Raw genomic sequence first — 108,321 nt, 5'->3', positions numbered from 1 at the left:
GCGGCGGTGTCGGCGCGGCCGCGCTGTGCGGAGGCGGTGGCCAGGGCGACGCGCTGATCATCCGCGTGCCGAAGGCGGCGCGGCAGGGCGGCGGGGCAGGGCGGCGCGGCGCGGCGCGGTGGGGCGGAGCGCGGCGCAGCGGGGCGGGGCGGGGCGCCGCGCAGCTCAGCCGACGGGCGCGACGTCGGTGCGGATCCGCAGCGCCTCCACCAGGTCCCGGTAGAGGCCGCTGGTCTCCAGCAGCTCGGCGTGCGTGCCCCGGGCCACGATCCGGGACGCCTCCATCACGACGATCTCGTCGGCGTCGAGCACCGTGGAGAGCCGGTGCGCCACCGTGACCACCGCGCCGCGCTCCGCCTGCGCCCGCACGACGGTCTGGATCGCCGCCTCGGTGATCCCGTCCACCTGCGCGGTCGCCTCGTCGAGCAGCAGCACCCGCGGTTCGGCGAGCAGCGCCCTGGCCAGCGCGATCCGCTGCCGTTGTCCGCCGGAGACCGAGGTGTCCGACAACGGCATGTCCAGGCCGAGCTCCAGATCCTCGATCACACCGTCGAGGTGGATGCTGCGCAGCACCTCGGCGATCCGCTCCTCGGAGACGTCCGGGGCGGCCAGGGTGAGGTTCTCCCGGATGGTCCCGGGCACGACCGGCGTCTCCTGCTCGACATAGGCGAAGTGGCTGCGCACCCGGTGCGCGTCCAGCTCGGTGTAGGGCACACCGCCGAGCAGCAGCTCCCCTCGCTCGGGATCGACGAAGCGCAGCAGCAGCGACAGCAAGGTCGTCTTCCCCGCACCGGACGGCCCGACCACCGCCACGTGCCCGCGGTCCGGCACGACCAGGTCCAGCCCGCGCACCGCGGGCTCGGCCGCACCGGGATAGCGGGCGTCGACCCCGCGCAGCTCGACCCCGCCGCCGGTGGAGGTCGGGACCGGGCCGGACCCGTCCGGGGGCGGCTCGGTCTCCAACGCCCGGACCTCCCGGATCCGGCCCGCCGCCGCGATCCCGGACTGCAGCGTGCTGAGGTTCTGGCTGAGTTCCATGATCGGCCCCATCAGCCCGAAGGCGTAGAGCAGGAACGCGACCAGGGTCGACACGCTCATCTCCCCGGACGCGACGCGCCACGCCCCGACCCCGAGGATCAGCACGATCGCGGCCTGCAGACCGGCCCAGGCGATCGTCCAGACCAACGCCTCGCGGCGGACCGCCCGGACACCGAAGCGGCGCGCGTCCGCGGCATGGGTGAGCAACCGGTCGCGCGCGGCGTCCTCGACACCGGCCGCCTTGACGGTCTTGACCGCGCGCAGCGTCCCGTCCAGCGAGCCGCCCAGATCACCGAGCGCTCCCTGCGCCTGCTGCTGCGCGGTGGCGATCGCGGGCAGCAGCACCGAGAACAGGAGGACGACGACCGCCGTCGCGCCGAACGTCACCAGCGCCAGCATCGGGTCCAGGACGGTCATCAGCACCAGCGAACCGGCCAGCATCACCGCGCCGTTGAGCAGCCCGACCAGGCTGGACGACGCCGCCTCGCGCAGCAGCACGGTGTCCGAGGTGACCCGGGTGACCATCTCGCCCGCCGGACGGGCGAGCAGTGGGAGCACCTTCGCCCGCAGGTAGCGGACGATCATGTTCTCGCGGGCGTCGTAGACGATCCGTTCGGCGAGCGTGCCGAGCACGACCCACTGCCACCAGGTGATGCCGGCGCCGAACACGAGCAGCGCGAGCAGCAGCAGCACCGGCCCGGACAGCGAGCCCCCCGCGGCGACGGTGTCGAGCACCCACTTGGTCACCAGTGGGCTCGCCAGCTCCATCGCCGAACCGGCGAGAGCCAGGACGAGACCGAACACCAGTGTCGGTAGGTGCGGGCGGGCATGGTCCCACAGGATCCCGATGCGGGAGCCCGGCTCAGTCACGACGGTCATGCCCCCAAGTGAGACAGACCTGTCCTATTCTTGCAAACTCTTTTCCTGTTATGGTCACGACATGACGGTCGAGGAGCAGAAGAGCCCCACCAAGGAGCGGACCCGGCAGGCGATCCTGCGCGCCGCCATCGGGGTGCTCTCCGCCAACCCCGGCGCCGCGCTCGGTGAGATCGCCGAGGCCGCCGGGGTCGCCCGCAGCACGCTGCACCGCTACTACCCGGACCGGGCCACACTGTCGTCCGCGGTCGGAGCGTTCGTCCAGGCGGAGTACGCGGCGGCGATCCGCCGGGCCCGGCTCGACGAGGGCACCGGGCTCGCCGCCTACACCCGGCTGTGCGGAGAGCTGATCGAGGGCCGCGACGTCTTCGCCTGGTGGGTGCGCGGCGAGATCGACGACGAGGTTCCCGACGAGAACGACGAGGACCGGATGGTCACCGCGCTCGTCCGGCGCGGCCACGCCGACGGCAGCATCGACCCGCTCCTCGACGCCGAATGGCTCGCCACCCACATCTGGTGCGGACTGTTCGCCGCCGTCCACCTGCCCGAGCCGGCCGGGCGCAGCCCGCGGGAAACCGGCGAGATGTGCCTGCGGACCCTGGTGAAGGCCGCCGCCGCCTGACACAGCGGCCCCGCCACCCACCGGAGCGGGAGACGGGGCCGGAGCTGTGCCGACGCGCCGCTGCGCGGCTGTGCCGACGCGCCGCTCAGCGGCTGTGCCGACGCGCCGCTCAGCGGCGGCGGGCCTTGACCTTCTTCGGCGGCGGCAGGTTCCCCTCGGCACGCAACTTGGCCGTGTGGCTCGCCAGCGCGTCGACCAGGGTCGGGACCCGGGCCTCCTCGGGCTGCACGTCCACCCGCAGCCCGAACTCGCGGGCCGTCTCTGCGGTGGCCGGGCCGATGCAGGCGACCAGCGTGCGGGCGTGCGGCTTGCCGGCGATGCCGACCAGGTTCCGCACCGTCGACGACGAGGTGAAGCACACCGCGTCGAACCCACCGGTCTTGATCGCCTCCCGGATCGGCGCGGGCGGCGGGGCCGCACGGACGGTCCGGTAGGCCGTCACGTCGTCGACCTCCCAGCCCCGCTCCTGCAGGCCCGCCGACAGCGTCTCGGTGGCGATGTCGGCCCGCGGCAGCAGCACCCGGTCGACCGGGTCCAGCACGTCGTCGTGCGGCGGGAAGATCTCCAGCAGCCCCTCCGACGTCGAGGACTGGGCCTCGTCGATGTCCGGGACCAGCTCCGGCTCGATGCCGAACTCGCGGACCTTCTCCGCCGTCGACCGGCCCACGCAGGCGATCTTCACGCCGGAGAACGCGCGGGCGTCCAGGCCGAACTCGGCGAACTTCTCCCACACGGCCTTCACCGCGTTCGTCGAGGTGAAGACGACCCACTGGTAGCGGCCGTCGACCAGGCCCTTGACCGAGCGCTCCATCTGCGCGGGCGACCGGGGCGGCTCGACGGCGATCGTCGGCACCTCCTCCGGGATGGCACCGTGCATCCGCAGCCGCTCGCTCATCACACCGGCCTGGTCCTTGGTCCGCGGCACCAGCACCCGCCAGCCGTACAACGCGCGCGACTCCCACCAGGACAGCTCACCGCGCCGACCGGCGGCGTCGCCGACGGTCAGCACCAGCGCGCCCTCCAGGTCGCTGCCGTCACCGGCCAGTTTGCCGACCGACGACGAGATCGTCTTCTGGGTCGAGGTGGTGCCGCCGGAGGTGATCGCGACCGGGGTCTCGGCCGGCACGCCCTGCGCGGCCAGCCCGGCGGCGACGTCGGCCAGCAACGCGCCGGTGGCGTGCAGCACGACCGGCCCCGGGCTCGCGGCGAGCGCGGCCCAGTCGACGCCCGCCCGCACGTCGGCCTCGACGTGCGCGGAACCCAACGCGACCCCGGCGTAGGCCGGCACCGCGGTGGAGGCAGGCACACCCGGCACGACGTCGAACGCCGTCCCGGACGCCGACACGGCGAGCGCCTCCGCCACGACCGCGTCGTTGGTGAGCGGGTCGCCGGAGACCAGGCGGGCCACCGAACGGCCCTGGCCCGCCTCGGCCAGCAGATCGCTCGCGATGTCGGCGGGCTGGCCGACCGCCGGGCGAACCTCCGCGCCGTCCGCGGCCAGCGCGAGGATGCCCTCCGGCACGTCCGGGTCGGTGATCACCAGCGGCGAGCCGGCGAGCACGTCCCTGGCGCGCACGGTGAGCAGCGCCGGGTCTCCCGGTCCGCTGCCCACGAAGGCGATCCGCCCCGAGGTGTTGGCAGGTCCTGTCATTCCGTACTCCCGATCCAGCGGTTGGCGGGGCCCTCGAGGCCTGCCGGGGGCAGGTCCTCGGCTCCCAGGTCGAGAAGCTCGTGCGCGACCGCGGCTCCGAGCTTCTCGGCGTCGTCCATCTCTCCGGTGGCGGAGGCGCGCACCACAGCGCCCTCCGCGATGTCCCCGATCCCCAGCACGCCGCGCAGCGACAACCGGTCGACCGCCCGCCCGTCGTCGTCCAGGTCGGAGACGACGTCGGCCAGCGCACCGACCGGCACGTGGCAGCCGGCCTCCAGGGTCGCCAGGACGGCACGCTCCGCGGCCACGGCGACGCGCACGCCCGGGTCGTCGAGCACGGCCTGCAACGTCGCGACCAGCTCGGTGTCGCCCACCCGGCACTCCACCGCGAGCGCCCCCTGGGCGGGGGCGGGCAGCATCTGCAGCGGGTCGATCAGCTCGTCCGCCTCGTCGATGCGGCCCAGCCGGCGCAACCCGGCCGCGGCCACGACCACCGCGTCCAGCTCACCGGACCGGACCTTCCCGATCCGGGTGTCGACGTTGCCCCGGATCGGCAGCACCTCCAGGCCCTGCCCCAGCGCGTACAGCTGCACGCCCCGGCGCGGAGACCCGGTGCCGACGCGGGCGCCACGGCCCAGCTCACCGAGCACCCGGCCGTTCGTGACCAACGCGTCGCGCACGTCCTCGCGCTGCGGGACGGCGGCGATCCGCAGCCCCTCCGGCTGGGCGGTGGGAAGATCCTTGAACGAGTGCACGGCGACGTCGATCTCGCCCGCGGTCAGCGCGTCCCGCAGGGCGGAGACGAACACTCCGACGCCGAGCTGGGTCACCGGCGCCATCGAGCGGTCGCCGCTGGTGGAGATCGTGACGATCTCGCACGGCTGCCCGGCGGCGGTCAACCGGTCGGCCATCGTCGTGGTCTGCGCGACCGCCAGTTCCGACGGGCGGGTCCCGATCTTCAGCACGCTCACGAGATCTGCTCCGGGGGACGGGACCCGATCGACGGGGTGCGATCGAGCGGGGCGTTCAGCGCGGCCGTGACGTCGGTGCCGTCGACGGTCGCGTCGGTACCGCGCACCGGCGCCGCGACGGCGGCGGCCGCCTGCGGGTCGAGCTCGAACAGGGTGCGCAGCGCAGCGGCGTAACTGCCGCCGTCCGGCCCTTCGGCAAGCCGTTTGACCTGCACCGTCGGGGTGTGCAGCAGCTTGTCGACGACCCGGCGGACGGTTCTCGAGAGCTCCTCGCGGACCCGTCCGTCCAGGTCGGGGAGCCGGGAGTCCAGGCGAAGGAGCTCGGCGTCGACGACCTCGGAGGCACGCCGGCGCAGCGCGGTGACGGTCGGTGTGACCTCGGCCGAGCGCTGCCCGGCCAGGTACTGCTGGGCCTCCTCCTCGACCATCCGGTGGGCCAGCGCGATCGAACCGCCCGCCGCGTCCTCGGTGACGTCGAGCAGCCGGCGCTGCAGGGTGGTGAGATCCACCATCCGCACGCCGGGGAGCTCGGCCACCGCGGGATCGACGTCGCGCGGCAGGCCCAGGTCACAGACGACCAGCGGCCGCCGCCGAGCGGCGGACAGCGCGTCGGCCACCGGTCCCGTGTGCACCACGTGGCCGATCGACCCGGTACAGGCCAGCAGCAGATCCGCGTCCCGCAGCTCGACGGCCAGCGAGTCCAGCGGACCGGTCCGCGCGGCGGTGCCCTGCTCCCGGATCTTGTCCACGAGCCGCTCACCGCGCTCGACCGAACGGTTCAGCACGACGATCTCGGCCGCCCCGGCGCGCCGCAGGTGCGCCGCGGCCAGCGCACCCATCGCACCGGCCCCGACGACGACGGCGCGCGCCCCGTCCAGGCCGGTGCCGCCGAGCTCGCGGCCGGCGTCGCGCAACGCCTCGGACACGATCGAGGCGCCCGCCTCGTCGATCCCGGTACCGGCGTGCACCCGCTTGCCGACCCGCAACGCCTGCTGCACCAGCTCGTGCAGCACCTTGCCGACCGAGCCGGACTGGTCCGCGGTGGCGTAGGCGCCGCGGAGCTGGCCGAGGATCTGCGACTCCCCCACGACCATCGAGTCCAGGCCCGCGGCCAGCTGGAACAGGTGCTGGACGGCGGAGCCGGCGTAGTGCACGAAGAGATGGTCCGACAGCTCACCGAGCGGGAACCCGGCATAGGCGCCGAGCACGTCGGTGACGTCGCCGAGGCCGCCGTGGAACGCGTCCACGACCGCACAGACCTCGATCCGGTTGCAGGTCGAGAGAAGGACCGCCTCCTCGACGTGCGTTCGGTCGAGCATCTCCTCGAGCAGTTTGGGCACGTCGTCCGGCGCGACCGCGAGGCGCTCCAGCACCTCGACCGGCGCGCTGCGGTGCGACAGGCCGACCACGAGGACGCTCATCGCGGGGACACCACCGATCCGTTCGTCTCGCCCTGTGTGCCGGCGGCCCCGTCGGGGGTGTCCGCCGGGACCGTCACGTCGCCGGCGAGGCGCCGGCGGGCAACGTGGAACGCGAGGACCTGCAGTTCGACCGACAGGTCGACCTTGCGGACCTCGACGTCGTCCGGCACCTGAAGCAGCACCGGAGCGAAGTTGAGAATGGACTGCACCCCGCCCTCGACGAGCAGGTCGCAGACGTTCTGCGCGGCAGGCCCGGGGGTCGCGATCATCCCGATGGTGACGCCGTGGGCGGCGCACACCTCGGGGATCTCACGGACGTGCCGGACCCGGATGCCGTTGATGTCGATGCCCACCAGGCCGGGCTCGACGTCGAACAGGGCACCGACCGGGAAACCGCGGCCGGCGAACCCGGCGTACCCGGCGAGCGCCTGGCCGAGGTTGCCCACCCCGACCAGCGCGACCGACTGCCGGTGGTCCATGCCGAGTTCTCCCTGCAACCTCCCCTGCAGCGACGCGACGTCGTAGCCGACGCCCCGCACCCCGTAGGAGCCCAGATAGGACAGGTCCTTACGGAGCTTCGCCGAGTTCACCCCGGACGCGCCGGCCAGCTCCTCCGAGGAGACCGTCTCGACGCCCTGCTCGCGCAGCTCGCCCAGCACCCGCAGGTAGACGGCGAGCCGCGAGACGGTGGCCTCGGGGACCGGCCGCACCGGGCGCTCACCGTCGGCCTCCGCGGAGGGGGCCCCGGTGTCGGGCGGCAGGCTCACGGGCCTTCCTCCTCCGGGGTCGGTCGCGGGCGGTCGGGGGTTGTCCACGGACGGTCGGTCATCGAAACTGATCGTGCTCCGGTCGGGGTGTGCTCGGCTGCACCCCTGCTGCACAGGAGCACGGCCGCCGCACCCGGGCGACGCCCGGCCGACGTCGCGGCCAGGGGGGTGCGCGCTCGGGCAGGCCCGACGGCGCGAGGTCACCGGGCCGGGCGACGGAAACCCACGGTAGCCGCTTGTGAAGGCCCGCACAAAGTTGCGATCTTGGTCCGGATCGTGCACCGCACAGCGGCTGACCTTGAGCTACCGGTGATCGACCGGCACGAACCGCTCACCGTTCGAGGTAGGGGGTGTCGCGGCAGCCCGCCCGGCCGGGACCGGGCGCCGGGCACCGGCGTGACACAGCTCTCGACTCCGTCAGACGACGGTGACCGGGCGCGACGGCAGCCCGGTCGCGGCCCCCGGCAGCGGCGCGCGCCGCTGCGCGGTCTGCACCACCCCGTCGCCGTCGGTCGCCCGGCACCGGATCGTGTGCCCGCCCGCCGCCAGGTCCAGCTCGGCGCGCCACATCCGCCAGGTCGCTCCGCCCGCCGGGACCGGGCCGAGCTCGGCGCTCACCCAGCCGCCGTCACCGGGCTCGCCGACACCGACCTCCACCCGCGAGATCCCGCGCGGCACGGCCCAGGCGACCCCGGTGACGACGATCCGCCCGGCCGGGACGCTCGCGTAGGGCCCCGGCGAGTCGATCCGCGAGGCCGTCTCGGTCGCGCCGGGCGGCGCCCATCCGCGCAGCCGCCAGTAGTCGGCGCGCGCGGCGAACGTGGTGAGCTCGATGTCGGTGACCCACTTGGTCGCGCTGACGTAGCCGTAGAGCCCGGGCACCACGATCCGCACCGGGAAGCCGTGCTCGACGGGGAGCGCCTCACCGTCCATCGCCACGGCGAGCAGCGCGCCCACCTCCCGGTCCAGCACCAGCGACGACGGACTGCCCGCCGTCCAACCGTCGACCGAGGTGGAGAACACCTGGTCGGCGGCCGGGTCCGGGCCTGCCCCGGCGAGCAGCGGTGCCAGCTCGACACCGGTGAAGCGGGTGGTCGACACCAGATCACCGCCGACCTCGTTGGAGACGCACGACAGCGTCGCCCAGCGTTCGACGAGCGGCCGGTCCAGCAGGTCGTCGAGGCCGAGTCGCAGCTCGCGGCCGACCATGCCGTGCACCCGCAGCGCCCACGTCGCCGGATCGACCGCGGGTACCCGCAGCGCGGTGTCGATCCGGTAGAAGTCCGCGACCGGCGTCGTGAACGCGCTCCCACCGGGGAACTGCGCCCCGGCCGGTGCCGCCGGGGCGGGCGTGATCCGGCCCGCGGCGGCGAGCGCGCGCAGGCGCGCGGTGAGCGCGTCCCGGGCGGGCCCGACCCGGCCGGACGGCAGCCGGGCCGCGACCGGTCCGGCGACCGCGACCGCGGTGACCCCGCAGGCACCGGCCAGGCCGGCAGCGCGCAGGAACCGGCGGCGGGTGAGCGACTCGCGCAGCGGACGGCCGTCGGGCAGCGCCGGGCCCGCCGGGATCCGGGAGGCGAGGCGGTGCAACCCGCGGAACGCCGTCACCGCAACGACGAGCGCCACGATCCCCGGTGAGACGTCCAGCGGGCCCGCACCGGCCGCCGTCCCGGCGGCGAGCACCCCCAGCAGGCCGAGCCCGGCGAGCACGCCGGCCCCCGGCCGTTCCGAGCGCCCGGACAGCGCCCCGGCGACGGCGACCGTCACCAGCAGCACGACCAGCACCCCGGCGAGCACGGTCGGCCGCCCGGCGAGCCCGGCCCCGACCGTCGCGAGCTCGGCGACCCCGGGCGGGACGAGCGCGACCACCCGGCCCGCGACGGCGTCCAGCGGGCCCGTCCCCGGCCCGGTCACGAGCCCGGCGAGCTGGCCGGCACCGACGCCGAGCGCCGCCGCGGCGAGCGCTGCGCCGGTCGCGCGCATCCGGCCGGGACGCGCCACGGGCCCGGTCGCGCTCATTGCTCGTTCAACCGGCGGCCAGGTCGGCCCGCAACCGCGCCTCGTCGACCCGGAAGGAGTCGTGCTCACGCCCGTCGAGCAGGACCACCGGGACCTGGTCGCCGTACTCGGCCCGCAGCTCCGGATCGGTGTCGACGTCCACCGTCTCCCACCCGGTGCCGGTCTCGGCGCACACCCGCCGCAGCACGTCCGCGGCATCCGCGCAGAGGTGGCAGCCGGCCCGGGTCAGCAGCCGTACGCGGGCGGTCACATCCGCGCCAGGGTCCGGCGGGCGATCTTGCCGGTCGGCGTCCGCGGCAGCTCGTCGGCGAAGGCGACGACCGTGGGCCGCTTGAACCGGGCCAGGCGGGCGGCGCAGTGTTCGTTGACCTGCTCCGCGGTCAGCCCGGGCCCGGGCGCCGCGACCACGACGGCCTTCACCGCCTCGCCGGTGCGCTCGTCCGGCACGCCGACGACGGCGACGTCGGCGACCTCGTCCAGCTCCGCGATCACCTGCTCGACCTCACGCGGATAGACGTTGAAGCCGTTCACGATGACCAGGTCCGAGGAGCGGTCCACCAGGAACAGGTCGCCGTCGGCGTCGAGGTAGCCGACGTCGGCGGTGGTGAACCAGCCGTCCGGGTCCGGCCCGCCTGCGCCGTCCGGCCAGTAGCCGGAGAACAGGTTGGGGCCGCGCAAGGAGATGAGGCCGGTGTCGTCACCGGGTTCGGAACCGACCTCGAGATCGAGCTCGTCGGGCTCGGGCTCCGGCTCGGGATCGCTGAGCGGACGGCCTGCTGCATCGACCAGCCGCAGCTCGATGCCGGGTAGCGGCCGCCCGACCGATCCGGGCTTCGCCGGCCGGCCGAGATCGTTGGTGGTGATCACCGGGCCGCCCTCGGAGAGCCCGTAGCCCTCGTGCAGGTCCAGGCCGGTCGCCCCGCGGAAGTCCGCCAGCCAGGACGACGGCAGCGGCGCCCCGCCGGAGGTGCACAGCCGCACCCCGCCCATCGCCGAGCGCAACCGCTCGGCACCGGACGGCGCGGCACGCAGGTCCAGCAGCGAGCGGAACAGCGACGGCACGGCGGCGATCACGCTCACCCGTTCCTCGACGACCGCCGCCAGCAGCCGCTCCGGATCGAAGCCGCCGGGCAGGACGACCGTCGCCCCCGTCCAGCACACCTGCATCAGGCCCGCCGCGAGGCCGTAGACGTGGTGGAGCGGCAACGCCAGCAGCACCCGGTCGACACCGTTCACCGGGGCCGGGCGCAGTTCGGCCGCCTGGGCCCGGTTCGCCAGCAGCGCGCGATGGGTCAGCATCACGCCGCGGGGCCGCCCGGTGGTCCCCGACGTGAAGACGATCAGTGCGATCCGTTCGGGATCGGCCGGTACGCCTCCGGTGGCCGGGACGTCCGGCGCGGGAGCCGCCGGGTCCGGCGGCGGCAGCAGCCGGGCGCCGCAGCCCTGCGCACAGCCCTGCGCGACCCGGTCCCCGACCGATGCGACGACGACCGCGGGGCCTGCCTGCTCGAAGACGATCTCCAGCTCGCGGGTCACCGAGCCGGCGCCGAACGGCACCACGATCGCGTCCGCGCGCAGCGCGCCGAACACCGCGACGCAGTAGGCCGCGCCGTCGGCCAGCCCGATCGCGACCCGGTCACCGGGGCGTACCCCGGCGGCGCGCAGCCGCGCGGCCTCGGCGCTCACCGCGGCGTCCAGTGCCGCCCAGCTCAGGGTCAGCGGGGACTCCCCGGACAGATCGCGGACGGCGTCGTGCCCGGGCCGGTCGGCGGCGTTGCGGGAGATCAGGTCCGCGAGATGGGCGGGGGCGGGACGGGAACTCGACACGGGACGTCTTCCTCCTCGGTGCGCGACATCACCCAGTCTGGCAAAACGCCGGAGCCGGACACCGCCCGGCAACAGCACCGCTCGTCGCGCATACGGACCGTGTCGGTTCGGACACGCTCGGCTAACAGTTCGCTGACCGCGCCCAACAGGCCGCTCGACGGAACGGGCCACGGTGAAAGGCGGCGAGTGCATTGCGCCACCGCCTCAACGTTTATGCTCCGCCGCTACACGAGGTTCAACGCGCGAACCGACGGTTCGTCGCGCGACTCACCCGAGGGAGTGGCATGCAGCTCGTCGCCAGCGCACCGCTGCGCCTGCCGTGCCGTGCGGCGCGGGGCACCCCGCCTCCTGCCGCCCGCCGGGCGGTCCCGCGGCCGGACCGTCGGGATCCATGACCCGGCCGATGCGACCGCAGCGGCTGTTCCGCCCCCGGGAACGCCACGAGAACTCTCCGCAGAACGTCCCCCCGAGCTCTGCAGATCACGTCCGTCAAGCCGACCCAGCCGTCCGTCCCGACCGGGCCCCCGATCCCGTTCGAGACCGACCCGACGCCGTCCGCCCCCAGCCGGACGGGGAGGTGTCCGTGACTTCAGCGACCTCTGCACCGTCCGCACCGACGGGGCCGATCGCGCCCGCTCCCCCACACGCTCCCCGACCCGGCGGGTACCCGGCCGGCCCGGGCGCCAACCACGCCGGCGCCGCCCCCACCCGGCCGGGGCGCCCGGGCGGCACCGAACAGGAGATGCCGTCACCACGACGGGCGCCGCAGGTCTCGCAGGGGCTGCCCCGGCCCGAGCAGGACCCGGCCGACGAGGCCGCCCGCGCCGTCGAGGACGCCAACAGCTCCTGGGCGCTGGTCGAGGCCTGCCAGGCAGGCGACGCCGGCGCCTTCGGCGAGCTGTACGAGCGCTATCACGACGTCGTCTTCCGCTACGTGCTGTTCCGGATGGGCGACCGGGCCTTCGCCGAGGACGTCACCCAGGAGACCTTCGTCCGGGCGCTCCGCCGGATCTCCTCGGTGAGCTACCAGGGCCGCGACATCGGCGCCTGGTTCGTCACCATCGCCCGCAACCTGATCTTCGACTACGTGAAGTCCAGCCGGTACCGGCTGGAGCAGACCACCTCGGAGATCGCCGATCACTCGCCGGCGACCGGCGGCCCCGAGCAGCAGGTCCTCGACATGGCGACCAACGACGAGCTGCTGGCCTCGATCGCCAAGCTCAACCCCGACCAGCGCGAGTGCATCCAGTACCGCTTCCTGCGTGGCCTGTCGGTCGCCGAGACCGCCGAGCTCATGGACCGCAACGAGGGCGCGGTGAAGGCCCTGCAGCACCGGGCGGTGCGCCGCCTGGCCCAGCTGCTCCCGGACGGTCTGCGGTGAGCGGCCATGCGGCTCGAACGGCCGCGACGGGAGAGCAGATGCTGATCACTGCGGTGAACGCACTACTCGATGCGGTGAACGGTCCCGAGCCCATAACCTCTGCGCCGGTCGGTCGTTGTGCAGACGAGCGCGCTGTGGGCGCGCCGACGAGCAGCGCGAGACTGCAGTGAGGACGGACGGCATGCCCAGGGCATGGGACGACAGGCACCGGAGCGGGGACGAGTTCGACCACGCCCCGGTCGGCGCACCCGCGTCGGAGGAGCTGGCGCACGAGATCGCGCTGTCCGCCGCGCTGGACCGCTCGCGTCGCGACCTCTCGCCGGACCCGCACGCCTCCGCCCGGATGCGGCAGCGCCTGTTCGACGTGCTGGCGCAGGAGGGGATCGGCCAGGCGTCCCCGTTCGGCGGGCACCCCGGTCACGCGGACCGGGCGGATCGCCCCGACCGCGGGGACCTCACCGCGCCGATCGGGCCGCCGATCGCCGACGACCTCGACCACCAGGCCGTCTCCACCCGCCGCTCGGCCGGTGAGCACCAGCCGGAGTCCGACGACCCGGGCGCCCGCCAGGCACGGCCGCGCCGTGGCCGGCACGTGCTGCCGACCCACCACCCGGACCACCCGGAGCAGATCGTGGGCGCCGCGCCCGGGCCGGCGCGGGACGCCGACGCGGGCCCCGGCCGGGACGAGACGGCCCGGCCGCCGCGGATGCTGGACCGCCGCAGGCCGAGCGTCCGCAAGCGGTTCGGCGTCGTCGTCGGCGGGTTCGCCGCGCTCGCCGTGATCGCCGGGGTGACCTCCACGGTCAGCCGGGACGCGCTGCCCGGGGACGCGATGTACGGGGTGAAGCGGGCCAGCGAGAGCGTCGGCGGCGTCTTCACCGTCGGCGAGCAGGCCGAGGCCGACCGCCAGCTCGACCTCGCCCGGTCCCGGGTGGACGAGCTGGAGAACCTGATCGCGCGCGCGACACCGCCCTCCCCGGCCGCGGTCGCCGCCGCGATGAAGGACTTCGACCGGGCCACCAGCACCGGCAGCAGGCTGATGCTGACCGGTGCCGGCGCCGAGGGGGCCGACGTGTCCCGCCTCGCCGAGCTGCGTACCTGGGCCGCCGCCCAGTCCGGCCGGATCACCGGCCTGCAGGAGCAGCTGCCCGCCGAGAGCCGTCCCGAGACCGCCGAGGCGATCCAGCTGCTCGACCGGGTGCTCGCCAGGGCCGAGGCGCTGCGCGCGAACAGCGGGTGCCTCGCCGACAGCGGTGGCACCGTCGACGACCTGGGCCCGGTCCCCGGTGAGTGCCGGCCGGGCAGCGGCGGCACCGCACCGGACGCGTCCCGCCAGTCGGCGACCGCCACACCCGAGGGCGGCACGTCCTCGGTGGACCCGGGCCCGAGCTCGCCGACCGCGACCCCGGAGACCTCGAGCCCCGGCTCGTCCACGAGCTCCGGATCCTCGCGGGCCCCGACCGGCACCGGTGAACCGAACGGCGGCCTGCCGCTGCTGGGGGGTTCCGGCCCGGCGACGAGCAGCTCACCGAGCAGCTCCTCGCCGGAGAGCTCGTCGTCGGCACCGTCGGACGACCGGCTGCTTCCGCCGATCACGATCCCGCCGCTGCTGCCCGGCCTCGGCCCGGTGACGATCGGCTGAGGTACCAGGTACACCCGGGCGGGCCCGGTCCGGCGCCGCACCGCGCCGGGCCGGGCCCGCTCCGGTGTCCCACCAGTAGGCTGGAACCCGCGCCCGGGTACCGCGGGGCGCGTGACGCCGTCGTACCAGGAAGGTCGCCGTGGTGAGTGATCCCGGGTCCGTTCCCGACGAGGTTCGGGTCGACGCCGCCGGCACCGGTGGCGAGACCGGGCTGGCCGAGGAGCCCGGTGTGCTCGAACGGGCGACCGCACTCGATCCGGCGCAACGCGCGGGCCAGGCCTCGGCCGCGGCGGCGGTCGCCGCGGAGAGCGTGGACCTGCAGCCGCCGGACGGCGACGGTCCGCCGCCGGACCTGACCGCGGCCGCGTTCTTCGACGTCGACAACACGATGATGGTCGGCGCGTCGATCTTCCACTTCGCCCGCGGGCTCGCCGCCCGCAAGTTCTTCACCACCTCCGACCTGGCCGGGTTCGCCTGGCAGCAGCTCAAGTTCCGGGTCGGGGGCCGGGAGGACAAGGGCGGCATCGCCGGGCACCGGGACACCGCGCTGTCGTTCGTCGCGGGCCGTCCGGTGGCCGAGGTCGTGGCCCTCGGCGAGGAGATCTACGACGAGCTGATGGCGGACCGGATCTGGGCGGGCACCCGGGCGCTGGCCCAGATGCACCTCGACGCCGGCCAGCGGGTCTGGCTGGTCACCGCGACCCCGGTCGAGCTGGCCCTGATCATCGCCCGCAGGCTCGGCCTCACCGGTGCACTGGGAACCGTCGCGGAGTCGGTCGACGGGCTCTACACCGGACGGCTGGTCGGGGAGATCCTGCACGGCCCCGCGAAGGCACACGCCGTGCGTGCGCTGGCCGCCTCGGAGGGCCTGGACCTGCGCCGGTGCACCGCCTACTCGGACTCGGTGAACGACGTCCCGATGCTCTCGGCCGTGGGCACCGCGGTCGCGGTGAACCCGGACTCGGAGCTGCGGGACGTCGCGAAGGCCCGGACCTGGCAGATCCGCGACTTCCGCACCGGGCGCAAGGCCGCACGGATCGGCGTGCCGTCGGTGCTGGGTGCCGGTGCGCTGGCCGGGGCGGTCGCCGCGGGGCTGGCCTACCGCAAGCGCTGAGGGGCGCCGGGGCGCCGGCCAGGCGTCTGCCGGTCAGCCACCGCGGTAACGCCGGGCGTAGCGCCGCGCGGCCTCCGCCCGCTCGTCCGCGGTCGCCTCGGCGCGGGTGGCCCGTGCGGTCCCGGCCGGGTAGCCGGCCTTCACCACCCGGTTCTCCACCGACTCCTCCATCACGAACAGCGCGTACTGCAGTGACACCAGCCAGCCGAGCAGGATCGCGGTCGCCCGCAGCCACAGCGGCCCGGGCACCAGCAGGATCAGCGGCACCGAGAGCAACGTCAGCATGGCCGCGGTCCGCGCGAAGTGGCGCAGGTGCCAGGTCCGGCAGGTGGTGTCGTGCAGGACCCACGTGCGGTACCGCGCGGGCAGCGAGCCGCCGACGGCGTACCACAGCCAGCGCAGCGGGCCCGGCCGGTGCGGTGCGGTCACCCGGTCAGCCCAGGAAGACGTTGCGCCGCTGGGACAGCAACCGGTACAGGGTGTGCTGGATGGTCTCCCGCACCTGGTCGGTCAGGTTGAAGACCAGCATCGGGTCGTCGGCGTCGGCCGGGGAATGCCGGTCGGTCGGGATCGGCTCACCGAACTCGATGTACCACTTCGACGGCAGCGGGATCAGCCCTGCCGGGCCGAGCAGCGGGAAGGTCGGGGTGATCGGGAAGTAGGGGGCGCCGAACAGCCGGGCGAGCGGGGCCAGGTCGCCGATCTTCGGGTAGATCTCCTCGGCCCCGACGATCGAGCACGGAATGATCGGGACGCCGGTCCGCAGCGCGGCCGACACGAAACCGCCCCGCCCGAACCGCTGCAGCTTGTAGCGGTCCCGGAACGGCTTGCCGATGCCTTTGAAACCCTCCGGGAACACGGCGACGACCTCCCCGGTGCTCATCAGGCGCTCGGCGTCGGGGTTGCAGGCCAGGGTCGCCCCGGACTTGCGGGCCAGCGAACCGGAGACCGGGAGCCGGAACATCAGGTCGGCGCCGAGCAGGCGCAGATGGCGGTGCGCGGGGTGGTCGTCGTGCACGGCGACGGTCATCATGACCGCGTCCAGCGGCAGCGTGCCGGAGTGATTGGCGACGAGCAGCGCGCCGCCGCTCTCCGGGATGTGGTGGGTGCCGATCGTCTCCACCCGGAACCAGCGTCGGTAGAGCGGTCGCAGTGCGGGCAGGACCATCGCGTCGGTGAGCTCGGCGTCGAACCCGAACTCGTCGACCTGGTAGTCCCCGGCGAGCCGTCGGCGCAGGAACTGGAGCGCCTGCTCGAGAGCGGCCTCCCAGCCCGGCTGGTCCTCGGCGTCGTCGGTCTCCGGTGGCGGGGGCACCGCGGCCGGCCGCACCTGCTCCCCGCCGCGCGCCGGCCGAGCGGGACCACGATCGCCCCGGATCGGGATCACCCGTGCCTCGGTCATGCCGTTGCCCCCTGTCGTGTCACGCCGTCCGGGCGCGTCGTCGGATCCGCCCACACGATCAGCGCAGCGCCCTGGCCAGGCCCAGCAGCCCGCGCTCGACCGAGGCGATGCGTTCCTGGCCGAGCACCGGGCGCAGGGCCTTGCCGCGGACGAAGTCGTCGAACGCCTGGGTGGTGGTCCAGCGTGGCTCGAAACCGAAGTCCTCGATCAACCGGCGGAGGTCCACCACCCGGCCGAAGTTCAGGAACCGCATCTGTTCCGGTGAGAAGTCCATCACCCGGGCACCGCGCAGCACCCGGCTGACCGGGCCGACGGCGCTGTTCGGCACCGGTACGGCGATCTTCCCGGCCCGCCGGATCGCCTGCGACAGCATCAGCACGCCGTGCGCGGCGACGTTGAAGACACCGGGGAGCTCGTGGGTCGCCGCACGCTCCAGCACGGCCAGGCCGTCCTCCTCGTGCAGCAGCTGCATCCGGGCGTCGTACCCGAGCACGGTCGGGACGACGGGCAGCGCGAAGTAGCGGCTCAGGACGGTGTCGATCCGCGGCCCGATGAAGTTCGCGAACCGCAGCACCGTCGTCGTGACGTCGGGCCTGCGCCTGGAGAATCCGCGCAGGTAGCCCTCGATCTCGGCGGCATCCTTCGCGTAGCCGCCCGACGGCAGGTCCTTCGGCCCGGTCGCCTCGTCGAAGACGGCCGGATCACGCGGGCTGGACCCATACACCGCGGTCGTCGACTTCAACACGACCCGCCGCACCGTCGACGCCTTCTGGCAGGCGGCGAGGAGCTGCATCGTGCCGATGACGTTCATCTCCTTCATCGTGGCGCGGCCGCCGGACGACGCCGGGCTGGCCGACAGCGAGGCGTGCACGACGGTGTCGACGCCCGCGGTGGAGATGACCTTCGCGATCAGCGGGTTGCGAATGTCCGCCCGGACGAACTCGGCGCGACCCATCCGCCTCAGCAGGTCGCGCGGCGGCGGGACGGTGTCGACGCCGAGCACCCGGTCGATCTGCGGGTTCGCCGCCAGCCGGGCGGCGAGGTGCCCGCCGAGGAACCCGCTCACACCCGTGACCAGCACGACGTTCGGAGTCGGCTGGGACATGGAGCGACCTCCCTGGACCTCGCCAGCGGACCGGCTGGCGATGGGCGTGCCGGGGCGAGCGGTGCCTGCTGCACACGACGACGGCGGCGGACGGACGACCCGGGCGAGCGGGGTGAGCCGGATGCGGACCACCGGTCGAACACCGCCTGACCACCTGGGCCGGGGCGAGCACCGTCGCTGCTCCGGCCGGACACCGGGCCGGTGGTCGATGGTATCCCGACTCGCCGTCGTCAGCACTCGCCCGCGCACGTGAAACGTGTGACGAGTGGGTGAATGGCCCGCTGGTGAATGGCCTACCGGTGAACGACGTGCCGGCCGGCGACGGGCCCGGCCGAACGACATCGGCCGCGCACCCGCCGTGGCGGGTACGCGGCCGATGCGCGAGTCACTTGCCGAGCTTGCGGCGCTGCACCCGGGTCTTGCGCAGCAGCTTGCGGTGCTTCTTCTTCGACATCCGCTTGCGGCGCTTCTTGATGACCGAGCCCATAGGTGCTCCTCCTGTATCGACGCAGATCGCCCGCGACCGCACCACCGGGTGGCCACGAAGCGGGCCGCCCACGCACACGTGCGCAGGACGGGCGACCGGTGGGAGTCGGCAGCCGGTTCGTCAGTCTACCGGGGCCGGTGCGGCCCTCCGGACGGGGGACTCAGCCCGCGTCGAAGTAGGCGTTGCGGAGGTAGTCCTCCACTGCCCGCTGCGGCACCCGGAACGAGCGGCCCACCCGGGCGGCGGGCAGCTCACCCGAGTGCACCAGCCGGTACACGGTCATCTTCGAGACCCGCATCATCGAGGCGACCTCGGCCACGGTCAGGAACTGGACCTGGGCCGGGCGCAAGGGCTCGGATCGTTCCGCCACCATCGGGCACCGCCTTCCTCCCCCGAAACGGGCCCCCGGACGCCCGGTGGTGGGGGATGCGCATGCAGTCTACCGGGACAGCTGTGACGATCGGTCCGCCAGAGGGGGGCCCGATCGTGGCACAGATCGGCGCGTCAGGGTGTCGTTTCGTCAACCGATGCGCTGATCGGGCGAATACGGAGGGCGACCGGCCCAATCGGAGTAGTCGAGGACACCGGAGCCGTCCACGGCGCCGGGACGTCAGTCGCGGCCGAGCTCGACCGACCTGTCGTGCGCGGCCGTGATCGCGTCCGCGAAGGCGGACCGGAGGCCGTGCCGCTCCAGCTCGCGCAACGCGGCGGCGGTCGTCCCGGCCGGGGAGGTGACGTTCTCCCGCAGCACGGCCGGGTGCTCACCGGTCTCCCGCAGCATCCGGGCGGCGCCGAGCGCCGTCTGCACCGTCAGCTCGGTGGCCGCGGGCCGGGGCAGGCCGAGTGCGACCCCCGCCTCGATCATCGCCTCGGCGACCAGGAAGAAGTAGGCCGGACCGGACCCGGAGACCGCCGTCGCGACGTCCTGTTTCGACTCGTCGATCCGCAGCACGGCACCGACCGTGCCGAGCAGGGCCTCGGTCTCGGCGAGATGGGCCTCGCCGGCGTGGGCGCCCGGCGAGATGGCGCACATCGCCGCCCCGAGCAGCATCGGGGTGTTCGGCATGACCCGCACGACCGGGGTGCCGGCCGGTAAGGCCCCCTCGAACAGCGAGGTCGGCAACCCGGCGCACAGGGACACGACGAGCGTGTCCGGCTCGAGCACCGGGGCGGTCTCGCCGAGCAGCCCGACGACGTCCTGCGGCTTGACGGCGACGACCACCGTCGCCGCACCGCGGACCGCCTCGGCCACCGGCGCAGCGGTGATCCCGAGCGCCCCGGACAGCTCCCGGGCGCGGTCCGGGGACTTCTCCGCGACGACCAGGTCGCCGGGGTCCCGGCCGGCCGCCAGCAACCCGCCGAGCAGTGCCTCGCCGATCCGCCCGCCACCCAGTACCGCGATCCTCGAACTCATGGGCAGCACCCTAGGCGCCCTGCTCAGCGCGGCAGCGGGGCCAGTGCCAGCTGACGGGCCTGGCAGACGGTCCGCCCGCGCGCATCGACCACCGTGACGTCCTCGTCGAACTGGGCGCCCGACACGGTCCGGGACCGCGAGACCACCCGCAGCCAGCCCGGTGCGGGGCGCCCCCGCAGCAACGCGGTGAGCTGCACCGTCGGGGCCCAGCCGGGCCGTCCGCCGAGGTTGAACACGGTCGGCGGGAGGATGTCGCCGGCGAGCAGTGCGAACAGCACGTCCGGTTCCTCGCCGCGCGGCCGCACCCAGCCCGCCATCTCCGGCGGGCCGGTCTCGCCCCGCAGGAACGGCAGGGACGTCGCCGGGTACCGCAGGTCGCAAGCGGCGGCGAGACCGGCGGCCCCGCCCGGGGCGTGCGCCGGGTCGAGCGCGTCGGCGTCCGGTTCGGCGGCGAGTTCCGGGGCGGTCTCCCAGCGCGGTTCACCGTCGGGCAGGACACCGGCGGTGACCGTGGCGTGCAGCATCAGCTTGTCGTCCTGCTCCAGCCGCACGGCGACCGAGGAGATCGTGCGCCCGATCTTGAGCGGGTTCGCGGTCAGCTCGACCGGCCCCGGATCAGGTGCCCGCAGGAAGTCCACCGAGACCGCGAGCGGATCGGGTGCCGGGGCGCCCGCCGGCAGATCGGACCGGAGCCGGGCGAGCGCGGCCTGGGCCATCAGCACCATCAGCAGGCCGCCGAAGGCCTTCGGGCCGACCGTCCAGAGGTCGCCGAGACGGGCGCGGAACCGGCCGTCGCCGAGATCGTCCAGTTCGCGGGCGTCGGCGAAGGGGCGCCCGGTGCGGACCGCGGAGCTGCTCATGCCGATCAGGCTAACCCGCCGGTTACCGGCGGGTAAGGAGTTCTCAGCGGCCGCCCACCGGCACCGGGGCCGGACGGCGGGTCGGCGCCAGGTGCAGCCGGGCGAACAGCAGCGACTCGGCGAGCATGCCGACGCGTTCCTGCCGGGTGCGGCAGCGCCGGGTCGACACCTCGAGCGCGACCGTGCCGCCGCGCGCGGCGAACCCGTCGTCGGCGAGCCGCTGGCAGACCTCGGCGCAGGGCTGCGCGCCGCGGCCGGGGACCAGGTGCTCGTCCTTCGGGGCCCCCGAACCGTCGGTCAGGTGCAGGTGGGTGAGCCGCTCACCCATCCGGTCCATCAACCCGAGCGCGTCGACCCGGGCGGCGGCGGTGTGCGAGAGATCGAGGGTGTAGGCGCCGAACCCGACCTCGGTCGGGTCGGGACCGAGCGCGTAGGGCACCGTGCTGATCGCGCCGCGGGTCACCGGGAACATGTTCTCCACGGGCAGCGTGATCCCGCGGTACTCCCGCGCCCTGGCGACCTCGGCGGCGAACACGGCCGCGTAGCGGCGCTGCCAGCGGAACGGCGGGTGCACGACGACGGTCCGGGCGCCGAGCCGTGCCGCGACCTCGACGGTGCGGCGCAGCCGGTGCACCGGGTCGGCACCCCAGACCCGCTGGGTGACGGCCAGGCACGGGGCGTGCACGGCCGTGATCGGCACGCCGTGCCGCTGGGCGAGGCGTTCGACGGCCAGCGGGTCCTGACTGACCGGATCGGTCCAGATCATCAGCTCGACGCCGTCGTAGCTGAGGTCGGCGGCGATCTCGAAGGCCGCTGCGACGCCCTCCGGATAGACGGAGGCGGTGGACAGCAGGATCGGCGGGACGGAGCGGTCGGTGTGTGCGGGCAGACTGAAAGAGGGTGCCACAATCCCCTGGGTCGCCTCGCGATCGCTCATCGTTACCTGTCCAGCAGCACCAGGAGCGCCGGGGACACCGTCAGCAACAGCCCGACCAGGACCGCGAACAGGGTGGTCTTGAGATCGTCGTTGCGCAGCAGCGCCCGCACGCCGAGCACCAGGCCCACGGTGAGCACGACGGCCGAGGCCAGCGCGACGATCGGGAACGAGAACCAGAGGAACCGGAACAGCACCCAGATCGCGGCACCGGCGACGGCGCCGCCGATCCACTGCGCGATGACGACCGCCCAGGCCTGGCCGGTGCCCGCCGCGCCGGCGTCCGCCTCGTCGTCCAGGCCGGCCGGGGGCTCGGCCCCGTCGGGCCCCTCGTCCTCGTCGGCGACCCGGCGCCGTCCGCGGCGGCCGCGCGACGCCTCGCCGGCATCCCGGTCCTCGTGGCCGGGGGCCTGCGGATCGTGCTCCTCCGGGCCGTCGTCCCACAACTCGCCGCGATCGGGGGTGAGCACGCCGGTGCGGTCACCGTCGAAGTCGGCCTCCCGCTCGTCGGCGAACGGGTCGTAGGCACCGGTCGGCGGGCCGTCGTCGACCACGGCCGGCCGGGGGCGGGTGCGCCCGGTCGGGACGTCCTCGCCGTCGTCGAGCGGGGGCGCACCGAACTGGGTGGGGGGGCCACCGTCGTCGGGATCGACGGCGGGGCGGCGGGCACCCAGCCTGCTGGTCGGTATCTCGTCCGGGTAACCGGCATAGGAGTTCGGATAGGAGTCCGCCGGGTAGGGGTCGGCCCGGCCGGCCGGCACGTCCGGATGGACGGGCTGCTGCGGGGCGGCCTGCCCCTCGTCGGGGCGACCCGCGTAGGCGCCGGCGCCCTCGTCCAGGCGGCCCGGGAACCCGTACGGGCCGGGCCCGTCGTCCGGGCGACGGGCCCGGCCGTTCGGAGGTGGGACATCATCGGGCCGGCCGGGGCGGCCGTACGGCTCCTCCGGACGACCGGCGCCGTTCGGGCCTGCGCCGTTCGGGCCTGCGCCGTTCGGGCCGTTGTACCCGGGGGGCGGGCCGCCGCGGTACGACTCGGGGGCGTGCCCGTTGGGCCGGTGGCCCGGGACCGGCGGGGCTCCCCCGCCGACGGCCTGCGGGGGGTGGCCGTTCCGGCCGGCACCGTTCACCGGGCCACGGTGGCTGCCGTTCGGAGCACCAGGGTTGGGAGCAGCGGGGTTCGGAGCAGCGGGGTTGGGGGCGTTGCCGTTCGGTACGAACGGGTCGCCGTGCCGGGCGCCCGGCCGGCCGGTGGCCTCCGCCGGGTCGGGACGGCGGGCGGGCGGGAACGACGGGTGCTCGGCGAGCGGGCCGGGTGGCCGGATCCGGTCGCCGCGCGGCGGAGCCTGCTCCGCGGGTGCCGCGGGCACGCCGCCGCCCGCCCCCGGCGCCGGGGCGCCGCCCGGCTCGTCGTCCTCCGACGCGCGGCGACGACGGCGGCGCCCGGTCTGGGAGCCGCCGTTCGCCGCCAGCAGCTCGGCGACCGTCCGCTGGCGAGGCTCTCCGAATCCCGCGCTGTCCACACTCATCACGACCACCGTGCCCTGTGTGTTGTCAAGGGTCCAAGTCCGCCCCCGGAAGTCTGCGCCGAGCGGTCGTCCCCGTTCGCTCCGTCGAGCATGTCGAACCGGCGCAGGAGCACACCCTCGCGCAACGCCCACGGGCAGATGTCGAGCTCGGCGACCCCGAGCGCGTCCATCGCGGCCTGTGCCACGACCACCCCGGCGATCAGCTGGTGCGCCCGGCCCGCGCTGACACCGTCCAGCTGGGCGAGGTCCGGGCCGGACATCCTGGTGACGAACCCGGACAGCTGGCGCAGGCCCTGGGCGGTCAGCGTGCGGTGCGCCCGGGGCCCGGCGCTCGACGGCGCCGCGCCGGCGAGGCGGGCGAGTGTCCGGAAGGTCTTCGACGTGCCGACGGCGAGATCCGGACGGCCCGCCGCGCGCAGCCGCCCGGCCACCGGGGCGAGCTCCTCGCGGACCCGCTCGGTCAGCGCGGCGAGCTCGGCCCGCGCCGGCGGGTCGGTGGTGAAGGCCTCGCGGGTCAGCCGGCCCACACCCAGCGGCACCGACACCGCGACGTCGGGCGTCTCGTCCCGGCCGACCGCCAGCTCCAGCGAGCCACCACCGATGTCGAGCACCAGCAGTCGCCCGGCGGACCAGCCGCACCAGCGGCGGACGGCGAGGAAGGTCCAGCGCGCCTCGTCCTCCCCGGGCAGCACCTCCAGCACGACGCCGGTCTCCCGCTGCACCTTCGCCAGCACCTCGGCCGAGTTGGTGGCGTCGCGCAGCGCGGAGGTCGCGAACGCCATCAGGTCGTCGCACTCCGCCTCGCGGGCGATGTCCCGGGCCCGGTGCACGCTCTCCAGCAGCGCCTTGACGCCCTCCTTGCCGAGCGCACCCCGGCTGTCGAGGTGCTCGGCGAGCCGGAGCTCGTCCTTGTCGGAGGACATCGGTCTCGGGTGGGCACCGCGGTGCGCCTCCACCACCAGCAGGTGGACGGTGTTGGATCCCACGTCGAGGACGGCGAGGCGCACGGGAACAGGTTACCGAGCCGTTATCGACCGACGGGCAACCCCATGAGTACCCACCGTTACACGTCGAACTTGTAGCCGAGCCCGCGCACCGTCAGCAGGTGCTTCGGGTTGGACGGGTCGTCCTCCACCTTGGAGCGCAGCCGTTTCACGTGGACGTCGAGGGTCTTGGTGTCGCCGACGTAGTCGGCGCCCCACACCCGGTCGATCAGCTGCGCCCTGGTGAGCACCCGGCCGACGTTGCGGAGCAGGTACTCGAGCAGGTCGAACTCCTTGAGCGGGAGGGCGACCTCGGCGCCGTTCACCGACACGACGTGCCGCTCGACGTCCATCCGGACCGGGCCGGACTCCAGCACGCCGCTGCCGCCCTCGGCCTCCCCGTTGCCCTCGCCGCCGCGCCGGAGCACGGCGCGCACCCGGGCGATCAGCTCGCGCGCCGAGTACGGCTTGGTGATGTAGTCGTCGGCGCCCAGCTCCAGCCCCACCACCTTGTCGATCTCGCTGTCCCGGGCCGTCACCATGATCACCGGGACGGCGGAGCGGGAGCGCAGCGCCTTGCAGACGTCGGTGCCGCTCATCCCGGGCAGCATGAGGTCGAGCAGCACGATGTCGGCGCCGTTGCGGTCGAACTCGGACAGCGCGTCGTTGCCGTTCACCGCGACGGCCGTGGTGAAGCCCTCCTTGCGCAGCATGAACGCGAGCGGGTCGGCGAAGGACTCCTCGTCCTCCACGATCAGCACCCTGGTCATCTCATCCTCCGGTTGTCGCGGTCTGGGGGGCGAGGTCCGCACCGGGGAGCCCGAGCCGGGCGGGGAGCCGCACGGTGAAGGTCGATCCGGTGCCGGGGCGGCTCCACAGCCGCACCTCGCCGCCGTGATTGGCACAGACGTGCTTGACGATCGCCAGGCCGAGCCCGGTCCCGCCGGTGGCCCGGGAGCGTGCCGGGTCGACCCGGAAGAACCGCTCGAACACCCGCTTCTGGTGCTCGGGGGCGATGCCGATCCCCCGGTCGGTGACGGCGATCTCGACCGAACCGTCGACCGCGCGCCTGCTCACCGACACCGGTGAGTCGGTGGGCGAGTAGGCGATGGCGTTCTCGATGAGGTTGGTCAGCGCGGTGACGAGCAGTGTCCGGTCACCGTCGACGACCAGACCGGACGGCGGGTCGGCGATGATCTCGACGCCGTGTGCCTCGGCCGAGTTGCGGCTGCGGGCGAGTGCCTCCCCGACGACGTCGTCGACGTCGACCGCCGCCAGCTCGGGCAGCCGCTCGGCCCCGGTCAGCCGGGACAGCGCGATCAGCTCGGACACCAGGTTGCCCATCCGGGTCGCCTCGCGGAGCAGCTTCTCGCCGAACCGGCGGACCTCGGCCGCGTCCTCGCCGGAGCCCGCCGCGGGCTCGAGGCCGTCCAGCGAGTCGAGCAGCGCCTCGGCCAGCAGCGCGACGGCACCGACCGGCGTCTTCAGCTCGTGGCTGACGTTCGCGACGAAGTCCCGGCGGGTGGCCTCCAGCCGGGCGACCTCGGACGTGTCGACCGCCTCGACCAGCACGAAGCCGTCGCCCAGCGGGCGGATCCTGGCCTGCACCTCGACCGGGCCGCGCGGCGTGCGGTCCAGCGGCGACAGGTCGACCTCGACCAGCCGGTCACCGGCCAGCACCCGCCGGCAGGCGGACCAGGCCCGCGGGTCGAGCCGGTCACCGGTGACGGCACCGAGCGCGGCGGCGCGGGGGTTGTGCAGCAGCACCTCGCCACCCGCACCGATGACCGCGAGCCCCGACGACGACGCCCGGAAGGTCCGGTGCAGCAGCTCACCGAGCGTCGGGCCACCCGGCTCCGCCCCCCGCGGGCGACGGTCCGGCTCGGTGTCGTGGTCGGGGCGGCCGTGCGACGACCGACGCGCGAGCGCGAACCCGGCCAGCAGGCCGAGGCCGAGCGCGGCGGCCGCGATCAGCCACGCGAGCGTGGTCACGGCTGCATGGTAGGCAAGCGGGGGTGCCCTCTGGCCAGCGCCGACCCGCGAAGGTGACGCCCGCGACCCGCCCGGGCGACAGAGTTCGGCACGCGTTCACCACCGGTTCACGGCGCGGACCCCAGGGTCTCAACGACCCTGGTTCGCCACTCCGGCGATCGCCTCCCGGGCCGCCTCCGGGTCCAGGTAGCGCCCGCCGGGCGTCAGCGGCGTCAGGTCGTCGTCGAGGTCGTAGACCAGCGGGATGCCGGTGGGGATGTTGAGGCCCGCGATGTCGGCGTCGGAGATCCCGTCGAGGTACTTCACCAGCGCGCGCAGCGAGTTGCCGTGCGCGGCGAGCAGCACGACCTTGCCGTCGCGCAGGTCGGGGACGACGGCCTCGGTCCAGTACGGCAGGAACCGCTCGACGACGTCGGCGAGGCACTCGGTGAGCGGCGCGTCGACGCCGGCGTAGCGCGGGTCGGCGTCCTGGGAGAACTCGGAGCCGCGTTCGATGGGCGGCGGCGGGGTGTCGTAGGAACGGCGCCAGAGCATGAACTGCTCCTCGCCGTACTCCTCCAGGGTCTGGCGCTTGTCCTTGCCCTGCAGCGCGCCGTAGTGGCGCTCGTTGAGCCGCCAGTCGCGGCGCACCGGGATCCAGTGCCGGTCGGCGGCGTCCAGTGCCAGGTTCGCGGTCGAGATCGCGCGGCGCAGCAACGAGGTGTGCACGACGTCCGGGGCGACGCCGGCCTCGGCGAGCAGCTCGCCGCCGCGGCGGGCCTCCGCCTCGCCCTGCGCGGAGAGCGGCACGTCCACCCATCCGGTGAAGAGGTTCTTCGCGTTCCAGTCGCTCTGGCCATGGCGCAGCAGTACGAGGGTCGGCATGCGGCACAGCCTGCCACTCGCGCGCGGCGCGGTCCTCCCGCCGCGCACCGAACGTGTCGACCCGCACGTTCCGTCGGTAGCGTGCGACCGACCGTGCTGCCGTGCTGCCGTGCCGCGGAGCCGGGTGGCCGTCCCGACCGAGCAGAAGTCCGAACCGCGCCGCCGTGGCCGCCGCGTTCGCCGACCCGGTAGGAGTACCCGTGCGCCGACGGACCACCCGAGCGCTCGCCACCGTTCTGCTCGCAGTCCTGAGCCTCGGCGCCGTGCTCCCGACCGTCGTCGCGGCCGACGTGCCCGGCAGGCCGTCGGCCGCGGTGGACGACAGTGATCTGGCCGGCCGCGTCGAGCGGCTCGCCGAGGCCCACGTCGGCCGCAGCACACCGGGCGCGGTGGTGGCCGTCGTGGACGCCGACGGTCCGCTGCTCGTCCGGGCGTGGGGAGACACCGGCGCCCCTTCACCGGTGACCCCCGCTCCGTTGACGACCGGGTCGCCGCTGCCGGTCGCGTCGGTGTCGAAGGTCGTGACCGCGCTGACGGCGTTGCGGCTGCACCACGACCGCGTCCTCGATCTGGACGCCGCCGTGCCGGTGTCCACCGGCGTCGATCCGATCGACCGGCGCGCCCCGGGGGCGCGCACCCCGGTCACCGGCAGGCACCTGCTCACCCACCACTCCGGGTTGGCCGAACCGCTCCTGATGCATCCCGACCCACCGGCCGGCCCCGGCGACGTCGCACCGCTGCTCGGGCCGTGGCTCCGCCACCATCCACCCGTGCTCGACCGCCCGGCCGGCACCGGCCTGCACTATTCACCGCTCGCGGGCCACGCGTTGCTCGGTGCGGCAATCGAACGGTCGACCGGGCTGCCGTTCGCGGAGGCGGCCCGCGCCCTGGTCCTCCGTCCGGCCGGTGCGACGACCGCGGACTTCCCGGCCGATCCCGCGTCCGGGGCCGTCGTGCCGGTCGTCGCCGACGGAGACGGCTGGGCCCCCGCGCCGTGGCCCGCCGTGCACGAACTGCCGGCGGCCGGACTGACCTGGTCCGCCGCCGACGCCGCGGCGCTCCTGCAGTCCCTGGTCGCCGACGACGGCCCGCTCCCGGCTCCGGTCGTGGCCGAGGCACTGGCCACCGCGGTCCGACCACCGCACGGCGGCCCCGGCCACACCCAGGTGTTCTTCGAGGCGCACCGCGCGGGCGTGCGCGTCGTCGAGCACGCCGGCGCGAACGGCGTCGCCTGGGTCGCGGTCCTCCCCGAGGCCGGGATCGGGGTGTTCGCCGCCGTCCCGACCGACGGTGCCGACGCCATGCCGTTCGCACCGGGTGTGGTGGACGAGGTGGCCGGCTGGGCGGTGGCCGCCGGGCGGGCCGAGGCCCGGGAACGCCCCCCGCACGGGTACGAGCCGCTGCCGGGCCCCTGGCCGGAGCAGCCGCTGGTCGTCGACCCGGTGGGGGTCTTCCACGAGCAGCTGTTCGGCGACCGGGGCCCGGAACGGGTGCTGCGGACGCTGTCGTCGCGGGTCGTGGTCGGCCGGGACGGCGACGAGCTGGTGGTCGGGGACCGGCGCTACGCCCCGGTCCGGGGTGACCGGTGGTGCGATCCGGCCGGCTGCATCGCCGGGGTCCGCGCCGCCGGCGGTGAGGTGCACCTGCTGCGCGGCGACCGCGCGATGCTGGAGCAGACGCTGGTGCCGGCCCCCTGGTGGTCCGACCGGATCGTCGTGGGCCCCGTCCTCGTGGCCGGGGTGCTGGTGGCGCTCGCGGTGATCGGGAGCGCTGCCCGGGCCGGGTGGCGGCGGCGACGTGGGCATCCGGCCGAGGGCGGGGCGCTGCGGGTGCTCGCCGTGGTGTGGGCGGCGCTCACCGTGGTGCTCGTCGTCGCCGGACCGCTCCTGCCGGTGTGGCCGCTGCTGACGGGCACGGCCGAGTGGGTGCCGTCCGCGGGTCCCCTCGTCCGGGCGTGGCAGGTCACGACGGCGGCCGGCACGATCACCGGTCTCGCGTCCGCGGCGTTGCTGGTGGTGCGGTGGACCCGGTTCGGCGGACGGCGCCGGTGGCCGGCCCTGATCGCGCTCCTGGTGGGCGCCGCCGCCCAGGCGGTGCTGGTGAGCTGGGCCTGGCCGGGCTGACCGGCCGGGCCGACCTGGCCCGGCCGCCGGGCCGCCGATCCGGTCAGGACGTCAGCCGGCCAGGTCGGCGAGCACGCCGCCCAGGGTGTCCGCCAGCAGGTCCAGCTCGGCACGGGTGACCACCAGCGGCGGGGACAGCCGGACGGTGGCACCGTGCGTTTCCTTCGCCAGCACCCCGCGGCGGGCCAGCTCCACGCACACCTCACGGCCGGTACCGACCGCGGGATCGACGTCGCAGCCGAACCAGAGCCCCACCCCGCGCACCGCGGTGAGCCCGGGCAGGGCGCGCAGCCGCTCCCCCAGGTACGCGCCGTGCGCGCGGGCGAGCGCCTGGAACGAGCCGTCGGCGAGCAGCCCGCACACCGCGGAGCCGACCGCGGCCGCCAGCGGGTTGCCGCCGAAGGTGGAACCGTGCTCACCGGGGCGCAGCACGCCCAGCACGTCGCGCCGCCCGACGACGGCGCTGACCGGCAGGATCCCGCCGCCGAGCGCCTTGCCGAGGGTGTAGAGGTCCGCCCGGACACCGGACAGGTCGGTGCACAGCGTGGCGCCGGCCCGGCCGAGCCCGGACTGGATCTCGTCGCAGATCAGCAGCACCCCGCGCTCCTCGGTGAGCCGGCGCACCTCGGCGAGGTGACCCGCGGGCGGCACGATCACCCCGGCCTCGCCCTGCACCGGTTCGAGGAGCACCGCGACCGTGTCGTCGGTGAGCGCGGCGGCCAGCGCGGCGGTGTCGCCGTAGGGGACGCGGTCGAAGCCAGGGGTGAACGGACCGAATCCGTCGCGGGCGGCCGGGTCGTCGGAGAAGCCGACGACGGTCGTCGTCCGGCCGTGGAAGTTGCCGCCGGCGACGACGATCCGGGCCCGCCCGTCGGGCACCCCGCGGACCCGGTGTCCCCAGGCCCTGGCCACCTTGACGGCCGACTCGACGGCTTCGGCGCCGGTGTTCATCGGCAGCACGGCGTCGGTGACGGTGAGCGCGGCGAGGTCGCGCTGGAACCCCGGGAGGCGGTCGTTATGGAAGGCCCGCGCGGTGAGCGTGAGGGTGTCGAGCTGGCGGTGCGCGGCGGCGACGAGGGCCGGGTGCCGGTGCCCGAAGTTCAGTGCGGAGTAACCGGCCAGCGCGTCGAGGTACCGCTTGCCGTCGACGTCGGTCACCCAGGCGCCGTGCCCCTCCGCCAGCACGACGGGCAGCGGCGCGTAGGTGGCGACGCCGTACCGCTCGGCCAGCGCGATCTGCTCGTCCGTCACGCGCGCGACGGCGGTCATCGCCGGACCTCCAGGGTGGCGCACTTGATCCCGCCGCCGCCGCGGCGCAGCTCGGAGGTGTCCACGCCGACCGTGCCGAAACCGCGCTCGGCCAGCTCGGCGGCGAACTTCTCGGCCTGCGGGGCGTGCACGACGGTGCGGCCGTCGGAGAAGCAGTTCAGCCCGAGGACCGCCGCGTCGGGTTCACCGACGATCACCGCGTCCGGGAAGCGGAAGCGGAGGATCTCCTGGGAGGCGTCGTCGAACGCCGACGGCAGGTAGGCCACCGCACCGGGGCCACCGGCCGGGTCGAGCACGGCGAAGGCGGTGTCCAGGTGGTAGTAGCGCGGGTCGATCAACCGCAGCCCGACGACCTCGCGGCCGAAGACCCGGGCGGCCTCGGCGTGCGCCCGTGGATCGGTGCGGAAACCGGTGCCCGCGTAGATCGTGCCGCCGACCGTCAGCAGATCGCCCTCGCCCTCGTTGACGTGCTCCGCCTCGCGGACGTCGAGGCCGGCCGAGCGGAACCGGGCGGCGTAGGCGGGGCCCTCGGCGGCCCGCTCGTCGTGCCGGAACCGCGCGGTGAGCGCGATCCCGTCGATCACGGTGCCGCCGTTGGCGGCGTAGACCATGTCCGGCAGGCCGGGTTCGGGGTCGATCAGCGCCACGTCGAACCCGAGATCGCGGTAGGCGGCGTGCAGGTTGCGCCACTGGGCCAGCGCCAGCGCCGTGTCGGTCGGCTGCTCCGGACGCATCCACGGGTTGATCCGGTAGCTCACGGTGAAGTGGGTGGGCGGGCACATCAGCACCGAGACGGTCATGGGCACATCGTGTCGCGCAGACACCGTGCGCTTCCCGCCATCTCGCGCACGATCAGCGCGTTCTGTACCGATCTTGCGCACAGGTCTAGCGTCTGACGCCGTGGACGAGACCGACCGGCGGCTGCTGGACCTGTTGCGGGTGGACGGCCGGGCCGGATGGGCCGAGCTCGGCCAGCGGGTCGGGCTGTCGGCGTCCGCGGTGCGCCGCCGGGTGGACCGGCTCACCGAGCGCGGGATCATCCGCGGTTTCACCGTCGAGGTGGCGCCGGACGCCGAGCACGGCCCCGGCGTCGCCGCCTATGTCGAGCTGTTCTGCCGCGGCACCGTGGCCCCCGGTGAGCTGCAGCGGATGCTGTCGGCGGTGCCCGAGGTGGTCACCGCGGGCACGATCACCGGCGAGGCGGACGCCATGGTGCTGCTGCGCTCACGCGACGTCCGGTCGCTGGAGGACGCGCTGGAACGGTTGCGGATGGCGCGCAACGTCGACCACACCCGCTCCGCGGTCGTCCTCACCTGGCTGGTGTCGCGCTGAGCGCCGTCGCGCCGGAGCGTTGTACGACGGGCGGGCCCGGCGTACCCTCTAAGTTGAGAGTTCAACTTTTGGAGTGACCATGCCCGTCCAGCGCCTCAACCACGCCGTGCTCTACGTCCGTGACGCCGCCCGCAGCGTCGCCTTCTACAGCGAGGTCCTCGGCTTCCGCACGGTCGTCGAGCTCCCCGGCGGGCGCGGCGCGTTCCTGCAGGCCGCCGGCTCGTCCAACGACCACGATCTCGCCGTGTTCGCGATCGGCGACCGGGCCGGAGCGTCCCAGGCCGGCCGGTCGACGGTCGGCCTCTACCACCTGGCCTGGGAGGTCGACACCCTCGGCGAGCTGGCCGCGATCGAGCGGCGGCTGCGTGCGGCCGGCGCGCTCGTCGGGGCCTCCGACCACGGCTCGACCAAGGCTCTCTACGCCCAGGACCCGGACGGGCTGGAGTTCGAGGTGTGCTGGCTGGTGCCCGCGGCGCTGCTCGGTGAGGACATGGGCATGCGTACCGACCGGCTCGACCTGGCCGCCGAGATCGCCCGCTACGGCGCCGACACACCGGGCGGGATCGGGGTGTCCGTCCCGGCGTGAGGGCTCAGCCGGCCGGCTCGGACAGATCCACCCGGTACCCGGCGCGGGCGGAGAACTGTGCGGTGACCGAGAACCGGTCACCACGCACCAGCGTGTGCCGCCACTCCACGGGCCGCCCTCCGGACAGTCCGAGCCGCTCGATGGCCAGCGCGGCGACACCCGGCCCGATCCCGAGCAGCTCCTGCTCACCGCGGCCGGGGACGACCGCCCGGATGTTCTCGCTGCCGCCGTCGACCCGGATCCCGCAGCGCCGCCGGTACTCGGGGTAGAGACCGGTGTGCGAGAAGTCGACGTCCAGCAGCGGCGCGGCGAGCTCCTCGGGCAACCACACCCGGTCCACCGCGAGCGGCTCGGAGTCCGCCAGGCGCAACCGCTCCAGGTGCACCAGCGGGGTGGACTCCTCCAGCCCCATCCGGGCCGCGACGACACCGTCGGCCCGCACCTCGAAGGTCCGGACCACACTGCGCTGGGTCCGCCCGGCCGCCTCGACCGCGACGTAGAGCGAGTACGGCTCGTCGAGCGGCTGCTCGATGGCGGCCGGGCCCGCCGGGCGGGCGACCCGGCCGCGGCTGGCGACGACGGCGCCGTCCTCCCGCATCCGGCGCAGCGCCTCGCGGACGGTGTAGCGGCTCACCGAGTACTCGGCGGCAAGGGCGAACTCGCCGGGCAGGGCCGCCTCGAACTCGCCGTCCTCCAGCCGCCTGCGCAGGTCGGCCAGCAACTGCTGCCACAGCGGCGTCCCGTCGCCGCGGATCAGCGCCCGCCCACCCATCTGCGCACTCCCCGCTCGGCCGATGATCCGTTCACCGTAGGCGACGGACCCGGGGTGACCCCCTCGTGCCCGCACGGTCACCCCTACCGTGGACGGCATGTCGTTCAGCGGGCAGCTGCGGGAGTCGAACGCGACGGTCTGGGACGCGGCGGTCGGGCACCGCTTCGTCGACGAGCTGTGGGCCGGGACGGTGGACCGCGCCGTCCTGCGGCGCTATCTCGAACAGGACTTCCAGTTCGTCGACTCGTTCGTCGCGCTGATGGGCGCGGCGGTGGCGAACGCCGACCGGCCGGGCCCCCGGGTCCGGCTGGCCCGCCAGCTCGGGCTCGTCGCCGGACCGGAGAACGACTACTTCGAACGCTCGCTGGGCGAGCTGAACGGGACCAGCACACCGGTGCGTGCCGCGCCAACCGTGGGATTCGTCGAGCTGATGGACTCCGCGCGCGACGAGGGGTACCCGGAGACGCTGGCGGTGCTCGTCGCCGCCGAGTGGCTGTACCTGGACTGGGCGACCCGTCCGGGCACCCCGGCACCGGACGACGCGATCTGCCGGGAGTGGATCGAGCTGCACCGCGGTGTCGAGTTCGAGGAGTGGGTGGCGTTCCTGCGCGCCGAGCTGGACCGGGCGGCCGAGACGCTCGACCCGCAGCGGCGGGACCGGGTGGCGGGGCTGTTCGTCCGCGCCGTCGACCTGGAGCTGGCGTTCTTCGACGCCGCCTACGAGGGCTGAGCCGGCGATGGCCGGCCGGGCGGTCGTCGTCGGCGCCGGGATCGCCGGGCTGAGCTGCGCGGTCCGCCTGCGCGAGCGGGGCTGGTCGGTCCGGGTGCTGTCCGACGTCGCGGTGCACGGATCCACCTCGCACCTGGCGGCCGCGGTGTGGTTCCCGACCCGGTCCGGGCCGCGGAACAAGGTGCTCGACTGGGGCGGTCGCACGTTCGGCACGCTCGCCGCGCAGGCCCGCGCCGGCGTGCCCGGTGTGGTGATGCGCGAGTCGCTGACGCTCTACCGGCACGAACCCGGGCCGCAGTGGTGGGCGGCGGCGGTCGGGCCGGTCCGACCGGCGCGACCCGACGAGCTGCCGCCCGGCTACCGGCACGGCCTGCGCTTCGCGGTGCCGCTGGTCGAGATGCCGGTCTACCTGCCGTGGCTGGCCGGTGAGGCCCGGCGGCGCGGTGTCGTGCTGGAACGACGCCGGGTGACCTCGCTGGCCGAGGCCGGCGCCGACGCCGACCTGGTCGTCCACTGTTCCGGGCTGGGGGCCCGCTCGCTGGCGGGCGACACCTCGGTGACGCCGGTGCGCGGGCAGATCGTCCGCGTCGTGAACCCCGGGCTCGCCCTGTCGGTGCGCGACGAGGCGCACCCGTCCGGCCGGGCGTACGTGCACCCCCGTGAGCACGACTGCATCCTCGGCGGCACCCTGGACGAGGGCGTCTGGGACACCACCCCGGACCCGGCGGTCGGCGCGGCGATCGTCGAGCGCTGCCACGACATCGTCCCGGCGCTGCGCGGGGCACCGGTGATCGAGCACGTCGCCGGGCTGCGGCCGGCCCGCCCGGAGGTCCGGCTGGAGGCCGAACCGGCGACCGCCGAGCGGCCGCGGGTCATCCACGACTACGGCCACGGCGGGTCCGGGATCACGCTCTCCTGGGGCTGCGCGGACGACGTCGCGGCGCTCGCCGGGCCGGGGGACCGCGGTTGATCCACAGGTGGAGGGCCGCTGCCGGCTCGCACTACGGTGCCCGGCATGAGCGAGAACCGGGCCACCGTCTGCACCGTCGTGACCACGACCGACAGCGAGGCGGCCGCGCGCGACCTGGCGGCCGGCGCGGTGGCGGCCCGGCTCGGCGCCTGCGCGCAGGTCGCCGGCCCGGTCACCAGCGTGTTCCGCTGGGACGGTGCGGTACAGACCGAGACCGAGTGGCGGGTGGAGATCAAGACCGCCGACGACCGGGTGGACGCGCTCACCCACCACCTGCGGCAACGGCACACCTACGACGTGCCCGAGATCATCGCGACGCCGGTGACCGGGGGCGACGCCGACTACCTCTCGTGGGTCCTGGCCGAGACCCGCTGACCCGCCGGTCAGGTCGGGTCGCGCGCCGGTCCGGGCGGGGGTACCTTCCCGACACCGCCCCCTCGGGCGAACGGCACGGAGGACGAGATGGCCGACGGTGTTCCCGGAACCGGCGTCGGCCGGATCAGCTTCCGCTCCAGCGAGCCCGCCGCCGTCGAGCAGTTCGCCGCCGAGCACTACTCGGCGACCTCGGTGCGGCCCGCCGAGAACGGTCGCTCGTTCGAGATGGGCCACGACACGCTCGTCGTCCCCGGCCTCGAGCTGAGCCAGCTGTGGGTCACCCTGACCATCGACGCCGCGGCCGACCCGGTGCAGGACCGGTACGTCGTGGACACCGTCTGCGGTGGCCGGCTGGAGTGGGACACCGAGGCGTACGGCACGATCCGGCTCGGGACCGGTGACGTCGCGGTCATGCCGGTGCAGGGCCGGTTCCGGGATCTCGTCGAGGACGTCGACCTGGACGTCGCCGCACTGGACGCCCGCCGGGTCGCCGAGTTCGCCGAGCAGGCGCACGGGATCGCGGCCGAGCGGTTCGCACTGACCGGGCTGCGACCGGTGTCGGAGTCGGCGGCCCGCTGGTGGGACGCCACGCTCGTGCACGTCCGGGACCGGGTGCTGGGCAACCCGCTGTTGCTCGACAACCCGATGGTCCTGGACGCGGCGTTCCACCGGCTCGCCGTGACCTTCCTCGCGACCTTCCCGAACACGGTGCTCGACCGGGCCGCCGAGCGGGCCAGGCGACCGGTGCCCCGCCTGGCCGCCGGCGTCGTCCGCGGGGTGATCGAGCACCTGCGCGCGCACGCCGATCGCCCGGCCCGCCCGGCCGATCTCGTCGCGCTGACGGGCATGCCGGCCCGCACCGCCCTCGCGAGCCTGCGCCGGGCCGGCGTCGATCCGGCGCTGCTGCTCCGGCACACCAGGATGTACGGCGCCCGGCGGGACCTGCTCACGGGGGACCGGCCCGATCCCGCGCGGGTCGCCGCGCGCTGGGGTTTCACCCACCTCGGGCGGTTCCGGGTCGCCTACGCCCGCGAGTTCGGCGAGACCCCGGAGGAGACCGCCCGCTCGTGACTCGGTTTGATGGATTAAGATTTCCATCAAACGAGGAGGTCGACGGCCCATGCCCGCACGCCTGCGCAGCACGGAACCGCTGTACCGGATCAAATCCGACCTGTTCAAGTGCCTCGCGCACCCGGCCCGGATCCAGGTACTGGAGGAGCTCGCCGCGGCCGGCGCCGACGGCGTCGGAGTCACCCGCCTGCTGGAGACCACCGGCTGCGAGGCGTCACAGCTCTCCCAGCACCTGGCCGTGCTGCGCCGGGCGGGCGTCGTCACCTCCACCAGGACCGGCAACGCGGTCGACTACCGGCTCGCCGAACCGCTCGTCGCCGAGCTGCTGGTCGTCGCGCGGGCGTTCCTGCTGTCCAGCCTGACCCGTGACCAGGCGCAGCTGGAGGCGGCCCGGGCGCTGCCCCCGTTGCCGGGCGCCACCCCGGCGACGTTGCTCGACGTGACGACCGAGCCCCGGCGGTGAACAGCCTGCGCGGGCTCCTGCCCACCCCGGCCGACTACGACCTCCGGCCCCGCACGCTGCGCGCCGACCTGGCCGCCGGCCTGACCGTCGGCGTGGTCGCCCTCCCGCTCGCGCTGGCGTTCGGCGCCAGCGCCGGGGTCGGACCGGCGGCCGGACTCATCACCGCGGTCGTCGCCGGGATCGTGGCGGCCGTGTTCGGCGGCTCGAACGTGCAGGTCTCGGGTCCGACCGGGGCGATGGCCGTGGTGCTGGCCCCGATCGTCGCCGCGCACGGCACCGGGGCGGTGGCCCTGGTCGCCGTGCTCGCCGGGGTGATCGTGCTCGTGGCCGGCCTGGCCCGGCTCGGCCGGGTGGTGACCGTCCTGCCGTGGCCGGTCGTGGAGGGCTTCACCCTCGGCATCGCCTGCATCATCGCGCTGCAGCAGGTCCCCGCGCTGCTCGCCGTGCAGATCGAGCCCGGTGGCAACACGCTGGTCACCGCCGTCGAGGCTGCCGGGCTCGCAGTGACCGCCGCCGATCCCACTCCGACCCTGTGGACGCTCGGCACGGTCGCGCTGGTCGCCCTCGCCATGGTGCTGCTGCCGCGGTGGCACGCCGCGATCCCGGCGTCCCTGGTCGCCGTCGCCCTCGCGACCGTGCTCGCCGAGCTCACCGACGCACCGGTCGCCCGGATCGGCGCCCTGCCGGACACGCTGCCGCTGCCGTCGATCCCGGCGATCGATCCCGGCATGCTGCGCGAGCTGGGCGGGGCCGCCCTGGCGGTCGCCGCACTCGCCGCGATCGAGTCGCTGCTGTCGGCGCGCGTGGCCACCTCGATGACGCGCACCGCACACCACCCGGACCGCGAGCTGGTGGGCCAGGGGCTGGCCTCCGTCGCGAGCGGGTTGTTCGGCGGGATGCCCGCGACCGGGGCGATCGCCCGCACCGCCGTGAACGTGCGGTCCGGCGCGCGGACCAGGCTGGCCGCGATCGTGCACGCGCTGGTGATCCTCGCGGTGATCTACCTCGCGACCGGTCCGGCCTCGGCGATCCCGCTCGCCGCGCTCGCCGGGGTGCTGCTGGTGACGAGCGTGCGGATGATCCCGGCGTCCACGGTCCGGGCGGTGCTCGGCGCCGGGCGCGGCGCGGCGCTGACGTTCACCGTGACGGCCGTGGTGACCGTCGCGCTGGACCTCGTTCAAGCGATCCAGGTCGGCATCGGGGTGGCCGCGTTCCTGGCGCTGCGCCACGTCGCCCGGTCGGCCGGCGTGCGCCGCGAACCGCTGCCCGGTCCCGCCGAGCCGGGTGACGAACGCATCGCGCTGTTCCGGCTGGAGGGTGCGCTGTTCTTCGGTGCCGCCGAGCGGGTCTTCACCACCATCACCGAGCGCGCGGTCGAGGACGGCGTGCTGGTGGTGATCCTGCGGCTGTCCGGCATCGGCATGCTGGACGCCACCGGCGCCCGCGCGCTCGGCGAGTTGATCGGGGACCTGGAGGCGTCCGGGCTGACCGTGCTGGTCAAGGGCGTTCAGGGCGAGCACCGCACGATGTTGCGCCGGGTCGGCGCGATCGACGCGCTGCGGCACCCGGCGCACCTGATCGACGACCTCGGCGACGCGGTCGCGCACGCCAGGTCGCACGTGCGGCGGTCGGCCGTCGCCGAGGTGGCGGAGCCGGGCCGCACCGCGCGCCCCGGGGACTGACCTCCCACTACTACTTGCCTACTGGGCAAGTAGTGTGACACCCTTCGATCCCCGGCCGAGGAGGATCCCGATCCCCGTGCAACCCACCCCCGCTCGACCCACCCCCGAGGACGCAGCGGCCGCCGTGGCCGAGGTCGAGGCGGCCCGCCGGGCCGTCGAGGCAGCCGACCGGCACGGCGTCGCGGTCATGCTCGCCGCCACCTCCGTCCTGACCTTCCTCGACTTCGCCGCGAAGGACGAGATCACGAACCCGCGCCGGCGGCTGGCCGCCTCGGTCGTGATCCAGGCGGCGGTGCTGGGCATCTCCCCGCTGGACGCGCGCGGGAAACCGGTCACGCCGTACCTCCCCGGCGACGGACCGCAACCCGCACTCGCGATGAAGCTCGCCGGCGTCACCCTGGGCTGGTACGCCGCCGAACGGCTGACGGTGCACCTGCTCCGGCGCAGCCACCTGAAGCGACCCAACACCGTCGCCGGCCTGGTTCTCGCGATCTCCCGCTCGGCCGGATACCTGGCCGTGACCACCGTGCTGCCGCGCGCGGGCCGCAGTGCCTGACCCGACCCCGGACACCCGGCTCGTCCCACTGCTGCTCGACCCGACCCGGTTACGGATCTCGGCCACCCTGGTCGCCGCCGGCGAGGTCGAGTTCGGCTTCGTCCGGGACCGGGTCGGACTCTCCGACTCGGCACTGTCCAAGCAGCTCAAGGTGCTCACCACGGCCGGGATAGTCGAGTCGCGACGGGAGCCGACCGGGGCCGCGCGCAGGTCGTGGGTCCGACTGACCACCGACGGCCGGGCCCAGGTCAGCGCGCACATCCTGGCGCTGCGGGAGATCGCGGCCGGGGGCGAGCGACCGTGACCGGTGTGGTGATCCGCCGGGCGGTCGAGGCCGACGTCGCAGCCGTGGCCGCACTGCTCGCCGACGACGACATCGGCGCGGCCCGCGAGTCCGCCGACGATCTCGCCCCGTACCTGGCCGCGTTCGCGGCCGTCGACGCCGACCCGTCGGAGCTGCTCGTCGTCGCCGAGCGGGACGGTGCGGTCGTCGGGACGCTGCAGCTGTCGCTGCTGCCCGGCCTGTCCCACCGCGGTGGCCTGCGGGCGCAGATCGAGGGGGTCCGCGTCGCACGGGCCGCCCGCGGCGCCGGGCTCGGCGGGACGCTGTTGCGCTGGGCCGTGGCCGAAGCCCGCGACCGCGGTTGTGCTCTCGTGCAGCTGACGACGGACGCGCGCCGGGTCGACGCGCACCGGTTCTACGAGCGACTGGGGTTCGAGGCGAGTCACGTGGGGTTCAAGCTGCCGCTCTGAACCGCGACCGCCCTGAACGGCGACCGAGGCGCGCGACCTCCTACCGGGCGGCGCCGTGGCGGTCCGCCACGCGTCGGTTCCGGGTTCCGGCGGCCGGTGTCCGGTGCCCGAGATCCGGTGCCCGAGGCCCGAGGTCCGAGGTCCGGGCACGTCCCGGGGGAGGCCGACCGAGGAGTGACCATCGGTGGCCGAGACCGCCAGGACACGAGGCGCAGAGCGTCGAGATCCACTTCCGACCTGCAATGAGACCTGGCGTTCGAACATCAGTTCGAGTACCGTGGACCATGGCTTCCGCCGGGCTCGCCACCGCGCACCGCCTCCTCACCGAGGCGGTGGCCGCGCTGGAGGCCGCGGCCGGCCCGGCTGCCGATGTCGAAGAGCTGCTGTCGGTGTTGACCCTGTGTGAGGAGACCACCCGCCGCCTCGACCGGGCCGTCGTCGCGACGATCGCCACGCTGGACCGGCGGGGCACGTTCGCCGAGCGCGGCTACCGGTCCCCCGAGCTCGCCCTGGCCGACCTGCTGAACTGGGATCGCGCCGAGGCGCGCCGCCGCACGGTCGCCGCCGGGCACGTCCACCCCCGCACCGCGCTGGACGGCACGGTCCTCCCGGCCGCGCTCCCCGCCACCGCGGAGCGCTTCGCCGACGGCCGGATCGGGCTCGGGCACGTGCACGTCATCGCGGCCGTGCTGGGCAGCCACGCGGCTCGACGGATCGACCCCGAGCGCCTCGCCGCGGCCGAGGCCCGGATCGCCGAGCACGCCGGTGTCCACAACCCGGCGGAGCTGCGCACCTGGGCCACCCGGTTGATCGAGGCGCTCGACGACGACGGCCCCGAGCCCGACGACGCACCGCCCCCACAACTCAACACGCTCGCGGTCGTCCCGCACCGGGGCCGTGCCGGGGGCCGGATCACCGGCCGGTACGACGACGCAGCCCTGTTCGACGCGATCGCCACCGCCGTCGACGCCCTGGCAGCCCCGCGCGACGGCCTCGACGAGCGCCGCCCCGACCAGCGCCGGGCCGAGGCGCTGGCGGAGATCTGCGCACACGCGCTCGACCGGGGCACCGTGCCCGACACCGGCGGTCGCCGACCGGTGATCAGCGTCCTGATCGGGTTCGACGACCTGCAGCACCGGGCCCGCGCCGCGGTGCTCGACTTCGGTGGGACCACCACCCCGGAGAGCCTGCGGATGCTCGCCTGCGACGCGGGCGTCGTCCCGATCGTCATGAACGGCCGGGGGCAGCCGCTCGACGTGGGCCGGACCCGGCGCACCGTGCCCGACGGGCTGCGCCGCGCCGTCACCGCCCGGGATCACGGCTGCGCGCACCCCGGCTGCGACCGGCCGCCGTCGTGGTGCGAGGTCCACCACATCGTCCCGTGGGAGACCGGCGGCGCTACCGCCCTGGACAACTGCGTGATGCTCTGCAAGGTGCACCATCGTCTGGTCCACCACTCGGAGTGGATCATCCAGGTCCGGCACGGGTTACCCGAGTTCATCCCACCCCGGTGGATCGACCCGATGCAGCGGCCACGCAGCCGCCCCCGGCCGGCCGACGCCGCATGACCACGACCGCCCGGGACGCACCAGACGGGTCACGGGTATTGACCGTGCCGCTACGGCAGGGTGTCGACTCGTCCGTGCCGGGCCGTCCGGCAGGCGGGGGGTTCGTCGGACGGCCCGGTGACCGCGATCCCGGCACTGCACATACCCGCGCACGTCCGCCGGCTGCAGCCCGATGACGACGGGGTGCCGCTGCTCGGCGACGACGTCGCCCGCGGCTCGGCGGTCGCCCGTGGCCCGCTGGTCGCCCGCGGCCCGGCGGCGGCCCGCGGCCCGACGGTGGCCGCTACCCGCGCCGGGAGTATCGAACGGGGTACGTACCGCGCGAACCGGCCCGGGATGCCCACCCCGAGCGCGGCACGCCGATAACGTCCGCGTCCACAGGCGACGGACGGGTGCGGAATGGGCGGCACGCACGACCGGGAACACCTCACGGCCGCTACCGGGAACGGGTGAGCGGCATGTGGGTCTTCTACCTCATCGCGGCCGGCTTCGGCCTCGCGTTCGTGATCGGGGTCGTCCGCGACCGGCGCAGGTTCCGCAACGCCGTGCTGCTCGGACTCACCGCGGCCTGCCTGGGGCTCGGACTGATCGGGGAGGCCACCCGGCTCGGCCCGGTCGCGTTCGACGTCTTCCAGTTCGTCCTGCTCGGCACTCCGGCGCTGGTCGTGCTGGTCCTCGCGGTCTTCCTGATCCTGAACGGGCTGGTGATGATCCGACGGGAGGGGCGCAGGCTCGGCAACCTGCTCTCGCTGCTGGCCGGCCTGGTACTCCTCCCGCTCCCGTTCCTGCTCCTCGCCGGGGCGTACTCGGAGAACATGGTGGTGGCCGCGGCGACCGTCGCCGGCCTGCTCGTCGTCACCTACCTCGGCTTCCTGTTCTGCTGCTACCTCGCCTACAGCTGGCTCTACGGCCGGTTGCGGCCCCGGCCCGGTTTCGACTTCGTGGTGGTGCTCGGATCACGGCTGATCGACGGCCGGGTCCCGCCGCTGCTCGCGAGCCGGTTGGACCGGGCCGCCGCACTGTGGCACGCCGAGACCCGGCGGGGCGGCGCCCCGCTGCTCGTCACCTCCGGCGGGCAGGGCCCGGACGAACCGGTCCCCGAGGCCCACGCGATGGCCCGCCACGTGGTGTCGGCCGGGGTCCCCGCGGAGTCCGTCGTCACCGAGGACCGCTCGATGACGACGCTGGAGAACCTCGGCAACAGCCACGCGATCATGACCGATCGCAGACCCGGGTACCGGTGTGTCGTCGTCACCAACAACTTCCACGTCTTCCGCGCGGCACTGATGACCCGCAAGGCCGGGGTCGACGGTCAGGTCATCGGGTCCCCGACCGCGGCCTACTACTGGCCCAGTGCCACCATCCGCGAGTTCACCGCCATCCTGGTCGAGCACCGGATCGTGAACCTCGTCGTCGTGCTCGGGCTGGTCGCGCTCGGTGTGGCGGTCGCGGTCCTCTGAGAACGGCGGGTTCATCAGCGGCGCGGGGACGGCGACCCTCACGGAGCGCACACCGACACGCCGGTGACATCGCGCGACGGGGACCGTACCGTCGCCGACGTGCCCGACGCCGCGACCACCGCCGCGTTCCTGCTCGGGACCCTCGTCTTCGTCGTCGTGCCGGGCCCGAGCGTCCTGTTCGTCGTCGGTCGGGCAGTGGCGCTCGGACGGCGGGCCGCGCTCGCGACGGTGGCCGGGAACCTCGTCGGTGTCCTCGCCGTCGTCGTCCTGGTGTCTCTCGGGATCGGCGCGGTCGTCGAGCGGTTCGCCGTCGTGCTGACCGTGCTGAAGTTCGCCGCGGCGGCATACCTGGTCCTGCTCGGCGTCCAGGCGTGGCGGCACCGCGGCAACGTTCCGCTCCCGTCCGGTGCCGGTCGCACCCGGCGGCGGGCGTTCCGCGAAGGGCTGGTCGTCGGGCTCACGAACCCGAAGGCGATCGTCTTCTTCGCGGCCGTGCTGCCCCAGTTCGTCGATCCCGCCGGGTCGACGGCGACCGGGCAGATGCTGGTCCTCGGCATGTTGTTCTGCGCGCTGGCGTCCACCGTGGACGTCGGATGGGCGCTCGGCGCCGGCACCGCCCGCGACTGGTTCGCCCGTAACCCCCGCCGGCTGCGGGCGACCGGTGGCGTGGGTGGCCTGATGCTCGTCGGGACGGGGATCGGCGTCGCCGCAACCGGCCGGACCGGCTGACGGTGCCGGACCCGAAACCGGGTCGACAGCAGGTAGGGCGTCGGTAACGTCTCCCCCGATGCCGAAGACGGTGACCCTGATCCGCTCCGCGACCCTGTCCGACGTCGCCGAGTACGCCTACGCCGCGACCGCCCCGAGCGACGCGCGACTGATCTTCCTGGCCGGAGCGTGCCCGTTGAACCCGGACGGCAGCACGGCCGCGATCGGCGACTACGCCGGCCAGGCCCGGGCCGCCTTCGACACGATGCGCGTCGCGTTGGCCGACGCCGGCGCCGCGGTCGACGACGTGATCAGCACCCGGGTGCTGGTCGCGTCGACCGAGCAGGCGGACCTGGTGGCGGCCTGGGAGGCCGTCCGGGACCGGTTCGGCGACCACGACCCGCCGAGCACCCTGTTCGGCGTCACCGTGCTCGGCTACGACGACCAGCTGGTCGAGATCGAGGCGGTCGCCGCGGTGCGCGACCCGTCCTGACCGGTCGGTCCTGCAGGCGATGAGTTCGAGAGCCTCGCCCGGTCCACACCGTGTGACCCCGCTTCTCAGAGTCCAGAACTTCACCGTCTCGTCGGACGGCTTCGGCGCGGGCGATGGCCAGAGCCTGGAACGGCCGTTCGGGCACGCCGACCCGGGTGAGCTGCTGGCCTGGGCGTTTCCCACAGCGAGCTGGCCCGGCCGCACGGACCACGCCGGGAGCCGTGGTCTCGACGACTACTTCACCCGCGACTTCACCCACAACATCGGCGCCGAGATCATGGGGCGCAACAAGTTCAGTCCCCATCGTGGTCCCTGGCCCGATCTCGAATGGCGCGGCTGGTGGGGCGACGAACCACCGTTCCACACCCCGGTGTTCGTGCTGACCCACCACCATCGTCCGTCGTTCACCCTCGGCGACACGACGTTCCACTTCGTCGGCGGCGAACCGGCCGCGATCCTGGAACGGGCACGGCAGGCCGCGAACGGCAAGGACATCCGCCTCGGCGGTGGAGCGTCCGTGATCCGCGAGTTCCTCGACGCGGATCTCGTCGACACCCTGCACATCGCGGTCTCCCCCGTGACCCTCGGTTCCGGCACGCGGCTCTGGGAGTCCCCCGACGAGCTGCGCGACCGCTTCCACCTCGACGTCGTGCCCAGTCCGAGCGGGGTCACGCACCACCTGTTCTGGCGGCGGTGACGGAGCCGTGACCGTCGATCGGTGAGGCCGCAGCGCCGGCTGCACTGACCACAGACGTCGGTCGAGGACCGACATCTCGACGGACGTCCGCCGAACCGGCGCTGACCAGCGCTATGGCCTCGTCCACGGGCCCCCGGCACTCGGGGGTGCCGTCGGGCATCAGCCCGGAGCAACAAGCTGGGCCTGGTCCGCGGACCGCCGTATCCTCGGAACATGACATTCCAGCGGATCACGGTGGACCCTGCCCTGATGGGCGGCGTTCCGACGCTCCGTGGCCTGCGCATTCCGGTCGCCACCGTCGTCTCCATGGTCGCCGACGGAATGAGCACCGAGGAGATCTGTCAGGACCTTCCCGACCTCACACCCGACGATGTCACCGAAGCACTGCGCTACGCCGCCGAGGCGGTGCGTGAACGCACCCTCCCGTTGGCCCCCTCAGTGTGAGGCTGCTGCTCGACAACAACCTCTCCCGGCGGCTCGCCGAGATTCTGATCGTGGAAGGTGAGGATGTCGCCCACGTCGGATCGCTCGGGCTGCGAGCTGCGGACGACGACATCGTCCTGGCCACCGCGCGACGATCACCGTGTCCTCGTCAGCGCAGACACTGATTGTGGGGCGCTCCTCGCCGCGTCACGCGAACCAGGACCCTCCGTAGTCCTTGTCCGCCGGATCGCCGGCCGGCGCGTCCACGAAATCGCGGGCCTTCTGATCGCGAACCTCCCTCATGTCGGCGAGGACCTCAGGCTGGGCAGCATCGTGGTCATCGGGGACGACTCGATCCGGATAGCCGCCTGCCGATCGGTTGACCCCCTACCGGTGGAGCCCGTCGTCGCTCACCACACCACGGCCGCCCGGACCTGCGGTGGTGTCCCTCCAACCGGAGATCGGGCCCACGGATCTCGCGGGACACCCGGTGCCGGACACGGCTACGGCCGACGGCCCTCCAGCTGTGCTGCCACCTCGCGGAAGCGGCCGACGGGAACGAGGTGCACCCCGTCGAACGCACCGGTGTCGCGAAGCGCCTGAATCTGCTCGCACGCCGCGTCGACCCCGGCCGCCGGGTCGGCCGCGACGCGGCCGGACAGTTCGTCCGGGACCTCGATGTCAGGGATGGTCGCCCGCAACCTGGTCGCCATTCCGGCACTCGCGAGGACCATGACACCGGCGTACACGGGCAGGTCGGTCGGGTTGTCGTCCCGCCATCGCAGGAACGCCTCCACGGAGAAACTGACCTGCACGAAGACGAAGTCGGCCAGCTGTTTCCAGGATGCGACCGGACGCCGGCGTCCGGCGGTGACGCCGATCCGAAAGGGATCCACCCGTCGAACGCCGCCTGATCGGTCACCGCGCGCGCCTCCTCGATCATGGCCCGTACGGTCAGCCCACCGGCCCGGTCCCCGGCCGAGGGCTTGTCGCCGTGCACGAAGAGGAACTGGTCCACCCCATAGGCGGCGGCGGTCAGCAGGTCCCGCCGGAAGCCGAGCAGGTTCCGGTCACGCGAGTTGACGCAGGCGATGCTGCGCCCGCCCATCGCCTGGACCTCGTTGGCCACCGCGATGCTCGAGACCGTGGCACGTCCGATGTGGTTGTCCGGGATCAGGAACGAGTCCGACACCGGGCTCAGCACGCCGATCTGGTGGCGGACGCGCGTGAGATCGGGCCTGGTCGGCGGCTCGATCTCACAGATGATGCGGAAATCGTCGGTCACAGGTCGGACGATAGGGCCCCGGGGGCTCGACCGTGCCGAAGCCGAGAGGCTCCGCGCGCTCTGACCGCGAGCGTCCTGGGCGGGGGCCGGCGAGGGTCGGCCGTCCGGGCCCCATCTCGTCACAGGGCCCCGGACCGGGGGGCGTACATGATCACTGCGACTCCGGCGAGGCAGACGAGTGCACCGATGACGTCGTAGCGGTCGGGGCGGAACCCGTCCGCGACCATGCCCCACACCAGTGAGCCGGCGACGAACACCCCGCCGTACGCGGCGAGGACGCGGCCGAAGGCGGCGTCGGGCTGCAGAGCGGCCACGAAACCGTAGAGGCCCAGGGCGATGACCCCGGCCCCGATCCAGAGCCACCCCCGGTGTTCGCGGACGCCCTGCCAGACCAGCCAGGCGCCGCCGATCTCGAACAGGGCTGCGACGACGAACAGGGCGACGGACGTGATGGTCAGCACGGGGCACTCCCGGTGTGGGCCGGGGCGAACAGGTCGTCGAGCAGTGCCCCGGCTTCGACCGGGGCGGTGGCGTCGAGCTGTACGCCGTCGTGTGTGACGGTCAGGGTGAACCGGAAGAACGGGCAGCAGCTCACCTCGTCAGCGACCAGGGCGGCCACCTCGGAAAGCCGGGACGTGGGCAGCTCGGTGCGGACGGTGCCGTCGTCGAGGCGGCGAGGCACCGCACCGGCCAGGACGGCCCGCCAGTCGCCCAGGCGGGCCGCGTGGTCGTCACCGGACAGTGAGCATGCGACCGGGGGCACCGGCTCGGCGGGGCGGGTGGTTCCCGGAGCATCGGGTGACCTGGAGAGGAACGCGCAGTCGGGGTCGCACGGGGTGTTCCGGGCCGGGAGCGCGCGCAGTCGTACCCGGGCCCCGGTCAGGTGCCGGCGCAGTTCGTGGAGGTCGTTCACCCGGCCGTCGAGCTCGGCGATCTGGTCGTCGACCAACGGGGCGAGGCGGCCCCGGACGTCGCGGCACATGCCGTCCTGCCACACCCCGAGAAGGTCCCGGATCCGGGTCAGCGAGAGTCCGAGGTCCTTGGCGGTGGCGATGAACCGCACTCGTTCGACGTCGTTGTCGTCGTAGGTGCGGTAGCCGCCCGCCGTGCGTTGCGCGGGCAGGAGGCCCTGGGTCTCGTAGTAGCGCAAGGTCGTGGCGGGGACGCCGACGCGCTCGGCGAGCTGGGAGATGCGGTAGCGGACCACGGCGGAGACGGTAAACCTTCGAGTCGGGTCGAAGGTCAAGCGAACGATCCGTGACAGGGCGGGGGCCGTGGTGGCGGCGCGAGGCCCCGCCCTGCCGTGGTGGCGGGCGGGGCCTGCGCCAAGGGTGCTCGTCGCTCGGTCGCGGCAGGGTCAGGCCGGTGCGCCGGTGGTCACCGGGGTCTCGTTGCGGAAGAGGTCGAGCACCGGGCAGTGGGCGTCGACGGTCTCACGCAGCCGCTGGTAGTCCTCCTCCGAGGCCGGGCCCTTCAGATCGACGACCAGTCGTACCGCTCCGAAGCCCGGGCGCACGTCGTCGTCGAGGCCGAAGAAGCCGCGGACGTCGAGGTCGCCCTCGACGTCGACCTGGATGTCGTCGACCGGGATGCCCAGCTTCGCGGCATAGAACCGGTAGGTCACGACCTGGCAGGACAGCAGACTGGCCAGGGCGAACTCGACCGGGTTGGGTGCGGCGTTCTCCCCACCGAGCGCGGGCGGCTCGTCGACGACGACCTCGTGGTTGCCGATGCGGATCTCGGAGCGGACGCCGTCACCGCCGTGGCCGGTGGCGCGGAAGAGCGCCCGGGCGTTGCCGGCGTCCTGGGCCACGGCGTCGGCCGTGGCATCGACGATCCCGGCGAGCGCGGTGTCGCGCGCGGTCTGTGTGCTGGTCATTGGTTCTCCTGACGGGTGCGGACGAGGACCTGGACGCGTCGTCGGCGACAGACGGCGTGGCCGTGAGCTCCAGGTCGATGTAGAGGCGGCGGACGCCTACGAACATGTCGAGCACCCTTCGTGCAGTTCACGACGACCGTAGGCACGTCGCCCGCCGTCGGTCGACCCACCGACCACCTGTCAGGAACCGGGGCTGCCGGTCCGGACAACCAGCAGGCGACGGTCGGGCTCACCCACCGCACCCCACTCACGACGAAACGGCGCCGTCCCAGCGTTCCCGCTGGTCACGGCGCCGTCCCGACCGGTCAGGAGTATCAGGCGTTCGCGGTCTCCCGGGCCCGCAGGTCCTTGCGCAGGATCTTCCCCGACGCCGACTTCGGGATCTGGTCGATGAACTCGACCACCCGCACCTTCTTGTGCGGCGCGACCCGCTCCGCGACGAACGCCATGACCTCGTCCTCGGTCAGGTCCGCGCCGGAGGCCTGCTTCACCACGAACGCCTTCGGCACCTCCTCGCCGTCGGCGTCCTTGACGCCGATCACCGCGGTGTCGGCGATCTTGTCGTGGGTCAGCAGCAGCGCCTCCAGCTCGGCCGGCGGCACCTGGTAGCCCTTGTACTTGATCAGCTCCTTGACCCGGTCGACGATCGAGTACACGCCCTCGGCGTCGACGACGGCGATGTCACCGGTGTGCAGGTAGCCCTCGGCGTCCTTGGTGGCGTCGGTGGCGTCGGGGTTGTTGAGGTACCCGACCATCACGTTCGGGCCCTTCACCCACAGCTCGCCGCGCTCACCGACGCCGACCTCCTTGCCGGTCTCCGGGTCGACCAGCTTGCACTCGATGTTGGGCAGCGCGAAACCGGACGAGTTGAGGTCGAGGTCGCCGCGGTCGTCGGGCATGCAGTGGCTCACCGGCGACAGCTCGGTCATCCCGTAACCCTGCAGCACCGTGCAACCCAGCCGCTTCGCGACCGCCCGGCCGAGCTCACCGTCCAGCGGCGCCGCGCCGGAGAAGACGGTCTTCACACAGGACAGGTCGTAGGAGTCGACGAGCGGGTGCTTCGCCAGCGCCACCGCGACCGGCGGGGCGATGTAGAGCCGGTCGACCGCGTACTTCTGGGTGATCGACAGGAACTGTTCGAGATCGAACTTCGGCATCGTGACGACCGTGGCGCGGGTGTGCAGGCCCTGGTTCATCATCACGGTCATGCCGTAGATGTGGAAGAACGGCAGGAACGCCATGATCTTCGTCTGGTCGGTGACGTTGCCCATGACCTGCACCTGGAGCAGGTTCGCGACCAGGTTGCGGTGGGTCAGGACGACGCCCTTGGCCAGGCCGGTCGTGCCCGACGAGTAGGGCAGCACCGCGGTGTCGGTCGCGGTCGTGGTGAGTTCGGGCGCGGGCGCCCCGGACGAGACGAGATCGGCCAGCGAGTCGTGCCCCTCGACCTTGTCGATGGTGAGCACGGCGTCGGCGGACAGGCCCGCTTCCTTCGCCCCGGCCAGTGCCCGGTCCAGGAACGGCGACACGGTGATCAGTGTCGTCGCGCCCGAGTCGGTGAGCTGGTGCGCCAGCTCGCTCCCGGTGTACATCGAGTTCGCGCTGGTCACAATGCCGTTCGCGCGCAGGATGCCGTGGAACAGCGCCGCCCACTGGGGCAGGTTCGGCGCGAACAGGGCGACGACGTCGCCCTTGCCGACGCCGCGCGCCGCCAGCCCGCCCGCGATCTTCTCGACCATGTCGTGGAGCTCGGCGAAGGTCAGCTGGTCACCGGTGGTGCCGTCGAGGAACGCGGGCGCGTCGGCCCGGTCCCCGAATCCGTCGGCGAACAGGAACTCGGTCAGCGAGACATCGGGGATCTCGACGTCCGGGTACGGGCTGCGCATCGACAAGGCGTCGCTCCTTCGCGAGGTCCATCGGGGGGAGCCGGGCGGCGCGGGACACACCCGGGTGCTGAACGACATGCTAGGCACTGCCGGACGCCCGCGCTCCCGCTCCGGCGGAAAAGTTACCCGCGGGTCACCATGTGCTCCGGCGCGGCCCGGTGACGGATCGGCGGAGTTCGGTCACCATGTCGGAGCACAACGATCCCCGAGCTCGAGGCGGCCCGCATGACGACACCGCGCCGGCCGTCCACACTGCGGACCGAGCTGCTGCGCCGCAAGCCCGTCCGCCCGCCGACGACGGGATCGGGGCCGGGTGAGCTGCGCCGCTCGATCGGCACCCTGCAGCTCGCCGCGTTCGGTATCGGCGCCACCGTCGGCACCGGGATCTTCTTCGTGCTCTCCTCCGCCGTCCCGGACGCCGGGCCCGCCGTGGTGCTGTCGTTCGTGCTCGCCGGTGTCGCGGCCGGGCTCTCCGCGCTCTGCTACGCCGAGATGGCCTCCGCGGTCCCGGTGTCGGGCAGCACCTACTCCTACGCCTACGCCACCCTCGGCGAGGTGGTGGCGATGGGTGTCGCCGCCTGCCTGTTGCTGGAGTACGGCGTCTCCGCGGCCGCGGTCGCCGTCGGCTGGAGCGGTTACCTCAACGAGGCACTGGTCAACATCACCGGCATCGAGCTGCCGCAGGCGATCCTGGCCGCACCGTGGGACAGCGTCCCCGGCGTGGTCAACCTGCCCGCCGTCGTGCTCGTGGGGCTGTGCATGGTGCTGCTGATCCGCGGGGCCAGCGAGTCCGCCCGGCTGAACGCGATCATGGTGGCGATCAAGCTCGCCGTGCTGGCGATGTTCGTCGTGATCGCCTTCACCGCGTTCGACGCGGACAACTTCGCCGACTTCGCCCCGTTCGGCACCGCGGGCGTGGCGACCGCGGCCGGGGTCATCTTCTTCTCCTTCATCGGCCTGGACGCAGTGTCCACCGCGGGTGACGAGGTGCGCGACCCGCAGCGCACGATGCCGCGGGCGCTGTTGATCGCGCTCGCCGTCGTCATCACGTTCTACGTGCTGGTCGCGGTCTCCGCGGTCGGCACCCAGCCGTGGCAGGACTTCGAGGGTCAGTCCGAGGCCGGGCTCTCCCAGATCCTGAACAACGTCACCGGCTCGGCCGTGTGGGGCACCGTGCTGGCCGTCGGTGCGGTCGTCTCGATCTTCTCGGTGACCCTGGTGGTGCTCTACGGGCAGACCCGCATCCTGTTCGCGATGGGCCGCGACGGGATGCTGCCTCCGCTGTTCTCCCGGGTCAGCCCGCGGACCCGGACGCCGGTGCAGAACACCGTCGTCGTGTGCGTGGTGGTGGCGTTGCTGGCCGCGTTCGTCCCGCTGGACCATCTCGTCGATCTGGTCTCGATCGGCACGCTGACGGCGTTCATCGTGGTGTCGGTGGGGGTGATCGTGCTGCGCCGCCGCGAGCCGGACCTGCCGCGCGGCTTCACGGTGCCCGGCTACCCGGTCGTGCCGATCCTGTCGGTGCTGGTCTGCGGCTACATCCTGCTGAGCCTGCACTGGGTCACCTGGCTGGTGTTCGCGGCCTGGGTCGCGCTGTTCCTGCTGTTCTACGCCGGCTACGGACGCCGGCACTCGGCACTGGCCCGGGAGCGGGCATGACGGTCGTCGTCGGTCACCTGCCGCGCCCCGACGGGCACGGTGCGCTCGACCTGGGTCTGCGGTTCGCCCGTGCCCGGGGCGAACCGATGCTGGTGGTGACGGTCGTGCCGCGGCAGTGGTCCACACCGTCCCCGGCGAGGGTGGACGCCGAGTTCGGTGAGTACGCCCGCCGGGTCGGTGCCGAGGCCGCCGCCTCCGCCGGGGCGTACCTCGCGGCGGCCGGGGTCGACGTGCCGGTGTCCTACCGCGCGGTGCCCGGCCGGTCGGTGGCCTCGACGCTGGTCGAGGTCGTGCAGGAGGCCGGTGGGACGGTCCTCGTCGTCGGCGGGACCGCCGACGCGCCACCCGGCCGGATCGGCGTCGGTACGACCGCGCAGAAACTGCTGCACGCCGCCCCGGTCGGCGTCGCGCTGGCGCCCCGCGATCGTTCCCCGGACAGCTCACCCGGCAGCTCCCCGGGCAGCTCCCCGCGCGGCACTCCGGACGGCCGTCCGGACAGCCGCGCGGACAGCACGGTTGACGGCACTGTTGACAGGGCTGTGGACAGCACCGTTGACGGCACTGTGGACAGGACCGCCGGGTTCGGCCGGTTGACCGTCGCCTTCTCCGACAGCGAGTCCTCGGTACGCACCGTGGCCGCCACCGCCGAGCTGGCGGCCCGGCTCGGTGTCGCGTTGCGGGTGGCGAGCTTCGGCGTCCGCAACCCGACGATGTACCCGCCCGAGGTGGGCCTGCACGCCGAGGACTCGGTGCTCGACTCGTGGGCCGACCAGGCCGTCGAGGCGCAACGCAGGCTGGTCTCCGGCGGGATCGTCGGGGCCGGTGTGCCCCGCGTGATCGGCACCGGCACCAGCTGGGACGAGGCGGTCGCCGCCGTGGACTGGCGCGGCGACGAGCTGCTCGTCGTGGGATCGTCGGACTCCGGCCCGTTGGCCCGGGTGTTCCTCGGTTCGCGGGCGTCCAAGCTGATCCGGGCCGCACCGGTGCCGGTGCTGGTCCTCCCGCACCCGAGTTCGAGGAGCTGATGGCGGTGTCCGGGTTCGGAGTGCACTCCGAGGTGGGGCGGCTGCGCCGCGTCCTGGTCTGTTCCCCCGGCCGGGCACACGAACGGCTCACCCCGTCCAACTCCGACGCGCTGCTGTTCGACGACGTCATGTGGGTGCAGAACGCCCGCCGCGACCACGCCGCGTTCGTGACCGCGATGCGCGAGCTCGGTGTCGAGGTGCTGGAGCTGCACGACGTGCTCACCGAGACCCTCGCCGTGCCCGGCGCCCGGGCCTGGCTGCTCGACCGCAAGATCGTGCCGAACCAGGTCGGTCTCGGGTTGCTCGCCGAGACCAGGGCGTTCCTGGACGAGCTGACCGACCGCGAGCTGACCGAGTACCTGATCGGCGGGCTGACCACGACGGACCTGCCGGGCGACCTGAGCTCGCCGTGGATCGCCCTCGCCGGCGGTACCGGCGGACCGCCCGAGTACCTGGTGCCGCCGCTGCCGAACACCCTCTACACCCGCGACACCACCTGCTGGATCTACGGCGGGGTGACCCTGAACCCGCTGTTCTGGCCGGCCCGGCACGGCGAGACGCTGTTGATGAAGGCCGTGTACGCGTTCCATCCGGATTTCACCGGGGCCCGCGTCTGGTGGGGCGATCCGGAGCTGGGCTGGGGCGCCGCGTCGATCGAGGGCGGCGACGTGATGCCGGTCGGGAACGGCGCCGTCCTGATCGGGATGGGCGAGCGGACGTCGCGGCAGGCGATCACCCAGCTGGCCGCCGCGCTGTTCGACGCCGGGGCCGCGACCCGGGTCGTCGTCGCCGCCATGCCGAAGCTGCGCGCCGCGATGCACCTGGACACGGTGTTCACCTTCGCCGACCGGGACGTCGCCACCGCCTACGGCGGCATCGTCGACGGCATCCGCACCTTCTCGCTGCGCCCGGGTGACCGGGGGCTGGAGGCGACGCAGGAGAAGGAGCCGTTCGTCGACGTCGTCGCCGACGCGCTCGGGCTGCCCGAGCTGCGGGTGCTGCCCACCGGTGGGGACGTCTACGCCAGCGAACGCCAGCAGTGGGACTCGGCCAACAACGTCGTGGCGATCGAGCCGGGAGTGGTGTTCGCCTACGACCGCAACACCCAGACCAACGAGATCCTGCGCCGCGCCGGGGTCACCGTGCACACCATCGTCGGGTCCGAGCTGGGCCGCGGCCGCGGCGGCGGGCACTGCATGACCTGCCCGCTGCTGCGCGACCCGGTGCCGTACTGAGCGGCGCCGTACCGACGGGGGCCTGCCCTACTCGTCGAACAGGTGCGCGAACGCCGCCAGGTTGGCCGTGGACTCGCCGTGCTCGCTGCGCCACGCGTACTCGCGCCGGATCGAGGAGGCGAACCCGAGTTCCAGGAACGTGTTGAAGTCGCCGTCGGCGGCCTGCAGCACCTGGCCGAGGACCCGGTCGATCTCGGCCGCCGTGACCGCGTGCAGCGGCAACCTGCCGACCAGGTGGATGTCGCCCACGCGGTCCAGGCAGTAGTGCACGCCGTAGAGCCGGGCGTTGCGCAACAGCATGAACCGGTAGACGCCCTCGGCGTTCTCGTCCGGACGACGGCAGACGAACGCCTGCACCCCGACCGTCTGCTCACGCACCAGCAGCCAGGTCTGGGTCTGCAGCCGGGCCTCACCGGGCAGCGTCACCAGCCACTGTCCCGGCCCGCGGGCCACGTGCTCGACGTCCATGTCGGCCAGGGCTCCGGAGATCACGGCGATCACCGGGTCGAGGTCGCTCATCGTCTGCCCTCCTCCCGCGCGTGGAACTCGGCGCGGGCCTCGTCGTAGGCGCCCAGCAGGGAATCGGTCGTGCGGTCCCAGGAGAACCGCCGGGCGTGCCCGGCCGCGATGCCGGCCATCCGCTCGCAGCGGGCCCGGTCCAGGGCCAGCTCGCCGAGCGCGTCCGCCCAGTCGGAGATGTCGTGCCCGCTCACCAGCAGACCGGACCGCCCGTCGGCGACGGCCACCGGCAGCCCGCCGACCCGGGTCGCGACCACCGGTGTCCCGCAGGCCTGCGCCTCCAGCGCGACCAGCCCGAACGACTCGTTGTGGCTGGGCACCGCCACCACGTCGGCCGCCCGGTACACGGTGACCAGCTCGTCGCCGCCGCGTGGCGGCAGGAACCGGACGACGTCGGTGACGCCCAGCTCGGCCGCCAGTTCCTGCAGCGACGTGGGCTCGGCCAGTCCCGACCCGGACGGCCCGCCCGCGACCAGCACCACCAGCCGGTCCCGCAGCGACGGGGTCCGCGCGAGCAGCTCCGCGGCGGCCCGCAGCAGCACGTCCGGCGCCTTGAGCCGCTGGATCCGACCGACGAACGCGAGCACCACGGCGTCGCGCCGCAGCTCCAGCGCGGCCCGGGCGGCGGCCCGGTCCCCGGGGCGGAACCGGTCGGTGTCGACGCCCGGCGGGATCGTGACGGTGCGCCGCGGGTCGGCGTCGTAGAGTTCGATCAGCTGCTTGGCCTCGATCTCGGTGTTCGCGACGAGCCGGTCCGCCTCGGCGACGACCTGGTCCTCGCCGATCAGCCGGACCCGCGGCTCCGGGGTGTCCCCGGCGGCCAGCGCGGCGTTCTTCACCTTCCCCAGGGTGTGCGCGGTGTGCACCAGCGGCACCCCCCACCGGTCCCGGGCCAGCCACCCGACCTGGCCGGACAGCCAGTAGTGCGAGTGCACGACGTCGTACCAGCCGGGTTCGTGGCGGGCCTCGGCCCGCAGCACGCCCGCGGTGAACGCGCACAGCTGAGCGGGCAGGTCGTCCTTGCCGAGCCCCTCGTAGGGTCCGGCGGCGACGAACCGGACGGTCGCACCCGGCGCCAGCTCCAGCGTCGGCGGCTGCTCCGACGACGTGGCCCGGGTGAAGATCTCCACCTCGACCCCGCGGCGGGCCATCCGGATCGCGGTCTGCGCGACGTAGACGTTCATACCGCCCGCGTCGCCGGTGCCGGGCTGCTCGGTCGGGGAGGTGTGTACCGAGAGCACCGCGACCCGGCGCGGAAGCTCTGATGTCACGAGTTCATCCTGACACGCCGCTGTGCGGCCAGCGCGGCCACCAGAGCCCGCAGCGGGTCCGACGCGTGCCAGCAGCCGTCCGGTCCCGGCCACGCCGGCACGGTCGCCGCACCGCCCTCGTCGAGGTCGACGACCAGCCGGTCGTGCCGCCGGAGCTCCCCGGCCGGCGGTTCGGCACCGAGGGCCCGGCAGGCCAGCACGATCTCGGGGTCCGCGGTCCAGGCGAGCGGCTCGCCGGCGCCGCGGACGGTCCCGGTGACCCGGGCCGAGGCGAGCGGCAGGTCGAGCAGCTCGGCGAGGGCATCCGGGTCGTCACCGCCGGGGACGGCCGGGACGTCGTCGAGCGCCGGGAGCACCCACGGCGTGTCGGCGACGACCGCGCGATCGGCCGGGGCCACCGCACCGTCGAGGGTCCGGACGTGCCCGGGCGGCTCGACCTCGTCGAGATCGACCACGCCGGCGCGCAGGGCCGCCGCCAGCGCCGTGTGCACTCCCCCGGCGACGTCGCCGGTGACCGGGCGGGCCGGGTCGGCGAGCCGGTCCAGCAGCTCCAGTGCCTCGTCGGCACCGTCGATCGTGATCCGGTCGCGGACACCGATCGCGACGAGGACGGCGTCGGCGGCGGGTCCGGTGAGACCGTCGAGCGGCGGGAGCGGGTCGTAGAGCCCGGCCAGGGTGCTCGCCGAGGGCAGTCGCCAGGTCGAGGGCAGTCGACCACCGATCCGCACGTTGCGCGACAGCCACCAGGCGGTGTACCCGGTGAGCATCGCGGCGCGGGTGTCCCGGTCGGCGGCGAGCAGGGCCAGCGCCGCCGGCCAGGCGTCGTCGTCGACGAGATCGAGATCCCGGACGGCGGGCCCCTCCGGGCCGTCCGGGTCCGCCGATGCCTCGTAGCGGTCGGCGTCGTGCAGCGCCTCCGCGTCGAAGTCGGCGACCGCGAACCGGTCCAGCACCCCGGCCGCGACCAGGGCGTCGCGGCCCGCGTCCAGCCAGCGGGCGTGCAGGATCCCGACCGGGGCGTCCGGGTCGAGCAGGTCGCGGACGGGCGAGTCGGGCAGCACCAGCTCGTCGGCGCGGGCCGGGGCACCGTCCTCGTCGGTGAGGGCGAGCGCACCGAACCGCGGGTCCCGCGCCGCGGACGGCGTGTCCAGCAGGGCGAGCACGGCCCGGGCGAGTGGTTCGGTGTCCGCACCGGCCTCGGCGTCGTCCACCGAGCGCTGCACGGCGTCGAGCAGCGCGGGCGAGGCGAGCAACGTCTCCCGGTCGGCGTCGGTGGCACCGAGCCTGCGCAGCAGCGGGTGCGCGGCGTCGGGATGGACGATCCGCAGCTCCGGCAGGTCCGGGCTGGATCCGTCGGCGAGCAGCACCGAGGCCGGCCCGGGCACCAGGCGGCCGTCGGCCAGCGGGACCGGCAACGCGCCCAGTTCGGCGGCGAGCCCGGGGACCGTGTCCACGGCCGGGGCGAGCGCCGCGTAGAGCCCCCGCCACCAGGACGGGGCGGCGTCCACCCCGGTCAACCGCTCGGCCAGCGCCGCCGCACCGACCCGGTCGACGTGGCGCCCCGGCGGCGGGACGACACCGGAGGCGGCCAGCCGGTCGAACGCCGGGTCCGCGCCGGCGAGCAGCTCGGGCAGACCCGTCGGGGTGTCGCCGCCGAGATCGAGGAACTCCACCCGGTCCGGGGCGAGCGCGTCGCCGCCGATCGCCGCGGGCAGCCACGGCGCGGCGGCCAGGGCGGCGTCGATCGCGGACCGCAGCAGCCCGTCCAGCGGGGACCGCGGGAAACCCGGCTCGGGCACCAGCATCGTCCGGAATCCGGGCTCGACCGCCCGGACCAGCTCGGCGTAGGCCTGCGCGGCCTGCGCCACCAGCTCACCGGTGACCGGGTCCCCGATCCGGATCCGGCGCCGGTCCGGGTCCAGCGGGAACGGCGCGATCAGCCGCGCCGGCAGCGACAGCTGCTCCGCGCTGGGGGTGGGGGCGTGCAGCACCTCACCCGCGTCGGGCGGGTACGGCACGGGGCGGCCGTCGTCGTACGGGAGGGCCCAGCGCGCCGGATCACCGCACAGCAGCAGCTCGCGGTCACCGATCCGGACCCGGCCGTCGCCGAGATCGACCCGGCCCAGCACCGTGTCCCCGGCGACGACCTCGTCCAACGCGGGCAACGCGAGCAGCAGGTCTTCCGCGGCACCGGCGAGCTCGGCGAGCAGCGCCGCCGGATCGGCCGAGTCCGGCCGGAGCCGGACCTCGGTGGCGTACCCCTCGGGCGGGGCCGGCTCGGACACCGGCCAGCACAGCCGCAGCACCGGGACCCGCGGGTCCCGGGCGAGCTCCTCGGCCGGCGCCCCGCCCAGTGCCCTCGCCTCGGCGACCGTCCGGTCCGCGGAGAACGCGATGCCGCCGTCCGCGGTGACCAGCCGCGGCTGCGAGCAGAGCGCGAGCACCGCCGCGAAGCCGACACCGAACCGGCCGGTCGCACCGGCCGCGTCCCGCTTCGCCGACGCGCGCAGCGCGGCCAGCGCGGCCACCCCGGCGGGGTCGAGCGGGGCGCCGGTGTTCGCGATCCACAGCTCGCCGTCGTGCACCCGCGCGAGCACCCGGCCGGGAACACCCGCGGCGAGTGCCGCGTCGGCCGCGTTCTGCAGCAGCTCGGCGACCCAGGTCTCGGCGTATCCGCCGCGGCGCAGGTCGTACTCGGCGTTGACGTCCTCCCGGAACCGGGTCGGCGACGACGACCAGGCCGCGAGCACACCCGCCCGCAACACCGCGGTGCCGAAGGGGTCGGCGGGCCCGCCCGCGGGATCTCCGCTCAGCGCGGACCGACCGGTTCGAGGTCCACGCCGTCGTCGTAGACCAGTGCCGAGACGTACACCGGTGACCCGGCGGGCTCGGTCACCGACGAGTGCGCGCCGCACCCGAAACCGACCGCGACGACCTGCCCGTCCGCCGGGGCGGAGCCGTTGGCGCACACCCCGAACACTCCGCGCAGCGAGCCGGCCAGCGGCAGCATGAACCCGCAGGTCCCGCAGGGTGCCGGTGCCGCCCGGGCGAGCTCGGCGGCCGGGCCGCGGTCGCCGTGCTGCCAGCGCTCGGCGGCCGCGGCGCGCCCGTCCGCGGACAGCACCCGCTCCCGGCCGAGCCCGACCTCGGTCGCCAGCTCCTCGAACGCCGGGTCGCCGCTGTCGACGTAACCGGGCACCAGCCGCGGATCGTCGGCCGGGGGCGGCAGCAGGTCGCCGGGCTTGAGGTCACCGGGCCGGATCCGCTGGTCCCAGGGCACCCAACTCGGCGCGACGATGGCGGTGTCACCGGGCAGCAGCACCGACTCCGAGACGGTCACCGGTTCACCCGGCCCGGCGCTGGCGACGGTGACGGCCCAGCGCCAACCGCGGTAACCGGGCAGCTCGGCGACGAACGCGTGCGTCACCGATCCGTCGTCCTCGGCGTCGGCCCCCAGGTACAGGCCGACGGCGGCGACGGCAGCGACGCGGCCCAGCTCGTGGGCGGCCTCCTCGACGGCGGCGTCGCGGGCGAGTTCGACGGCGTCGAACAGTTCGGGCGGCGCGGGCCGGGGCCCCGGCGCCTCGGTCGGCGCTGTCTGCGCTGTCGGCACAGTCGGCGCGGAAGTCGTGCTGTCTCCGAAAGCCGTGTCGTCACCAGCAGTCACCTCACCAGTGTGCCACCCGGCTCCGGGCATCCTGGGCCGGTGCCCGTTGCGCTGCTGCTCGTCCTCGTGCTCGTCCTCGCGGCGTGCGGCGTCGCGACGCCCGCGCCCGGGGCAGCGGCGGGATCCGTACCGGTCGTCCGGCCCGAGGTGCTCGCCGAGATCCCGCACGATCCGGCCGCGTTCACCCAGGGCCTGGAGCTGCACGACGGGGTGCTCCACGAGGGCACCGGCCTGGTCGGTGAGTCCGAGATCCGGGCCCTCGACCCGGACACCGGCGAGGTGCGGGCGGCCGCACCGCTGCCGCCCGCCTACTTCGGCGAGGGGATCACCGTGGTCGGTGACACGATCTGGCAGCTCACCTGGCGCGACGGCGTCGCGCTCGAATGGGACCGGCAGACGCTGACGTTGCGCCGCGAGGTCCCGATCGACGGTGAGGGGTGGGGCCTGTGTCTCGCCGACGACGGCCGCGTCGTCCGTTCCGACGGCACCGACCGGTTGCGCTTCCACGAGCCCGCCGATCTCGCCGAGACCGGTTCGGTCGCCGTCACCCGGGACGGTGCCCCGCAGCGGCAGCTGAACGAGCTGGAGTGCGTCGGTGACCGGGTGTGGGCGAACGTGTGGCACAGCGACGAGATCGTCCGCATCGACCCGGGGACCGGCGTCGTCGATCTCGTGGTGGACGCGTCCGGGTTGCTCGACCCGGCCCGCCGCCGCGACGCCGACGTGCTGAACGGCATCGCCCACGTGACCGGGGACGAGTACCTGCTGACCGGGAAGCTGTGGCCCGCGACGTTCCGGGTACGACTGGCTCCCCCGGGCCCGGTACGTCCGGCCGGGTGACGGCGCGCCGGGCGGGCCACGTGGACGGCGGAACCGTCGGCCCTCCGGCGCACAATAGGGGCATGGCCCCGAACCCGTTCCGGCGCCGCCGCGCCCGCACCACGGGTCCCGACCGTTCCGGCGGGCGCACCGAGCGGGTCGCGCGGACAGAACCGGTCACTCAACCGATCACCCGGCCGGGCGTCGCGGACCCGTCGCCGCGCGGGCCGTCCGGTGCCCGCGGTGGCCCGCGGAAGCTGACCGTCACCCGGGTCGCGGTGCACCGCACCCGGGAGCTGACCGGGCGCGCCGTGGGCCTGTTCCGCCGGGCCGCGACCGCCGACGGCGCGGACGGCTCCGGGCTGACCGCGCTGACCTACGCCACGATGTTCACCTACGCGCTCGACGCGGCGGTGGCCGTCGCGCTGGCGAACACGCTGTTCTTCGCGGCCGCGACCGCCGAGTCGACCGCCAACGTCGCGCTCTACCTCGCGATCACCGTCGCACCGTTCGCGCTGGTCGCACCCGTGATCGGGCCGATGCTGGACCGGTTGCAGCGGGGCAGGCGGATCGCGATGGCGGTGTCGTGCGCCGGGCGGGCGGTGCTCGCCGTGGTGCTGGTGTTCCACCTCGACACCTGGGTGTTGTACCCGGCGGCGCTCGGGATCCTGGTGCTGAGCAAGTCGTTCCTCGTGCTCAAGGCCGCGGTGACACCGCGGGTGCTGCCCTCGTCGATCACCCTGGCCACCACGAACTCGCGGCTGACGACCTTCGGGATGGCCGCCGGCGGCCTGGCCGGTGCGGTGGCCGCCGGCGCCGCCTGGGCGTTCGGCTCACCGGGCGCGCTGTGGTGGACCGCGGCGCTCGGCGTCGCCGGTGCGGTGCTGTGTCTGCGCATCCCGCGATGGGTCGAGTCGACCGCCGGTGAGGTCCCGGCGGCGGTCCCGGCCGCCCGGCCGGGCACCCGGCGCGACAAGGTACCCGCGACCCGGCCGGTGCTGGTCGCCCTGTGGGGCACCGGTGCGGTGCGGGTGCTGACCGGCTTCCTCACACTGTTCGTCGCGTTCGTGGTCAAGGCGGGCACCGAGCAGGCAGGTGGCGACCCGGCACGCCAGGTGATCGTGATCGGCGTGGTCGGCGCCGCCGCGGGCGCCGGGCTCTTCCTCGGGAACGCGGTCGGCGCGCGCAGCAGGTTCGGCCGGATCGAGCCGGTGGTGCTGGCCGCGGCCGGGGCGGCCCTGCTGGCGGCCGCGGGCGCCGCGGTGCTGCCCGGGATCCCGGCGGCGGTGGTCGTGGCCCTGGTCGCGTCGACGGCGAGCGCGCTGGCGAAGGTCTGCCTGGACGCGGTGATCCAGCGTGACCTGCCCGAGCACGCCAGGGCCTCGGCGTTCGGCCGGTCCGAGACGGTCCTGCAGCTGGCCTGGGTGCTGGGCGGCGCGATCGGTGTGCTCGCACCGCACGACACGTTCCGGACCGGGTTCGTGATCGTCGCCTGCGTCATCGCGGTCGTCGCGCTGCAGTCGGTGATGGTGCACCGCGGTGGGACGCTGGTCCCCGGCCTGGGGGCCCGTGCGGCACCGCGACCGGCCCCCGCGGTGCGCTGACCTCGGAGCCGGGGACCCCGCCGGTGGTCCGTAGGCTGGCCGCCGTGATCACCCGCCCCCGCCGGTCCGGCCGAGTGCTCGCCGGGATGCTCGCCGTCGCCGCCGTCCTGGTCGGCGGCTGCGGGGCGGCGCAGCCCACCGTCACGTTCGACGTCGACGGCAGGTCGCTCACCGCCGCGCCGACCCAGTTCTGCGACAACCGGATGGAGAACTGCTCGGACGACCCGAACTCCCGGGTCACCGCGGACGTACCGCCCGGCACCCCGATCCGGATCACCGTGCCGGAGGAGGTGTCGGACGGCCCGTGGCAGGTCGCGTACGCCTTCACCCGCGGCGACGACCCGGCGCCGATCGAGCAGCGCAGCGACGTCGCCACCCCGGGCAGCCGCGGTGAGTACACGCTGATCCTGCCCTCGGAGACCGACCGGTTGGTCACCGCCCAGGTGCAGTTGTTCGGCGCGGCGCCGGCGATCGACCCGCAGACCCAGGAGCTGGAGTTCCCGGTGCGGGCGACCTGGGTGCTGGTCGGGGAGCAGCCGGCGGGCTGAGGGGCGTGCGTGCTCTCAGGTCCCCGCGCGAACCCGGCCCCCCAGCACCAGCCGGGCCAGGGCCGCGTCGGACGCGGCCAGTGCGTCCCGGTCCCAGGTGGACGAGCTGACCAGCAGCTCGTCGGCGCCGGTCCGGTCCACCAGGTCGTCGAGCCCTTCGGCGACGGTGTCAGGGTCCCCCGCGATCGTGCGGGCCAGCGCCCCCGCCACCGTCTCGCGTTGCCGCGCGGTGGTCCGCCGGCCCGGGTCCGGTGGTTCCAGCGGCGGGAACTCGCCGGTGGTCCGGGCGGCGGCGAGCGCCCACGCCTCGGGCAGGGCGAGATCCGGGTGCCCGACCAGCACGTCGGCGGAGACGACGAGGTGCGCGGCGTCGCCGGCCCGCTCGCGGTAGTCGTCCAGCGCGGCCCGGTCGTCGAGCACCGGCCCACCGGCGACCACCGGGAGCCCCAGGTCACCGGCCAGCCGCAGCCCGGCGCCGGTGGCCAGCAGGAACAGCGGGACCGACCGTTCCGGGCGGGGCCGGACGGTGACCGGGCCGGTGCCGTCCAGGAACGAGCGCAGCTCGGCCAGATCGGCCCGGAACGCGGCGTCGTCGGAGCCCGCCGCGCGCAGTGCCCGGCGCACCGGCTCGGTGAAACCGGGCGAGCGTCCGATACCCAGGTCGATCCGGCCGGGATGCAGCGCGGCGAGCATCGCGACCTGCTCGGCGACCACCAGCGGCTGGTGGTTGGGCAGCATGATCCCGCCGGAACCGACCCGGATCCGGCTGGTCGCCGCGGCCACCGCCGCCATCAGAACCGGTGGGCTGCCCGACGCGATCCCGGGCACCGCGTGATGCTCGGCCACCCAGAACCGGTGGTAGCCGAGCTGCTCCGCTCGCCGGGCGCGCTCGACGGTGTGCCGCAGCGCGGCCGATTCGGGCTCTCCGGCCCGGGTCCGCGAACGATCCAGCAACGACAGGCGCACAACCACCGGAACGCTCCGCGGGCGCCCGGCATTTCCGGGCGCCGCACGGCGCGTCAGCCGTCCAGGTCGCGGGCGACCGCGCGGACCACCTCGGCAGCGAGCTTGCAGGTCTTGCGGTCGGGATAGCGGCCGTGCCGCAGCGCGGGCTGGATCTTGTTCTCCAGCAGCCGCATCATGTCCTCCACGAGGCCGTGCAGCTCCTCCGCGGGACGCCGGGTGTTCTCGACGGCGGAGGGCTGCTTCTCGACCAGCCGGACCGACAGCGCCTGCGGGCCACGCCTGCCCTCTGCCATGCCGAACTCGACGCGTTGGCCCGACTTGAGCGCCTCCACCCCGGCGGGCAGCGCCGCCTTGCGGACGTAGACGTCCTCGCCGTCGTCCTGGGAGAGGAAGCCGAAGCCCTTCTCCGCGTCGTACCACTTCACCCTGCCGGTGGGCACCGTGTTCCTCGATTCCCTGCGTCTGCTGCGTGCACGACAAACGCGCCCGGAGTGGCCGTGACCTGCTGTGCTGACATGTCGTGCTGACATATCGCGCTGACTTGCCGTGCTCGGGTCACCCGGACGCGCCGCCGTCCATCCTACCGCCCGGAACCGCCGGGGGTCAGGCGTTTCGGACCCCGGCGGCGGTCCCCAGATCGAGCAGGCCGACCGAGCGCTCGCGCATCTCGACCTTACGGACCTTGCCGGTGACCGTCATCGGGAACTCGTCGACGACCAGCACGTAGCGCGGGATCTTGTAGTGCGCGAGCTTGCCGGTGGCGAACTCCCGCAGCGCGTCGGCGGTCAGCTCCGCGGCGCCCTCGCGCAGGATCACCCAGGCGCACAGCTCCTCGCCGTACCGCTCGTCCGGAACGCCGATGACCTGGGCGTCGACCACGTCGGGGTGGGTGTAGAGGAACTCCTCGATCTCCCGCGGGTACACGTTCTCGCCGCCCCTGATGACCATGTCCTTGATCCGGCCGGTGATGTTGAGGTAGCCCTCGTCGTCCATCACGGCGAGGTCGCCGGTGTGCATCCAGCGGGCGGCGTCGATCGACTCGGCGGTCTTGTCCGGCTGGTTCCAGTAACCCAGCATCACCGAGTAGCCGCGGGTGCACAGCTCACCGGGCTCGCCGCGGGGGACGGTCTTGCCGGTCTCCGGATCGACCACCTTGATCTCCAGGTGCGGATGCACCCGGCCGACCGTGGAGACGCGGCGGTCCAGCGAGTCGTCGGCGCGGGTCTGGGTGGACACCGGCGAGGTCTCGGTCATCCCGTAGCAGATCGTCACCTCGCCCATCCCCATCCGCTCCACGACCTGCTTCATCACCTCGACCGGGCACGGCGAACCGGCCATGATCCCGGTGCGCAGGCTGGACAGGTCGAAGGACTCGAAGTCGGGATCGTTCAGCTCGGCGATGAACATCGTCGGGACGCCGTAGAGGGAGGTGCAGCGCTCCTGCTCGACGGCCCGCAGCGTCGCCTTCGGGTCGAAACCCTGGGCCGGGATCACCATCGTGGCGCCGCTGGTGGTGCAGGCCAGGTTGCCCATCACCATCCCGAAGCAGTGGTAGAACGGCACCGGGATGCAGACCCGGTCGGCCTCGGTGTAGCCGCAGAGCTTCCCGACGTAGTAGCCGTTGTTGAGGATGTTGTGGTGCGACAGCGTTGCGCCCTTCGGGAACCCGGTCGTGCCCGAGGTGTACTGGATGTTGATCGGGTCGTCCGCGCTGAGCGACGCCTGCACCTGCGCCAGCCGGTCCCGGTCCGGGGCGGCGCCGCCCGCGGCCAGCGCGGCCCACTCGTCCGACCCGAGGATCACGACACGCTGCAGCTCCGGGCAGTTCGACCGCACCTCGGCGATCATCTTCTCGTAGTTCGACGTCTTGAACTCGGCCGCCGAGACCAGCGTGGAGATCCCGGCCTGCTTCAGCACGAACTCCAGCTCGTGCGTCCGGTAGGCGGGGTTGATGTTGACCAGGATGACGCCGATCTTGGCGGTGGCGTACTGGGTGAGCGTCCACTCGGCCGTGTTGGGCGACCAGATCCCGAGCCGGTCCCCGGTGCGCACCCCGGCGTCGAGCAGGCCGCAGGCCAGGTCGTCGACCGCAGCCCGCAGCTCGCTGTAGGTCCAGCGCCGCCCGGTGGGGACGTCGACCAGCGCGTCGTTGTCGCCGAACGCGGCGGCGGTCCGGTCGAAGTTGTCGCCGATCGTGTCGCCGAGCAGCGGCGTGTCCGAGATCCCGGACGCGTACGACGGGACGGCGGGGGCTCCGGCCACGGTGGAGGTCACGACGATGTTCTCCTCGGCAGTGCAGGGTGCGACAGTGTGACGCCGGTGGGCGCCAGGAGGCGCCAGGAGGCGCCCGTCACATCCTGTCCCCGGACCGGGCCCGCTGCCAACACCCGGCTACCCCCGTAAGGAGTGCACCCGAGGGTCAGGAGGAGAGCCGGCGGCCCGCCCGTCTGCCCGACTCGGCGACCCGGGCGGCGCCCCGGCGGGCCCCACGGGCGGCCCGGCGCAGCGGACGCGGGCTGGGCTCGGGCCACGGACCGACCGGGACCAGGACGCGCTCGGCCGGGTCGAAACCCGCGGGGAACCCGGGCACCCGCCAGGTGCCGGCCGGTGCCTGCGGCGGCAGCCATTCCGGGCGCCAGATGCCGAGCGCCAGATCGAGGTCCTCCAGGTGCGGCCGCAGCTCCTCGGTCAGCTCGGTGCGCAGGTGCTCGGCCCACAACCGCACCCGCAGGTCACGCACCTGGTCCCCGGTCGTCACGAACGCCGTGCTCAGCTCGGTGTCGGTGCCGCGCATCGAGCGGGAGAAGAAGTTCGCCGAACCGACGGCGGCGTACACGTCGTCGACCAGCATCAGCTTCGTGTGCACCGTGAGCCCCTCGATCCGGTGCATGATCACGTTGCCGCGGTCGGCGGGGGCCAGCTGATCGATGATCCCGCGCTGGACGTCCCCGGTGACCCGGCGGCGGAACTTGTTGACCCCGGCGTCGGCCGGGTCCCGGCGGCCGGAACAGACCAGCACGATCCGCACCCCGCGCGCGGCGGCGTCGCGCAGCAGCCCGTAGAGGCGGAAGGCGCGCCGGCCGCCCGGCACCTCGAAGAAGTACTGGTCCTCCAGGTAGATGTAGTGCCGCGCACCGCGGATCGCGGCCGCGAGCGCGTGGAACACCTCCTGGACGCCGTGTCGCGGCAACACCGTCCAGTGCCTGCGGTAGAGCGTGCCGAAGTGGTCGATCTTCCACGGCCGCAGCGAGCGCAGCACCTGCACAGCGGTGCCGGGGGCGTCGTACGGCGGGGTGGCGGGCGCGGGCGGGAGCGGCGGCGCGAACGGCTCCGGGTTCATCGGTTCCCAGCGCGCGGGAGGGCGGTAGAACGACCGCGGCGGCAGCGTCGCGGCCTCCGTCCAGCGGGCGCGGTACACCTCCCACACCCGGCCCGCGGCCGGTCCGCGCAACCGGACGGCGCCGTCGTGCCAGCCCCAGCGCTCGTCACCGATCGAGAGCCGGTCGTGCGGCTGCGCGTCGTACCGGTTGGCCGACAGGTCGAGGCCGCCGACGAAGGCGGTCAGCGTGCCGCCGACGTGCGTGAGCACGATCTTCTGGTGGTGGCAGCCGATGCCCGAGCCGGACCAGTCGAGCAGCACCCGGCCCTGCAGCACCGGGCGCCGGCGCAGCTCCAGCGCGGCGAACGCGTTCGCCCGGAACGGCCCGATCGCGATGCCGGGCACCGACCCGGCGAACACCGCGGCGGTGAGCAGTACCCGCACGTCCACCCCGTCGGCCGCGAGCCGGGCCAGCCGGTCGGCGAGCGACTCGTAACCGTCGTCACCGGGCTCGGCACCGGTGAGGTCCATGTCCGGTTCCAGGTTCAACCCGGTGATCAGCACCGAGTCACCGGGGCCCGCCCGGTCGAACAGCTCGCGCAGCTGGGCGAAGTAGTCGACGCCGTCGACGATCGCCCGCCACTCGGTGTCCTCCCGGAACGTCGGGCACTGCGGCGTGCCCGGGACCAGGTAGCCGGACTCCAGTGCGGGCAGGCCGGCCGGGGCGTGGTGCGTTCCGGGCATGGCCGGAACGGTAGCCCGGCCCCGGTTCAGAGCCCGCCGGTCTGCAGCAACCGGTTCGGCGTGTTGCCGGTGGAGCCGCCCTCGATCCGGCCCTCGACGGCGTTGTCGATGATCCACTGTTTGACGGCGGGTGTCGGCCGGTCGCCCTGTGCCTGCTTGTAGAGCGCGGCGACACCCGCCGCGAACGGCGCCGCCATCGACGTCCCGCTGTAGGACGCGGTGCCGCCACCGGGCACCGGAGCCACGATCCGGGTGCCGGGCGCGTAGATCGAGACACAGCGTCCGGTCGAGGAGTTCGACGCCCGCCGGTCCTCGATCGTCGAGTTCGCGACGACCAGCACGCCGTCCACCGCCCTCGGCAGCGCGGTGCAGTCGTCGCCACCGGTGTTCCCGGCCGAGGACGCTGCGAACACGCCGGCGTCGAGCATCCGCTGCACGGCCTGGCGGAGCATCGGCGAGCTGCCGTAGCTCCACGACATCACCGCCACCGACGGGCCACGCTTGTTCTGCACCACCCAGTCGAGCCCGGCCAGCAGTGACGACAGCGTGCCGGTGCCGTTGCAGTCGAGCACCTTCACCCCGCGCACGTTCGCACCGGGAGCGACGCCGTAGCTGTTCGACGCGGCGATCCCGGAGACGACGGTGCCGTGCCCGTCGCAGTCCTCGTCCCGGTCGTCGATCGTGTTGGCCTCCAGGCGGGCCCGGCCGCCGAACTCCGGATGCCGCGCGTCCACCCCGGTGTCGAGCACGAACACGTCCACCCCGGCGCCGGTCGCGGTGCGCCGGTACCGCCCGTCCAGCGGCAGGTCGGGCTGGTCGATCCGGTCGAGCCCCCAGTTGCCGGGTGCCTGCTCGGTGACGGCGGGGCCGACCGGGTCGTCGGCGTCGTCCGTCGGGGCGGCCTGGTGGGTGGCCTGCGGATCCAGCGGGGTGATCGTGCGGTCCTCCTCCACCCCGACGACGCCCGGCCGATCGCGCAGCTCGGCCGCCTGCGCCGGGTCGAGCGGGGCAGCGAACCCGTGCAGCACCGTGTCGAAGGTGACGCTGGGCTCCGCACCGACCGCCTCCACCGCGGCACGGGTCTGCCCGGCCGTCGCGGTCTGCACCAGGTAGCCGGTCACGGCACCCGGCACGGGGCTCGTGGCGTTGCCGCCCACGGCGCCCGCTGCGCTGTGGTTCGCGGCGCCGTCGTTCGCGGTGCCGGCGGTGTCCGGTGACGCCGAAGCGGTCGGCGCCAGGAGAACACCGAGCGCGACGGTCAGCGCGCAGGCTGTGACCGAGACGGCGACTCGGGAACGGTGGAGGCTCACGGAACGCGACGATATTCGGGTGTTGCCGGTGGGGCGAGAGACACGATCGTGGCCCGGGTGAACCCTGGGGCTCGTGGGGTGAGGGATGTGTAACCGGCCGCGCACCGTGCCAGACCTGGCGCCCGCGCACCGCGACCCCTGGTCAGTCCTGGCGCCCGTGCACCGCCACCTCGGTCGCCTTCACCGCGAACCACAGCTCGTGTCCCGGCTCCGCGCCCAGATCGGCGACCGCGGCCGGGGTCACGTCGGCGGCCAGCCCGTCCACCCAGTCGGGGCCGCCCTCGACCGCGCCCGCCCGGAGCCGGACCGTGTCGCCGCGCGGCTCCAGTGCCGCCACCCGGACCCGGAAGACGTTGCGCGGGCTGCCCTCCGGACGGTGCGCGTACACCGAGACCGCGGCCGGCGGGAACACCGCCACCGCCGGCTCACCGACCGCGACCTCGACGGCCTGTCCCTGGATCTCCACCCCGTCGGCGGTGCGCAACCCGGATCTCTCCGCGATGCCGGGAACCAGGTCCAGCCCGGCGATCCGGGCCGAGAAGGCGCTGCGCGGGCGGGCCAGCACCTCGCGGGCCGGCCCCTGCTCGACGACCCGACCCGCCTCCAGCACGACGACCCGGTCGGCCAGCACCAGCGCGTCCAGCGCATCGTGGGTGACCAGCAGTGCGGTCTGGCCGCCGTCGGCGATCACCCGGCGCAGCAGCGAGCGCATCGCCGGGGTGGCGTCGACGTCGAGCGCGGCGAGCGGTTCGTCGAGCAGCAGCAGACCCGGACGCGGGGCCAGCGCCCTGGCCAGCGCGACCCGTTGTTGCTGCCCACCGGACAGCTGCGCCGGACGGCGCGCGGCGAGCTGTTCGACGCCGACCGCGCCCAGCAGTGCCCGGGCCCGCTCCTCGGCCTCGGCCCGCGGGACGCCGTGTGCCCGCGGCCCGAACGCGACGTTCGCCAGCGCGGACAGGTGCGGGAACAGCAGCGGCTCCTGGGCGAGCAGGCCCACCCCGCGCCGGAACGGCGGGACGAATGCACCGGTCCGGGTGTCGAGCAGGGTGCGGCCGCCGACCGTCAGCCGCCCGCGGTCGGGCCGCAGCAGCCCGGACAGGACACCGAGCAGGGTCGACTTCCCGGCCCCGTTCGGCCCCAGCACGGCCAGGACCTCGCCCTCGGCCACGGTGAGCTCCAGATCGAGGGCGAACCCGTCGCGTTCCAGCCGGACGGCGAGCTCGACGCCGCTCATCCGCGGCCGTCCGTCCCGCGCGGGCGACCGACGATGATCACGATCAGCGACACGACGACGAGCAGCAGCGACAGGGCGACCGCGCCCGCGACGTCGGTCTCACCCTGCAGGTAGACCAGCAGCGGCAGGGTCCGGGTGGTGCCCTCCAGGCTGCCGGCGAACGCGATCGTCGCGCCGAACTCGCCCATGCAGCGGGCGAACGCCAGCACCAGGCCGGACGCCAGACCGGGCAGCACCAGGGGCACCGTCACCCGCCGGAAGGCCAGCCCGGGGGAGGCACCCAGGGTCGCGGCGGTCGCCTCGTAGCGCTCCCCCGCCGTCCGCAGCGCACCCTCCAGCGAGACGATCAGGAACGGCATCGCCACGAACGTCTGCGCCAGGACGACCGCCACCGTGGTGAACGGGATGAAGATGCCGAACGCGGCGTCCAGCCCCTGCCCGACCAGGCCGTTCGCACCGAGCAGGAACAACAGCGAGAGACCGCCGACGACCGGCGGCAGCACCAGCGGCAGCAGCACGATCGAGCGCACCGCGCGCATCAACCGGGGCAGCCGGTTGATCCGGCCCCGGGCGAGCACCACCGCGAGCGGGCCACCGAGCAACAGGCACAACGTCGTCGAGACACCGGCGGTGAGCAGCGACAACCGCAGCGCCGAGAGCGCCGCGTCGCTGGTCAGCAGGGACGGCATCGCCGCCCAGTCGGCCTCCCACAGCAGCCCGAACACCGGCAGCGCGATCACCAGGAAGCCGATCCCGGCCGGGAACCACAACCAGACCGGCAGACCGATACCGGTGCCGTGCCGGTCGGCCGCCCGCTCCCGGCGGGCGGGAGCGGCCATGATCACAGGTGCCCGCCCGGCGTCTCCACGACGACGTTGGTGGACTTGATCACCGCCACGGCGAGCGCACCCGGTTCGAGGCCGAGGTCGCGGGCGGCCTCGCTGCTCATCAGGGAGACCACACGGTGCGGACCGCACTGCATCTCCACCTGAGCCATCACGGTGTCCGCGATGACCGAGGTGACCAGGCCGACCATCCGGTTGCGGGCGGAGCGCTGGACCACCGACGGGTCCGGCGGGGCGGAGGCGTGCTCGCGGGCGAACTCGGCCAGCGCGGCGCCGTCGATGACCTTGCGGTTGGACGCGTCGGCCTGCACCGGCAGTGTCCCCGCGTCCACCCAGCGGCGGACGGTGTCGTCACTGACGCCGAGCAGGCGGGCGGCCTCGGAGATCCTGAAGTGCGGCACGCCGTGGATACTATGGTCGCGCCTGCGGTGGTGCCACGGCGGATACCCCGCAGCTCCCGGCGGGAGCCCGCGTGTCACGGCCCGCCGGCGTGTATGTCACGGCCCGCCGGTGTGTGTTCTGATCGGCGCCGTGGACTTCACACCCAGCGCGGCAGCAGCCGACTACACGGCGCGGATGCGCGCCTTCCTCGACGAGCGGGTGCTCCCCGCGGAGGCCGAGTACGACGCTTTTCGTGCCCGTCGGCGGGGCACACCGCAGGAGTGGGACCTGCCGCCGGTGGTGGAGTCGCTCAAGGAACAGGCCCGGGAGCGCGGCCTGTGGAACCTGTTCCTGCCCTCGCTGTCGGGGCTGTCCAACCTGGAGTACGCACCGGTCGCCGAGGTGTCGGGCTGGTCGCCGGTGATCGCGCCGGAGGCGATCAACTGCCAGGCCCCGGACACCGGGAACATGGAGACCCTGCACCTGTTCGGCACCGAGGCGCAGAAGCAGGAATGGCTGGAGCCGCTGCTGGCCGGCGAGATCCGGTCCGCGTTCGCGATGACGGAGCCGGACGTGGCGTCCTCGGACGCCACCAACATCGAGACCAGGATCCGCCGCGACGGTGACGACTACGTCATCGACGGCCGGAAGTGGTGGATCTCCGGCGCCGCCGACGAGCGCTGCCGGATCTTCATCGTGATGGGCAAGACCTCCCCGGACTCCGACGACACCGTCGCCCGGCACCGCAGGCAGTCGATGATCCTCGTCCCGCGGGACACCCCGGGCCTGGAGATCGTGCGGCACCTGCCGACGTTCGGCTACCAGGACCAGCACGGCCACTCCGAGCTGGTGCTCGACGGGGTGCGGGTCCCCGCCTCGAACATCCTGGGCGAGGAGGGCGGCGGCTTCGCCATCGCCCAGGCCCGGCTCGGGCCGGGCCGGATCCACCACTGCATGCGGTTGATCGGGATGGCCGAGCGGGCGCTGTCGCTGATGGTCGAACGGGCACGGACGCGGGTCGCGTTCGGCCGGCCCCTGGCCGACCAGGGCGTCGTGCGCGAGCAGATCGCGCTGTCCCGGATGGAGATCGAACAGGCCCGGCTGCTCACCCTCAAGACGGCCTGGCTGATCGACGAGCAGGGGGCGAAGGGCGCGGCCACCGAGATCGCGGCGATCAAGGTCGTCGTACCGCGGATGGCCTGCGCCGTGATCGACCGGGCGATGCAGGTGCACGGCGGCGGAGCGATGAGCGACGACTTCCCGCTGGCGTACTTCTATGCGTGGGCGCGGGCGCTGCGGTTCGCCGACGGCCCGGACGAGGTGCACATCCGGTCGGTGGCGCGACAGGAACTCGCGGCCCGTTCCTGACGACGGGCCCGTGACCCGCGGAACCGCTCACCCCGTGAGCGGTTCCGCGCGGCCACCCCGCCTGCCGCGGACTCCGTCCACGCCGGGCCGCTCGTCCCTGGCGGCCCCGGCCGTCGTCGGCCGCCGGAACCGCTCACGGGGTGAGCGATTCGGCAGGACACGCATCCCCGGGGCCGGGTCGGCGGACCGAACCGGGCCGGCTGGTCACCCTGTACCTATCCGTTCGACTAGGTACACCGCGACTAGTTCCGCACCTGCGACGAGCCGCCCCGGACGACCCCGCTGCTGCGGATCACCGCGCTGAGCTGCGGATTTCCACCCTGTGCCGGCCGTCTCGACGAGGGTTAGCCTCGCGGTCATGACCACTCAGCTCGGCCTGCCGACGCTGCGCGGCGGCCCGCCCCGGGACCCGGCCCGCCCCGCCGACACCCGCCTCGTCGACGGGTTCGGCCGGGTCGCGACGGACCTCCGGATCTCGCTCACCGACCGCTGCAACCTGCGCTGCACATACTGCATGCCCGCCGAGGGCCTGGACTGGATGCCGCGCGAGGAGCAGCTGACCGATGACGAGCTGAACCGGCTCATCGCCGTCGCCGTGCACGAGCTCGGCATCGAGGAGCTGCGGTTCACCGGCGGCGAGCCGATGCTGCGCAAGGGCCTGGAGAACGTGCTGTCCGCCGCCTCGGCACTGCGTCCACGGCCGGACATCTCGCTGACGACCAACGGCATCGGACTCGCCCGGCGCGCCGGGGCGCTCGCCGCCGCCGGGGTGAACCGGCTCAACGTCTCGATGGACACCCTGCGCCCCGACCGGTTCGCCGAGATCACCCGGCGGGACCGGTTGCAGGACGTGCTCGACGGACTGGCCGCCGCGCACGCGGCCGGACTCCGCCCGGTCAAGATCAACACCGTGCTGCTCCGCGGGATCAACGACGACGAGGCCGCCGACCTGCTCGAGTTCGCGCTGGAACACGGTTACCAGCTGCGGTTCATCGAGCAGATGCCGCTCGACGCGCAACACGGCTGGCGTCGTTCCGAGATGATCACCGCCGAGGAGATCCTGGACCGCCTGGAGCAGCGCTTCGTGCTCCGGGAGTCCGGCGAGGACCGGGGCGGGGCGCCGGCCGAGAAGTTCGAGGTGCTGGCCCGGCGCGACGGGGCGCCGCTGCGCACACCCGGTGCCCCCGGCGCGGCGCCACCGACGGTCGGGGTGATCGCCTCGGTGACCAGGCCGTTCTGCGGCGCCTGCGACCGCACCCGGCTCACCGCCGACGGCCAGGTCCGCACGTGTCTGTTCGCGACCGGTGAGACCGACCTGCGGGCGATGCTGCGCAGCGGCGCGACCGACGCCGAGATCGCCGACACCTGGCGTGACGCCATGTGGGGTAAGAAGGCCGGGCACGGGATCGACGATCCCGGGTTCCTGCAGCCCGCCCGCCCGATGAGCTCGATCGGAGGATGACCGGCATGACCACCGGAACCGACAGCCGCACCGTCGCGCCCACGCCGACCCGGACCTTGACCGTGCGGTACTTCGCCGCCGCCAAGGCAGCCGCCGGCACCGCGGAGGAGATCGTCGAGCTCCCCGCCGGTGCCACCGTCGCCGACGCGGTCGCCCGGTTGCGGGCGGCACACGGCCCGGCGCTCGGCACGGTCCTCGACCGGTGCAGCTTCCTGCTCGACGAGTTCGCGGTGCGCGACCGCTCCACCGCGTTGCGGGACGCCTCGGTGCTCGACGTGCTGCCACCGTTCGCCGGCGGTTGAGCGGGTCGGCCCGGTGGGCCCGGTCGGCCCGGCACGCCCGGTGGGCCCGGTCGGTCCGGTGGGCCCGGTCGGCCCGGTCGGCCCGGCACGCCCGGTGGGCCCGGCACGCCCGGTCGGCTCAGTCAGGTCAGTCTGCTCAGTCATCGGGGATGGTCTCGACCTGGCCGGTCGGTGTGCCGTCGGTGCAGCTCAGGGTGACCCGGACGTCGACGTCGTCGCCGTCGAACTCGACCTGGTTCGGTGCCAGGTCGTCGTCGTCCTCGCGCTCGAAACCCTGCGCCGGGTTCACCGACACCACGACCGGCGTCCCGCCCTCGCAACGGACCAGGATCGTTCCGGCCTGCCCGGCGGGAACCACCCCGACCGGTTCCGGCACGGCCGGGACGGGTGCGCCCCCGGGGCCCCCATCGGGTGAGGCGCCGGGAACCTGGCCGGGACCCGCACCGGGGACGGGCCCGGCGCCAGGCACAGGACCGCCGTGCCGGTCCAGCTGGACCCGGACCTCCTCGGCGGCGAGCGGCTGCACGGTCGACCCACCGGCCAGGCCGGTGCCGATGGCGCCGACCGCGGTCAGGCCCAGCAGCAGCGCCCCCGCCGCCGCGACGATCCACAACCCGGCGGCGAGCCCGATCCGGGTGGTGCGCTTGCTCGGAGGGTTCACCCGCCCAGGATGCCCCGGCCGACGGTTAACGCGTCCCTAAGGCAGCCCGAAAGGCAGTCCCGCGGCGACCGCCCGGCCGCGCCCGGCAACTAGGTTCTGCTCGTGGCCCAGATCCTGATCGTCGAGGACGACCCCGCCATCCGCGGTGCGCTGATCCGCGGGCTGGGCGAGCGCGGGCACGCCGTCGACTCCGCGCCGACCGCGATGGCCGGGCTGGAGTCCGCCGTCGGGAAGCGGCCGGACCTGGTCGTGCTCGATCTCGGCCTGCCCGACATGGACGGCACCACCATGCTGCGGATGCTGCGCGGCGCGAGCACCGTCCCGGTGATCGTCGCGACGGCCCGTGACGACGAGTCCGAGATCGTCTCGGTGCTCGACGCCGGAGCCGACGACTACCTGGTGAAACCGTTCTCCGCGGCCCAGCTCGACGCCCGGATCCGGGCCGTGCTGCGCCGGCTCGGTGACGGCACGCCGGACCCGACCGTGGTGGTCGGGGAGCTGTCGGTGGATCCGCGGTCGCGGCGCGCCCGGCTCGGGGACACCGAGCTCGAGCTGACGCCGCGCGAGTTCGATCTGTTGCACTACCTGGCCGCGCGCGCCGACCAGGTGGTCAGCAAGCGCGAGCTGGTCACCGAGGTGTGGCAACAGCCCTACGGTGGCGCCGACAAGACCGTCGACGTGCACCTGTCCTGGCTGCGGCGCAAGCTCGGTGAGACCGCGCAACGGCCCCGCTACCTGCACTCGGTGCGCGGGGTCGGGGTCCGGCTGTCGGCCCCCGACACGTCGGACGGCGGCTGATGCGGCTCCGGATCCTGGGACTCGTCGGGGCGACCGTGCTGCTGGTGCTGGTGGCGTTCGCCGTCCCGCTCGCCGTGCTGGTCCGGACGGTCGCGATCGACACCGCACTGTCCACCGCGACCGCCCAGGCGCAGTCACTGACACCGCTGGTCGCGACCGCCGACCGCACCACCATGGAACCCACCGTCGCACTGGCCGACGACCGCAACGCCGGTGACGTGTCGGTGATCCTGGCCGACGGAACCGTGTTCGGGGCGCCCGCGCCGCGCAGTGACCTGGTCGAGCTGGGCCTGCGCGGGGTGAGCGCCTCGACGGAGGCGCCCGGCGGGCGGGAGATGGTGTTCTCCGTCCAGGGTGCGGCGGCGGGCAACAGCGTGATCCGGGTGTTCGTCCCGGACGCCGAGCTGACCCGTGGCGTCGCCCGGTCCTGGCTGCTGCTGGCCGGGTTGTCGCTGGTGATGCTGGCCGGTGGGCTGTTGCTCGCCGACCGGTTGGCCCGCTCCCTGGTCGACGCCACCACCGACCTGTCGGGGGTGTCCGAGCGGCTGGCCCGCGGTGACCTCGCCGCCCGTGCCGACCCGGACGCCCCGGCCGAGCTCGGTGTCGTCGCCCGCGCGCTGAACGGGTTGGCCGGGCGGATCTCGGAGCTGCTGCGGGAGGAACGGGAGAACGTCGCCGATCTCGCGCACCGGGTCCGCACCCCGCTGACCGCGCTGCGTCTGGAGGCCGAGGCGCTGCGCGACCCCGAGGAGTCCGCCCGGATCTCGGCCGGGGTGGACGGTGTCCAGCGGGCCGTCACCGGTGCCATCGAGCAGGCCCGGCGGCGCGGCGGTGAGGGCCGGGCCGCTGACGCCGCCGCCGTCGTCAGGGAGCGGGTCGCGTTCTGGCAGGTGCTCGCCGAGGACACCGACCGTGCCGTCACCCTCGACCTGGCCGAGGGTCCGTTGCCGGTCGGATGCGCGCCCGCTGACCTGGAGGCGTGCGTGGACGCGTTGCTGGGCAACGTCTTCGCCCACACGCCGGACGGGACGGCGTTCGGCGTCGAGCTGAGCGGACGCCCCACGGGCGGCGCCCGCCTCGTCGTGTACGACACGGGCTCCGGTCTGCCGCCGGGCACCGACCCGATCTCACGCGGGGTGAGCGGTGGCGGGTCCACCGGTCTGGGGCTCGACATCGCCCGCCGGACCGCCGAGTCCGCCGGGGGGCGGCTGACCCTGTCCGGCCCGCCCGGCCTGCGGGTGGTGCTGGAACTCGGCGGGCCGCAGCACTGAGACCGGGCGCCTCCCGTGCACGGACCCGGTTCCGCTGATCCCTAACTCCGCCTTAGGGATCAGGTAGCGCGGCCTTGGTGCGCGCGGCGGCATCGTCGTTCTCGACACCGAGCGAGAGCCGCTCACCCGACACCACGGAGGAAGATCCGATGCGCACCAGGACGACCGTCGCCACCATCGCCGCCACCGGCCTGCTCCTGATCGGCGGGGGCACCGCACTGGCCCTGGGCTCCGGGACCGACCCGGACCGGACCCCGGTCACACCGGCCTCGGTGACCGCGCCCGAGCTCCCCGGCGCCGGCGCCGCCGCCGCTTCCGCGTCCGACGCCGGTGCCGCCCCGGCCGCCCCGGGGGCGGCACAGCCCGCCGTCGACCGGGCCACCGCCGAGCGGATCGCGCTGGAGCTGGTCGGCGCGGGCCGGGTCACCGAGGTCGAGTTCGACCGGGAGGACGATGACGACAGGGACGACCGGGACGACCGGGACCACTGGGAGATCGAGATCCGGGACGGGCACGTCGAGCACGAGATCGACGTGGACGCCGCCACCGGGGAGATCCTCGACCACGACATCGACCGCGACGACGACTGAGCCATCCCGGCAAGATCCGTGTCTTGGGAGTGCAGGGTGCCGGTCCCGGCACGAGCGCTCCCAGGACGCGGATCATGGTCCCGAGGTCGCCGCCGGCGTGGTGGGTCCGGCGTCCGGGCGCCGGTAGACCCGGGCCGCGGTGATCCGGCCACCGCCCTCGCCCTCGGGCAGCGAGCGGGCGACCCGGTCGTCGACCGACAGGTACTTGCGGCCGGCTCGCAGGTCGGCGTCGTTGCGGAGCCGGATGAGCAGCGGGAACCCGGACAGGGCACCGGCGTCGAACAGCCCGGTGGTGTAGACCAGCTGCACCCCGAGCGCCTGCGCCACCCCGAACTGCAGCTCCAGCAGGTAGCCCGCGGACGCCCGGCCGATCGGGTTGTCCAGGAACAACACCCCGGCGTGTGCCCGCCTGCCGTGCCCGCGCTGGTGCGCCCGCAGCGCGGCCATCGTGCAGTACAGGACGATCGCCGCGGTCAGCTGCTGGCCGCCGGAGAACACGTCCTTGATCGCCGAGACCCGCAGCCGCTCGGTCCGCAGCACGGCGTCGGGCTTGAGCATCTCGACCCGGACGCCCTTCGGCGTCGCTGCGCGCACCCCGCGCAGCAGCATCGACATCCCGTCGCGCCGGTCCCGGGCCCGGCCGCCGTTCGCCAGGCCCGATGCGGTCCGGTCGACGACGACGCCAAGCTCGTGGCGCAGTGCGGTGTCCGGCAGCTCCTCGAACCGGATCCGCAGGAACTGCTGGCCCGACCAGTCGCCGAGACCGTCCGGGAGCTGGGAGAGCTTCTGCGCGAGCCGGACCGTGCGCAGTGCCTCACCGACCATCCCGGACAACCGGGTGACGATGCCGGAGCGGTGCCGCTCGATGTTGCCGAGATCGTCGTCGAGCGAGCGCAGCCGCGGCCGCAGCGCGCCGATCCACTCCCGGGCCAGCCCGGGCATCTCGCTGCGGTCCACCCCGGCGATGTGCCGGTGCACCGGGGAGGTGAGGGTGGCGAATCTCGGGTCCTGGGCGAACCGGGCGACGGCGTCGACACCCTCGCGCACCTTCTTCTCGGCCCGCGTCCGCTCCCCGGTGACCTCGCGCAGCGCCGCCTGGTTGCGCTTCAGCGCGGCGAGCGCCTCGTCGACGTCACCCTCGAACGGGATCCCGCCCGGCTCCGGGGTCTGCTCCAACCCGTCGACGACGTGGCCGAACCCGCGGGCCAGCTCGACCGCGGTCCGGTGGGCCTCCTCGGCGGTCTGCCGTATCCGGCGGGCCCGTTCCAGCTCGCGGCCGGCCGCGTCCAGGTCGGCCGACGCCGCGGCGACCAGCTCCCGGCCGTGCTCGGCGTCGCGCGGCTGCGCGTACGGGTCGATCGGGCGCGACTCGGCGGGCAGCGAGGCCAGCTCCCGCCGCAGCACCTCGACCTCGGTGTTCGCCTTCTGCCTGCGTTCCTCGGCCCGTTCGTAGGCCGCCCTGGCCTGCTCCGCGGCGGCCCGCCGGCTGGTGGCGTCGGCGCCGTCGGGGGTGTGCAGGAACGCGGTCGCCGCCTCCACCACCGAGCGGGGCAATCCGTCGACGGCGATCCGGCGCTCGGCGGCATCGGCCTCGGCGCGCTCCAGCGCGCCGCGCAGGTCGGTGTCGGCGGCCGTCGAGGCGTACGCGTCCCGGGCCCGGTGGAACTCCTCGCGCAGCTCGGCGAGCGACGCCCCGACGGCCCCGACGGCCGGCTCCGGGGCCTCCTCCAGCGGCAGGGCGGCCGCCTCGTCGCGTGCCGATCCGGCGACGCCGCGCTGCCGATCCCGGGTCTGTTGCGCGGCAGCGGCCTCGCGGCCGGCCTCGGCGGCGGCTGCCCCGGCGGCGTCGGCCCGGGCACGGCACCGCTCGGCGTCGGCGGCACCGGTGCGGCGCCGCTCCTCCAGGCCGGGCCTGCGGGCGAGCTCCTCGCGCAGCGCGGTCAGCGCCTCGGCGCGCCGACGCGCGGTGGCGACGGCCCGCTCCAGGTCGGGCCGGTCGGCGGCGAGCCGGTCGGCCCGCTCGTCGAGCGCGGCGACCTCGTCGCGGGCCTGCTGGTAGGCGTCGGCGGCCTCGTCGCGGGCGGCCTCGGCGGTCCGGGCGGCGTCGGTCAGCTCGTCCAGGGTCGGGCGGCGGTCGCGCAGCGCGATGAACCGGTCGCGCAGCCGCCGGTCGGACTCGGCCAGGGACTCCAGCGCGGCGATCCGGTCGGCCCGCTCCGCGGTCTCGGCGACCAGCCGGACCCGCACCTGTTCGGCGGCGTCCTCGTCGTGCAGCGCCGGGTTCGGCGGGACGACGAGCTCGATCCCGGGCGCGACGGCGTCGGCCGCGGTCAGCGCGGCGGTGGTGCCGACGGCGACCAGGCAGGCCGGCAACAGCCGGGCCTCGACGAGCGCGTCACGGGCCCGGGCGGCGTCACCCGGCTCGTTGAGCAGTACTCCACCGGCCAGGTGCGGCAACCGTTCGAGCACCGCGCTGCGGTCGCCGGCCGGGAGCATCGCCAGGTAGCGGCGACCCGACCAGGCGGTGACGCCCGCCTTCTCCAGCACCTGCAGCACCGACTCGATCTCCGGTGGGTCGGGCAGCAGCCCGCCGTCACCGAGCGCGGCCAGCGCGCGCTCGTCGCGCCGCTGGTCACCGAGCAGCGCGGTCCGTTCCCGCTCGGAACCGCGGATCGCAGCCGTGAGCGTGTCGACGACCAGCTCGGCGTCGGCGTCGGGCCGGATCGTGTCCAGGCCGAGCAGCTCGGCCGGCCGGGCCGCACCGGCCAGCTCGTCGCTCTCCCGGGCGGCGGCGGCGCGGGCGGTCTCCGCGGCCGCCGCCGCGGCGCGGGACGCGGCGGCCGCGTCCTGGGCGGCGGTCCGGCGGGCCTCCGCGGCGCGGCGCTCCTCCCGGATCGCGGTGGCGGCGGCGTCGGCGGCGGCGAGCGCGCCGGCGGTCGCCGCCGCGTCCCGTTCGGCGGCGGGGGCCTCGTGCTCGACGTCGTCCGGGCCGGAGCCCTCCTTCAGGTGCCCGGCGGCGACGGCGGCCGCGATCCGGCGGTCCAGGTCGGCCAGTGCCTCGACGGCGCTCGACACCGAGCTCTCGGCGCGCGCGGCGTCGGCGGCGCGCTCCACCTGCTCGGCGCGGGCTGCGGCGGCCCGCTCCTCGGCCGCGGCGCGGGCGATCTCGGCGGCCTCGGCCTCGGCCTCCGCCTCGGCCACGGTGCGCAGCAGCGACGCGGCCAGTGCCCGGGCGGCGTCCTGGCGGGCCTGCAGGGTCGGCCGCGCCTTCTGCTCCTCCTCGTCGACCCGGGCCCGCAACCGGGCGGCCTCGGCGGCGGCGACCCGGTGCGCGAGGACCGGTTCGACGGCGTCCCGGGCGGTCGAGACGGCTGCCGCCGCGTCCCGTTCCCGGGTGGCCGCCTCGGCGTCCGCGGCGGCGGCCTCGACCGCCAGCACCGCGGCCAGCCTGCGCAGCTCGCCGACGGTGTCCTGCAAGCGCTCGGCGGCCCGGGCCGCCTCCTGTTCGGCGGCGACCGCATCGGTGGCCGCGGTCGCGGTGGTCGCGGCGCGCGTGGTCTCGGCGACCCGCCGGGCGGCGATCGACTCGGCGGTGACCCGCAGCGCGTCCCGGGCGGCGCTCTCCGCGGCCCGTGCGGTCGCGGCCGCGTCCTCCGCGGCGACCATCGGTTCGAGCCGGGCCAGGGTGCCGTCGACGAACTCGCGCTCGGACTCCAGCTCCTCGCGCTGGGCCAGCCGGTCGGCGTACCCGGCGACGAGCTCGGCGACGTTCTGCGGTTCCTCGGGATCGAGCACCGCGCGCAGCAGGAAGTCGACGAACGCCTCGTCGCTGGAGAACGAGAACGCCTCGGCGGCCTCGCCCTCGCCGGCGTTCATCGCCCGCTGGTAACGGAACAGCTCGGGATCCAGGCCGACGTCGACGAGATGGCGGGTCCAGTCCCGGTGCCCGGTCTCCCAGGCCAGCTCGGTCTGCGGGTGGTCGCGGTGCGCGGCGTGCAACCGTTCCCGGAACGACGCGAGGGTGATCCGCTTCCGATCGTGGGTGAAGGGCAGGTCGTCCATGGCGAAACCGGGCACCGGGCGGAACGCGTACCAGGCGTCGGCCAGCTTCTCCGGGTCGGAGGAGGCGACGTGCCCCCGCCACTCCGAGACCTTGCCGGTGACCAGCAGCGCCCCCGTCCCGACGTGCATCCACTCGCAGACGACGTGCGCGACGTCCTCGGCGAGCACGAAGTTCTCCAGCACGGTGGTGCTGGTCGTCCCGACCACCTGACGCCGCCCGGGCAGCAGCACCGAGAAGATCAGCTTGAGCAGTACGGACTTCCCGCCGCCGTTCTCCAGGAACAGCACCGACGCCGGTGAGGGCCGCCGCGGGGTGCTGCGGTCGAGCGCGTCCGGGGCGAACAGGTCCTCCTGCACGGCCACCTTCACCGGCCGCCCGACGCCACGCAGGTCGAGCGAGACGTCCTGGTACCGGGCCGCGGTCGGGCCGACCGAGAACAGCCGGGCCCGGGTCAGCTCATACATCGGGCCCGTCCGATCCGGTCGCCGGGGCCGGGGCCGGGGCCGGGGCCGGGGCCTCCGGAGCGTCCTGCTGCGCGTTGTCGCTCACCTGGTGAGCGACAACGGACGGAGAGGTACCCGGATCGCCGGGCGCCGGTTCGCCGGACACCGCCCCCTCCTCCTGCTCGAATTCGCTCACCGGGTGAGCGGTTGTGCCCGGACCCCCCTCCGGTGTGGGACCGGTGTCGAATGCCCCGGCGGGTTCCGCGACCAGCGACCCCGCGGCCGCCCCGACCGGCAGCACGTTCAGCGACAGCAGCTCGTCGAAGGCCCGCTGGGCGGCGAGCTCGCGCACCTGGACCTGGTAGCGCGGCGTCGTGCGGTAGGCCCCCTCGGCCCCGACCGGCACCAGGAACCCCTGGTCGGCGAGGAACCGCAGCGCCTTCCCGACGATGCCGCGGGTGGTGGACTCGCCGGTTCGGCCGTCCTTGGTGGCGGTCGCCTCCGGACGGCGCAGCCACACCCGCCAGACCTCCTCGAGCTGCGGTGCGTCCGACTCCGGGTCGGCCGGTCCTGCGGCGCGCTCGTTCAGCACCCGGCAGGCCTCACGGACGGCGCCGTCGACCAGCTCCACCGAGACGCGGCCGACGTAGGAGTCGTCACCGAGATCGTCGGGACGCGGGAACGCGAGCGCGGCGACGGCGAGGTGCGCGATGCCGTGCAGCACCTTGTCGGCGGCCCGGTTGGTCAGCGCGGTCCGCCGGGCGTAGGTGTCCATCCGGATCTCGAACACCGAGCCCTCGGTCGCCGCGAGCACGATGCCCGGCGCGGGATCGACGGCCAGCACCACCAGGCCCAGCCCGGACGCGATCCGCTGCACGGTGTCGCGGAACTCGTCGTCCTCGCGGTAGCGGCGGACGAGCTCGGCGTAGTCGGGGTCGCGGCCGGGCAGCGCCTTGGGCCGCATCCCGAACGCGACGAGCCGGGCGGCGGTCTCGGTGTCAGCCATCGCCGGGCACCCGCCGCTCCCCCTCGACACCGGCCACGGCCAGCAGCAGGTCCGCGCCGCCGAACTCCGGGTCGTCGAGCACGGCGCCGTCGTCGACGGCGATCAGCACCGACGGGTCGCCCTGGGTGCGGGCGGTGCCGATCGCGGTCCCCACGGCGTGCAACGCGCGCAACGCGACGAGCTGCGGCAGGTCGGCACCGGCCTCCCGGGACCGGGCGAGCGCCTCGGACAACCGCACCGGCCCCTGCCCGGGCACGGGGAGGACGGCGTCGACGAGCTGCCACGCCTGCTCCCCGAAGCGCTCCCGGGGTTGCGGCGCCAGCTCGGGCTCGGGTACCTCGGCACCGAACGGGTCCCGGTCGGTCGGCGGGGTCAGCAGGGTCTCGACCAGTCCGCCCAGGCTCGGCACGGACGGGCTCCACACGCCGGTGCCGGCCGCGAAGTACGCCGTCACCGGATCGTCCGCCGCGCCGACGGTCAGGCCGAGCGCGGGCCGCAGGAGCTGCCCGAACACGTCCACCGAGGCCCGTTTCGGCTTCCCGGAGAACTGCTGGCGGTCCTGCTCGGCCCGGAACGCGGCACCGGCCTCCTGCAACCGCGCCTGCAGCTGGGTGTGCCGCTGGATGCAGTCGTCGACGACCTCGACCAGCTCGGCGGCCTGCCGGCGGCGCTCCGGTTCGACGGCCTCGTCACGGGCGTCGGCGATGTTGGCCTTGATCACGGTCTCGGCGCGGTAGCGGGCCTCGATGTGGGTGAGCGCCTCGTCGAGCAGCTGCGGGACGGCGTCGAGCCAGTCCACCGAGCGGACGTCGCGCCGGGTCGCCTCCAGCTTGCGGCGCAGCGACTCGGCGTACTGCACCGTGCGGTAGCGGGCCTGCTCGGCGGCGAGCCGGGCATCACCCAGCCTGCCGCGCACGATCAGCGTCTCCAGCTTGGTCTCGGCCGCCTCCTGCGCGGACTCGACGTCGGTGTCCAGCGCCCCGACCAGCACGTTGATCGCCTCGTCGGAGGCGCGCAGGTACACCCCGCCGTCCGCGGCGGCGACCTCGACGAGCAGCTTGAAGTCGAACCGGCGGCGCTGGTAGCGGCCCTGGGCGTCGGTGCTGCCGTACTCGACGGCGAACCCGCGGTCGATGCTGCCGACGTTGACCAGGTTGTCGATCACCCACTGGGCGACCCGCGCGTGCTCCGCACGGGGGGCGTGCGGTGCCTGCGCGGCGACGAAGGGCAGCAACCGCCGGACGATCTCGGCGTGGTCGGCGCCGTGGTCGAAGTCCATCGCGAGGGTGACCTGGTCGATGGCCTGCAGGCCGATCTCGGCCATCTGGTAGCCGGCGGCGTCCCACTCCAGGCGGCCCTTGCGGGCGTCGAGGTCGTGCAGCGGCGCCGTGCAGGCCAGGGCCTTCAGCCGGCGCGCGACACCCTCGTCCGGACTGATGGTCGACACCCCGACGACTGTAGTGAGGGCGCCGGCGCCACCCCCGGACCGGGCGGGACCGGCCTCAGCGACCGCCGTCGAGCAACGAGGTGTACGAGGGCCGGTCGGGCGCCTCCTCCGCCGCGAGCAGCGCGTGCGCCACGGCCCGGGCGGTCACGTCCGCCGTGGCGGCCTGGAGCAGGTAGGTGGCGTCCGGGCCCGGGACGTCACCGGTGCCGGTGGCCAGGCCGAAGGCGCAGTCCCCGTCCCGGACGGTGTGCACCGGCGCGACCGCGCGGGCCAGGCCGTCGTGGGCCATCGTGGCGAGCCGGGTGCAGCCCGCCTTGTCCAGGGTGGCGTCGGTGGCGATCACGACCAGCGTGGTCGCGGTCCCCGGCGACGGTGCGTGCCCGGCGTACAGCTCGGCGATCCGGTCCCGCGCGGCCGACGAGGGCAGGCCCCCGGGGAACTCGCCGGGGAGCCCCCACCGGGCGCCCAGCAGCTCACCGGTCCGCGGGTCGACGCCGGACCCGGCCGAGTTGAGGACCACCAGCGCGGCGACCGTCGCACCTGTGCCGAGCACCGCGGAGGCGGTGCCGATCCCGCCGCGCAACCCGCCGGCGACGGCACCGGTACCCGCGCCCACCGAGCCCTGCGGAACCGGTCCGGGGTGCGCGGCGTCGTAGGCGGCGGTCCCGGTCCCCGCCGTGGGGCGGGCGGTGGGGTCCCCGCCCCGGCCGAGATCGAACACGACCGCGGCCGGGACGATCGGGACGACGGCACCGGGGACCGGGAAGCCCTCGCCGTCGCGTTCGAGGCGGGCCATCACCCCGGAGGCGGCGTCGAGCCCGTAGGCGCTCCCGCCGGACAGGGTCACCGCGTGCACCCGCTGCACGGTCGCCGTGGGCGCCAGCAGGTCGGTCTCCCGGGTGCCGGGTGCGGCGCCGCGGACGTCGGCACCGGCGACCGCCCCGCCCGGTGGGGCGAGCACGACGGTGCTGCCGCTACGGGCCCCCGGCCCGGTCAGCGCCGCGTGCCCGACCCGCAGGCCGGTCACGTCGGTCAGGCCGTTGTACTCACCCGGACGCACCCGCACGTTCCGCAGGTCAGCTCCGCTTCTTCGCGCCGCCGCGGGCCCGCCGGACGACCAGGAAGATCAGCGCCAGCACACCGAGGCCGCCGAGCACCGGCGCGAGCCGCTTCAGCACCGGGGCACCGGCCGAGTCCAGCAGGTCGATCGCCTCGATCGGGCTGCTCTGCGGCTGCCGCGGAGTGACCGGCTTCGGGGCCGAGGTGGCCGGGGCCGCCGGGGCCGCCGAGCTCTCCGGACCCGCCGCAGCACCCGCGGCCGGGGGGACCGCCGGGATCGGGCTGGTCTCGTCGGCGGCGTGCTTCGGGCCGGATCCGTTGGAGGTCGCGGCACCGCCCGGGCCGGTCAGCTTGTCCGCCACACAGGAGGCGAACTGGCCGATGATCTTGTCGGCGACGTCGGAGATGACACCGCGGCCGAACTGGGCGGGACGCCCGGTCACGGTCATGTCGGTGACCATCGTGACCGAGGTCTTGTCCGGACCGTCTGCGACCATGGTTCCGGTGACGACCGCCTTGGCGGTGCCGTTGCCGCGGGCGTCCCGGCCCGAGGCGTCGATGACGACCTTGTGGTTGGCGTCGTCCCGCTCGATGTAGGTGCCCTTGCCCTTGTAGGTCAGCGAGATCGGGCCCAGCTTGACCTTCACGGTGCCCTGGAACGAGTCGCCCTCGTACTCGGTCAGGGTGGCCCCGGGGAAGCACGGCGCGATGAGCTCCGGGTCGTTGAGCGCCTTCCATGCGTCCTCGATCGGCGCCGCGATCGTGAACTTGTTCTCCAGCTGCATCTCTGTCTGCCTCCCTCGTGCGAAGGGGCGCCGACCCGGGAGGTGTTCCCCGGCCCGGCGCCCCTACGGCGTGCTACTGCGAACGTCTGCGGTGCTCAGCCGGCCGCGGCCAGCACGGCCCGCCCGGTCAGCACCTTCGCCAGGTGCTCACGGTAGTCGGATGCGGCGTCCGCGTCACTCGGAGCGGAGGTTCCTTCCGTGGCGTGCTCGGCCGCCGCCTTCGCGACGTCCGGCCCGGCGGCCTGGCCGACCAGGGCCCGCTCGACCCCGGTCGCCCGGATGGGCACGTTGCCCATGTTGGTCAGGCCGACCCGCGCCTGCGAGATCGTCCCGCCCTCCACCTTCAGCGCGACGGCGACCGCCACCATCGACCAGGCCTGTGCCACCCGGTTGAACTTCTCGTAGTGGGTCTTCCAGCCGGTGTACTTCGGGAACCGCACCATCGTGAGGATCTCGCCCTCGCCGATCGCGGTGGTGAAGTAGTCCTGGAAGAACTCCGCCGCCGGGACCAGGCGGGTCCCGCCGGAACCGAGGATCACGAACTCGGCGTCCAGGGCGAGCGCGGCCGCCCCCAGGTCACCGGCCGGGTCCGCGTGCGCGAGCGCACCGCCGAGGGTGCCGCGGTGGCGTACCTGCGGGTCGGCGACGGTCTCGGTGGCCCGGGCGATCAGCTCGACGTGCTTGTTGATCAGGTCGTTGCGCATGACCTCGTGGTGGGTGGCCATGGCGCCGACCATCACGTACTGCTCGTCCTCGCCGATCCGCTTGAGCTCCGGGATCCCGCCGAGGTCGATGACGGTGCTCGGAGCGGCGAGCCGCAATCGCAGCACCGGCAGCAGGCTCTGCCCGCCCGCGAGGATCTTGGCGTCCTCACCGGCCTGCTGCAGCGCGCTGACCGCCTCCTCGACCGACGAGGGCCGGACGTAGTCGAACTTCGCCGGGATCACTGGACCTCTCCCTTGGGGTTGTTCGGGTCGATGGAACCCAGGCCGGCGCCCGGGGAGTGGGTGGTGCTCGGCGTCTGCTGCACGGAGTGGCCCTTGGCCACCTGCAGCGCCCGCCACACCCGCTGCGAGGTGGTCGGCATCTCGATCTCGGTGACGCCGAGGTGGCGGATCGCGTCCAGCACGCCGTTCACGATCGCCGGGGTGGAGGCGATCGTGCCCGCCTCGCCGACGCCCTTCACACCGAGCGGGTTCGTCGTCGACGGGGTGGACACGGTCTCGGTGGTGAAGCTGGGCAGGTCCGCCGCCGAGGGCAGTGTGTAGTCGACGAACGTGGCGTTGACCAGGGTGCCCTGGTCGTCGTAGTTCGCCTCCTCGAACAGCGCCTGCGCGATGCCCTGGGCGAGGCCGCCGTGCACCTGGCCCTCGACGATCAGCGGATTGATCACGTTGCCGATGTCGTCGACGCAGACGTAGTTGCGCAGGTTCACCCGGCCGGTCTCGGTGTCGACCTCGATCGCGGCGAGGTGGGTGCCGTGCGGGAAGGAGAAGTTCTCCGGGTCGAACACGGCGTCGGAGTCCAGCGAGGGCTCCATGCCCTCGGGGTAGTCGTGCGCCATGAACGCGGCGAACGCGATCTCCTGGATCGCCTTGCCCTTGTCGGTGCCCTTGACGGTGAACTGCCCGTTGGCGAACTCGAGGTCGTCCTCGGAGGCCTCCAGCAGGTGCGCGGCGATCTTGCGCGCCTTCTCGATGACCTTCTCCGCGGCGTTGACGATCGCGATACCACCGACCACCAGCGAGCGCGAGCCGTAGGTGTCCAGACCCTTCGGCGCCACCTGGGTGTCACCGTGCAGGATCTCGACGTCCTCGAACGGCACGCCGAGCTTGTCCGCGACGATCTGGGAGAACGCCGTCTCGTGACCCTGCCCGTGCGCCGACGCGCCGGTGGTCACCTCGACCTTGCCGGTCGCGAGCATCCGGATGCTCGCGGCCTCCCAGCCACCTGCGCCGTAGTCCAGCGAACCGAGCACCCGGGACGGCGCGAGCCCGCACATCTCGGTGAACGTCGAGATCCCGATACCCAGCTGCACCGGGTCGTTGTTCTTGCGCCGTTCCTCCTGCTCGCGGCGCAGGCCGGCGTAGTCGAACAGCTCCATCGCGCGGCGGGTGGCCTGCTCGTAGTTGCCGGTGTCGTAGGTCAGGCCCACGACGGTGGTGAACGGGAACTCCTCGTGGGAGATCCAGTTCTGCTCGCGCAGCTCCATCGGGTCCCGGCCGAGCTCGACGGCCAGCTCGTCCATGATCCGCTCGATGCCGAAGGTGGCCTCCGGACGCCCCGCTCCCCGGTAGGCGTCGGTGAGCGTCTTGTTGGTGAAGACGTTCGAGCAGGTGAACTTCAGGGCCGGGATCTTGTAGATCGCGTTGAACATGAACGCGCCGAGGATCGGCACGCCCGGGCCGACCAGCCCGAGGTAGGCGCCCATGTCGGCGTAGAGGTGCACGTCCAGGCCGGTGATCGTGCCGTCGCGCTTGGCGGTGATCGTGAGGTCCTGGATCTGGTCGCGGGCGTGGTGCGCGGTGAGCATGCACTCGCTGCGGGTCTCGGTCCACTTGACCGGCTTGCCCAGCTTCTGCGCAAGCAGCACGCAGAGCATCTCCTCGGGCAGCACACCGATCTTGCCGCCGAAACCGCCGCCCACGTCGGGGGCGATCACCCGCAGCTTGGACTCGGGGATCCCGAGGGTCACCGTGGTCATGGTGCGCAGGATGTGCGGCACCTGGGTGGCGGCCCAGATGGTCAGCTGCTCGCCGGTCGGGTCCACGACGCAGGAGCGGGGCTCCATGAACGCCGGGATCAGCCGCTGCTGGCGGAACCGGCGCCGGACCACGACCTGGTCGGAATCGGCCTCGGCGGTCCTGATGGCCTCGCCGATGTCGCCACCGGTGCCGGCGGCACCGGAGTCGAAGACCCAGGTGGCGGAGACGTTGCTGCCCAGGTCCGGGTGCACCAGCTCGGCGCCGTCCTGTGCGGCGGCCTCCATGTCCAGGACCGGGTCGAGCGGGGTGTAGTCGACCTCGACGAGCTCGGCGGCGTCACGGGCCGCGGCGGCGGACCGCGCGACGACGACGGCGACCCCCTCACCCGAGAAGTTCACCCGCCCGACGGCGAGCACCGGGCGCTGCGGGGCCTTCTGGTCGGGGGTGATCGGCCACGCGCAGGGCAGGCCGACCTGCTCCGCACCCAGGTCGGCGGCGGTGAACACGCCGAAGACGCCGGGCGCCTTCTCGGCCTCGGACTTGTCGATCGAGTTGATCGTCGCCCGCGCCAGGGTCGAGCGGACCACCGCGATGTGCACGGTGCCGGGCGGGGTGATCGAGTCGGTGTAGCGGGAACGACCGGTGATCAGGCGCTCGTCCTCCTTGCGGACGCGCGCCTTGCCGATCTCTGCTGTGGTGGGTTCGGCGGTCGTGGTCAACTCAGTTCCCTCCGGCGACCGGGGCGGCTGTCTGGCCCGCCGGGGCCTGGGCGCCCGGCTTCATGTTCCTGGCCGCGGTCTGCACCGCACGCACGATGTTCTGGTACCCGGTGCAGCGGCACAGGTTGCCCTCGATGCCCTCGCGGACCTCCTGCTCGGACGGGTCGGGGTTGTCCCCGAGCAGGTCGACCGCAGCCATGATCATTCCCGGGGTGCAGTAACCGCACTGCAGGCCGTGGCACTCCCGGAACGCCTCCTGGACCGGGTGCAGGTTCCCGTCGCGGGCGAGGCCCTCGATGGTGGTCACCTCGCTGCCGTCGGCCTGTACGGCGAGGACCGAACAGGACTTCACGCTCTGCCCGTCCAGACTGACGGTGCAGGCACCGCAGTTGCTGGTGTCGCAGCCGATCAACGTCCCCGTCTTGCCCAGCGTCTCCCTCAGGTACTGCGCGAGCAACATGCGGGGCTCGACGTCGTCGGCGTAGTTCACGCCGTCGACGGTGACCCGGACCTCTGTCATGGACTCTCACTCCTCGTACGCGACCACGCACTCGGCCGCGCGGGTCTACCGGGGACTGGTCGAGGAGCGCCGGGTGCGGTCGCGACCGCGTCGGCGCGCCTTCCATCTGCCGTCACGCGTGTGGCGGCGCCCACATCACACTCCCGATCATGCGGGCAGGCAAGGCGGACGGCGCGGACGTCGTGCCCGGTCGGACGGCGTGTCCCGGGCACGACCGGAGCTGCTCAGGCCCCCTGACCGCACCCGCGGAGAGGACGGCGCACAGGACCCGCAGAATCGGATCCGCGGCGCCAGAGGAATCACTCGTTCAGACCAACCCGGACGGAGTGGTCCGGCGACTGAGGATCAGGCCAGCCTAACCTGGGTCAACGGCGCGGTCCAGGGCCGGTCGGACGCAACGGTGCCGTCGTCCGGTGGCACCAGGCCCCCCACCAGAGCCCCGCGCCGTAGGCCAGGTCGTCGAGCCGGTGCGCGACGACATGGGCCGGCAGCGAGATCCGCACCCGCGGGTCGCGGTCGCGGTGCAACCACCAGTCTGCGACCCCCTCGGCGAGCGCCGCCGCCAGCACCGCCCGGCGGGCCCGTACCGAGAACGGCAGCGCCAGCGCGGCAATCGGCCAGAAATGCCTGGTCAGCGCCGATGCGAGCTGGCACAGCGCGCCGGAGAGCCCGAGTCCGGCGAGCCGGGCCGCGCTGCGGCGCGGCCGGTCGAGCCGGGTCAGCTTGCGCGCGAGCCGGTCCGCCGCCACCCCGGTGACGACGGCGGCGATCGCGACCGCCCCACGGCGCTGGGCGAGCAGCAGCAGGCAGACCGCGGCCGTCCACCCCGAGAGCACCATCGGCGGCACCGCACCCGGGTGCCGAAGCGCCAGCGGGGCCGCCCCCGTGCCGTAGAATGCCTTGCGCCGCAACCATTCCACCGGGTCGGTCCGGTGATCGTGGGCCACCCGGGCGGCCGGTTCGTAGCGCATCGCCCAGCCGGCGGCGTGCAACCGCAGGACCAGGTCCACGTCCTCGGCGACGTGCATCCCCGGGTCGAACGCCACCTCGCCGACCGCGGCGACCCGGACCAACATCGCCGCGCTCGGCACGTAGGCGACCCGGGAGCGCGGGACGATCAGCGCCGGATCGGGTCCCAGGTCCAACGAGGACCGGACCGCCTCGTACCGGCCGACCAGGCCGCGCGGCCCGCCGTCCGCGGCCGGGTCGAGCGCGACGATACGCGGGGCCACCAACCCGACCGCCGGGTCGGCGAGGTGCCCGAGCAGCGGTTCCAGCCATCCCGGCTCGGGCACCACGTCGGAGTCGAGGAACACCACCAACGGGGTGCGGGCCGCCGCCAGCCCGGCGTTGCGCGCCGCAGCCGGCCCCCGGGGGGCGGCGTGCCGCAGCACCCGCCCACCGGCAGCCTCGACCCTGCGGCGCAGCGGATCCGGATCCGCCGACCCGTCGTCCACGACGATCACCCCACCCAGCGAGCCGACCGGTAGGGCGGCCAGCAGCGCGTCGATCTGCCGGTCCTTCACCGGGACGACCACGGTCACCTCCGCCGGCCCGTGCGGCCCCGCCTCCGGCACCGGGTGCGCCAACCCGGCGTCGAGCAGGGTGCGGGCCAGCGCCCGATGCGTCGGCCCCTCGACCACCAGCGCCGCACCGGGGGAAGGCAGCAGGTCCCTGGCCCGCGCGGAGAGATGCACCAACCGCGGCGGGGCACCGCCCAGCAACGCCGCACCACCGTCGATCGCCCGGACACGCCGGTCGAACCGCACCCGGAACCCGTCCGGCAGCCTGCGGTCGGCCGGGCCCGCGGTGGTCGCCGTGCGGGCAGGACGGTCGGGACGGATGTGGGCGGCGGTCACCGGAGGAGCCTTCCACTCCCGGCCGCGGCGGGTCGACTCCCCGACCGGTCGGGCAGCACACTCCTGCCCATGCCCGATCTCCTCCCCCGCTACGGAACCGCGACCCTGTCCGAGGTCGTGCCCGCGCTGCTGCACGCGATCGGCTCCCCGCTCGACGACGGGCCGTCCGCGCTGGTGCTCCCACCGGCCAGGGCTGCCGTGCTGCTGCTGGTGGACGGGCTCGGCCACGAGTTGCTCCGCACGCACGCCGCGGACGCGCCGGTCCTGACCGGGCTCGCCGACGCGGGTCCGCTGACCGTCGGCTTCCCCTCGACGACCCCGATCAGCCTCACCTCGCTGGGCACCGGCCTACCGCCGGGTGCGCATGGCACGCTGGGTCTGCGCTTCCGGGTGGACGGACGGTTGCTCGACGCGCTGGGCTGGTCGGAGGGCCGCCGGGACCTGCGGGAGGTGCTCGTCCCCGAGCAGGTCCAGCCGGAGCCGACGGCACTGGAACGGGCCGCCGCGGCCGGCGTCGACGTCACGGTGGTGTCGCACCGGGAGTTCCGGACGTCCGGGCTGACCCGGTCCGGCCTGCGCGGTGGCGCGTACCGCGGCGTGGGCGCGCTCGGCGACCTGGCCGCGGAGATCCTGTCCGGGGTGGACGAGCGCGTGCCGGGCCCCCGGCTGGTCTACGGCTATCACGCCGATCTCGACCAGCTCGGTCACGTCCACGGTCCCGGCAGCACCGCATGGCGCTGGCAGCTGCGCCAGATCGACGCGCTGGCCGGGATGCTGCTCGACGCGCTGCCCGCCGGGACACTGTTCACCGTCACCGGCGACCACGGGATGGTCACGGTGGACCGGGTGCTCGACGCCGACCGCACCCCCGAGCTGCAGGCCGGTGTCGCACAGCTCGGCGGCGACCCGCGGGCCCGGCACGTCTACACCGAACCCGGCGCCGCGGACGAGGTGCTGGCCGCCTGGCGGGCGGTGCTCGGCGACGACGCCGCGGTCGTCACCCGCGAGCAGGCCGTCGCCGACGGCTGGTTCGGGCCGGTGCAGGACCGGCTCCGGGACCGGATCGGTGACGTGGTCGTCGCGCTGCGCGGGACGGCGGCGGTGGTGCGCAGCGAGGCCGAGCCGTACCTGGCGTCGTTCCCCGGGCAGCACGGGTCGTTCACCGCCGCCGAGCAGCTCGTGCCGCTGCTCACCCACTGACCGATCCGGCGACGGGTGATCACGGATCGGGCACCAGGACGTTCGCCGGGTGACCGGACCGGTTCCCGATCGTGGATCAGTGCGGGGACCGGAGGCGACCGGTCACCGGGTCCGGGTCCCAGGCCCCGATCGCTGCGGCCGCTGCGTCGGCGATCGCGGCCAGGATCTCCCCGCCCTCGTCGCCGCTCGCGCCGGACGGGTCACCCAGGACCCCGTTCGGGCTGACCGCCGCGGTCCCGCCGGCCCGCAACGCCTCGATCACCTCGGCCAGCGGGCGCGTCTCACCGGCCACGGCCCGGTCGGCCCGGACCAGGTCCGGCCGCAGGTGCAGCAGCACCGAGGTTTCGTACCGACCGGCGTGCGCGTCCGGAGGAACCCCCGGAACCGATGCGGTGCACGGTACCCAGCCTGCGTCCCGGCCCTCGTGGCGGAGCAGGCGCACCGCCGAGGACAACGCCGCGACGTTGCCCCCGTGGCCGGTGAGCAGCACCAGCCGTGCCGCCCACCGGCAGGCCGAGCGGCCGTACTCGACCAGCAGGGTGTGCAGCGCCTCGGTGCCGAGGGAGACGGTGCCCGGGAAGCCCTCGTGCTCACCCGCCGCGCCGTACGGGATCGCCGGGGCGAGCATCAACGCCGGATCCGCGTCGTGCAGCGCACCCGCCACGGCAGTGGCGACCAGTGTGTCGGTGCCCAGCGGCAGGTGCGGTCCGTGCTGTTCGGTCGAGCCGACCGGCACCAGCAGCGTCCGCGGCCGGGCACCGGGGTCGTCGAGATCGGTCCAGGTCAGCTCGTCGAGCAGCACGGCTACGCCCCTTCCTTCACCGGCCGGCCCGGCGCAACGCGGTCAGCGCGAGCACCACGACACCGGTGAGCAGGCCCGCGGCGACCAGCCCGACCGCACCGAACCCGGCCGTGTAGGCCGACCGGGCGGCGTCGAGCAGTGCGGTGCCGAGCTCGGGCGGTAGCGACTCGGCCGCGGTGACCGCACCGGCCAGCCCCTCCCCGGCCCGGTCGGCGGCCTCGGCGGGCAGTCCGGAGGGGAGGGTCAGCCGGCCGCCGTAGACGGCGGCGAGCACGCTCCCGGTGACCGCGACACCGAGCGCCACCCCCAGCTCGCCCGCCGTCTCCGAGATCGACGCCGCCGATCCCGCCCTGGCCGGGGGCACCGACCCGATCACCAGGTCGGTCGCCAGCACACCGATCGGGCTCAGCCCGAGCACGGTGCCGGAGACCAGCGCGATCACCGCCACCGTGCCACCGCCGGCGCCGACCAGACCGACCAGCAGCGAGCCCAGCGCGGCCAGCGCGGCGGCCGTCGCGACGACGGTCCGGATGCCGAACCGGCGGGTCAGCACCGGGGTGAGCAGCGACCCGACGACGGTGACCGCGGCGGCCGGCAGCATCCACAGCCCCGCGGTGAGCGCCGAGGCACCGCCGACCAGCTGCAGGTACTGCGGCAGCACGAAGAACAGGCCGTTCACCGCGAGCAGCGCGATCAGCAGCACCAGCACCGCCGCGGTGAACACCGGACGGCCGAACAGCGACACGTCGAGCAGCGGGTCGGTCAACCGTCGTTGGCGGCGGACGAACAGCACCCCGGCCACGACGCCGACGACGGCCGGGACGAGCGTGATCATCTCCGGGCCGTAGGCGGCGGTGTTCTTCACCGCGTAGACCAGCGGGAGCATCGCGACCAGCGAGAGGACGACGCTGGTGAGGTCGAGGCGGCCGGCCCGGCTGCCGTGCTCCTCGGGGAGCAGCAGCGGTCCGAGCACGAGCAGCAGCAGCATCACCGGGACGCCGATCAGGAACACCGCACCCCACCAGAACACCTCGACCAGCGCGCCGCCGACGAGTGGGCCGATCGCGGCACCGACCGAGAACGTCGTCATCCACACGGCGACCGCGAAGCGACGCTGGGTCGGGTCCGGGAACATCGTCGAGATCAGGCCGAGTGTGGAGGGCATCAGGGTGGCACCGGCGATGCCGAGCAAGGCGCGGGCGGCGATCAGCAGCTCGGCGGTCGGCGCGAAGGCCGCCAGCACGGAGGCGACCGCGAACGCGGCGGCACCGATCAGCAGCAGCCTGCGCCGCCCGATCCGGTCGCCGAGGGTCCCCATGGTGATCAGGAACCCGGCGATCAGGAAGCCGTAGATGTCGAGGATCCACAGCTGCTGGGTGGCCGTGGGTTGCAGGTCCACGGCCAGTGCGGGCGCCGCGAGGTATAGCACGCTGATGTCGAGCGCGAGCACGAGCAGCGGGAGGGCGAGCACGGCGAGTCCGACCCACTCGCGGGGCCCGGCGCGATCACCGGTGGCCGGTGCGATCTCCGTTGTCATGGTTCCTGACGCTAAGAGTTGGAGTTGACTTCAGGTCAAGACAGTTCGAGCGTGGCACCCTCGCGGATCGCCGCGTCGGCGCGGCGCGGGGTCAGCGCGTCACCGATCCGGTGCACCACCGGACCATCCTCCCCCGGGCCCGACCCCGCCCGGCCTCGGAAATCCGGCGATGGTGACGCGTCTGACACCGCCGCGATGACCGCAGCGACCTCCCGCCGCTCGGTGCGGCCGGTCGGGTGGTGCAGCAGCTCCACGACGACACCGGACTCACCGGCTGCATCTGCCGCGGAGACGCCGAGCACGGCCCGGTCGGTGCTGCAGCGGACACCGGCCGCGTGGGCGCGGCGGCGGAACCCCTCACGGTCCAGGGTCAGCCCGAGGTCCTGCCCGACGACCAGTGCGGGGGTGACGATCTCGGTGTCGTGCCCGCGTGCGGCGAGCAACTCCGCGACCGACGTGGCGTGGTGGAAGCCGAGCTCGTCGACGACGAGTACCGGGCCGTCCGGCAGGCGGGCCCCGGCCAGCACGTCGTCGACCGGGACGGTCAGCCGGCCCGGGTCCCATGGCGGTGGCACCGGGCGGGCCCCGGTGGCCAGGACCAGCGCGTCCGGCCGGTGTGCCTCGACGAGCGCCCGGTCCAGCACCGTCGACAACCGGATCCGCACACCCGCTTCACGCACCGCCCGCTCCAGGTCCTCGACGACGTGGCGCAGCTCGCCCCGGCCGGGAGCGCGGGCCGCGAGCGCGAGCCGGCCCCCGGGCCGGGCGGCGCGCTCGACCAGCGTGACGTCGTGACCACGGCGGGCCAGCGCGGCAGCGGCGGAGAGACCGGCCGGGCCGGCGCCGGCGACCAGGACCCGCCGTGTCCCGGCCGGGGTCGGCACTCCGGCGCCGAGGGTCAGCCACTCGCGTCCGGCCGCCGGGTTGACCACGCAGCCCAGCGGCAGGTTCAACCCGACCCGCCCGATGCAGTCCTGGTTGCACCCCACGCACCGGCGCACCGGACGCCCCGCGAGCGCCCTGGCCGCGAACTCCGGGTCGGCGATCTGTCCCCGGGCCACCCCCACCAGGTCGCACTCGGCGCGGTCCAGTGCGCCCGCGGCCTGGGCGGGCGTGGTGAACCGTCCGACGCCGATCACCGGGACGTCCGAGCCGGTGCTCCGGACGGCGCTGCGCAGCCGGGCCGCGAGCCGCCCGGCGTAACCGGGCGGGGTGTGCATCGAGGGCTCGATCAGGTGCAGTGTCGAGGTCGCGACGCCGATCGAGGTGTTGAGGTGGTCGACCGCGCCGGTCCGGACGAGCCGGCGGGCGAGCTCGGCCCCGTCGTCGGGGGTGATGCCGCCGGGGATCCGCTCGTCGGCGCCGATCCGCAGCCCCAGCACCGGGTCCGGGCCGATCGCCTCGCGCACGGCGGCCACCACGTCGAGCACGATCTTCGCGCGATCGCGCCCCCAGGCGTCGGTGCGCCGGTTGGTGGCCGGGGACAGGAACAGCCGCAGCAGCGAGGCATGTGAGCACTGCAGCTCGACACCGTCGAACCCACCGTCGACGCAGCGCGCGGCGACGTCGGCGAAGGCGGCGACGACGTCGGTGATCCCGGCCGCGTCCAGTTCGGCCGGGACCTCGCGGAACATCGGGTCGGGCAGCGGGGACGGCCCGACGACCGGCTCCCGGGAGTACGTCCCGGAGCCCTGTGCACCGTTGTGGTTGAGCTGGGCGAGCACGAGCGCGCCGTGCCCGTGCACCGCCTCGGTGAGCGCCCGGTAGGCGGGCAGCACCGCGGGATCGTGCCCGCGGATCAGCCGCTCGTAGGGCCGGTCGTCCGGGTGGACGGCGTGCTCCTCGGTGATCACCAGAGCGGCGCCGCCCGCGGCCCGGGCCGCGTAGTAGGCCGTGTGCCGGGGGGTGGGCAGCCCGTCCTCGGCGAAGCCGGTGAGATGGGCGGTGAACACGATCCGGTTCCGCAGCACGCGCCGGCCCAGCCGCAGCGGCTCCCCCAGCCGCGACGGGCCACCGGACGTCGCCCGGGCCGCCGGGGCCGGACACGGGGCCGGCGCGGCCGGGGTGGATGTCACGACGGGCACCGCCGGCCCGGTCGCACCGGGTGACCGGGCCGGCCCGGTCGCAGCCGGCGCGATCGGCCCGTGCTGCCCGCTCGGCCGGTTCACCTCCACCGCGGGCCCGCTCGCGCGAGCCGCGGGATGCGGTCGGCCACCACCACCGTGACCGGCACCGGCGATCATCTGGGCGACCCGGCGCCCCTCCCGAACGGCCTCGGCGACCGTGCGTGGGGCGATCCGGTCCCCGGCGCTCCACCACCCCGGTGCGTGCGGGACGCTCAGCTCCGGAAGCCGGGCCGCGCAGTCGACGACCACCGCGCAGGGCACCGTGCCGACCGCTGCGGTGTGCACGTCGACGAGCCGGGCCACGCCGTCGAGGGCCCCGTCCAGCTCGGTGAACAGCGCCCGGCGGACCCCGGCCCGTTCCAACCGGGCGTTCGCCGGCGCGAGGTCACCGCAGCGTCCGAGCTGGTGCCCGGCCACCGCGTCCGGGGTGGAGAGGGTGACCTCGTAGCCGGCGCCGGCCAGCAGCTCGGCGAGCCCGGGGCCGGTCCAGTCGCCGAGCGGGTCACGCACCAGCACCGGGGCGCCCTGCGCCACCCCCCACCCCGCCAGTGCGGCACGGACCGCCTGCGGGCCGGCCGGGGGCGCACACCCGGCCCGGGTTCGTCCCGAGCTGCGCACGGTGTCGCCGGTGCCGATCGGTTCGTGGCGTCCCGGACCGACGTCGTGGGCGGCCACCGCGCGGGCCAGCTCCGCGGCCGGGACGAGCGGCACCCGCACCTCGCCCGTCCGCTCGCGCTCCGCACCGGTGCGGGCCCGCGAGCCCGTGGCGAGCACGATCACCGTGCCGTCGGCCGCTGCGGCGGCGACCGCCCGCCCGTCCGGTTCGGAGCCCAGGACGACCTGCACCCCGAGTCGTTCCAGCTCCCGCTCCCACCAGGCCACCGGCAGCGTGAACCGGCCGCGGCCCGGCAGCACCGCCGCGGCGTGCAGCATCCCGCCGAGCCGGTCGGCCCGCTCGTGGAGCGTGACGCGTCGACCGTGCAGGGCGAGCGTCCGCGCCGCCTCCAGCCCCGCCGGGCCGCCGCCGACGACGAGCACCGCTCGTGCGGGTGCCGGTACCGGCCCCCGAGTCCCGCGCGCCGGCGGCACTCCGGGAGCGGCACCGGGCTCCGGGAGCGTCGGCTCGTCCCGTTCGCGCCCGGAGCGCGGCTCGAGCTCGTCACCGACCACGGGGTTGCGCGGATCGCGCCCGGCGGCGAGGGCGTGGGTCAGCAGGCAGGGCCGGATCCGCCCGGGTGTGCCCGCCCGGGTCAGTTCCACCAGCCGCGGATCCGCGATCTGAGCTCTCGTCATCTCGACGAGATCGGCGCCCCCGCAGGCCAGGGCCTCCTCGGCGATCCAGGGTGACGCGACGCTCCCGGCCAGCACGACCAGCGCAGCCCCGTCCACCGCCCGGCGCACCCGGGCGCAGCGGTCCCGCAGGAACGCCTCCGGGGTGCGCAGGTCGGGCCGGGTCGCCGCGACCGAGAGTCCGCTGCCGACGACCGGGACGATCAGGTCGACGTCACCGGCGACCGCCCGGGCCAGTGCCTCCCCCTCCGCCGGGGTGATCCCGGCCCACGGTGCGAGCTCGTCGACGCACAGCCGAACCGCCAGCAGCGGGTCCGGGCCGATCTCCGCGCGGACGGCGGCGAGCACCCGGCGCAGCAGTAACGTCCGGTCGCGGCCGTAGTCGTCGGTGCGACGGTTGGTCAGTCCGGAGCAGAACTGGCGCAGCAGCGAGTGCTGCCCGGCCGAGATCTCCACACCGTCCACAGCGTTGTCCACAGCCGACCGGGCGGCTGCGGCGAAGCCGAGGACGATCTGTTCGATCTGCCCGGCGTCCAGCTCGACCGGGATCTCCCGGGAGACGACGTCGGGAACCGCGGACGGCCCCCACAGCGGATGTCCGGAGTGCGCGGTCGAGCCCTGCCCGCCGGCGTGCGCGAGCCCGGCGAGCACCAGCGTGCCGTACGGCCGGCAGGCCTCGACCACCGCGGCCCAGCCGGGCCCCGCCGGCACGTCACCGAGATGCGGCTCAGCGGGCGGAAGGTCGCCGGGAACCCCGCTGAACTGCATCTCGGCGCGCAGATCCATGGTGGGCCGGGCCGGGGCGGTGGGACCGGGCGCAGCAGCCGGGCCCGGCGGGGCCGGGGCGAACGCGGCGGGCGCGTAGGCGTACGGGTGATCCGAGCGGTGCACCGACGCCGGCTCGACCACGACGAGCCCGGCACCACCCGCGGCCCGCTCGGCGTAGTAGGCCACGTGGTCGGCGGAGACACCGCGGTCGCTGCCACCGAGGTTCGTCTCGTGCGGCCCGAACAGCACACGCGACGGGGCCCGCCGACCGCGCAGGTCGACGGGCCCCGTCAGCAGGTCCGTGGTCAGCTCCCGGCGACGGGGGCCGCCGCGGCCTGCGCGGGAGCGGACGCCGGGGCGAACCCGGCGAGCGGGCTCTCGTCGCAGGCCCGGTCCGGGCGCCGCGGCGGCGGGGCGAGCGACAGCATGGTCGGCTGCTTGGGCGTGCGTGAGTTCCGCGGCGCCGACCGCGAGTGGTCCACGTCGGACCGGGGGATCACGGTGTCGCCGTCGCGGGCGGCGAGCATCTGCTCGCCGTAGCCCTGCACGCACTCCGGGTCCGGCCCGTCCAGCGGCAGGCCGGTGAAGAACTTCGCCGCCATGCAGCCGCCCTGGCAGGAGTCGTAGTGCTGGCACGACGCGCAGGCACCGCCGGTCTGCGGCCGGCGCAGGTCGGTGAACAGCTCCGAGTGCTCCCAGACCTCCTTGAACCCGCCGGCGTCGCGGACGTTGCCGGCCAGGAAGTTCTCGTGGATCGCGAACGGGCAGGCGTAGACGTCGCCGACCGGGTCGATCAGGCAGACCACCCGGCCCGCTCCGCACAGGTTCAGCCCGGGCAGGGCCTCGCCGTAGGCGGAGAGATGGAAGAACGAGTCACCGGTCAGCACCTGGTCGCCGTGCGCGACCAGCCAGTCGTAGAGCTGACGCTGCTGGGCCTGGGTGGGGTGCAGCTCGTCCCACACGTCGGCGCCGCGGCCGGACGGGCGCAGCCGGGTGATCCGCAGCTGGGCACCGTACTTGTCGGCGATGGCCTTGAACTCGTCGAGCTGGCCGACGTTCTCCCGGGTCATGACGACCGAGATCTTCGGGGCCTGGAACCCGGCCTCGGCCAGGTTCTCCAGTGCGGTGATCGCGGTGTCGAAGGAGCCGGGGCCGCGGACGTGGTCGTTGACCTCGGCGGTCGCGCCGTCCATCGAGATCTGGATGTCGACGTAGTCGGTCGCGGCCAGCTGCGCGGCGCGGGCCTTGTCGAGCTTCACGCCGTTGGTGGAGAACTTGACCCCGACGTCGTGCGCGATGGCGTAGTCGAGCAGCTCCCAGAAGTCCGGGCGCACGGTCGGCTCGCCGCCGCCGATGTTGATGTAGAAGACCTGCATCCGCTGCAGCTCGTCAATGACCGCCTTGGCCTCGTCGGTGGTCAGCTCGCGCGGGTCGCGCCGGCCCGACGACGACAGGCAGTGCACGCACGCGAGGTTGCACGCGTAGGTGAGCTCCCAGGTCAGGCAGATGGGAGAGTTCAGGCCGTACTGGAAGTGGTCGACCAGCTTCACGGGCACCTCACTGTGGTGGTCGGCGGGCGGGGCTAGCGGGAGACGATGGTTCCGGACCGGAGCAGCCCGGCGAGTGCCTTCAGATAGGCCTCGTGCTGGGCGGCGGGGACCCCGGCCGCCTCGACCGCGGACCGGGCGTCCGGGTGGTGTTCGAGGCCGGTGACGACCTCGACCAGCTCCGGGGTCTTGAGGAACGACAGCTTGCGGGTCACGAAGTCGTACACCAGTGCACCGAACGGTTCCGGGCGCAGCGACACGCTCTCGCTCACCCGGTACGGTGCCGCGGGGTCGAACGACCCCGCGGCACCGCCCGGCACCGTGGTGTCGACCGGCTTAGTAGACACCGCACATGCCGTCGATGGAGACCTCCTCCACGAGGGTCTCCTCGACCAGGACGTCCTCGTTCTGGTGCTCGCTCATGGCAACCTCCGCAGGGATCCACTCTCGGCGAGAGCGTGACCGACCCGCCCCGCCGGCCGGCAGGGGCAGCGGTTCGGACGTTATTGGCACCCGGTGCCGGAAAGCAAGAACCTGCGCGGATGCCCGTCCGTTCGGACGGGCGGGCATGCTGGCCGCATGACGGTGGACCAGACGCTGCTGCACCTGTGCACCCCCGCCGAGCGGGCCGCCTACGAGCTCGCCGGGCAGATCGCGCCACCCTCGCTGGACGAGGTCGGCTTCGTCCACCTGTCCACCGTCGACCAGGTCGCGCTTCCCGCGCAACGGCTGTTCGCCGGGCGGACCGACCTGTGCCTGCTGGTCGTCGACCCGGTGGCGCTCGCCGCGGCGGGCGTCGAGGTCCGGTGGGAGCCGGGCGTCCCGGGCGATCCGGAGTCGATGCGCTTCCCGCACGCCTACGGCGCCGTGCCGGCGGCGGCGGTCCGCGCGGTGCTGCCCTACCCGCCGGGCCCGGACGGGTTCACCGCACCCGAGCTGCCCTGAGTCACCCGGGCCGTCCGCGCCGGGACCCGGCCGCCTGAGCTGCAGGTCGGCGCACCGGCCCCGTCCGGTCGGACGGGCCTCCTCACCGGACCGACGGAGAGGTGGTCAGGTACCCGTACGTAGCTGTTGCCACCTCTGTGCAGTAGCCATCGTTGTGCTCGTCCGCACGCCGACGAGGTCGTCGAGGAGAGCCAATGGCCATCGAGCTCAACCAGATCTGGGACTTCCCGATCAAGGAGTTCCACCCGTTCCCGAGGGCACTGCTGGGGGTCGGCGCGCACGACATCCTGGGCGTCGAGGCGAAGAACATGGGTATGAAGCGGGTCCTGTTCATCACCTCGGGCCTGCGTGGCTCCGGGATCATCGACGAGCTCAAGGGCAAGGTCGAGTACCAGGGCGTCGACGTCGTCGTCTACGACAAGGTCGAGTCCAACCCCAAGGACTACAACTGCATGGACGCCGCCGCGCTCTACACCAGCGAGCGCTGCGACGGCATCATCTCGATCGGCGGCGGTTCGTCGCACGACGCGGCGAAGGGCGCCCGGGTCGTCATCGCGCACGACGGCCGCAACATCAACGAGTTCGAGGGTTTCTCGAAGTCCACGAACATGGAGAACCCGCCGCACATCGCGGTCTCCACGACGGCGGGGACCGGGTCGGAGACGTCCTGGGCCTACGTCATCACCAACACCTCCGACATGGACAACCCGCAGAAGTGGGTCGGGTTCGACGACGCCGTCGTCACCACCCTGGCGCTGGACGACCCGCTGCTCTACTACAGCTGCCCGCAGCACTTCACCGCCTACTGCGGGTTCGACGTGCTGGCGCACGGCTCCGAGCCGTTCGTGTCCCGGCTGGACTTCGAGCCGTCGCTGGGCAACGCGCTGTACTCGATCGAGCTGACCGCGCGCTACCTGCGCGAGGCGACCTACGAGCCGCGCAACCTGCAGGCCCGCTCGAAGATGATGCACGCGCAGTACATCGCGGCGCAGGCGTTCAACTCCGGCGGCCTGGGTCTGGTGCACTCGACCTCGCACGCGGTGTCGGCGTTCTTCGACAGCCACCACGGCCTGAACAACGCGATCGCGCTGCCCCGGGTGTGGGAGTACAACCTGCCCTCGCGCTACGAGCGCTACGCCAAGATCGCGACCGCGATGGGCGTCGACACCCGGAACATGACCACCGTGCAGGCCGCGGACGCCGCGGTCGAGGAGGCCATCCGGCTGTCCAAGGACGTCGGCATCCCGGACAACTTCGGTTCGCTGCGCTCCGACAGCTACGACAAGAACCGGATGAACACCGGGAAGTACGCCGGCCGGGGCGACACGATCCCCACCGACGAGAAGACCGTCCGGCGGATCGCCGAGCACATGATGGGCGACTACTGCACCCCCGGCAACCCCCGTGAGTGCACCGTGGAGTCCCTGGTCCCGCTGGTGGACCACGCCTTCAACAAGTCCTACTGACCCACCGCGGCCGCCCGACCCGTGCCCGCCGCGCCGGCTCGGCCCCCGGCGCGGCGGGCACGCACCCCTGTCCGAGGAGAACGGTGTTCGACAGCCCCGAGACGCTCGCCGAGTCACTGGCCGGCGAGGACTACGTGATCGACCCGGAGTTCGCCGTCGTCGTCCATCTCGCGACGGCGCTGGAGCGGCCGCTGCTGCTGGAGGGACCGGCCGGCGTCGGCAAGACCGAGCTGGCGAAGTCGCTGGCCGCGGCGAGCGGGCGCCGCCTCGTCCGCCTCCAGTGCTACGAGGGACTCGACGACGCCCGCGCGCTCTACGAGTGGGACTACGGCAAGCAGCTGATGCACGTCCAGATGCTGCGCGACCGGATCGGCGAGCTGCTGGCCGGTACGACGACGATGGCCGAGGCGTCGGCCCGCCTGCAGGCGCAGGACACCGGGCTCTACACCGAGCACTTCCTGGCGGCCCGGCCGTTGCTGGAGGCGGTGCTCTCGCCCGAACCGGTGGTGCTGCTCGTCGACGAGGTCGACCGGACCGAGGAGTCGATGGAGGCGCTGCTGCTGGAGGTGCTGGCCGAACAGCAGGTCACGGTGCCCGAGATCGGCACCTTCACCGCGCGCTCCACACCGTGGGTCGTGCTCACCTCGAACGACACCCGGGAGCTCTCACCGGCACTCAAACGGCGCTGTCTGCACTTCGGCGTGGACTTCCCGACGCCCGAGCGGGAGGCCGAGATCGTGTCCCGCCGGGCCCCGCAGGTCGCACCGGAGGTGGTCGCCGACGTGGTGGAACTGGCCCGGAGGTTGCGCGGGTTCCCGCTGCGCAAGTCACCGTCGATCTCCGAGGTGATCGACGCCGCCCGGGCGGCCGCGGTGCTCGGTCTGGAGTCGTCGGGCGAGCTGGAGAAGGTGCGGCCGGCGCTGCTGTCGGCGCTGCTCAAGTACGGTTCGGACCGGGAGCTGGCGGTCCGTCGTCTCGACGGTGACGAGCCCGTCGCCGACGTCGAGGTCGCCGAGGACTCCGGCTGGGTGCGGCGGTCGAGCCGGCCGTCGGACACCACCTCGGGTGCTTTCGGAGCGGGCCGGGCCGCCTCCACCGGCTCCCGGGCCGCCGCCGACCGGAACCGGCGCGGCCTCCGATGACCACCGGGCCCGCGGAACCGGCGGCCCCGCCGCGCCCGGCCAGGGACCCCGGATCCTGGGTGCTGTCGGTGCTCTCCGCCGCCTTCACCCGGGTGTTGCGGACCCAGCGGGTGGTGGTGTCCCCGGCCGAGGCGATCGAGGTCCGGCGGGTGCTCGCGATGCTGGGCGCGACCGATCTGGACCGGCTGCGCACCGGGCTGCGCGCGGTCACGGTCGCCTACTCCCACGAGCGCGCGGGGTTCGAGCGGGCCTTCGACGCCTTCTTCGGCCTGGTCCCCGCCCAGGGCGAGGACACCGCGGGCGGTCCCGGTCTGCGCGGCCCGTCCGCCGACGGGTTGCCCGGTGACCTGGAGCTGACCGAGGACGACGACCCGCTCGGCCGCTTCGCCGATCACGACCCGGACGCCTCCGACGTCGGCGACCTGCTCGACGCACCCGAACAGGAGAAGGGTTTCGATCCGCACCGCGACGACGACGACTTCTCCCTCGGCGGGTCCGACCGGGACCTGTCGGTGTCCTCCGGTGACGACCGGGGCAGGCGTGGGACGACCTACACGGTGGACCTGGAGCGCGCCGGAGCCGCGGTCGGCAAGGAACTGACCTCCGGTTCGACCGCCCGGGTGTCGGGTGAGATCGACTTCGACGATCCCGAGGCCGTCCTCGCCTGGCTCCGCTCCTACGATCCGCACTCCGTCTACGCCGACGGCCCGGAGGGCGAGCTGCTCTCACCGGTGCAGCTGGGCCGGCTCGTCGACGCGATCACCGACTTCGTCGCCCAGCTCGCCGCCCGGGTGGAGGAGCAGGCGGGCCCGCCCGCACCGGAGCCCGACGGCTCCGCCGCCCCGGAGCCCGCCGACATGGCGCAGGCCTGCCACGAGCTGCTGCACCGGATGCGCGGAGCCCCCCGACGGGTGCCGCGCGAGCACTCCCGCGGTCCGCTCGACGTGCGGCACACGGTCCGGCGCAGCATGCGCAGCGACGGCGTCCCGTTCCACCTGCTGGTCCGCCGGAAGGTGCCGGACCGGGTGCGGTTGCTCGTCGTCGCCGACGTGTCGCTGTCGGTGCGGTCGATCACCGCGTTCGTGCTGCGCCTGGCCCGCACACTGCACCGGCAGGCGTTCCGCTGCCGGGTGCTGGCCTACGTCGACTCCCCGGTCGAGGTGACCGAGCTGCTCCTGCGCGCCCACGACGACCACGCGCTCGCCGCGGTGCTCGCCGCGCCGGGCCTGGACCTCGACGCCACCAGCGACTACGGCCAGGTGTTGCGCGGGATCAACGAGGAGTTCGCCGACGCCGTCGACCGGCGGACCGCGGTGCTGTTCGTCGGCGACGCCCGGTCCAACGGCCTGCCCCCGGGCACCAGGGAGCTGCGCCGGCTGGCCCGCCGCGCGTACCGGGTGGGCTGGATCACCCCGGAGCCGCGCCGCTACTGGGACCAGGCCTCGTGCGCGATGGGCGAGTACGCCGAGGTCGTCGACCACGTCCTGGTCGCGCGGGACGCCGAGGAGCTGCTGGCCGGGGCGGGCGAGCTCGGCCACGCACTGTCCTGACCGACCCGCGCTGCGGCGGCGGACGGGTGAGGGGCACCCTGGTGCGGTGCCACTGAGCCGTCGATCGTTCCTGCGCGTCACCGGCACCGCGGCCGCGCTGGCCGGTGTCCCCGCGCTCGCCGCCTGCGGCGGGGCCGCGGACGCCGGTGCGCCGCCGCTCACCGTGGTGTTCGCCGGGGTGGGCCCGCTCCCGCCGCCGGACCCGCACCACGTGGGGCGGCCGGTGGACCGGGCACGCGCGGCGGCCGTCGCGGACACGCTGCTGGTGTGGTCGCCGCAGATGCGCGCGCAGCCGCACCTCGCCGAGTCGGTCGAGCCGGACCCGACGGGCACCCGGTGGCGGGTCCGGATGCGGGCCGCGCCCGCACACGACGGGCGGCCGATCACCGCGGCCGACGCGCTGGCGTCGCTGCGCCGGGTCGCCGATCCCGCCACCGGCGCGACCGCCGCGCCGCTGCTCGCCGGTGTCGACCTCGCCGCCAGCCGGGCGATGTCGCCGACCGAGCTGGAGATCGTGCTCGGCGCGCCGGACTTCCTGTTCCCGCTGGTACTGGGCGCCCCCGGGACCGGGATCGTGCGCGAGGGCGACGGCGCCGCCCCGATCGGCACCGGCGCGTTCCGGCCGCACCCGGGGGACGCGGAGGTGCTACTGCGCCACGACGGGCACTGGCTGGGTGCGGCGGCGTCACCGCAGGTGCGGTTCACCGTCGACGACGACGAGGAGCACCGCTACCAGGCGCTGATCGAGGGGCGTGTCGGGTACGCGCACGATCTCTTCCCGCACAGCGTGCGCCGGATCACGGCCCGAACCGGTACCCGGGTCCTGTCCGCCCCCGGCTCGGCGACCCGGTTCCTGGAGGTCGGCAGCGGCCGGTCCGGTCCCGGCCGCCTGGAGCTCCCAGCGGGCGGCGGACCGTCCGGGGAGCTGTTCGACGACCCCCGGGTGTGTGAGGCGGTGCGTCTGGGCATCGATCGTGAGTCGCTGGTCCGCCGGGTCCTGCTCGATCTCGCCACACCCGGTGACGACCTGTTCGGGCCGGGGCTGGAGCACCATCCGGCGGGCGTCCCACCGGTCGTCCGCGACGTCGGCCGGGCCGCCGAGCTCCTCGCCGCGGCGGGCGCGACCGGGATCACGGCCCCGCTGCTGTTCGATCCGTTCGATCCGCTGTCCCGGCCCGCGGCGGCGGTGATCGGCGAGCAACTGGCGGAGATCGGGCTGTTCACCGAGCCGCGCGAGCCGGACCCGCCGGGTGCCGGACCCACCCCGGGGATCGCGTTCCGGCGGGTGGCCGCGCAGCCGATCCCGCTCTACCTGCGCGCCGCGGCCCGGGGCGGCCGATCGATCCCCGGGCCGGAGACCGGCAACGACGGCGACGGCGAGACAGGGCCGGACGGCGAGCCGATCGGGCCGCCGCCCGCGCCTCGGCCGTCCGCGCCGCGGGAGGACGTCGCCCGGTTGCTGGCCGAGGCCGGTGCCACCCCGGACGAGACGGTCCGCGGGGACGCGCTGCGCCGCGCTCAGGTGCTGCTGCACGAGGGCGCGACGGTCTGGTCCGACGGTGCGGAGCACGCCGGGATCGCAGCCGACCTGGACGGGATGGAAGCGGCCCGGCCGGACACCGCGCGGTGGGCCCGGTTCGACCGGGCCCGGTTGGGGTGAGCCGGTGGGGCCTCGCAGCGCCCGGGGCCCCTCGACCCGCGTTCCGCGGAACGCCCACCGGCGCCGGTCCCGGGGGGGGGGGGGGGGGCCGCGCGGCGCCCCCCGCC

98 protein-coding genes and 1 pseudogene are annotated in these 108,321 nt (G+C 74.3%); 42 read left to right on the top strand and 57 right to left on the bottom strand.

Going from position 1 to position 108,321, the window contains the following annotated elements:
- Positions 1–165 precede the first annotated feature (165 nt).
- Complete coding sequence (locus tag AB0J24_RS09555; protein WP_358678032.1) at positions 166–1,917, bottom strand: ABC transporter ATP-binding protein; 1,752 nt, start codon at positions 1,915–1,917, stop codon at positions 166–168.
- A 61-nt stretch (positions 1,918–1,978) separates the two neighbouring features.
- Between AB0J24_RS09555 and AB0J24_RS09550 the strand changes: the two genes are divergently transcribed.
- Positions 1,979–2,536, top strand: coding sequence for a TetR/AcrR family transcriptional regulator (locus AB0J24_RS09550; protein WP_358678029.1), 558 nt, complete (start codon positions 1,979–1,981; stop codon positions 2,534–2,536).
- Between the two features lie 109 nt (positions 2,537–2,645).
- On the opposite strand, the gene AB0J24_RS09545 is transcribed toward AB0J24_RS09550, so the two are convergent.
- From AB0J24_RS09545 to AB0J24_RS09515, 7 genes are all read right to left on the bottom strand, one after another.
- Positions 2,646–4,187: a bifunctional uroporphyrinogen-III C-methyltransferase/uroporphyrinogen-III synthase gene (locus tag AB0J24_RS09545; protein WP_358678027.1), complete on the bottom strand. Its 1,542-nt coding sequence runs from the start codon at positions 4,185–4,187 to the stop codon at positions 2,646–2,648.
- Complete coding sequence (gene hemC / locus AB0J24_RS09540; protein ID WP_358678024.1) at positions 4,184–5,158, bottom strand: hydroxymethylbilane synthase; 975 nt, start codon at positions 5,156–5,158, stop codon at positions 4,184–4,186. The genes AB0J24_RS09545 and hemC overlap by 4 nt, the downstream gene beginning before the upstream one ends.
- Positions 5,155–6,579, bottom strand: a complete 1,425-nt coding sequence (locus AB0J24_RS09535) for a glutamyl-tRNA reductase (protein ID WP_358678021.1) — start codon at positions 6,577–6,579, stop codon at positions 5,155–5,157. The genes hemC and AB0J24_RS09535 overlap by 4 nt, the downstream gene beginning before the upstream one ends.
- Positions 6,576–7,340, bottom strand: coding sequence for a redox-sensing transcriptional repressor Rex (locus AB0J24_RS09530; RefSeq protein ID WP_358678070.1), 765 nt, complete (start codon positions 7,338–7,340; stop codon positions 6,576–6,578). The genes AB0J24_RS09535 and AB0J24_RS09530 overlap by 4 nt, the downstream gene beginning before the upstream one ends.
- 423 nt (positions 7,341–7,763) lie before the next feature.
- Positions 7,764–9,365, bottom strand: a complete 1,602-nt coding sequence (locus AB0J24_RS09525; RefSeq protein WP_358678018.1) for a molybdopterin-dependent oxidoreductase — start codon at positions 9,363–9,365, stop codon at positions 7,764–7,766.
- A 7-nt stretch (positions 9,366–9,372) separates the two neighbouring features.
- Positions 9,373–9,615, bottom strand: a complete 243-nt coding sequence (locus AB0J24_RS09520; RefSeq protein WP_358678015.1) for a glutaredoxin family protein — start codon at positions 9,613–9,615, stop codon at positions 9,373–9,375.
- Positions 9,612–11,192, bottom strand: a complete 1,581-nt coding sequence (locus AB0J24_RS09515) for an AMP-binding protein (RefSeq protein WP_358678012.1) — start codon at positions 11,190–11,192, stop codon at positions 9,612–9,614. The genes AB0J24_RS09520 and AB0J24_RS09515 overlap by 4 nt, the downstream gene beginning before the upstream one ends.
- 742 nt (positions 11,193–11,934) lie before the next feature.
- Between AB0J24_RS09515 and AB0J24_RS09510 the strand changes: the two genes are divergently transcribed.
- From AB0J24_RS09510 to AB0J24_RS09500, 3 genes are all read left to right on the top strand, one after another.
- Positions 11,935–12,573 carry a sigma-70 family RNA polymerase sigma factor gene (locus tag AB0J24_RS09510; RefSeq protein WP_358678009.1) on the top strand — a complete coding sequence of 213 codons (639 nt, stop codon included), beginning with the start codon at positions 11,935–11,937 and terminating at the stop codon, positions 12,571–12,573.
- Between the two features lie 181 nt (positions 12,574–12,754).
- Positions 12,755–14,215 (top strand): DUF5667 domain-containing protein, encoded by a 1,461-nt coding sequence (locus AB0J24_RS09505; RefSeq protein WP_358678006.1) that lies wholly within the window; start codon positions 12,755–12,757, stop codon positions 14,213–14,215.
- A gap of 211 nt (positions 14,216–14,426) precedes the next feature.
- Positions 14,427–15,329: an HAD-IB family hydrolase gene (locus AB0J24_RS09500; RefSeq protein ID WP_358678067.1), complete on the top strand. Its 903-nt coding sequence runs from the start codon at positions 14,427–14,429 to the stop codon at positions 15,327–15,329.
- A 33-nt stretch (positions 15,330–15,362) separates the two neighbouring features.
- On the opposite strand, the gene AB0J24_RS09495 is transcribed toward AB0J24_RS09500, so the two are convergent.
- From AB0J24_RS09495 to AB0J24_RS09435, 13 genes are all read right to left on the bottom strand, one after another.
- Complete coding sequence (locus AB0J24_RS09495; RefSeq protein ID WP_358678003.1) at positions 15,363–15,758, bottom strand: DUF5313 family protein; 396 nt, start codon at positions 15,756–15,758, stop codon at positions 15,363–15,365.
- 4 nt (positions 15,759–15,762) lie between these two features.
- Complete coding sequence (locus tag AB0J24_RS09490; RefSeq protein ID WP_358678000.1) at positions 15,763–16,731, bottom strand: lysophospholipid acyltransferase family protein; 969 nt, start codon at positions 16,729–16,731, stop codon at positions 15,763–15,765.
- Positions 16,732–16,789: 58 nt separating this feature from the next.
- A complete protein-coding gene (locus AB0J24_RS09485; protein ID WP_358677999.1) occupies positions 16,790–17,836 on the bottom strand; it encodes an NAD-dependent epimerase/dehydratase family protein in 1,047 nt (348 codons plus the stop codon).
- Between the two features lie 385 nt (positions 17,837–18,221).
- On the bottom strand, positions 18,222–18,323 hold the full coding sequence (locus AB0J24_RS09480) for an AURKAIP1/COX24 domain-containing protein (RefSeq protein ID WP_010241351.1): 102 nt from the start codon (positions 18,321–18,323) through the stop codon (positions 18,222–18,224).
- A gap of 160 nt (positions 18,324–18,483) precedes the next feature.
- The gene (locus AB0J24_RS09475) at positions 18,484–18,696 is read right to left on the bottom strand and encodes a helix-turn-helix domain-containing protein (RefSeq protein ID WP_085910614.1); all 213 of its coding nucleotides are present in this window, start codon (positions 18,694–18,696) and stop codon (positions 18,484–18,486) included.
- A gap of 237 nt (positions 18,697–18,933) precedes the next feature.
- Positions 18,934–19,737: a pyrroline-5-carboxylate reductase gene (gene proC, locus AB0J24_RS09470; protein WP_358677995.1), complete on the bottom strand. Its 804-nt coding sequence runs from the start codon at positions 19,735–19,737 to the stop codon at positions 18,934–18,936.
- A 23-nt stretch (positions 19,738–19,760) separates the two neighbouring features.
- The gene (locus AB0J24_RS09465) at positions 19,761–20,597 is read right to left on the bottom strand and encodes a thioesterase family protein (RefSeq protein ID WP_358677992.1); all 837 of its coding nucleotides are present in this window, start codon (positions 20,595–20,597) and stop codon (positions 19,761–19,763) included.
- A 43-nt stretch (positions 20,598–20,640) separates the two neighbouring features.
- Positions 20,641–21,534: a sugar phosphate isomerase/epimerase gene (locus AB0J24_RS09460; protein WP_358677989.1), complete on the bottom strand. Its 894-nt coding sequence runs from the start codon at positions 21,532–21,534 to the stop codon at positions 20,641–20,643.
- Positions 21,535–21,536: 2 nt separating this feature from the next.
- Positions 21,537–23,057 (bottom strand): hypothetical protein, encoded by a 1,521-nt coding sequence (locus tag AB0J24_RS09455; protein WP_358677986.1) that lies wholly within the window; start codon positions 23,055–23,057, stop codon positions 21,537–21,539.
- Complete coding sequence (locus AB0J24_RS09450) at positions 23,057–24,064, bottom strand: Ppx/GppA phosphatase family protein (protein WP_358677983.1); 1,008 nt, start codon at positions 24,062–24,064, stop codon at positions 23,057–23,059. The genes AB0J24_RS09455 and AB0J24_RS09450 overlap by 1 nt, the downstream gene beginning before the upstream one ends.
- 56 nt (positions 24,065–24,120) lie before the next feature.
- A complete protein-coding gene (locus AB0J24_RS09445; protein WP_358677980.1) occupies positions 24,121–24,810 on the bottom strand; it encodes a response regulator transcription factor in 690 nt (229 codons plus the stop codon).
- Between the two features lies 1 nt (position 24,811).
- A complete protein-coding gene (locus AB0J24_RS09440; RefSeq protein WP_358677977.1) occupies positions 24,812–26,032 on the bottom strand; it encodes an ATP-binding protein in 1,221 nt (406 codons plus the stop codon).
- A 129-nt stretch (positions 26,033–26,161) separates the two neighbouring features.
- Positions 26,162–26,905 (bottom strand): phosphoglyceromutase, encoded by a 744-nt coding sequence (locus tag AB0J24_RS09435; RefSeq protein WP_358678064.1) that lies wholly within the window; start codon positions 26,903–26,905, stop codon positions 26,162–26,164.
- A 191-nt stretch (positions 26,906–27,096) separates the two neighbouring features.
- On the opposite strand from AB0J24_RS09435, the gene AB0J24_RS09430 reads away from it, so the two are divergent.
- Positions 27,097–29,019, top strand: coding sequence for a serine hydrolase domain-containing protein (locus tag AB0J24_RS09430; RefSeq protein WP_358677974.1), 1,923 nt, complete (start codon positions 27,097–27,099; stop codon positions 29,017–29,019).
- Positions 29,020–29,070: 51 nt separating this feature from the next.
- On the opposite strand, the gene rocD is transcribed toward AB0J24_RS09430, so the two are convergent.
- Complete coding sequence (gene rocD, locus AB0J24_RS09425) at positions 29,071–30,288, bottom strand: ornithine--oxo-acid transaminase (protein ID WP_358677971.1); 1,218 nt, start codon at positions 30,286–30,288, stop codon at positions 29,071–29,073.
- On the bottom strand, positions 30,285–31,112 hold the full coding sequence (gene ddaH, locus AB0J24_RS09420; protein WP_358677968.1) for a dimethylargininase: 828 nt from the start codon (positions 31,110–31,112) through the stop codon (positions 30,285–30,287). The genes rocD and ddaH overlap by 4 nt, the downstream gene beginning before the upstream one ends.
- 76 nt (positions 31,113–31,188) lie before the next feature.
- Between ddaH and AB0J24_RS09415 the strand changes: the two genes are divergently transcribed.
- The gene (locus AB0J24_RS09415; protein WP_358677966.1) at positions 31,189–31,620 is read left to right on the top strand and encodes an Lrp/AsnC family transcriptional regulator; all 432 of its coding nucleotides are present in this window, start codon (positions 31,189–31,191) and stop codon (positions 31,618–31,620) included.
- A gap of 79 nt (positions 31,621–31,699) precedes the next feature.
- The gene (locus AB0J24_RS09410; RefSeq protein ID WP_358677963.1) at positions 31,700–32,206 is read left to right on the top strand and encodes a VOC family protein; all 507 of its coding nucleotides are present in this window, start codon (positions 31,700–31,702) and stop codon (positions 32,204–32,206) included.
- Between the two features lie 4 nt (positions 32,207–32,210).
- Here AB0J24_RS09410 and AB0J24_RS09405 read toward each other — a convergent pair whose 3' ends face one another.
- A complete protein-coding gene (locus AB0J24_RS09405) occupies positions 32,211–32,978 on the bottom strand; it encodes a GntR family transcriptional regulator (protein WP_358677961.1) in 768 nt (255 codons plus the stop codon).
- 97 nt (positions 32,979–33,075) lie between these two features.
- On the opposite strand from AB0J24_RS09405, the gene AB0J24_RS09400 reads away from it, so the two are divergent.
- From AB0J24_RS09400 to AB0J24_RS09320, 17 genes are all read left to right on the top strand, one after another.
- The gene (locus AB0J24_RS09400) at positions 33,076–33,708 is read left to right on the top strand and encodes a TenA family protein (RefSeq protein ID WP_358677958.1); all 633 of its coding nucleotides are present in this window, start codon (positions 33,076–33,078) and stop codon (positions 33,706–33,708) included.
- 7 nt (positions 33,709–33,715) lie between these two features.
- Positions 33,716–34,678: an FAD-dependent oxidoreductase gene (locus AB0J24_RS09395; RefSeq protein ID WP_358677955.1), complete on the top strand. Its 963-nt coding sequence runs from the start codon at positions 33,716–33,718 to the stop codon at positions 34,676–34,678.
- A 45-nt stretch (positions 34,679–34,723) separates the two neighbouring features.
- The gene (gene cutA, locus AB0J24_RS09390) at positions 34,724–35,053 is read left to right on the top strand and encodes a divalent-cation tolerance protein CutA (RefSeq protein WP_358677952.1); all 330 of its coding nucleotides are present in this window, start codon (positions 34,724–34,726) and stop codon (positions 35,051–35,053) included.
- Positions 35,054–35,140: 87 nt separating this feature from the next.
- Positions 35,141–36,124, top strand: coding sequence for a helix-turn-helix domain-containing protein (locus tag AB0J24_RS09385; protein ID WP_358677949.1), 984 nt, complete (start codon positions 35,141–35,143; stop codon positions 36,122–36,124).
- A 49-nt stretch (positions 36,125–36,173) separates the two neighbouring features.
- On the top strand, positions 36,174–36,587 hold the full coding sequence (locus AB0J24_RS09380) for a metalloregulator ArsR/SmtB family transcription factor (RefSeq protein WP_358677946.1): 414 nt from the start codon (positions 36,174–36,176) through the stop codon (positions 36,585–36,587).
- Positions 36,584–38,269, top strand: a complete 1,686-nt coding sequence (locus AB0J24_RS09375; RefSeq protein WP_358677943.1) for a SulP family inorganic anion transporter — start codon at positions 36,584–36,586, stop codon at positions 38,267–38,269. The genes AB0J24_RS09380 and AB0J24_RS09375 overlap by 4 nt, the downstream gene beginning before the upstream one ends.
- 76 nt (positions 38,270–38,345) lie before the next feature.
- Positions 38,346–38,825: a hypothetical protein gene (locus tag AB0J24_RS09370; RefSeq protein ID WP_358677940.1), complete on the top strand. Its 480-nt coding sequence runs from the start codon at positions 38,346–38,348 to the stop codon at positions 38,823–38,825.
- Positions 38,818–39,129 carry a transcriptional regulator gene (locus AB0J24_RS09365; protein ID WP_358677937.1) on the top strand — a complete coding sequence of 104 codons (312 nt, stop codon included), beginning with the start codon at positions 38,818–38,820 and terminating at the stop codon, positions 39,127–39,129. Before AB0J24_RS09370 ends, AB0J24_RS09365 begins: the two co-directional genes overlap by 8 nt.
- Before the next feature lie 5 nt (positions 39,130–39,134).
- On the top strand, positions 39,135–39,578 hold the full coding sequence (locus tag AB0J24_RS09360) for a GNAT family N-acetyltransferase (RefSeq protein WP_358678061.1): 444 nt from the start codon (positions 39,135–39,137) through the stop codon (positions 39,576–39,578).
- Positions 39,579–39,862: 284 nt separating this feature from the next.
- A complete protein-coding gene (locus tag AB0J24_RS09355) occupies positions 39,863–41,146 on the top strand; it encodes a DUF222 domain-containing protein (protein WP_358677934.1) in 1,284 nt (427 codons plus the stop codon).
- A 117-nt stretch (positions 41,147–41,263) separates the two neighbouring features.
- Positions 41,264–41,512 carry a hypothetical protein gene (locus tag AB0J24_RS09350; protein ID WP_358677931.1) on the top strand — a complete coding sequence of 83 codons (249 nt, stop codon included), beginning with the start codon at positions 41,264–41,266 and terminating at the stop codon, positions 41,510–41,512.
- 92 nt (positions 41,513–41,604) lie between these two features.
- On the top strand, positions 41,605–42,606 hold the full coding sequence (locus tag AB0J24_RS09345) for a YdcF family protein (RefSeq protein ID WP_358678058.1): 1,002 nt from the start codon (positions 41,605–41,607) through the stop codon (positions 42,604–42,606).
- Positions 42,607–42,705: 99 nt separating this feature from the next.
- Entirely contained in the window at positions 42,706–43,335 is a 630-nt protein-coding gene (locus tag AB0J24_RS09340) for a LysE family translocator (RefSeq protein WP_358677929.1), read from the top strand.
- Positions 43,336–43,393: 58 nt separating this feature from the next.
- Positions 43,394–43,807, top strand: coding sequence for a Rid family hydrolase (locus AB0J24_RS09335; RefSeq protein ID WP_358677926.1), 414 nt, complete (start codon positions 43,394–43,396; stop codon positions 43,805–43,807).
- 52 nt (positions 43,808–43,859) lie between these two features.
- Entirely contained in the window at positions 43,860–44,504 is a 645-nt protein-coding gene (locus AB0J24_RS09330; protein ID WP_358677923.1) for a dihydrofolate reductase family protein, read from the top strand.
- Positions 44,505–44,717: 213 nt separating this feature from the next.
- The gene (locus tag AB0J24_RS09325; protein ID WP_358677921.1) at positions 44,718–44,948 is read left to right on the top strand and encodes a DUF433 domain-containing protein; all 231 of its coding nucleotides are present in this window, start codon (positions 44,718–44,720) and stop codon (positions 44,946–44,948) included.
- The gene (locus AB0J24_RS09320; RefSeq protein ID WP_358677919.1) at positions 44,945–45,112 is read left to right on the top strand and encodes a DUF5615 family PIN-like protein; all 168 of its coding nucleotides are present in this window, start codon (positions 44,945–44,947) and stop codon (positions 45,110–45,112) included. Before AB0J24_RS09325 ends, AB0J24_RS09320 begins: the two co-directional genes overlap by 4 nt.
- A gap of 318 nt (positions 45,113–45,430) precedes the next feature.
- On the opposite strand, the gene AB0J24_RS09315 is transcribed toward AB0J24_RS09320, so the two are convergent.
- From AB0J24_RS09315 to AB0J24_RS09295, 5 genes are all read right to left on the bottom strand, one after another.
- Positions 45,431–45,823, bottom strand: coding sequence for a methylenetetrahydrofolate reductase (locus tag AB0J24_RS09315; protein WP_358677916.1), 393 nt, complete (start codon positions 45,821–45,823; stop codon positions 45,431–45,433).
- 508 nt (positions 45,824–46,331) lie between these two features.
- Entirely contained in the window at positions 46,332–46,673 is a 342-nt protein-coding gene (locus AB0J24_RS09310) for a YnfA family protein (protein WP_358677913.1), read from the bottom strand.
- Complete coding sequence (locus AB0J24_RS09305) at positions 46,667–47,419, bottom strand: MerR family transcriptional regulator (protein WP_358677911.1); 753 nt, start codon at positions 47,417–47,419, stop codon at positions 46,667–46,669. Before AB0J24_RS09305 ends, AB0J24_RS09310 begins: the two co-directional genes overlap by 7 nt.
- A 150-nt stretch (positions 47,420–47,569) precedes the next feature.
- Positions 47,570–48,091: an OsmC family protein gene (locus AB0J24_RS09300; protein ID WP_358677908.1), complete on the bottom strand. Its 522-nt coding sequence runs from the start codon at positions 48,089–48,091 to the stop codon at positions 47,570–47,572.
- A 314-nt stretch (positions 48,092–48,405) separates the two neighbouring features.
- A complete protein-coding gene (locus AB0J24_RS09295) occupies positions 48,406–49,977 on the bottom strand; it encodes an AMP-binding protein (RefSeq protein WP_358677905.1) in 1,572 nt (523 codons plus the stop codon).
- 225 nt (positions 49,978–50,202) lie between these two features.
- Between AB0J24_RS09295 and AB0J24_RS09290 the strand changes: the two genes are divergently transcribed.
- The 3 genes from AB0J24_RS09290 to AB0J24_RS09280 are packed head-to-tail and all read left to right on the top strand — an operon-like array spanning position 50,203 to position 53,896.
- Positions 50,203–51,636 carry an amino acid permease gene (locus AB0J24_RS09290; protein WP_358677902.1) on the top strand — a complete coding sequence of 478 codons (1,434 nt, stop codon included), beginning with the start codon at positions 50,203–50,205 and terminating at the stop codon, positions 51,634–51,636.
- Positions 51,633–52,661 carry a universal stress protein gene (locus AB0J24_RS09285; RefSeq protein WP_358677899.1) on the top strand — a complete coding sequence of 343 codons (1,029 nt, stop codon included), beginning with the start codon at positions 51,633–51,635 and terminating at the stop codon, positions 52,659–52,661. Before AB0J24_RS09290 ends, AB0J24_RS09285 begins: the two co-directional genes overlap by 4 nt.
- Complete coding sequence (locus tag AB0J24_RS09280) at positions 52,661–53,896, top strand: arginine deiminase (protein WP_358677896.1); 1,236 nt, start codon at positions 52,661–52,663, stop codon at positions 53,894–53,896. Before AB0J24_RS09285 ends, AB0J24_RS09280 begins: the two co-directional genes overlap by 1 nt.
- 27 nt (positions 53,897–53,923) lie before the next feature.
- Here the strand turns inward: AB0J24_RS09280 and AB0J24_RS09275 are convergent, their stop codons facing one another.
- Genes AB0J24_RS09275 through AB0J24_RS09260 form a run of 4 tightly spaced genes read right to left on the bottom strand, consistent with a single transcriptional unit; the run spans position 53,924 to position 59,299 of the window.
- A complete protein-coding gene (locus AB0J24_RS09275) occupies positions 53,924–54,415 on the bottom strand; it encodes a YbjN domain-containing protein (protein WP_358677893.1) in 492 nt (163 codons plus the stop codon).
- Positions 54,412–55,686, bottom strand: a complete 1,275-nt coding sequence (mshA, locus tag AB0J24_RS09270; RefSeq protein WP_358677891.1) for a D-inositol-3-phosphate glycosyltransferase — start codon at positions 55,684–55,686, stop codon at positions 54,412–54,414. The genes AB0J24_RS09275 and mshA overlap by 4 nt, the downstream gene beginning before the upstream one ends.
- The gene (locus AB0J24_RS09265) at positions 55,683–58,451 is read right to left on the bottom strand and encodes a hypothetical protein (protein ID WP_358677888.1); all 2,769 of its coding nucleotides are present in this window, start codon (positions 58,449–58,451) and stop codon (positions 55,683–55,685) included. The genes mshA and AB0J24_RS09265 overlap by 4 nt, the downstream gene beginning before the upstream one ends.
- 44 nt (positions 58,452–58,495) lie before the next feature.
- Positions 58,496–59,299, bottom strand: coding sequence for a DUF3027 domain-containing protein (locus AB0J24_RS09260; RefSeq protein WP_358677885.1), 804 nt, complete (start codon positions 59,297–59,299; stop codon positions 58,496–58,498).
- A gap of 93 nt (positions 59,300–59,392) precedes the next feature.
- Between AB0J24_RS09260 and AB0J24_RS09255 the strand changes: the two genes are divergently transcribed.
- The 3 genes from AB0J24_RS09255 to AB0J24_RS09245 all read left to right on the top strand — a co-directional run bounded on the left by AB0J24_RS09255 (position 59,393) and on the right by AB0J24_RS09245 (position 62,324).
- Positions 59,393–60,193 carry a glutaminyl-peptide cyclotransferase gene (locus AB0J24_RS09255; protein ID WP_358677882.1) on the top strand — a complete coding sequence of 267 codons (801 nt, stop codon included), beginning with the start codon at positions 59,393–59,395 and terminating at the stop codon, positions 60,191–60,193.
- 62 nt (positions 60,194–60,255) lie between these two features.
- Positions 60,256–61,776: an MFS transporter gene (locus AB0J24_RS09250; protein WP_358677879.1), complete on the top strand. Its 1,521-nt coding sequence runs from the start codon at positions 60,256–60,258 to the stop codon at positions 61,774–61,776.
- 44 nt (positions 61,777–61,820) lie between these two features.
- Positions 61,821–62,324 (top strand): DUF2771 family protein, encoded by a 504-nt coding sequence (locus AB0J24_RS09245; protein ID WP_358677877.1) that lies wholly within the window; start codon positions 61,821–61,823, stop codon positions 62,322–62,324.
- Positions 62,325–62,339: 15 nt separating this feature from the next.
- Here the strand turns inward: AB0J24_RS09245 and AB0J24_RS09240 are convergent, their stop codons facing one another.
- From AB0J24_RS09240 to AB0J24_RS09205, 8 genes are all read right to left on the bottom strand, one after another.
- Positions 62,340–63,296, bottom strand: a complete 957-nt coding sequence (locus tag AB0J24_RS09240) for an MsnO8 family LLM class oxidoreductase (RefSeq protein ID WP_358677874.1) — start codon at positions 63,294–63,296, stop codon at positions 62,340–62,342.
- A gap of 47 nt (positions 63,297–63,343) precedes the next feature.
- Positions 63,344–63,730, bottom strand: coding sequence for a cold-shock protein (locus AB0J24_RS09235; protein ID WP_358677871.1), 387 nt, complete (start codon positions 63,728–63,730; stop codon positions 63,344–63,346).
- Positions 63,731–63,893: 163 nt separating this feature from the next.
- Positions 63,894–65,552, bottom strand: coding sequence for an AMP-binding protein (locus tag AB0J24_RS09230; protein WP_358678055.1), 1,659 nt, complete (start codon positions 65,550–65,552; stop codon positions 63,894–63,896).
- A 157-nt stretch (positions 65,553–65,709) separates the two neighbouring features.
- Positions 65,710–67,353, bottom strand: a complete 1,644-nt coding sequence (locus AB0J24_RS09225; protein ID WP_358677868.1) for a phospholipase D-like domain-containing protein — start codon at positions 67,351–67,353, stop codon at positions 65,710–65,712.
- A 26-nt stretch (positions 67,354–67,379) separates the two neighbouring features.
- On the bottom strand, positions 67,380–68,663 hold the full coding sequence (locus AB0J24_RS09220) for a S8 family peptidase (RefSeq protein ID WP_358677865.1): 1,284 nt from the start codon (positions 68,661–68,663) through the stop codon (positions 67,380–67,382).
- A 142-nt stretch (positions 68,664–68,805) separates the two neighbouring features.
- Positions 68,806–69,897, bottom strand: coding sequence for an ABC transporter ATP-binding protein (locus AB0J24_RS09215; RefSeq protein ID WP_358677863.1), 1,092 nt, complete (start codon positions 69,895–69,897; stop codon positions 68,806–68,808).
- On the bottom strand, positions 69,894–70,736 hold the full coding sequence (locus AB0J24_RS09210; protein WP_358677860.1) for an ABC transporter permease: 843 nt from the start codon (positions 70,734–70,736) through the stop codon (positions 69,894–69,896). Before AB0J24_RS09210 ends, AB0J24_RS09215 begins: the two co-directional genes overlap by 4 nt.
- A 2-nt stretch (positions 70,737–70,738) precedes the next feature.
- Positions 70,739–71,143 (bottom strand): helix-turn-helix transcriptional regulator, encoded by a 405-nt coding sequence (locus AB0J24_RS09205; RefSeq protein ID WP_358677858.1) that lies wholly within the window; start codon positions 71,141–71,143, stop codon positions 70,739–70,741.
- A 130-nt stretch (positions 71,144–71,273) separates the two neighbouring features.
- Between AB0J24_RS09205 and AB0J24_RS09200 the strand changes: the two genes are divergently transcribed.
- The 3 genes from AB0J24_RS09200 to AB0J24_RS09190 all read left to right on the top strand — a co-directional run bounded on the left by AB0J24_RS09200 (position 71,274) and on the right by AB0J24_RS09190 (position 74,255).
- Positions 71,274–72,491, top strand: coding sequence for an acyl-CoA dehydrogenase family protein (locus AB0J24_RS09200; protein ID WP_358677855.1), 1,218 nt, complete (start codon positions 71,274–71,276; stop codon positions 72,489–72,491).
- 358 nt (positions 72,492–72,849) lie between these two features.
- Positions 72,850–73,953: a GTP 3',8-cyclase MoaA gene (gene moaA / locus AB0J24_RS09195; protein WP_358677853.1), complete on the top strand. Its 1,104-nt coding sequence runs from the start codon at positions 72,850–72,852 to the stop codon at positions 73,951–73,953.
- A 5-nt stretch (positions 73,954–73,958) separates the two neighbouring features.
- A complete protein-coding gene (locus tag AB0J24_RS09190) occupies positions 73,959–74,255 on the top strand; it encodes a MoaD/ThiS family protein (RefSeq protein ID WP_358677850.1) in 297 nt (98 codons plus the stop codon).
- 136 nt (positions 74,256–74,391) lie between these two features.
- Here AB0J24_RS09190 and AB0J24_RS09185 read toward each other — a convergent pair whose 3' ends face one another.
- Positions 74,392–74,916 (bottom strand): hypothetical protein, encoded by a 525-nt coding sequence (locus tag AB0J24_RS09185; RefSeq protein WP_358677848.1) that lies wholly within the window; start codon positions 74,914–74,916, stop codon positions 74,392–74,394.
- Positions 74,917–75,018: 102 nt separating this feature from the next.
- Between AB0J24_RS09185 and AB0J24_RS09180 the strand changes: the two genes are divergently transcribed.
- The 3 genes from AB0J24_RS09180 (at position 75,019) to AB0J24_RS09170 (ending at position 77,575) form a co-directional block, all read left to right on the top strand.
- Complete coding sequence (locus tag AB0J24_RS09180; RefSeq protein ID WP_358677845.1) at positions 75,019–75,714, top strand: response regulator transcription factor; 696 nt, start codon at positions 75,019–75,021, stop codon at positions 75,712–75,714.
- Positions 75,714–76,985 (top strand): HAMP domain-containing sensor histidine kinase, encoded by a 1,272-nt coding sequence (locus tag AB0J24_RS09175; RefSeq protein ID WP_358677842.1) that lies wholly within the window; start codon positions 75,714–75,716, stop codon positions 76,983–76,985. Before AB0J24_RS09180 ends, AB0J24_RS09175 begins: the two co-directional genes overlap by 1 nt.
- Positions 76,986–77,134: 149 nt before the next feature.
- Positions 77,135–77,575, top strand: coding sequence for a PepSY domain-containing protein (locus AB0J24_RS09170; RefSeq protein ID WP_358677839.1), 441 nt, complete (start codon positions 77,135–77,137; stop codon positions 77,573–77,575).
- Between the two features lie 72 nt (positions 77,576–77,647).
- Here the strand turns inward: AB0J24_RS09170 and AB0J24_RS09165 are convergent, their stop codons facing one another.
- From AB0J24_RS09165 to mftF, 9 genes and pseudogenes are all read right to left on the bottom strand, one after another.
- Positions 77,648–82,102 carry a hypothetical protein gene (locus AB0J24_RS09165; RefSeq protein WP_358677837.1) on the bottom strand — a complete coding sequence of 1,485 codons (4,455 nt, stop codon included), beginning with the start codon at positions 82,100–82,102 and terminating at the stop codon, positions 77,648–77,650.
- A 247-nt stretch (positions 82,103–82,349) separates the two neighbouring features.
- Positions 82,350–83,087, bottom strand: a pseudogene (locus tag AB0J24_RS09160) (hypothetical protein); the annotation flags it as partial.
- Complete coding sequence (locus tag AB0J24_RS09155; protein ID WP_358677834.1) at positions 83,080–84,534, bottom strand: hypothetical protein; 1,455 nt, start codon at positions 84,532–84,534, stop codon at positions 83,080–83,082. The gene AB0J24_RS09155 and the pseudogene AB0J24_RS09160, both read right to left, overlap by 8 nt.
- Before the next feature lie 55 nt (positions 84,535–84,589).
- The gene (locus AB0J24_RS09150; protein WP_358677831.1) at positions 84,590–85,600 is read right to left on the bottom strand and encodes a P1 family peptidase; all 1,011 of its coding nucleotides are present in this window, start codon (positions 85,598–85,600) and stop codon (positions 84,590–84,592) included.
- Between the two features lie 10 nt (positions 85,601–85,610).
- Positions 85,611–86,378: an SRPBCC family protein gene (locus tag AB0J24_RS09145; protein WP_358677829.1), complete on the bottom strand. Its 768-nt coding sequence runs from the start codon at positions 86,376–86,378 to the stop codon at positions 85,611–85,613.
- Positions 86,379–86,473: 95 nt separating this feature from the next.
- Positions 86,474–87,325 carry a xanthine dehydrogenase family protein subunit M gene (locus AB0J24_RS09140; protein ID WP_358677827.1) on the bottom strand — a complete coding sequence of 284 codons (852 nt, stop codon included), beginning with the start codon at positions 87,323–87,325 and terminating at the stop codon, positions 86,474–86,476.
- A complete protein-coding gene (locus AB0J24_RS09135) occupies positions 87,322–89,802 on the bottom strand; it encodes a xanthine dehydrogenase family protein molybdopterin-binding subunit (protein WP_358677826.1) in 2,481 nt (826 codons plus the stop codon). The genes AB0J24_RS09140 and AB0J24_RS09135 overlap by 4 nt, the downstream gene beginning before the upstream one ends.
- Before the next feature lies 1 nt (position 89,803).
- The gene (locus AB0J24_RS09130; RefSeq protein WP_358677824.1) at positions 89,804–90,322 is read right to left on the bottom strand and encodes a (2Fe-2S)-binding protein; all 519 of its coding nucleotides are present in this window, start codon (positions 90,320–90,322) and stop codon (positions 89,804–89,806) included.
- 365 nt (positions 90,323–90,687) lie between these two features.
- Positions 90,688–92,181: a mycofactocin biosynthesis glycosyltransferase MftF gene (gene mftF / locus AB0J24_RS09125; protein WP_358677822.1), complete on the bottom strand. Its 1,494-nt coding sequence runs from the start codon at positions 92,179–92,181 to the stop codon at positions 90,688–90,690.
- Between the two features lie 69 nt (positions 92,182–92,250).
- On the opposite strand from mftF, the gene AB0J24_RS09120 reads away from it, so the two are divergent.
- Positions 92,251–93,381 (top strand): nucleotide pyrophosphatase/phosphodiesterase family protein, encoded by a 1,131-nt coding sequence (locus AB0J24_RS09120; protein ID WP_358677821.1) that lies wholly within the window; start codon positions 92,251–92,253, stop codon positions 93,379–93,381.
- 76 nt (positions 93,382–93,457) lie between these two features.
- Here the strand turns inward: AB0J24_RS09120 and mftE are convergent, their stop codons facing one another.
- From mftE to mftA, 6 genes are read right to left on the bottom strand one after another with little or no spacing between them, the layout of a single operon-like run.
- Positions 93,458–94,183, bottom strand: coding sequence for a mycofactocin biosynthesis peptidyl-dipeptidase MftE (gene mftE / locus AB0J24_RS09115; RefSeq protein WP_358677818.1), 726 nt, complete (start codon positions 94,181–94,183; stop codon positions 93,458–93,460).
- Positions 94,184–94,199: 16 nt separating this feature from the next.
- Positions 94,200–95,720, bottom strand: coding sequence for an MFS transporter (locus AB0J24_RS09110; RefSeq protein ID WP_358677815.1), 1,521 nt, complete (start codon positions 95,718–95,720; stop codon positions 94,200–94,202).
- 35 nt (positions 95,721–95,755) lie between these two features.
- Positions 95,756–100,153: an FAD-dependent oxidoreductase gene (locus tag AB0J24_RS09105; protein ID WP_358677813.1), complete on the bottom strand. Its 4,398-nt coding sequence runs from the start codon at positions 100,151–100,153 to the stop codon at positions 95,756–95,758.
- A gap of 56 nt (positions 100,154–100,209) precedes the next feature.
- On the bottom strand, positions 100,210–101,454 hold the full coding sequence (gene mftC, locus AB0J24_RS09100; RefSeq protein WP_358678052.1) for a mycofactocin radical SAM maturase: 1,245 nt from the start codon (positions 101,452–101,454) through the stop codon (positions 100,210–100,212).
- Between the two features lie 32 nt (positions 101,455–101,486).
- Complete coding sequence (mftB, locus tag AB0J24_RS09095) at positions 101,487–101,798, bottom strand: mycofactocin biosynthesis chaperone MftB (RefSeq protein ID WP_358677810.1); 312 nt, start codon at positions 101,796–101,798, stop codon at positions 101,487–101,489.
- Positions 101,788–101,874, bottom strand: a complete 87-nt coding sequence (gene mftA, locus AB0J24_RS09090) for a mycofactocin precursor MftA (RefSeq protein ID WP_358485335.1) — start codon at positions 101,872–101,874, stop codon at positions 101,788–101,790. Before mftA ends, mftB begins: the two co-directional genes overlap by 11 nt.
- Positions 101,875–102,030: 156 nt before the next feature.
- On the opposite strand from mftA, the gene AB0J24_RS09085 reads away from it, so the two are divergent.
- The 5 genes from AB0J24_RS09085 to AB0J24_RS09065 all read left to right on the top strand — a co-directional run bounded on the left by AB0J24_RS09085 (position 102,031) and on the right by AB0J24_RS09065 (position 108,214).
- Positions 102,031–102,396, top strand: a complete 366-nt coding sequence (locus tag AB0J24_RS09085; protein ID WP_358677807.1) for a DUF952 domain-containing protein — start codon at positions 102,031–102,033, stop codon at positions 102,394–102,396.
- A gap of 200 nt (positions 102,397–102,596) precedes the next feature.
- Positions 102,597–103,862, top strand: a complete 1,266-nt coding sequence (gene mdo, locus AB0J24_RS09080; RefSeq protein ID WP_358678049.1) for an NDMA-dependent methanol dehydrogenase — start codon at positions 102,597–102,599, stop codon at positions 103,860–103,862.
- An 83-nt stretch (positions 103,863–103,945) separates the two neighbouring features.
- Positions 103,946–105,004, top strand: a complete 1,059-nt coding sequence (locus AB0J24_RS09075; RefSeq protein ID WP_358677804.1) for a MoxR family ATPase — start codon at positions 103,946–103,948, stop codon at positions 105,002–105,004.
- On the top strand, positions 105,001–106,554 hold the full coding sequence (locus tag AB0J24_RS09070) for a VWA domain-containing protein (RefSeq protein WP_358677801.1): 1,554 nt from the start codon (positions 105,001–105,003) through the stop codon (positions 106,552–106,554). Before AB0J24_RS09075 ends, AB0J24_RS09070 begins: the two co-directional genes overlap by 4 nt.
- 46 nt (positions 106,555–106,600) lie before the next feature.
- On the top strand, positions 106,601–108,214 hold the full coding sequence (locus AB0J24_RS09065; RefSeq protein ID WP_358677798.1) for an ABC transporter substrate-binding protein: 1,614 nt from the start codon (positions 106,601–106,603) through the stop codon (positions 108,212–108,214).
- Positions 108,215–108,321: the final 107 nt, after the last annotated feature.

Source organism: Pseudonocardia sp. NPDC049635, assembly GCF_040659795.1.
Classification (GTDB): domain Bacteria; phylum Actinomycetota; class Actinomycetes; order Mycobacteriales; family Pseudonocardiaceae; genus Pseudonocardia.
This window is presented reverse-complemented; position numbering and strand designations above follow the sequence as displayed.

Bases quoted from the DNA above. Each gene is read 5' to 3' on its own strand.
- AB0J24_RS09555 (WP_358678032.1), bottom strand. From the start codon at position 1,917: ATGACCGTCGTGACTGAGCCGGGCTCCCGCATCGGGATCCTGTGGGAC.
- AB0J24_RS09550 (WP_358678029.1), top strand. From the start codon at position 1,979: ATGACGGTCGAGGAGCAGAAGAGCCCCACCAAGGAGCGGACCCGGCAG.
- AB0J24_RS09545 (WP_358678027.1), bottom strand. From the start codon at position 4,187: ATGACAGGACCTGCCAACACCTCGGGGCGGATCGCCTTCGTGGGCAGC.
- AB0J24_RS09535 (WP_358678021.1), bottom strand. From the start codon at position 6,579: ATGAGCGTCCTCGTGGTCGGCCTGTCGCACCGCAGCGCGCCGGTCGAG.
- AB0J24_RS09525 (WP_358678018.1), bottom strand. From the start codon at position 9,365: ATGAGCGCGACCGGGCCCGTGGCGCGTCCCGGCCGGATGCGCGCGACC.
- AB0J24_RS09510 (WP_358678009.1), top strand. From the start codon at position 11,935: ATGCCGTCACCACGACGGGCGCCGCAGGTCTCGCAGGGGCTGCCCCGG.
- AB0J24_RS09505 (WP_358678006.1), top strand. From the start codon at position 12,755: ATGCCCAGGGCATGGGACGACAGGCACCGGAGCGGGGACGAGTTCGAC.
- AB0J24_RS09490 (WP_358678000.1), bottom strand. From the start codon at position 16,731: ATGACCGAGGCACGGGTGATCCCGATCCGGGGCGATCGTGGTCCCGCT.
- AB0J24_RS09485 (WP_358677999.1), bottom strand. From the start codon at position 17,836: ATGTCCCAGCCGACTCCGAACGTCGTGCTGGTCACGGGTGTGAGCGGG.
- AB0J24_RS09480 (WP_010241351.1), bottom strand. From the start codon at position 18,323: ATGGGCTCGGTCATCAAGAAGCGCCGCAAGCGGATGTCGAAGAAGAAG.
- AB0J24_RS09475 (WP_085910614.1), bottom strand. From the start codon at position 18,696: ATGGTGGCGGAACGATCCGAGCCCTTGCGCCCGGCCCAGGTCCAGTTC.
- proC (WP_358677995.1), bottom strand. From the start codon at position 19,737: ATGAGTTCGAGGATCGCGGTACTGGGTGGCGGGCGGATCGGCGAGGCA.
- AB0J24_RS09465 (WP_358677992.1), bottom strand. From the start codon at position 20,597: ATGAGCAGCTCCGCGGTCCGCACCGGGCGCCCCTTCGCCGACGCCCGC.
- AB0J24_RS09460 (WP_358677989.1), bottom strand. From the start codon at position 21,534: ATGAGCGATCGCGAGGCGACCCAGGGGATTGTGGCACCCTCTTTCAGT.
- AB0J24_RS09455 (WP_358677986.1), bottom strand. From the start codon at position 23,057: ATGAGTGTGGACAGCGCGGGATTCGGAGAGCCTCGCCAGCGGACGGTC.
- AB0J24_RS09445 (WP_358677980.1), bottom strand. From the start codon at position 24,810: ATGACCAGGGTGCTGATCGTGGAGGACGAGGAGTCCTTCGCCGACCCG.
- rocD (WP_358677971.1), bottom strand. From the start codon at position 30,288: ATGACCGCCGTCGCGCGCGTGACGGACGAGCAGATCGCGCTGGCCGAG.
- AB0J24_RS09410 (WP_358677963.1), top strand. From the start codon at position 31,700: ATGCCCGTCCAGCGCCTCAACCACGCCGTGCTCTACGTCCGTGACGCC.
- AB0J24_RS09405 (WP_358677961.1), bottom strand. From the start codon at position 32,978: ATGGGTGGGCGGGCGCTGATCCGCGGCGACGGGACGCCGCTGTGGCAG.
- AB0J24_RS09400 (WP_358677958.1), top strand. From the start codon at position 33,076: ATGTCGTTCAGCGGGCAGCTGCGGGAGTCGAACGCGACGGTCTGGGAC.
- AB0J24_RS09395 (WP_358677955.1), top strand. From the start codon at position 33,716: ATGGCCGGCCGGGCGGTCGTCGTCGGCGCCGGGATCGCCGGGCTGAGC.
- cutA (WP_358677952.1), top strand. From the start codon at position 34,724: ATGAGCGAGAACCGGGCCACCGTCTGCACCGTCGTGACCACGACCGAC.
- AB0J24_RS09385 (WP_358677949.1), top strand. From the start codon at position 35,141: ATGGCCGACGGTGTTCCCGGAACCGGCGTCGGCCGGATCAGCTTCCGC.
- AB0J24_RS09380 (WP_358677946.1), top strand. From the start codon at position 36,174: ATGCCCGCACGCCTGCGCAGCACGGAACCGCTGTACCGGATCAAATCC.
- AB0J24_RS09355 (WP_358677934.1), top strand. From the start codon at position 39,863: ATGGCTTCCGCCGGGCTCGCCACCGCGCACCGCCTCCTCACCGAGGCG.
- AB0J24_RS09345 (WP_358678058.1), top strand. From the start codon at position 41,605: ATGTGGGTCTTCTACCTCATCGCGGCCGGCTTCGGCCTCGCGTTCGTG.
- AB0J24_RS09335 (WP_358677926.1), top strand. From the start codon at position 43,394: ATGCCGAAGACGGTGACCCTGATCCGCTCCGCGACCCTGTCCGACGTC.
- AB0J24_RS09325 (WP_358677921.1), top strand. From the start codon at position 44,718: ATGACATTCCAGCGGATCACGGTGGACCCTGCCCTGATGGGCGGCGTT.
- AB0J24_RS09300 (WP_358677908.1), bottom strand. From the start codon at position 48,091: ATGACCAGCACACAGACCGCGCGCGACACCGCGCTCGCCGGGATCGTC.
- AB0J24_RS09295 (WP_358677905.1), bottom strand. From the start codon at position 49,977: ATGCGCAGCCCGTACCCGGACGTCGAGATCCCCGATGTCTCGCTGACC.
- AB0J24_RS09290 (WP_358677902.1), top strand. From the start codon at position 50,203: ATGACGACACCGCGCCGGCCGTCCACACTGCGGACCGAGCTGCTGCGC.
- AB0J24_RS09285 (WP_358677899.1), top strand. From the start codon at position 51,633: ATGACGGTCGTCGTCGGTCACCTGCCGCGCCCCGACGGGCACGGTGCG.
- AB0J24_RS09280 (WP_358677896.1), top strand. From the start codon at position 52,661: ATGGCGGTGTCCGGGTTCGGAGTGCACTCCGAGGTGGGGCGGCTGCGC.
- AB0J24_RS09275 (WP_358677893.1), bottom strand. From the start codon at position 54,415: ATGAGCGACCTCGACCCGGTGATCGCCGTGATCTCCGGAGCCCTGGCC.
- AB0J24_RS09250 (WP_358677879.1), top strand. From the start codon at position 60,256: ATGGCCCCGAACCCGTTCCGGCGCCGCCGCGCCCGCACCACGGGTCCC.
- AB0J24_RS09225 (WP_358677868.1), bottom strand. From the start codon at position 67,353: ATGCCCGGAACGCACCACGCCCCGGCCGGCCTGCCCGCACTGGAGTCC.
- AB0J24_RS09215 (WP_358677863.1), bottom strand. From the start codon at position 69,897: ATGAGCGGCGTCGAGCTCGCCGTCCGGCTGGAACGCGACGGGTTCGCC.
- AB0J24_RS09210 (WP_358677860.1), bottom strand. From the start codon at position 70,736: ATGGCCGCTCCCGCCCGCCGGGAGCGGGCGGCCGACCGGCACGGCACC.
- moaA (WP_358677853.1), top strand. From the start codon at position 72,850: ATGACCACTCAGCTCGGCCTGCCGACGCTGCGCGGCGGCCCGCCCCGG.
- AB0J24_RS09190 (WP_358677850.1), top strand. From the start codon at position 73,959: ATGACCACCGGAACCGACAGCCGCACCGTCGCGCCCACGCCGACCCGG.
- AB0J24_RS09175 (WP_358677842.1), top strand. From the start codon at position 75,714: ATGCGGCTCCGGATCCTGGGACTCGTCGGGGCGACCGTGCTGCTGGTG.
- AB0J24_RS09170 (WP_358677839.1), top strand. From the start codon at position 77,135: ATGCGCACCAGGACGACCGTCGCCACCATCGCCGCCACCGGCCTGCTC.
- AB0J24_RS09165 (WP_358677837.1), bottom strand. From the start codon at position 82,102: ATGTATGAGCTGACCCGGGCCCGGCTGTTCTCGGTCGGCCCGACCGCG.
- AB0J24_RS09145 (WP_358677829.1), bottom strand. From the start codon at position 86,378: ATGCAGCTGGAGAACAAGTTCACGATCGCGGCGCCGATCGAGGACGCA.
- AB0J24_RS09130 (WP_358677824.1), bottom strand. From the start codon at position 90,322: ATGACAGAGGTCCGGGTCACCGTCGACGGCGTGAACTACGCCGACGAC.
- AB0J24_RS09120 (WP_358677821.1), top strand. From the start codon at position 92,251: ATGCCCGATCTCCTCCCCCGCTACGGAACCGCGACCCTGTCCGAGGTC.
- AB0J24_RS09110 (WP_358677815.1), bottom strand. From the start codon at position 95,720: ATGACAACGGAGATCGCACCGGCCACCGGTGATCGCGCCGGGCCCCGC.
- mftA (WP_358485335.1), bottom strand. From the start codon at position 101,874: ATGAGCGAGCACCAGAACGAGGACGTCCTGGTCGAGGAGACCCTCGTG.
- AB0J24_RS09085 (WP_358677807.1), top strand. From the start codon at position 102,031: ATGACGGTGGACCAGACGCTGCTGCACCTGTGCACCCCCGCCGAGCGG.
- AB0J24_RS09070 (WP_358677801.1), top strand. From the start codon at position 105,001: ATGACCACCGGGCCCGCGGAACCGGCGGCCCCGCCGCGCCCGGCCAGG.